This window comes from Rhodococcus sp. G6(2025), assembly GCF_058628105.1.
This window is the reverse complement of record NZ_CP179750.1, coordinates 6,895,863-7,010,089: the sequence shown is the minus strand read 5'-3', so window position 1 is coordinate 7,010,089 and position 114,227 is coordinate 6,895,863. Positions and strand designations below refer to the sequence as shown.

Genomic DNA, 114,227 nt, shown 5'->3' with positions numbered 1-114,227 from the left:
TGGACGGCGCCAAGCCGATCGCGATGTTCCGCGAACTGACACTCCCGCATCTCCGCCGGTTCATCGAACTCGGCGCGGTGCTGGGCGCGATCTACCTGATCAACACGTTCGACGCCATCTACATGATGACCCAGGGCGGGCCGGGCACCGCCAGTGCCAACCTCCCCTTCTACATCTATCAGCGCGCATTCCTCGGTTTCGACATCGGGCAGGCCGCAGCGATGGGCGTCATCGTCGTGATCGCGACCATCGTCGTCGCGACCCTGGCGTTGCGCCTGATCTTCAAGAGCTTTACCGGTAACGAGGAGGCAGCGTAATGAGTACCGACACTGCGGCGGCGCCGGTGGAGTCCACCCCCACCGCGCCGGAGACGAAGCGGGCGCGCAAGCACCGCAAGTTCAGTCCGTGGAGCGTGGTGGCGTGGATCGTGGCCCTCGGCTTCTTCTTCCCCGTGGCGTGGATGGTGCTCACCGCGTTCAAGCAGGAGGGCGACGCCTACACGACTCCGCCGAAACTGTTCTTCACGCCCACCCTGGACCAGTTCAAGGCAGTCCTCGACAGCGGAATCGGCACCGCACTGCTGAATTCGGCGTTCGCGACCGCCATGTCGACGATCCTCGTGCTGGTGCTTGGTGTGCCTGCGGCGTTCGCGCTGTCGCTGCGACCGGTCCGCAAGACGAAGGACGCCCTGTTCTTCTTCATCAGCACGAAGATGCTCCCGATCGTCGCCGCGATCATCCCGCTGTACGTGATCGTCAACGACATCGGCTTACTCGACAACATCTGGGCGCTGATCATCCTGTACACGGCGATGAACCTGCCCATCGCGGTGTGGATGATGCGTTCGTTCTTCCTCGAGGTTCCGGGCGAACTGCTCGAGGCCGCCAGCATGGACGGCGCGAGCCTGTGGACGTCGGTGCGCGAGGTGATCCTTCCGCTCGTGTCACCCGGCATCGCGGCCACCGCCCTGATCTGCGTGATCTTCTCGTGGAACGAATTCTTCTTCGCCGTCAACCTCACCGCCGTTCAGGCACAGACCATTCCGGTGTTCCTCGTCGGCTTCATCACCGGTGAGGGCCTGTACTGGGCCCGGCTGTCGGCAGCGGCGACGCTGGCGGCGCTCCCGGTCATCCTGGCCGGCTGGGTCGCACAGAACAAGCTGGTCCGCGGCCTGTCCTTCGGTGCGATCAAATGATCACCCCGGCAACCACTTCCCCCGACTTCGGTACCCACAAGAGGAGCAATCATGGCTGACATCGCGTACAAGGGCGCATCCTGCATCTACGAGAACGCCGACACGCTGGCGGTCGATACGCTCGACCTCGACATCGAAGACGGCGAGTTCATCGTCCTCGTCGGACCGTCCGGCTCCGGCAAGAGCACCGCACTGCGGATGCTCGCCGGCCTCGAGGACATCGACGAGGGCACCATCGAGATCGGTGGCAAGGACATGGTGGGTGTTCCGTCGAAGGACCGTGACATCGCGATGGTGTTCCAGAACTACGCCCTCTATCCCAATAAGACGGTGGGCGAGAACATGGGCTTCGCTCTGAAGATGCGCGGGGTCGGGGTGGAGGAACGGAAGAAGAAGGTGGCCGATGCCGCCAAGCTGCTCGACCTGACCGACTACCTCGATCGTAAGCCCGGCAAGCTGTCCGGCGGTCAGCGCCAGCGAGTGGCGATGGGCCGGGCGATCGTGCGGGAGCCGCAGGTGTTCTGCATGGACGAGCCCCTGTCGAACCTCGACGCCAAGCTGCGCGTCCAGACCCGCACGCAGATCGCGGCGCTGCAGCGCCGGCTCGGCACCACCACCGTGTACGTCACCCACGACCAGGTCGAGGCCATGACCATGGGTGACCGGGTGGCCGTCCTCAAGAACGGCAAGCTGCAGCAGTTCTCGGCTCCCACCGAACTCTACGATCGCCCGAAGAACGCGTTCGTCGCCGGCTTCATCGGTTCGCCCGCCATGAATCTGATGACTATGCCCATCGTCAGCGACGGCGTGCGCCTCGGGAACTCGACGCTCGCGCTCGAACGCAACCAGCTGTCGGCGCTGCACGCCGCCGGATTGGAGACCGTCACGGTCGGTGTGCGCCCCGAGCAGCTCGAGTTGTCGACCGGAGAGGGCGGCATCGAGGTAATCGTGGACCTGGTCGAGGAACTCGGCAGTGAATCCTACGTCCACACCCACATCGCCGGTGACGGTACGCAACTCACCGCCCGGTCACTGACCCGCACCCCCGCGCGGCTGGCCGACACGGTGTCCCTGCGCAAGCGGGACGGAGCGGTCCACCTGTTCCACCCGGAGACGGGGGAGCGGATCGGCGACTAGGGCATGTCCTAGAGCGGATAGTGCGTCAGCACCCCCATCGGATCGTGCCTCTGCCGCAGTTCGCGCAGTCGGCGAAGGTTTCCACCGTAGGCCGCGTCGATCTCGGCTCCGGTCTCGGGGAAGCCGGGCCGGACTTCGACGCTGTAGACGCCGATCGTGTGGGGTGCGAGCGCGTCGAGGGTGCCGCCCGCCCACGACAGGCAGGCGGCTCCGTCGTAGGGGTCGGACCAGATGGCGTTGAGCGGGATGTTCCACTCGCCGCTTCGGCCCCAGAATGCGGTGTCGCCGTCACCGACGTCGGCGAGGGCGCCGCCGGTGTGCTGGAAGTCGATACGACATTCCCGCGTCGGCGCCCCACGGATCTGAGTGGCCAGGGCCTCCGCGAGTTCGGAGTCGAGGGTCGGTCCGGTGAAGACGGCCTTCCCGAAGAACGACCCTCGGCGCTCGCCCGGTTCGGGCAGCCGGATCGGTTCCGGTTCTTCGCCGTCGGGGCCGGGCGGCGCGAATTCGGGTAACCCGGTGAGGTACGTGCCGGACGTCTCGGATCGGTACAGCACGGTGCCCGACACGTCGGCGACCGTGGTGGCGGCGGATCGGGCGCGGTCGATGTCGGACTCGTCCCCGCTCGCGCACGCGGTGTACACGAAGAGGACGGGCTCGTCGGGAGACAGGGCGCTGTAACCGAGTACCGCGCCCATCGTCGTGTCCCGCGGAAGCGTCGGTGCGACACGGAAGTAGGTGGCGAGCGCTTCGAGTCCGAGCACCATCCGGTCGACCCACACCGGACCCACCGGGTGTGTGCGCAGCACCGCCGACGTGACGACGCCGAAGCACGGTGCGCATCCCCGGACCGCCCACCACAGGTCCGCCTCGTCACCGGTGCTGGCATCGGACAGGTGGACGACCTCGCCGGACGGAAGCACCAGTTCGGCCTCGACGAGCTGATCGATCGTCAATCCCAGACTGCGCGTGAGGTATCCGACGCCGCCGCGGGTGACGAGTCCGAATCCGGCGTGGCCCACGATCCCCACCGGAACCACGCGGCCGGTGGGTGCGAGGGCGTCCAGCATGGTTCCCACGGTGGCGCCGCCGGCGACGACCACCCGGTCGTCCTCGGGTCGGGCCGTGTTCAGGTGCGCCGACAGGTCGAGCATGACGGCGTCGTCCGCGACGCAGTTGGAACTCAGCCCGCCGCCGCGGACGGTGACGGTGCCGCCCGTCCGATGCGCGACCCTCATGACGGTGGAGACCTCCTCCACGGACACCGGTTCGACGACGCAGGACGGACGGCGTCTCGCGGCCTCGGGAAAGAACACCCTGCCCAGCGCGGTGCGGTAGTCACCGGTGTCCGGCAGGTGAACCCGGTGCGGGAGAACCGCCTTCAACTGCGCGACACACTCCGCGGATGGTGAATTCACGAGCGCCTCCTATCCCGTTGCGTTACCTGCCTGCCACTGATCCCACGGGACCTCCCAGTCACCGTACGTGTCCCACACGGGCAGGAGCGGTCCGCCCGAGTTGGTGATCTCGACGACGTCGCCGATACCGAAATGGTCGAACATCCACTGGGCGTTGGCGGGTGCCAGGTTGACGCAGCCGTGGGAGACGTTGCTGCTGCCCTGATCGCCCACCGACCACGGCGCCGAGTGGACGAACTCGCCGTCGTTGGAGATCCGCAGGTTGAGATCGACCTTTTCGCGGTAGTAGTCGGGATCGCCGGCGCAGACCCCGTACGTGCAGGAGTCCATGATGATGCTCTGCTGCTTGTCGGAGATCACGTGCGGACCCTCGTGCGAGGGGTGGTCGGGAGTGCCGAGACTCATCGGCATCGCGTTCTCCTGGACGCCGTTGCGGAAGACGGTGAGCATTTTGCTCGCCCCGTCCGCCTTGGCCACCCACGAGTCGTGCACGGTGTAGTCGGCGGAGTTGTTCTCGGCGCCGAAGACGCCGTCGCCCAGATCGACGCCGTACACGTCGGCCTCGATGTGGATCTTGGTGCCGGGCGCCCAGTAGCCCGCCGCGCGATAGTGCGCGTTCTGGTCGTCGGTCCAATACCAGGCGCCGGGCTGCGGCGGTGTCGTCGTCACGTGCAGTCGCTGCTGCACCTCGGCCTTGTTCACGACCGGTGCGGTGAACTGGAAGACCATCGGCTGGCCGACGCCGATGCCGGTGTCGGCGACGACCTCGGGTGCCGGGACGACGTTCGCGTAGGCGGTGGTGCCGGGCGTCAACGTCGTGACGGTGAAGGTCTGCTCGACCGGGGCGCCGTCGGGGTTGACCGCGTCCGCGACGACTGTGTACGTGGAGCCGTAGCCGAGTGGTTGGCTGCTCGTCCAGTCCGTGCCGTCGGGCGTGAGATTTCCGGCGACCGGGGTGTTCTGCTCCGCGGGATTCGTGACGGTCACGGCGGTCAGCTTGCCGCCCGACGCGGTGACCACGATCGGGGTGGTCGGGTTGATCGGCGCCCCGTCGGCAGCGGGGACGGCAATCGAGGCGGGCGCGGACTGTGACGTGGTCGGGGGTTCCGACGTGCCGGTGTCTCCGATGGTGCACGCCGTGGCCAGGAACGTCAGGGCCACCACCGCAACAATGCCGGCTGTCCGTGTGCGAAGAGTCACGACCACCTTCTTTCGGATCTGGATCAGCGCTCGCCGTCCTCATACTGCCAGCGATAGCCTCGGAGTTTCCTGTGAGATGCGTGCCCAGCCCGCCCCACCTGCAGGAATTCGAGCGCGCGACGCCTCCCCGCGACCAATTAGACAGCAGTGCTGATGAAATTCGGCCTCAAAAAAACCATTATCCGCGGTAGATGAATTATTGAGGAATGCAAATAAAACAGCTAGACTGGCTAATGAACCTGACCAGTGAGAGGGAGGCAGCCACATGGACCAGAAGGTCGATCAGCTCCGCGAGGACGTCGTTCTGTTCAACCGACGTATCCGAACCCAGCGCTCCGGGCACCTGCTCACCCCCTCGCAACTCCAAGCCCTCGCGCACCTCGACCGGGAAGGTCCGATGAGCGCACGCGCTCTCGCCGATCTCGAGCAGGTCGCGCCGCAGTCCATCGCGCGGACCGTCTCGATCCTCGAGGAGTCCGGAATGGTCTCCCGGACCGTGGACCCCCACGATGCGCGCGCGAGCATCGTCGCGGTCACCGCGCTGGGTTTGCAGACGCTCGTCGACGATCGGTCGCGGCGTAGCGAGTGGCTGACGGCCGCACTCGCCGCCGAATGCACCGACGCCGAACGTGACCTCCTCTTCATCGCCGGACGGCTACTCCGCCGGCTCGCCGGAACTCCCGAGCCGGCGCCGCAGGAGTCACTGATGAACTCGTGAGCGCGACCGTCGCCGATACCGGCCTCGCGCAGAAGTCCCCGTCCGTACCGTTCCGGGTCAGCGGCTCCGTCGCCACCGGGAGCATCCTCCAACCGCTGAACTCGTCGATGATCGCGGTGGCGATCGTCGGCATCGCCGCACAGTTCGGCTCCTCGTCCGGGATCACGTGGGTGATCTCGGGGCTCTACATCGCCACGGCCGTGACCGCCCCGATGGCAGGCAAGCTCGGCGCGCTGCTCGGCGCCCGGAAGGTCTACCTCGGGGGCCTCGCCCTGGTGGCGCTGGGCTCGATCGCCGGTCTGCTCGCACCCACGGTCGGCTGGCTCATCTTCTCCCGCATCCTCGTCGGAATCGGAACCGCCACACAGTATCCCAATGCGATGACGATGATTCGCGGGTACGCGGAACGACACGGCGCGCAGCCGCGCACCGCGATCACGACCCTCGCGATCTGCAGCCAGGCGGTCGTGGCACTGGGCCCGACGCTCGGCGGACTGCTCGTCGGGGCGTTCGGCTGGCAGTCGATCATGTGGATCAACCTGCCGATCGTCGCGTTCAGCGCGGTGGCGGTCACCAAATTCGCGAAGGTCGGATTCGTCGGCGGCATCTCGGTCAGCGGTCGGCAACTGCTGCACGCGCTCGACGTGGCCGGGGTCCTGCTGTTCCTCGGGCTCGTCTCGTCGACGATGCTGTTCCTGCTGTCGCTCACCACCGATCCCGTCTGGTGGCTGATCCCGGTGTGGGCGCTGGTGTTCGCCCTGTTCATCCACTGGGAACGACGCGCGGACGAACCGTTCATCGACGTTCGGGCCCTGGCCCGGAACCGTGCGCTCAGCGCCACACTCGCCCGCACCCTCCTCACCTACACGGCGTTCTACTGCATCTTCTTCGGCATCCCGCAGTGGCTGCAGTACTCCCGCGGAATGAGCGCCACCGAAGCCGGTCTGACGATGCTGCCCGTCGCCGTCGTCGGCATCGGCTCCACGCTGTTCGCGTCACGGACGTATCGGCGGCACGGGGTGCGCCGAACGCTCACCGTCGGAACGTGTGCGCTCCTGGTGGGAGGAATGCTCCTGGCGTCGGTGGAGAGCAGTACGGCCCCGATCGTCGTGCTACTCCTGGTGGCCGCAGTACTGGGAATTCCCAATGGATTCAACAATATCGGCAATCAGAACCTGATCAGCTCGGTCACGTCCGTCGAGGAAGTGGGGACGGCGATCGGGATGTACCGCACCGTGCAGTACATCGGAGCGAACCTGTCGGCCGTCGTGCTGCAGACCACCGCCGGTCACGTCATCGGCGACGACGGACTGCACCGCACGGGCTGGTTCATCGCCGTCGCCGGCGTTCTCCTCCTCATCGGTGTCCTGATGTCACGGAACATGGGGGACCGGCGGTCGACGAGCGCGTCGACGGCGTAGCAAAAGCGTCAGGTCGGCGGCACCCCGCCGACGGCCCGCCAGATCAGTGTCGCGGTCCGGGCAGGCCAGTCGGCGGGTGGGCGATCACCGGCCAGCGCCCGGCCGTACCAACTGCCGGTGGTCATGGTGACGGCGACGTCGAGATCGGCGTCGGCGTCGATCAGCTCCAGTTCGGCGGCGCGGTCCAGGATGGCGCGGATGCGGCGCCGGCGCGGCGCCACCACCCGGGCGCGGTACTGCGCGCGGACGTCGGAGTCCGTCGTGTCCTGCAGCATCGTGCCGACGAGCGACAACCGGCCGCTCCTCGACACCCCGTGCTGGAAGTTGGTCAGCTCGCGGACCAGATCCCCGAACGGATCGGCCGACGACCGCCCCGACTGTTCGTCGGCCAGCTGCGCCACGACTGCCGCGGCGAGCTCCGACTTCGACGCCCACCGCCGGTACAGCGCCTGCCGGGTGGTGCCGGCCTCCGCGGCGATCGCGGCGATCGACATCGCGTCGTATCCGGCCCGGGACAATTGCCTGCCCGCAACTTTCAGCACGCGAGTGTCGATATCGGTGTCGCGACTGCGCCCGGCCACACTCATGCTCGACCCTCTTTTCAATTCAATACTGGTGTGTATTGTAATGGACAGACGACGGAAATCGGGAGCTCACATGAGTGATCAGGAAACACCGTCCCTGTACGAATGGGCGGGCGGTGAGCAGTCGTTCCGGCGGCTGATCGACGCCTTCTACGACCGGGTCGAGCGCGACGAACTGTTGTCCCCGATGTTCCCCGGCGGAGTGCACGAGGAGCATCGCCGCAACGTGACGCTGTGGTGGTGCGAGGTGTTCGGCGGTCCACCCGGCTACACCGACCGACTCGGGGGCTACGAACGGATGCTGCGGCACCACATCGGTCTGGGCATCACCCCTGAGCAGCGGCACCGCTTCGCTGCGACGATGAGCCTCGCCGCCGACGACGCGAAGTTGCCGTCGGATCCCGAATTCCGTTCCGCATTCATGGCCTACGTCGAGTGGGGGACCAGACTCGCGCTGCAGAACTCGAGCCCCGGTGCCGAGGTGGTCGAGCACGCACCCGTCCCGCACTGGGGTTGGGGCGTGGCCCCGCCCTACCGCGGCTGACCGGGGATCGGGCAACCCGAGCTGGCGGCCGGGAGAAAGTTCGGGCGGATATCCATGTCGGGTGCGTCGTAGAGCCGGTGGAACGTGGGGGTCAGCGCCGCCGACATCGGCGGGTTGATCCACGACCAGTCCGTCGGGCACTTCCGGCCGAGTGACTCTTCGCGTTCGACGTGGCTGATGAACTGCTTGGCGACGGTGTGATGATCGACCATGTGCACACCGGCCTGCCGGTAACTGTGGATCACGGCGCGGTTCAATTCGACCAGTGCGCGGTCGCGCCACAGCGTTCGCTCCGACGTCGTGTCCAGGCACAGCCGTTCGGCGATGGCGGGCAGCATGTCGTATCGATCCTGGTCGCTGAGGTTGCGGGCCCCGACCTCCGTGCTCACGTACCACCCGCTGAACGGGGCGAGGGGGTAGGTCAGCCCGCCGACCGAGAAACCCATGTTCGACACGGCGGGAACCGCATGCCATTTGAGACCGAGATCGGCGAACCAGGCGTAGTCCGGGTGCTCGATCTCGACCTCGAGCACCAGCTCGGATGGAATCTCGTACCAGCGCAGCGTCTCGTCGGGGGTGCTGATCAACAGCGGCAGCACGTCGAACGGCGTGCCTGCGCCCCGCCACCCCATCTTCGTCACCGCCTCGGTGATTCCGACCTGGGCGGGGTCCCCGGTCACCGTCCCATCTGCGTGGCGGTAGCCCGCGTACCGGATCAGTTGCGGGCTGACGATCTTGTACTCGCGTCCGTCCGCCAGCGGTAGGGGACCGACCGTGATGACCGAGCGCAGTGCGCCGCCGTTCGTCGCGACCCGCAGGTGCTCCCAGCACGCCTCCGCGATCTCGTCCGCGGTGGTGACGTGCCGGGCATCGATCAGCTTCAGCGTGCGCCAGTGCTTGCGACCGACGCAGCGGGCGTGGTTGCGCCACGCCAGCTGCGAGCCGACTTCCAGTTCCTCCACGGTGTGCTCGTAGCGGCCCGTCTCCGCCAGCGACTCCAGTGCGTCCGCGAGGCGGGCCGTGGGCAGGTGGGCCAGCTCGGGCTCGCTGAAGAACTCTACGCACTCCCGCATCTGCGCTGCGGACCGCGACGTGACGTCCAGCGAGTACGACATAGTCCCCGTGCTGCTCACCATTGACCTCCCGGCGATCGTGGATCCTGCGGCGGTCAGTATGTCAGCGAAGCGCGCACACTCGTCCACCGAGTGCGGACGGGGTGAGGAAATACCGCCGGCAGGACGGCGGTTCCCCCGAGGGTGAAACTCTCGATTCTGGACCGGTCCCGCACGCGCCGGGGTGCGCCGGACTCTGCCGCGCTGACCGGGACGATCGAGCGGGCGGTGCATGCCGAGCAACTGGGGTTCCATCGGTTCTGGGTGGCCGAGCACCACGCCGTGCCGGGAATCGCGAGTGGGTCGCCGCCCGTGCTGCTCGCTGCCCTCGGTGCCCGCACCGCCCGGATCCGGCTGGGCTCGGGTGGTGTGATGCTGCCGAACCACCAGCCCCTCGTGGTGGCCGAACAGTTCCTGATGCTCGAGGCGATGTTCCCGGGCCGGATCGACCTGGGCGTCGGACGGTCGCTGGGATTCACGAAGCCCGTACGCGAGGCGCTGCGCCGCGACCGCAACGCCCCCGACACGTTCGCCGGCGACCTCGACGAGGTGCGGAGCTACCTCGAGGGCAAGGGCGCCGTGACGGCCCGGCCCCACGTGACGAGTCCACCGCCGATGTTCGTTCTCGCTACCCGGCGCGGGCTCGACTTCGCCGCGAAGGCCGGTCTGCCGGTGGTGGTCGGTGGTCCGGTACTCGGAGGGTCGGGCGCCAACGTCCCGGAACTGGACCGGTACCGCGACAGCTTCGTCCCGTCCGCCGGAAACCGGTCCCCGTACGTGGTCGTCTCGCTGGAGGTGATGATCGCCGAGGACGCAGACCGGGCCCGTGAACTGCTGCTTCCGGAGGCGTGGGCGCTGGCACAGTCGAGCCGGACCGGCGAGTTCCCGCCGCTCGAATCGGTCGCGGACATCCGGGGGCAGGCGTGGACTCCGCGGCTGCGCGAACAGGTCGACGCCTCGATCGCGAACTCCATTCACGGCACCGCCGAGCAGGTGAGGGTCTCGCTCGAGGCCCTGGCCGCGCGTACCGGTGCGGACGAACTACTGGCCTCGACGTCGACGTTCGACCGGGCCGCGCTGTTCGAATCCGATCGGCAGTTGTCGCTCCTGGACGTGTGAACTCGCTCGACGCACACGGCTTGCTGCAAGCCTTGCGCAACTATTGACAACCTTGCGCAAGCAGGTGGATAGTGTGTGTCGGCAGTCACAACGAACAGCGAGGCGGTAGCACCGTGGCACCCACCTTGACCGAGGTCGCACAACGCGCAGGGGTATCCCTGTCCACCGCGTCACGGGCATTCAGTGCCCCGGACCGGATCGGACCGGACACGCTCGCGCGGATCATCGCGGTCGCCGACGAGATCGGCTACCGGGCGGCGTCACCGACCCGCACCGACGTCGTGCGCCCCACCGCCACCACCGTCGCGGTCGTGGTACCCGACATCGGGCACACCGTGTTCGCGAGCTTCGTGAAGGCGGCGCAGGCGCAGGGGTGGCACCGGCGCCAGACCGTGCTCCTCACCGACACCGACGGCAGCGCCGACCGTGAGCGTGAGGTTCTCGGCGAGTTGCAGGGGCGCGTCGACGCACTCGTGGTCTGCGCTCCGCGGCTGCCTGCATCGGACATCGTGCAGCTCGGCGGCGACACACCCTTGGTGCTCGTCAACCGCTCGTCACCCGAATGCGATTGCATCGTGGCGGATTCGGAAGACGGAATTCGCCAGGCCATCGACTACCTCGTCGCCCTCGGACACGAGCACCTCGCGTATGTCCAGGGCTCGCCCCAATCCTGGTCGAACCAGCGCCGCGTCGCCGCGGTCGAGGAATTCTGCAAGGCCCGCGACGTGCAGCTGAGTCTGCTCGGTTGGCAGCAGGAAACCCTCGCGGGCGGTCACGCCGCGGCCGCGAGCGTGATCGCGACGGGTGCGAGCGCCGTGATCACGCACAACGATCCGATGGCCATCGGAGTGATGAACGGCGTCCGCGCAATGGGCTTCTCGGTGCCGGCCGACCTTAGCGTCGTCGGCATCGACGACTCGCCGCTGGCCGAACTCGCCAGCCCCGCACTCACGAGCATCAATGTGCCGATGGCACGAGCCGGTGTGCTGAGTCTGGACCTGGTGTTCCAGCGCGCGAACGAGCCGGACTCCGATATCCGAGAAATCCATCTTCCCACTCAACTGGTTGTCCGGGCTTCGGCCGGACCGGCGCACGATCGGGTGTTTCGCCCCGGAAAAGAGAGCCGCTAGATGAAAATCGTTGTTGCCGACAGCAACCTGATCCCGCACCGACCCCGGCTCGAGGCCGCAGTTCCGTCCGATGCACGGTTGTCCTGGCACGACAGCTTCGACGAGGCGGCCCTGATCGAGGATCTGCGCGACGCCGACGTCTATGTCGGGGGAAAGTTCACACCGTGCATGGCGTCGGCTGCAGAGCGGCTGCGTCTCGTCCACGTCGCAGGTGCCGGCACGGACAGCATCGCGTTCGATGCCCTGGCACCGGACGTGCTGGTGGCGAACACCTTCCATCACGAGAAGTCGATCGCCGAATACGTCGTGGCGGCCGCGGTGATGCTCCGGCGCGGCTTCGTCGCGCAGGACACGGCGCTCCGGCAGGGCGTCTGGGCGACCTCGGTCTACGACGACCTTCTCACGCAGTCGAATTCGCTGCAGGGCGCGCGGGTGGGCTTCGTGGGGTTCGGCCACATCGGCCATGCCACGTGGACTCTGTTCCGAGCATTCGGCGCGACAGGAGCGGCCGTGACCGGTCGTGGCAACGTCGACGCGCCGAGTGCGGGACTGGACTGGGCGGCCGACGTGTCCCAGCTCGGGCGTCTCCTCGTCGAATCCGATGTCGTCGTGGTGTCCGCACCGCTCGACGACCGGACGCGGGGGATGATCGGCGCCGACGAATTGCGCGCACTCGGCAGCGACGGTGTGCTGGTGAATGTGGGCCGCGGACCTCTCGTCCAGGAGCAGGCCCTGTTCGACGCACTGTCCTCGTCGACCATCGCCGCTGCGGCCATCGACGTCTGGTACGACTATCCCGGACCCGACGGTCGCGGGAGGCCCAGCGCTCTGCCGTTCTCCGAACTCCCCAACATCCTGATGACACCGCATTCTTCCGGAGTCTCACAGCAGACTTTCGTCGGCCGCGTCGACGACATCGCCGCCAACATCACTCGACTCGCTCGCGGTGAGCAACTGCGCAACGTCGTCGCACCCGCGGTCGGCTCGAAAGGATCACGGGCATGACCGACAAGATCATCTCCGCGGACGTGCTGGTCTGCAGCCCCACCCGCAACTTCGTCACCCTCAAGATCACCACGGCCGACGGCGTCGTCGGCTACGGTGACGCCACGCTCAACGGCCGTGAACTGTCCGTCGCGTCGTATCTCCGGGACCATGTGGCGCCCTTGCTGATCGGGCGTGACGCGGCGCGGATCGAGGACACCTGGCAGTACCTCTACCGCGGCGTGTACTGGCGGCGCGGGCCCGTCACGATGGCCGCGATCGGAGCCGTCGACGTCGCCCTCTGGGACATCAAGGGCAAGACCCTCGGTCAGCCCGTCTACCAGTTGCTCGGCGGTGCCGTCCGCGACCGGGTGCTCTCCTACACCCACGCAACCGGGTGGGACGCGCCCGCGTTGCTCGACTCGGTCGACGCCAAGCGCGCGACGGGCTTCCAGGCGATTCGAGTGCAGTCCGGGGTTCCCGGACTGGATTCGGTGTACGGCGTGCACCAGGGCGCCGCCGGATACGAGCCCGCGAGTCGCGGCGCCCTGCCGGTCGAGGAAGTGTGGGACACCGACGCGTACCTCAACCATGCACCCCGGATCCTCGAAGCCGTCCGTGAACACGTCGGCCCCGAACTCAAATTGCTGCACGACGCCCACCATCGGCTCACCCCGCAGCAGGCCGCGCGACTGGGGAAGTCGGTCGAACACGTAGACCTGTTCTGGCTCGAGGACGTCACGCCGGCCGAGAACCAGGATGCACTGCGCCTGGTGCGCAACCACACCACCACGCCCCTGGCGATCGGGGAGGTCTTCAACACGATCTGGGATTGCCAGCACCTGATCACCGAACAGCTGATCGACTTCATCCGGGTGGCCATCGTCCACGCGGGCGGAATCAGCCACGTTCGCAAGATCTTCGCGCTCGCCGAGGTGTACCAGATTCGTGGCGGCCCGCACGGCCCGTCGGACGTCTCGCCGATCTCCCTGGGAGCGAGTCTGCACCTCGGTCTCGCGACGCCGAACTTCGGAATCCAGGAATACATGGGTTACGACCCGCTCGTCAGCGAGGTCTTCCCCCACGCGTGGTCGTTCTCGGACGGGCACCTCACCCCCGGCGACGTTCCGGGCATCGGAGTGAGCATGAACGAGGAACTCGCGGAGCAATATCCGTACGAGCAGGCCTATCTCCCGGTCGCCCGGCGCCGCGACGGCTCTATGACGGATTGGTGACGAGCATGTCCGAACCGACACTTTCGCGCCGAAACGTTCCCGCCGCGGCACTGATCCACCGGCGGGTACCGGAGGGGACCGGGATCGTTCACCTGGGCCTCGGCAACTTCCACCGCGCACACCAGGCGGTGTACACCGCGCTCGCGATGGAACGGGAACCCGGACCGTGGGGCATTCTCGGTGTGGCGAGCCGCTCGAGCACCGTCGCCGATGCGATGAACGCGCAGGACCTCTTGTACAGCGTCGTCGAGATCTCGCCGGACGGTGCTCGTGTGAGCGTCCCGGGTTCACATACCGGAACGCTGGTGGCCGAGCAGGACCCGGAGTCCGTCGTCCGCGCGATCGCGGACCCGGCGACGAAGATCGTCACGATCACGGTGACCGAACACGGGTACACGGTGTCACCCGAGACCGGGTCCCTCGACCTCGATTCCGACGTCGTTCGCCGCGACCTCGGCGAGGTGCGGACGCCCCGCACCACGATCGGGCAGATCGCCCGCGGACTGGCCCTGCGGGCGAGCACACACGGCGCCCCGGTCACGATCCTCAGCTGCGACAACCTGCTGTCCAACGGGCGTCAGACCGAAAGACTCGTCCGCGAGTTCGTCGGCACGTTCGCCCCGACTCTGCGCGACGACCTGCTGTCCTGGATGGACTCGTCCGTGACGTTCCCCAACTCCATGGTGGACCGGATCGTGCCGTCCGGCTCGGACCGCTACAACGAGACGGCACGGGCACACCTCGGCGTGCGCGACACGATCGCCGTCCCCGCGGAGCAGTTCACGATGTGGGTCATGGAGGAGCGGTTCGCCGCCGGCCGCCCCGTGTGGGAGCACGGTGGCGCGCTGTTCACCGACGACGTCGAGCCGTACGAGCTGATGAAGGTCCGACTGCTCAACGGGACACATTCGCTCATCGCCTACCTCGGCGCACTCGACGGGCGCGCCACCATCCCCGAGTCCGTTGCGCAACCGTTCGTCGAGGCCGCAGCGCGGCGGATCCTCTGCGACGAGTACCTGCCGACGGTCACCGTTCCCGCATCGGTGGACACGGACGACTACATCCGGCAGCTGTTCTCGCGTTGGTCCAATACCGCTCTGGGACATCGCACCTCGCAGGTCGGATCCGACGGATCGGTCAAACTGACGCAGCGCATCCCGATCCCCGCGCTCGAACACCTCGGCCGCGGTACGGTCCCGCAGTACCTTTCTCTGACGGTGGCGGCATACCTCTGCTGCATCGCCCCGCCGCCCGGGTTCGATCCCGGCCCCCACGCACGATCCATGACCGACCCCGCTCGACCGCGCCTGGCAGGAATGGCCGACAACGCCGCGTCCACTACCGAATTCGTTCGCTCCGTCTTCGTCGACGGAGGTCTGTTTCCCAGCACTCTCGCTTCGCACACCGACTTCGTCTCGCGGATCGCCGACTTCGTCGACATCATCGTCCGTCACGGGCCGGCAGTCGCCGCCGGCGAAGCATCCGACCCGGTCCCGGACCTCGGGACGATCACGTCGCTGCGGTCCAGCGCGACCATCTGACTCCCTCACCCCTTGCCCGGACTATTCCGGGACCACCAATGGAGGAATCCATGGACACTACACTCGACCCCACGGTGAACCCGAAAACTCCCGGCCGCGGTGGCGGTACACCCCAGACAGACCCGTCCGCGGTCCGCCGGGCGGCGTGGGCGGGGCTCATCGGCACCACGCTCGAGCAGTACGACTTCGTCATCTACGGCACCGCTTCGGCGCTGATCTTCAACACCCTGTTCTTCCCGAACATCTCGCCCGCGGCGGGCATCCTCGCGAGCTTCAGCGCCTACGCCGTCGGGTTTCTCGCCCGGCCGCTCGGCGGCCTGTTCTTCTCGCGGTACGGAGAGCGTCTCGGCCGCAAGTGGGTGCTCGTCGCGACGCTGATGCTGATGGGCGGCGCGACACTGGGTATCGGCCTGCTGCCCACTTACAGTCAGGTCGGGCTGCTCGCACCCGCGCTCCTCGTCGCATGCCGATTCTTCCAGGGGTTCGGAGCGGGAGCCGAACAGTCCGGCGGTGCAACCCTTCTGACGGAGACGGCACAGATAGGCAGGCGAGGTAGGCTCGCCGCCCTGGTGATGACGGGAGCCGCACTGGGCACGGCGCTCGGCGCAGTCGCGTGGATCGCCGCGCAGCTCCTGCCGGAAGAGCAGCTCATGTCCTGGGGCTGGCGTCTCGTCTTCATCAGCAGTCTGTTCGTCACGGTCGCCGCGTTCGTCATTCGTCGCAAGCTCAACGAGAGCCCGGTGTTCCAGGAACTCAAGGAGCAGCACCAGGTTCCGAAGACGCCGGTGAAGGAGATCTTCGCGAACGGCAAGAAGCCGCTGTTCATCGTCATGTTCATGACGATCGGCATCAGCGCGCAGTCGTACACGTACCAGGTGTTCATGGCGTCGTACCTCAAGAACGACGTGCACGTCGACCCCACGTTCATTCCCAAGGTGCTGCTGGTCGGGGCCATCTGCGGCGGCATCGCGGCATACGGGTTCGGGCGTCTGTCCGACCGGGTGGGCCGCAAGCCGGTCTACATCTCGATCGTGATCGCCCTGATCATCCTGCCGGTGCCGACCTTCCTGGCCCTGAACACCGGCTCACACCTGCTGATCACGATGGCGATGATCGTCGGCTTCATCCTGGCCTGCCAGGGCGCCGTCGGCGTCACCATGAGCTACTTCCCGGAAATCTTCGGCTCCCGCTACCGCTACGCCGGCGTCACTCTCGGCCGTGAATTCGCCTCGATCTTCGGGGGCGGTGTCGCACCACTGATCTGCGCGGCCCTCGTCACGGCCTTCTCCGGCTCGTGGATCCCCGTGGCCGTCTACATGATCGTGATGGCCGTGACCGTTCTGATCGCCTCGACGATGGCACCGGAAACCCGCGACCGCGACCTCACGCTGGCCGCCAACTCCACCGACCGGGAGGTGACGGCGGCATGATCGCCCCCGTCATCGCGGTGCTGCGCGCCGCGCACGCCGACCGGTATGCCCCCGTGGTGACCGTCCTCGCCGAGAACGGGGTGCGCGCCGTCGAGCTGACGATGAGCACGCCCGGCACCCTCGAGTCCCTGAGCAGCATCCGGCGCACCGCACCCGACGGCGTCGAGATCGGGGTCGGGACGGTCACCACCGTCGACCAGGCCCGCGCCGCCCTCGACGTGGGTGCCGACTTCCTCGTGACGCCGACGACCAACCTCGACGTCATCGCCACGGCCGTCCGTGCCGGAGTTCCGATCTACCCCGGCGGATTCACCCCGACCGAACTGTGGAACGGATGGGACGCGGGTGCGACTGCCGTGAAGCTGTTCCCGGCGTCGGTAGTCGGGCCGGAGTACATCGGGCACCTGCGCGGCCCCTTCCCCGACATCCAGGTGGTTCCCTCGGGTGGGGTGGGCATCGAGGACGTCCCCGCGTGGTTCGCGGCCGGAGCGGCGGCGGTCAGCCTCGGCGGACCGCTGATCGGGGACGCACTCCGCGGCGGCGACCTCGGGCAGCTGGCCGAACGATGCCGGCGCCTCGGCGACGTCGTCGCCGAACTGGAGGTCTCGTGATGACGGTGCTGACATTCGGCGAGACGATGGCCCTCACCAGGGCGGTGGACACCGGACCGCTCGCCCACACCGCCACGCTCCACCTGGGAATCGGCGGCGCCGAATCGAACTTCGCGATCGCGCTGCGGCGACTCGGCGTCGACGTCACCTGGATCGGGCGCGTCGGCCAGGACAGTTTGGGTGACCTGATCGAACGGGAACTCCGGGCCGAGGGAATCACCGCCGACGTCATCCGCGATCCGGATGCTCCGACCGGACTGATGGTGAAGGAGCGGCGAACCGCCACCGCCACCCGCGTCTGGTATTACCGGACCGGCAGCGCGGGGTCGCGGCTCACGATGTCGGACATCGCGGACGACCACCTCGAGTCGGCGTCCCTGCTGCACGTCACCGGCATCACCCCTGCCCTGTCCGACACCGCCAGGAAGACCACCCTGCACTGCGTCGAACGGGCGCGCGCACTGGGCATTCCGGTGTCGTTCGATCTCAACTATCGCCGCGCGCTGTGGTCGCCGGACGACGCGGCCCCCGTCTTCCGTGAGCTGATCGCGTTGTCGGACATCGTCTTCGCAGGTGAGGACGAGGCTGCGATCGCGGTGGGCGAGGGCACCCCCGCCGAACTCGTCGCCCGAGTCCGCGACCTCGGACCACGCGAAAGCATCCTGAAGCTGGGCGACCAGGGATGCCTCGCGATGGTCGACGGAGAGACGTACTCCCTGCCCGCGGTGCCGGTGAGCGTGGTCGACTCCGTCGGGGCCGGAGACGGTTTCGTCGCCGGCTACCTCGCGGAACGACTGGCCGGTGAGGCACCCGCCGACCGCCTGAGAACCGCTGTGACGGTCGGGGCGTTCGCGTGCACCGTGTCCGGCGACTGGGAGGGCATGCCGCGCCGGGACGAACTCGGGCTCCTCACCACCGCGGAACCCGTCACCAGATGACAGGCTCCGACCTCCGACAGAACTGGACTTCACCGATGAACACCAGCCCGACCGCCGCTTCACACGCCACCGAGGTTCCTACGCACGCGCAGGCGGTCGTCGCCCACGGTGCGCAGGACCTGCGCGTGGAGGAGGTGCCGATCGCCGCACCGAAACCGGACGAAGCGGTGATCCGCATAGCCTATGGCGGGATCTGCGGATCCGACCTCCACTACTGGCAGCACGGCGCCGCCGGCGAATCGATCCTTCGCGCACCGATGCGGCTCGGACACGAGGCGTCGGGAACCGTCCTGATCGGCGCGAAAGACGGAACCGGTCCCGGCGCAGGCACCCCCGTCACCATCCATCCCGCGACCCCCGGCGGCGACAGCGCGAAATATCCGGCCGATCGCCCCAACATCTCGCCCGGATGCACGTACCTGGGCAGCGCGGCACATTTCCCGCACGCGGACGGGTTGTTCGTCAGCCACGTCGCCGTCCCGACCCGCATGCTCCGGGTCCTTCCCGACGGTCTCGATCTTCGTCTGGCGTCACTGGCCGAGCCGGCGAGCGTGGCGTGGCACGCGGTCGCGCGGGCAGGGGAGGTGAAGGACCGGTCGGTCCTCGTCATCGGTGCCGGACCCATCGGCGCGCTCGTCGTGGCAGTGCTGAAGCGGGCGGGCGCCGGGAAGATCACCGCGGTGGACATGCACGAGTACCCGCTGAGGATCGCGCGTGCCGTGGGTGCGGACGCGACGCTCACCGCCGCCGATGCCGACGCAGTCGCGGCGGTGGAAGCGGACGTCACCATCGAATGCTCCGGCAACCATCGCGGTCTGGCATCGGCGATCCACGGGACGGCCCGCGGTGGCCGCGTCGTGATGGTCGGTCTGCTTCCCTCGGGGGATCAGCCGGTACCCGTGTCGATCGCGATCACCAGGGAACTCGATCTGGTCGGCTCGTTCCGGTTCAACGACGAGATCGACGAGGTGGTGGCCGCCCTCGCCGACGGCTCCCTCGCGGTGGATCCGATCGTCACGGCGGAGTACGACGTCGCCGATGCGCTCACCGCCTTCGCGTCAGCCAGGGATGCGTCCTCGTCGAGCAAGGTGCTCTTGCGGTTCTGATCCGGGGATCGTCGCCCCGGCCTCGTCTGCGGGACACGGCTGTCGCATGATGGTCTCGACGCACCCCCGAGGTCAGGAGAGCAAGCTGATGAAGGAATTCACCGCCTGGATCGCTCGCGAGAACGAGGGCGCCATCGGCCTCTCCCAGGAGACGGTCGACGAGTCGTTCCTGCCGCAGGGCGAGGTCACCATCCAGGTCGAGTACTCCAGCGTGAACTTCAAGGACGCCCTGGCGCTGACACCGAAGGGTGGAGTGGTCCGCGAGTACCCCATCGTGCCCGGCATCGACGTGGCAGGCACGGTCGTCGAGTCGCAGTCCCCGGAGTTCTCCGTCGGTGACACGGTCGTCGCGCACGGTTACGACATCGGCACCGCCCGTCACGGCGGGTACGCGCAGTTCGCCCGCGTCCCGGCCGACTGGGTGGTGAAACTCGACGGCATGTCCACCCGCACCGCTGCCGCGATCGGGACCGCCGGTTTCACGGCCGCGATGAGCGTGGAGGCGCTGCTGTCCCGCGGAGTCGAGCCGGGCAACGGTCCGGTGCTCGTGACCGGTGCGAGTGGCGGCGTCGGCACCGTCGCCGTCGACCTGCTGTCCGCGGCGGGCTTCGAGGTCGTCGCGTCGAGCGGAAAGCCGGAGAAGGCGGAACTGCTCACCGAACTGGGCGCAAGCAAGGTGATCGGCCGCCTCCCGGAGCCCGACACGAAACCGCGTCCGCTCGGCAAGGCCCAGTGGGCCGCCGCCGTCGACTGCGTCGGCGGCGCCACCCTCGCCCACGTGCTCAGCACCATCGAGTACGGGGGCGCGGTCGCGGCGAGTGGGCTGACCGGCGGACCGAAGTTGGAGACCACGGTCCTGCCGTTCATCCTGCGCGGGGTCAGCCTGCTCGGCATCGATTCGGTGCAGTACCCGATCGAGCAGCGCCGCCGCCTGTGGGGCCGTCTGGCGTCCGACCTCGCGCCGTCCCGGCTCGAGTCGATCACCCACGAGGTTACGATCGCCGACGTCGTCTCGGTGATCGACCAGGTGCGCGCAGGCACCTACTCCGGCCGGGCCGTCGTGGGCGTCGCCCCTGTGAGTACTTATTAACGTCCCGCGGTTAATAAGTACTCACGGGTGCCGGAGGAGCACAATCCAGGCACGGGAGTCGGCCGGGTCGATCACGTCGTCGAGTTCGAAGATCGTCGCCGCGTTCAAGGCCTTCCCGTGCTGGTAGGCGGCGTCGACGAGTTGCGCGAACGCGGTGTCGCGCTCGGCGGGGTCGTCGATGGCCTCGAGTTCCTTCCGGAATCCGAGCCGCACCGCGCCCTCCAGCCCCATGGCCCCGATCTCGCCGGTCGGCCAGGCAACCGTGAACTCGGACGCGTGGAAGGAGCCGCCCGCCATGGCCATCGCGCCGAGGCCGTACCCCTTGCGCAGGATGATGGTCCCGTACGGCACGGTCATTCGCGCGCCCGCGACGAACAGCTTGCCGAACCGGCGAACCGTGGCCTCCTTCTCCGAGTCGGGGCCGACCATGAATCCCGGTGTGTCGCACAGCGAGACGACGGGCAGACCGAACGATTCGCACAGCTCCAGGAAGCGGGCCATCTTGTCTGCCGCGACCGCGTCGATCGCGCCGCCGAGGTGGTGGCTGCTGTTCGCGACCAGCCCGTACGGCGCCCCTTCCACCCGGATCAGCGCGGTGACGATGCCGACGCCGTGGTCGCGGCGTAGTTCGAGGACAGAGCCGACATCGGCGATGGATTCCACGGCATTGCGAACGTCGTAGGCGCGCAACCGGTTCTCCGGGACGACGTGGCGTGCGAGCCGCTCGTCGGGGGCCTCCCAGTCGGGGAGTGCGCCCTGGAAGTACGACAGGTACTTCCTGGCCAGTTCGACGGCGTGCGCCTCGTCGCGGGCGAGCAGATCGATGACGCCGTTGCGCCGCTGCACGTCGACGGGCCCGATGTCCTCCGGCCGGTACACACCCAGTCCGCCGCCCTCCACCATCGCCGGGCCGCCCATGCCGATGTTCGCGTCGGGGGTGGCGATGAGGACGTCGCAGACTCCGGCGAGGGCGGCGTTCCCCGCGAAGCAGCGCCCGGAGACCACTGACACCAGCGGAACTTTCCCGTTCAAGGCCGCCAGCGACCGGAAGGTGTTCAGGTCCAACCCTGCTGCCGGGCCGGCATCGGTGTCGCCCGGCCGTCCGCCGCCGCCCTCGGCGAACAAGACCACCGGAACCTGCTTGCGGCCGGCGAGTTCGATCACCCGGTCAGTCTTCGCGTGGTTCCGCATGCCCTGGGTTCCGGCGAGCACCGTGTAGTCGTACGACAGCACGACCGCCTGGGCGTCGCGCGAACCGAACACGTCACTGTTGACGGTGGCGAGCCCGGCGACGAGACCGTCGGCGGGGGTGTTCTCGATCAGGTCCTGCTCGGATCGGCGGCTGCGCTGCGCGGCCAGGACGAGCGGTCCGTATTCGACGAAGCTGCCGGGGTCGACCAGATCGTCGATGTTGGCGCGTGCGCTGCGCCTCCCGAGTTTCGTGCGTTTCGCGATCGCGGTGGGCCGGGCGGCGTCGAGGGTCACCTCGTGCCGCTGCCGGATCTCCGCCAGGTCCGCGCGCTCACGATCCAGATCGGTTGCGCTGTCGGCGACGTCGCCGGCCTCCGATCCCGTGCGGCGGATCACGACCAGCGGGTCGCCGGCGTTGACGTTCTGCCCGGGCGACACGAGATTCCGCTCGACCACCGCACCGGCGGGCGCGGCGATCACGTGCTGCATCTTCATGGCCTCGAGCACCACGAGCTGGGCACCCGACTCCACCGTTGCACCTTCGCCGGCCGACTCCACGACGGTCCCGGCCATGTGGGCGCGCAGCACGTCCTCACCCGCCCGCAACTCGAGTGTTTCCGACGCCACCTCCGCCGGTTGTTGCACCTGGGCGGCGTCGACGAGCGCGCTCATCCGCTCGGCGAGATGATCGGTGCCGACTACGCCGTCGGCGAAGCCGGGATCCGCCAGAATCGCCCGGAGGAAGGCGATATTGGTGGGGACGCCCTCGACGACGAACTCGGCGAGCGCCGCATCCGCCTTGCGCACCGCGGCCGAGAACGACGGGCCCCGCGAATGCACGATCACCTTCGCGAGGAGCGAGTCGTACCGCGGGCTCGGCGACAGTCCGGGCCGGCCGTAGGTGTCGACGCGCACACCCGGTCCCGTCGGCGGCGAGAAGACGGACAAGGTGCCCGCGGCGGGAACGGCCTGACCGTCGGGGCGCATCGTCTCCATGTTGACGCGGGCCTGGACGGCGATTCCGCGCGCGGCAGCGGGGGTGCCCGACGTGTCGAGCCCCACGGCGCTGACGCCCTCGGGCAGCGACAGATCCCCGTAGTCCGCACCCCGGGCGATGTCGATCTGCGCGGCGACGAGGTCGATCCCCGTCACCTCCTCGGTGACCGTGTGCTCCACCTGGATTCGGGGATTGACCTCCAGAAACACGAAGCCGTCCCTGGACACCAGGAATTCGACGGTGGCGAGTCCCCGGTACCCGACACTGGCGCACAGCCGGGCCGCGGCCTCGTGCAGTTCGCTGCGCAGTCCCGGGTCGAGCCTCTGCGCGGGGGCGATCTCGACGAGTTTCTGGTGGCGGCGCTGCACGCTGCAGTCGCGGTCACCGACGGCCAGGGCCCGCGTCACGCCCGCCTGAGGTGCCGCCACCACCTGCACCTCGATGTGCCGGGCGCCGTCGAGGAGTGCCTCGGCGAACAGTGCGGGGTTGCCGAATCCGAGTTGCGCCTCGGACGCGCACAGCCGGTACTCCTCCTCGATCCGGTCCGAGCTGCGGACGGCACGGATGCCGCGACCGCCGCCGCCCGCGAGCGCCTTGATCATGATGCCGCCCGGGTGTTCCGCGAAGAACGCGCGGACGCCGTCCAGGTCGGTGGGACCGTTGGTCGCGGCGAGCACCGGCACCTTCGCGGCCACCGCGGCCTCACGCGCCGACGACTTGTCGCCGAAGATGTCGAGCACGTCGGGGCTCGGACCCACGAAGGCCAGTCCGGCCTCGGCGCAGGCGCGTGCGAAAGCGGCGTTCTCGCTGAGGAATCCGTATCCGGGATGCACTGCCGTGGCACCGAACTCGGCAGCCGCGTCGAGAATGGCCCGAGGATCCAGGTAGGCGGACGGGCCGGAACCGCGGAGCGCGACCGCTTCGGTTGCCGCGCGCACGTGGGGGCTGTCCGCGTCGTCCTCCGCGTAGACGGCGACGGTGTCGACCGACATCTCCTCGGCGGTGCGGATGATGCGGAGCGCGATCTCGCCACGATTGGCGACCAGCAGGGTCACTTGTACTCCTCGGCCAGGGCGAACAGGTCGGCCTTGCGGACCTTCCCGGTCGCCGTCATGGGTAGTGCGTCGATCACCTCGACGGTGGGCACCTTGTACGTGGCCATGTTCCGGGCGGCCCACTCCCTCAGTTCCTCGCCCGAGACCTCACGGTCGGGCAGGAGCTGAACGAACGCGAACGGCACCTGGCCTTTGCCCGGATCGGGCTTCGGCACCACCGCGGCCGACTGGATGTCGGGGTGCAGCATGAGCAGTGCCTCGACCTCGGACGGGAACACGCTCATTCCGTTCGTCTTGATCATCTCCTTGTTGCGCGCCAGATAGTGCAGTGCGCCCTTATCGTTCAGCTTGCCGACGTCGCCGGTCTGGAGCCATCCGTCGCGGAGCGCGGCAGCGGTGGCATCGGGTTTGCCGTAGTAACCGGTGAGCAGCGACGGACTGCGCACGACGATCTGTCCGGCTTGCCCCACCGGCACGGGCGCCCCGGCCTCGTCGACGATCAGCACGTCGGTGCCCGGAACCGGGAGTCCGCAGAACACGGGTTCGCTGAGCAGGTCTTCGTCGTCGGTCTGGAAACCGAGCGTGATGGTGTCGGCGGTGTGCGTCTCCGTCATCCCGTAGCTGGCCTCCCGCAGCACGTGCCCAGTGGCGTCGCGCCAGCGGCCGCGAATCGCGGGGTCGAGCTTGAGCACGAACGACACGGCCATCGCGTTGTCCAGCGTGGAGAAATCACGTTCGGTGAAGCCGGGCAAATCCATCAGCTCGACATAGTTGTCGACCGTCCCGACCATCGACGTCACCCCACGACTGTCGACGAGCGTCGCCGCGGCGTCCGGGTCCCAGCGGTTGAGGAGCACCACGGTGCCGCCGTTGATCAGCGGATACAGGATGCCGAAGTCCTCGCCGGCGATCCAGAAGATGGGCAGGAACCCGAGGACCACCGGGGGAGCCTCGCCCACCTGCCTGCCGCCGGCCAGTGTCGCGGTGGCTGCGGTGTAGACCATGTGCGCCTGGGTGTGTTTGCAGCCCTTCGGCATCCCGGTGGTGCCTCCGGTGTAGTTCAGTGCCGCCAACGCGTCGGGGTCCATCGGAACAGTCTCGGCGCGTGCGCAGTTCATGATCTCCGCCCAGTCGGTGGGTGCGGAGGTGAGGGGGAACGGCGGTGCGACGCTGGGTTCGGCGGGCAGCAGGTCCGACAGGGCGGTGATCGCGACGTGCCGCAACGCCGTCTGGTCGCGCACGGATTCGACCATGGCCGCGAACGAATCCTGCGTCAGCAGGACCTCCACGCCGGCGTCGTCGAGTTCGTACGCGAGTTCGTGCTCCCGGAACAGCGGATTGATCGGGACGTGGACGGCGCCGATCTTCAGGATCCCGAGCATCGCCACATGGAACTGCGGACAGTTGGTGAGATGGACTCCGACGCGGTCACCGGCGGACGCGCCCCGCTGCAGAAGCCAGCCGGCGAAGCGGTCGGAGAGTTCGTCGAGTTCGGCGTAGGTGATCGCACGACCGTAGAAGTCGATCGCGACAGTCTGCGGTCGTGCCGTCGCCCAGTGCCGCAGGTAGTCGATCACGGTGCGGCCCTCGATCGGGTACTCGACTGTCCGCGGTACCTGCGGTGGCCACGCGGCGTCCTGGAGTTCGCGTATCTCGGCGAGGGCCGATTCCAGGGCCGTGAGGTCACTCGAAGGCGAAGTGGGCATACCGAACTCCCGATTCTGTGCGGATTGTCGTTGTCAGGCGAAGCCGATGAGTCTTTCGGAGATGGCGGTCAGGTCGGCGGTGTACCGGCGCTGTTCACGGGCCGTCGCGTCGATCAGCCGGGCGGCGCCCGCGAGCTGGGCGTCGGCGAGGGTCTGCGCGATGCGGGCGGGCGGCGCGCACGGCGTGACGTCGCACGTGGCGATGATGCGCTCGATGAACCGGGTGTAGCGGCGGATGAGCCGGGTCTGCACGGTGGTCCAGCTTCGGCCGACCTCGGGGTCGAGCCGGGCGCGATGCCTGATCAGTTCGAGGACGCGTCCGTTGGCGTACACGGCTTCCACGAACGCTTTCGTGGTGGTGCGCAGCACCTCTCGCAGGTCCTCGCTCGCCGGTCCTTCCACGTGCTGCGACTCGAGGAATTCCTCGCACACGTCGGCGGCGACGGCGTGGAACACCTCGTCCTTCGACGAGAAGTAGGCGTAGAACGTTGCCCGCGACACTTCGGCCCGGGTGGTGATCACCTCGACGGTCGTCCGGTCGTAGCCGAGTTCGGCGAAGCAGGCGCTCGCGGCGCGGAGGAGTTCGCGGCGGCGGGGACCGTCGTTGTCTTTCCGCGCCGACCGCGCCCGCTCCTGAGCCTCGCTTGTGGTCACGGTCACAGTATGTGTTGATATTGACGTCAATGTCAATCACTGCGTGTCATCTGCTCGAGTCGGAGCGGGAGCGCGCTGTGGCGCCGCACGAACAGGCTGGGGACCCACCGTGGCTCGGCGTCGGCGGCGAGGGAGAAGCTGTCGGTGCGCGCGAGCAATGCGGTGGTCGCGGCGAGCGCTTCCATGCGGGCGAGCGCCGATCCGACACAGAAGTGGACGCCCTTGCCGAATGCGAGATGCGAACGGATGTGCGGCCGGTCGAGCACTATCTCGTCCGGACGCTCGAACACGGCCGGATCCCGGTTGGCCGCACCCCACAGCAGGAGTAGATGGCTACCGGCGGGCAGTTCGACGCCGCCGAGCGTGGTGTCGGCAAGCACGTGCCGGTGATGCCCGCGGAACGGGGACTCGAGACGAAGTGCCTCGTCGAGGAACGCGTCGACGAGTGCGGGTTGTTGCCGGAGCCGGGACTGCAGTCCGGGGCGGGTGGCGAGGAGGCGTGCGGCGCCCCCGATCAGCCCCGCGGTCGATTCGCCGCCGGCGCCGACCAGCTGGACCAGAACGAGTGTCGCCACGTCCTCGTACAGTTCACCGGCATTGCATGCGTGCGCGAGGACGCCCAGGAGATCCTCGCGTGGGTCGGTCCTCGCGCGCACGAGTTCGGCCCGTAGATAGCCGGCCAGTTCGGCCGCGGAGGTGCCGAGGGGGCCGAGGCGATCCGCGGCGACGACCCCGCCGAGCATCTCCGTGCTGTCGTAGGCCCACGTCAGTAGCTGGGGTACGTCCGACTCGGGCAGGCCGATGAGATGCGCGACCATCGCCAGTGGCAGCCGGTCCGCCATCGCGGACGCCCAATCGATCTGCCCGTCGCGGAGGCCCTCGTCCCACAGCGTGTCGACGAGCGAGTGCACGGTCGGGGTCAGCGCGCGGATGCGGCGGCCGAGCGTCGTCAGCACGAGTGTGCGGTGGTGCAGGTGCGCCGGGTCGTCGGCGGTGGCCAAGACGTGCACGGCCTGACCGCCGCCGTCCAGGTCGAACGTCGCGGGCGGTCCCGACGGCTGCTGCACCAGCGCACCGGTGAGGTTCGACGAGAAGACGTCGGTGCGGTTCGCTGCCTCGGTCACGAGATCCCACGTCGACACCAGAAAGAAGTCGGTGCCGGCGACCCGGTGGACGGGGGAGTGTTCGCGGAGTGTTCGGTAGAGCTCGTTCGGTTCGTCGAGATGGACGGGATCGAAGATGTCGATTCCGTGGGTCGGCGAGTGGGCCATCGAGGACTCCTTGTTGACGAGAACCTGTTACAGATGATCACAGTTCGCGCCGAAGGAGGGTGCTGTCAAGGGTGGCCGGAAGACTGCGACACCGCTGTTCAACGGCAAATACTTCGGCTTCTCAGCGCGAGTCGATCGGGAACCATCGAGCCTGATCACGAACCCAATTGGGAAAACATGTTCTAGAATTTCTTGTGTACGCGTCTCATGGTGAGACACAGTGACAACGACGTTTCGGACGGCGGCGCGGATGGAACACGCGGATTGGTTGACCGGCGGCAACCGGCGGGTGCTTGCCGTCGAGAGGATTCACGCCGCCGCGGCCGACCTCATCCGCGAGCGGGGCATCGACGGCGTGGGTGTCGACGAGGTCGCCGCGCGGGCAGGGTGCTCGCGCGCGACGTTCTATCGCTACGTCGGCGGCAAGCGGGCGCTCGTCGACGCCGTGATGTCCCGCGCCGCCAGAGCCGTGGCGGACCACGTCGAGCAGTCGCTGGAACCGTTCGAGAACTCGGAGCGGATCGTCGAGGCGATACTCGCGTCGGTGACCGCGATCCGCGCCGAGCCGACGCTGGCCCGGTGGTTCACCGGGTCACGGTCGAGAAGTACGGACGAGTACCTGGCCCGCGCACCCGAACTCGGCCGGGTGGCGATCTCGCTCACCCGCATCGCGCCCGACGAGGAGGCGGCGGGGTGGATCGTGCGCGTCGTCCTGTCGCTGTTGACCTGGCCATTGGGCGACGCGGCCGCCGAGCGTCACGCCGTCGAACGCTTCGTGGAGCCGGTCTTCAGGATTCGCGACTCTCCGTAGCCGAGCGGGTGGGCTCGAGCACGAACAGCCGGAACTCGCGTCCACCGGACCGTCGATGCTCCATGAGGTAGCCGGGCCAGTAGTCGACCACCAGCTTCCAGAGATTCTCGCGTTCGTCCCCGGTGATCATCCGGACGCTCATCCGGGATTCGTGCGACCCGGCCTTCACCTGGGCTTCGTCCGCCGCACGCAGATTGACCGACCACGTCGGATGCTCGGGACGTCCCCAATTCGAGCCGGTGACGATGTACCCGTCCCCGTAGGGAATGCATAGAAGGGCCGTCGTGCGAGGGGTGCCGCTCTTGCGTCCCGGTACCGTCACCTGCACGGACTGCAGTCCGGCTATGCCGATCAGGCTCACCCGGTTGCCGGTCCACCCGCGCAGGTGCGACTCCAGCCAGATGATGATCGGCGCCATCCGCATCACCCATTCGCGGGTGCCGAGCCAGCGCGCGAGTATGCGGAGGGGGTTGCGGAGCCCCCGCGGTCGGGAGGGTGTGGTGGGGGCAGAGTTCATAGTCGCCATCTTCCCTCAGATGACCGACCGGGGCCGACCGCGATGAGTTTTGCGTACCGCCCGGGTCTACCTGTTCGGGTCTCACCGACAAGACCTCGATTTCAAGCCTTGACCCAAACAATGGTTGAGGTTGCAGGATCGGTCAGTAGCACTTCGAGCCACTCGACAGGGAGAAATGAACATGTCCAGCACTGGAACCACGATTTCTGCAACCACGACCTCACGGATCAACCCGATGACGCTCGAACTGAGCCGCCCGTGGGCGATCGCCGCGACGACGATCGGCGCGCTCGTCCCCAACCTGGTGATCTGGCTGCTGGGATTGGCTGCCGGCGGTTCGTTCGAGATGACTGATGCCGGCAAGACCAGCAGCGTGGCGCCCGGCGGCGTCGTCATGCTGACGGTCATTCCGATACTGATCGGAATGACACTGGCCGCGCTGATCTCGCTGAAATGGGTGGCCGTCATCCGGCCGGCCGAAGTGATCGGCGCCCTGCTGCCGCTCGCGACGATCGCCCTGACCATTCAGGCCGACTTCGACACCGCCAGCACCATCGCGCTCTCGGTCATGCACGTGGTGATCGCCGTGGCGGTCGTCGCGGGCCTGGAAGCGATGCGGCGACCGCTGGTTCGCGCTGCGAACGTCTAGGGGGTGCTGTTCACCGGCGCATGAGCCTCGATGGTGAGTGCGATGTGCTCTACGATCCGCTTCTGCGAGATCTTCGGGCTGCCGGTGAGCCAGCGCTGGTACAGAAAGGCGATCGCCCCGAACAGGGCAATCGCGTTCAGCTGGGTGTTGACGGCGTCGCGGGGTGCGCCGTCGACACCCAGCATTGTCAGTGCCGCCGTCATGGGAGTCGTGAACTCGGTGACGAGTTGTTCGCCGCGCTGGGCCAATTCCGGCACGGATTGCGACTCGACGAACATGACGCGTCCCCGCCGCCGGTCCTGGGCGATGTAGCCGGTGAACGCCTTCACGACGTGGCGGACGAGTTCACCCGGATCGGCAGGGCCCGTCTCGAGAGCCCCGACCAGGGTGTCCCTCGCGCCCAGGACGACGTGGTCGAGGAGTGCGACGAGCAGCGCCTCGCGATTGTCGAAACTCTCGTAGAAGTAGCGCTCGGTGAGGCCCGCCTGGCGGCAGGTCGCGCGCATCGTCGTCGCTGCCGTTCCCTCGGTTCCCATGATCTGTAGGCCGGCTTCGATCAGTGCCGCACGCCTCGCGGCGCGGCGGTCGGCCGGCTCCCGGCCACGCCATTTGCGCGGCGCTCCACGAGGGTTCTCGCTGTCGGTCATGCCGTCATCGTCTCATCGATCCCGGTAACGATCGGGGTGCCCGCGCGACGGGGAGTTTTCCGCCGACATCGGCCCGCGTCGCTTCGGCGTCGCAGTGCGGCGACTGCTCGACAACCTGGCGTCTCGCGGCGTCTTGAAGTGATCGCACCGGTTCACGATCTGCGAGCAGTGCGACGCACCGCTCGCCAGGCGTCCAGTGAACGCTCACTGCCCACGCACATTGGCTTCGCGTCATTGGTTTCGACCGACGTAGGTGATGCTGATCGCGGTCAAGTATTCGCCGGCGCCGAGGGTACGGGTGGCGTCTCTCGACCGACCCCGCGACGGCGGCGCGAGAAGTAGTGGCTCACCTTCCGCCTCCATCTCGAACGCCGGGTAGATTCACAATCGAGTTGACGTTTGTGACGACGATCTCACTAGGTGCGGTGAACGCATCGCCGAGGCGCTGTCACAGGTCGAACTCACAGGCTGTGAGTGGTGTGATCGTTGAGGATGGTCGATTGAAGACACGGCGAGACGACGCGGCTATTGAACGTGAGTTGACTGCGGCGGGGTTGACGGAGGCGTACGAGATCGGTCGTGGCGGGTTCGGGGTGGTATATCGGTGTCTGCAGCCCTCGTTGGATCGCACCGTCGCGGTGAAGGTTCTCACCGGGGCTATCGACGACGAAAATAGGTCCCGGTTCTTCCGAGAGCAGCGTGCGATGGGTCGCCTGACCGGGCACCCGAACATTGTCAATGTCCTCGAAGTCGGTTCCACGGCGAGCGGCCACCCCTTCATCGTGATGCCATATCACCCCTTGGACTCGCTCGATACGTTGATTCGGCACGACGGTCCCTTGAGCCCTGATCAGGTGCTGCGACTGGGGATCAGAATCGCGGGTGCCGTGGAGACCGCCCACCGACTCGGGATTCTGCACCGCGATATCAAACCCGGCAATATCTTGCTCTCGAGCTACGGAGAACCGGCCCTCACCGACTTCGGTATCGCACACATCACCGGCGGGTTCGAGACCGCGAAGGACACGATCACGGCTTCGCCGGCGTTCACGGCTCCCGAGATCTTGAGAGGAGATCCGCCTACGCCGGCCTCGGACATCTACGGCATTGGCGCGACCCTCTTCTGTGCCTTGACCGGGCACGCGGCCTTCGAACGCCGGTCGGGTGAGCAGGTCGTGGCGCAGTTCGTCCGCATCACGAGAAATCCGGTGCCCGACCTGCGGGAACACGGAATTTCCGATGACATCGCCGCAGCGATCGAACGCGCCATGGCCCGCGATCCCCGAGACCGTCCCGGAAGCGCTGTGGAGTTCGGCGACGAGCTGCGGGCCATCCAAGCGCGCAACGACGTCGACGTAGATGAAATGGCGCTGCCAATAGAGCGGCCCGTGGCGCCGCTCGGCCGACGCGACGCCGCCTCGACAGCATCCACCGAGGAGAGCTCAGGTCACCGAACCGCGCGTCAGAGTCGCCCGGGGAACCTTCCCTTGGAGTTGACCAGCTTCATCGGCCGCCAAGACGAGCTGTCCGAGGCGAAGAACATGTTCCGCACTGCACGGCTCGTGACATTGACGGGAATCGGAGGAGTCGGGAAGACGCGCCTCGCCTTGCGAATCGCCGCTGACATGCGAAATGAGTTTCCGCACGGCGTATGGCTGGCGGAGTTCGGCGAAGTTCTGGACGAGTCGCTTCTCGTCGACGTGATCGCACGGGCACTCGGCCTGAGAATCAGTCATTCGGAGCCCATGGAAGAGATCGTCGACTTTCTGATCGATCGGAAACTGTTGATCGTGCTGGACAACTGCGAGCACGTGATTGCACCGGTCGCGCGATTCGCAGAAGCGGTGGTGCGAGCTTGCCCGGACATCTCGATCCTGACGACAACGCGCGAGCCCCTGAACATCGCCGGTGAGTCCGTCTTACGTGTGCCGCCCCTGAGCACACCTGACGCCGATCACGAACCCGCATTGATGGCATCGCCCAACTACGATGCGATCGCCCTGTTCGAGGAACGTGCCGCTACCGCGGTGCCAGGTTTCGAACTCTCCGACGACAACGTCGACACCGTGGTGCAAATCTGCCGGCAACTCGATGGCCTGCCGTTGCCCCTCGAATTGGCAGCAGCACAGTTACGGGCGATGTCGCTCGATCAGATCGCTCAGCGGCTAACCGACCGATACAAGCTTCTCACCCACGGAAGCCGGGCGGCGCCGGCCCGCCAACGCACCCTCCGTCTGTGTGTCGAGTGGAGTTACGACTTGTGCACGCCACTGGAACGGCGAATCTGGGTCAACCTCTCCACCTTCGTCGGGAACTTCGAACTTGATGCGGCGGAATTCATCTGTGAGGAAATTGGACAAGACGAACTGCTCGACGGCGTATTTTCGTTGGTCGACAAATCGGTTCTCGTCCGGCAGGAGCACGGCAGTGCGGTAGGTTTCCGAATGTTGGAGACGATCCGTGAATTCGGCCGCATGAAGGCTCGCGAGTCCGGGGACTATGCGAAACTGCGTCGTCGTCATCACGAGTGGTATCGACGACTGGTACTCGACGCCGAGCGCGACTGGATCAGTGTCCGTCAACTCGGGTGGATCGCACGACTCGGTCGGGAACAGTCGAATCTCCGCGAGGCCATGGAGTTCGCGGTACTCGAGTCTGATGAGAGAGAGCAAGGGGCTGCACTGGAGCTCGCGACGGCGCTGTTTCCATTCTGGCTTTCCCGCAACCTTCTCAGCGAGGGGCGGTTTTGGCTGGATCGCGCCTTAAGCTCATCACCGGCGCGGGCATCGAAGGATCGAGTCAAGGCCCTCTATGCCGATAGCGTGCTTGCTGGAATGCAGGGTGATTTTTCCGCGGGGTCGAACCTCATCGTCCAGGGTGAGTTGCTTGTCGCTGAAATGTCGGACCCTGTCAGCGACGCCCGCATTGCCCACGCGAATGGAATTCTCGCACTCTACAGAGGCGATGTTTCGCAGGCGGCTGAGCGACTGGAAGAGGCTCTCGAAGTCTTCAGCGCCCGGGACGAGGTCGGGGTGCGGGTGTGGATCTTGATGATGTTGGGTGTGGCTTGGGAGCTGAGTGGCAACAGCGAGAGATCGGTCGCTTGTCACCGCGAGGTTCTCGAGATCACCGAATCACGGGGAGAATCGGTGTACCGCTCGTATTCACTGTGGGGGATGGGCATTGCGGTATTTCGGCAAGGAGATGTCGTTCGCGCAGACCAGTACCTGGGAGAGTGTCTGCGGTTGTGTCGTCTGATCGACGAGCCGCTCGTAGCTGCGGTATGCCTGGAGACCGCGGCGTGGATCGCCGGTCGTCAGGAGGATTTCGACCGGGCTGCGATGCTGTTGGGTGCGGCCGATTCGTTGGGATCTGCGGTGGGAAGCTCGCCTCTTCTTTTCCATCAGCTTCGCACTTACCACACTGAATGTGAGGATTCAGCCCGCAGCAGTTTCGGCGACAAGGAATTTCGATCCCGGCGCCGTAAAGGCGCGCGGATGGGTGCGGAAGCAGCGATAACCCTTGCTCTTACCGATTCCTGAAAAGTCTTGCCCCCTGGGCGGTCGGGATCCGCCGGTTTGCGGTGCAGCGCTGCCGCCGGTATCAGCAGAATGTCTCGGGCCACCGAGGGGACCGGCGAATTACTGGCCGTACATCTCCCACGTCAGCGTCTGGTTCATCACCTTGGGGTGCTTTCGTTCGAAGAATGTCCGAGTCTCTTTCATGTGCTCGCTCATGGCATCCCGTGCGCGGTCGCTGTCCCCGTCTTCAACTGCCTCACAAATCTCGTTGTGAACCGTCGCGACGTGCTTGCGAGAGGCCTGACTGTAGACGACACCCAAGCGCGCGCCGTCGATGATCCAGTCGAGCGAGTTGAGAAAATAGGAGATGAGCGGATTCTGCGCCCCATCGGCGATCAATTCGTGGAATCTATGGTTCTCGTAGAGAAACGCATCTTCGTCGGCGATACTCGCACGCATGGCGTCGACTGATTGGCGAAGTCCGTCGACGACTCGGTCATCACCGTTCTGCGCGCAGAGGGAAGCGGCGATCGGCTCGATGTATTCACGAGTTTCCAGCACGGATCGAAAGGGGGTCTCCGAGAACTGCATCAGAAGCGCAAGCGTGCTCGCCAGGTGACGCGAGTCCGGGGATCCGACGGTAGGTCCGCCACCTCGGCCAGGGCGGATGACGATCACACCCTGCCGTTCCAGGATGCGCAGAGCCTCACGAAGTGTGCTTCTTGCGACCCCGAACATCTCGTACATTTCCGTCTCGACGGGGAGGGGGTCGCCGGACTTCAGGCCTTGTTCTTGAATCATGTGCACGATGCGCTGGGTGATCATCTCAGCACGTTTCGGCGGCATTCCGGGCGGGCGTGTCAAGGGGGTGACGTCGCGGAAGAGTGGCAGGATCTGGGTGACGGTCTCACCTGAGGCGGTGGAGCGACCGGTGCGGGTGCGACCTCCGGTCGTAGTCGACGTGGTCGCCTTTTTACCTGGCATATGTTCATCATACATTTCGCCCACAGGTACGTGCGGTTCTGCTCCGAGTCCGCCCTCGATAGTGCCGGTTTCCGATTCGGACCGGTCGAAGCTTCCCACGGCGCGCGGCACCGGTCCGCCCCGTGTACCTCCTCGAACGCGCGGCAGTATTGCCGTCTCCGAAGGTCTCGGACCGGGTCAAGCGCTCAGGGGCGGTCGCGCCCTCGACACTGTGAGGTTGCCATCGAGTCGGCAGTGCTCTTTCGAGATCGACTTCCCACCGGCCTCAGCTGAGCGATGAGGATTGACCTGAGGAGCCTCCTACTGTAAATGTAGATATGTTATAGAGTAAAAACGTGTGTCCGCGGAGTCGACCATAGTGAGCGGAGACTCCGGGGCCGATCAGATCTCGTCGGGGTAATTAGAAGGACTGACAGCGAGACCCTGTCGTGTCCGAAAGGAGTCGGCATGGGAAGTTATCGGCTGCATCCACCGCAATCGGGCCTGGCTTGGGAAGTTGCCGACGTCAAGGTGCTACAACAGAGGCTGCTCGCGGGCACTCACGCTGTGGTGACAGGTGCAGGAAGCGGCATCGGGCAGGGCATTTGTGTTCGTCTGGCCGAACTCGGTGCGGCCGTGACCGGGATCGGCCGCACCGATTCTGCGCTGCAACGCACCGCGGAGTTGGTGGCGCGCACGCAGGGAAACTTTCAATGGTTCTCGGCCGATGTTCGAGACTGCGCGCAGGTCCGATCCGTCATCTCCGAAGCGTCAGCCGAGCTCGGCATGGATCTTCTCGTCAACAACGCGGGCGGACAATTTTACGCTGCGGCGGACGAGATCTCCGACAAGGGATTTAGATCCGTGGTTGATCTGAATCTCAATGCGGTCTTCACCGTCATCTCGGAAGCCAAGCAGTTCCTCGCCCGGCGGGGCGGCAGCATCATCAATATCTCCTTGTCCGGGGTCGAGCGGGGGAGCGTGGGTCTGACACATTCGTTGGCGGCCCGCGCGGGTGTGCTGGCGATGACGAAAACCCTTGCCCTCGAGTGGGCACACCTGGGTATACGCGCCAATTGCGTGGCGCCGGGGGTTGTAATATCGGATTCGTTGCCCGGCGCGATTGCATCGGATCTGCGTGATCGCGTCGTCCCCGAATCCGTGCCGGCGGGCAGGCCCACACCGACCGCGGATGTTGCCGAACTCGTCGCGTTTCTCGCCACACCGGCGGGACGAATGATCACTGGTCAACTGTTACAGATCGACGGTGCCGCCCATCTCGGACGCGGTTTGCATATGGTCGATAATTGGCCGCCGGGGGAAGAGGGGGGCGAATGAATCGCGACGCTGACATCCTGGCCTTCGCCACCAGGTGGCGACACTGGGGCGGTGGTAGCTGGTCCGACATCTTCGTCGAGTTCGGAATCTCGCCGGAAAAGTACTTCAGGCGGCTTGCTCGCATCCTCGATAGTGTCATGGCGCGCGAGCTTCCGCTCGAGGTTCGAGTGGACCTGTGGAGGATCCGCCGGGTCCGCAGATCGGAGGGCACCTCCGTGCCCACGGGATCGACGAAGACGTCGAGGGTGGGACGAGCTTTCGACGGCCGGTTGTGGAGACACGAGAAGTATGTCGAACTCATCGCAGGGCGCTTGTGTGCTCAGCGGCCGTGACGAACGCATCCTGACTGGGCGGCGCGTCGGTGGAACAGTATGCTCGTCAAACTCTGAAATAGCGTGCGGGACAACACCCGGTTGTGTGGACAGGGAAGTCGGCACAACCGGGTGTTAATGGTCTCTCATGCCATGAGGTCGAGTACTCCCGACACTGGGCCTCCCTCGGTGATCAAACTCCACGCCCCATCCCGTCCGGCGTCGACCGCGGTCCGGGTGAGCAATTGGTCCCATTGGCCGACGGACCCGAATTCCGATCGCCATGCAAGCACAGGAAGGGTGTATCGGTGAAGCTGGTGCTCACAAGTCGTGCCGATGGCGCCGTGGACTTGATGCGCGTTTCGCACCACCGTCGAGGCGGCGTGACCGGTACATGATTTCGCTACTGCCACGGCGAAATACGTCGCAGGGGAGTGCCATCCGTCTCGCTCGACTCTCGAAACGGCAGCGTCGGCAGCTGCACGTGCGAGGGACGTCTCGGCCGCGACGCCGGTAACGAGGCGCTGCACGGCCTGAAACTTCGACAGCGGTCGGCCGAACTGCCCGCGGGTGGAGACATGTTCGATGCAGAGCTCGACGATGCGTTCCATTGCGCCGCATGCCTGGAGGACCCGGGCGAGCGCACCCCGCAAGAGGAAGGTCTCGGCCGTGCCTGTGGGTACCGGTGACCACGTCACGGTGTCGATCTCGATCTGGACTGCGTCGCGCGGCTCGCCGCCCAGATTCCGGGACGGCGTGACGTGAATGCGGTCGGCGGCGACGTCGGCCACCAGCCAGCGCGACCCGTCGTACCGAAGCGGGACCACAAAATCGGCATGGCGCCCCCACGGCACAGCGGGGGAGGTGCCGGACTCGCCCATGAGGAACGCCGTCCGGAAGCCCTCGGTCATGGGAAGTTCCGCAGTCTCGAGGAGCCAACCTGCGAGCAGGTCGTGCTCGACGACAGGGACAGGCACAGCGGCCCCGGCCGCCGCGGCCAGTAGCGCGGATACGGCGTGCCAGTTGGCGCCGCTGCCACCGTGCGACTCCGAGCCGGTGAGCCGTACCAAACCGAGCTCGTCGAGTACCTTCCACAGTGCCCCGTCGAACGCGACATTGTCCGTAGCAGCGATTTCGGGTTTCTGGTGAGCGGAGAAGACCGACTCCATCATGGCGACCAGATCGGGATCGATCAGTGTTGGCGAATTCATCAGCGTAGTCCTAGTTCGCGGGCCACGACGCCCTCGAGTATTTCGGTAGTGCCACCCCGCAAGGTGAAGCCTGGCCTCTGTAGAACGGCGCGATCGACCAGTTCTCGGTAACGACCGGCCGTCGGTTCCGCGTCGCGATCGAGGAGGAGATCGGCGTACTCGGCGATGTCGCCCTCGGTTGTCGTCCCGAGTAGCTTGACCGCAGCGGCGGCGCTGTCGGCGCGTTCGCCGCGTTGGAGAGCCCCGGCGACGGCGGAGGACATGTGGTGCAGGCCCGTGATTCGGGCAATCAAGCGACCGATTCCGCCGTCGCCGGAAGTAGGGCCGGCAGCGGCCTGCCCCGTGGTCTCGGCGAGCAGGGCGAACGTCGACAGAAATCGTTCCGGGCCACTGCGCTCGTAGGCGAGTTCGGACGTGACCTGACGCCAGCCGTCGCCGATGCCACCGAGAACCATGCTGTCCGGAACGAACACGTCATCCATCACCACCTCGTTGAAATGGTGGCTCCCCGTCATCGACACGATGGGGCGTATTTCCACCCCCTCCGAACGGAGGTCGACGATGAACTGACTCAAACCCGCATGACGGGCCGCCGAATCCTTCGGCGAGGTCCTCGCCAGCGCGAAGAAGGCGTCGGCGTGATGGGCGCCAGAGGTCCACACCTTGGTGCCCGTGACCCGCCAGCCACCGTGGACCTGCACCGCCTTCGTGCGCACACTGGCGAGATCGGATCCGGAGTCGGGTTCGCTCATTCCGATCCCGAAGAAGCACTCGGCCTTCGCGATGGCGGGTAGGTACTTGTGCTTCTGCTCCTCCGTTCCGAACCTCAGCAGCGACGGGGCGATCTGCCGGTCCGCGATCCAATGCGCCGCGACCGGTGCCCCCGCGGCGAGGAGTTCTTCGGTGACGACGAACCGCTCGGCGTGCGATCGGCCGTGGCCACCGTACTCGGTGGGGATCGTCATTCCGACCCACCCGCGGTCCGCCAGTCGCCGGGAAAACTCCGGATTCCACTCGGTCAGCCAGGTGTCCACACCGGGCATGAACACGCCCGCTTCCCTACTCTTCCGGAGGAACGTTCGGACCTCGTCCCGTAACCCGGCATTGTCGTCCGGATCGTCGACCGCCCGCGGTAACAGCCGTTTCGAATTCACGTCATTCTCCTTGGGAGCCAGTGTGCAGGTGGCAGCGGACAGGGCGGTCCGAAACGCTCACGCCCGGCCGGCGTCGAGAACTTCGCCGATCCGCTGCAGACCGCCCTGGTACATGCCACTGACCGCCTGCGCCAGCTCCGCACCGCCGGCCTCATCGTCGGCCTCGAACTGCGCTGTCCAGAGGATGTCGGAGCCTCCATCCGCCGCGGGCACAACCGCGAAGCGCGAGCTGAAGGCCTTCAACACCAGGGGACCGTCGATGTAGTCGTAGTCGTAGTAGTGGAGTGCGTCGAGGTGCTCGCTGATGCGTTCACGTGCCTGCCCCGCGCCACCCGCCAGCTCTGCATACCGGACGTCGCCGTCGATCCAGGACTTCTCCACAGCCGGGAGCCACTTCTCGATGTCACCCGGGGAGCCGCACAGCGCCCAGATGTCCTCCACCGTGTGGGTGTAGTGCGCGTTTTCCTTGATCGTCATCTGCACGCTCATGTCATTCTCCTCCTGTGCTACAACCGGTTTCGAATCAAACGTCATCGACCACCTGAGTCCGGCACCCGCTGGGTGTCGCTCCGTAAGCGATTCGGGGTCTGGCGTGTGGGCGGCGATGCGTTTAATATGACAAATATAATTAGATTTACTGGCTATGGCAAGGGTCATAGAGGAGCGTTCGGGCCGATTTTCCATTGATCGGGCACCGCACGCTCCCGACAGCGAAAGGATGACTTCATGGACCTGCGACTGAGCGGGAAAGTTGCGATCGTGACGGGCGCGAGCCGCGGATTGGGCAAGGCCGCCGCGGAAGCCCTGCTCGAGGAGGGTGCCTCCGTGCTCCTTGTCGCGCGATCTCGGGAACTCTTGGAAGAAGTTCACCAGAGGTATCCCGAGCGCACGGCTGTGCAACCGTGCGACATGCGTGACGTGGATGCGGTCGCCGCGCTCGCCGATGCCGCCGTCGAGGCCTTCGGTCGTCTTGACATCGTGGTGAACAACGCCGGCATCGCTCCGGCCGGCCGATTCGACGAACAACCGCAGAAATTGTGGGACGAGGTGTTCGACGTCAACGTCCGTGCGCCGGCCGTGCTGACCCGCGCGGCAGCGCAGTACCTCCTGTCCCAGGGGTCGGGCAAGATCATCAACGTGGCGAGCACGTCCGGGATCAAGGGGAAACCGACGTTGGTCGCCTACTCGTCGTCGAAGGGCGCCGTGCTGCAGTTCACCAAGGCGCTCGCCGGTGAATGGGCGAAGAAGGGCGTGCAGGTCAATGCCATCGCCCCCGGCGCCTTCTCCACGGACGCGCAGAGCGCCGTCACCGAGTCCTCGGACGTACTCGCGAAGCGACTGAAGAAGATCCCCGCCGGGCGTATGGGGGACCCCTCGGAGTTCGGTCCCCTGGTGGCCTACCTGGCGTCCCCGTTGTCCGATTTCGTCACCGGTTCGGTCGCCGTCATCGACGGCGGCGAAGTCAGCCGGCTCTGAGAGGGTTTCGCAATGATCATCGATGCACATACGCACATGTGGCCGGACGCGGTCGCTCGCAAGGCACTGGCCGGCTCGGTACCCGATCTCGAGCGCCGCGGTGACGGTACCGCGAACGGTCTCAAGGAATCGATGGCCGCAGCTGGCATCGACCGCTCGGTCTGCCTGGCTGTGGCCAACGACGGGGAGGCCGTCGACAAGGCAAACAAGTTCTCCGGATCGCTCGATCCCGCGTACTTCATCGGATTCGGGTCAGTGCACCCCGAGCTGTCGGTCGAGGAGAACATCGACAGCCTTCGCCGGCATGGACTGAAGGGAGTGAAGATTCATCCCTTCTTTCAGAAGTACGCGCTCGACGACCCACGCATGGACCGACTGTTCGACGCGATGCAGGGCGAGTTCGCCGTCATCATCCATATCGGTTCCATCTCCACTGCCAGCTCAGAGGGTGTCTGCAGTCCTGCGATGCTGGCAGAGCTGGTGCGCAAATTCCCCAGGCTCGACGTCATTGCCTGCCACTTCGGCGGCTACCGGCAGTTTCAGGCGGCGGTCGACGCGGTCGTCGGGCTGCCGGTTTACCTCGACACCTCGTGGCCACCGAGCCTTGCCGAGCTCAACCCGACCGACGTACGGAAGGTGATCGAGTCACACGGTCCCGAGCGAATCATCTTCGCCTCGGACTGGCCGATGGCAGATCAAGGGCGGGAGATTCAGGCAGTCCGGCAGCTGGGCCTGCCCGAAAGCGATGTCGATAACATCCTGGGGTTGAATCTTGCTCGGTTGCTGAATATTTCGAGCTGACCCGGTCGATCTCGATCGTTCGGTTCGAGCCCTACCGCCGGTACGAGGTGGGGCTCGGACCGTATCCGTCTGACGGGGCGGGTGAGTCGCCTCCACGTCGGCTGTGCGCAAGAGTTGGCCATGCACAACCGATTTTCTTTGACCGGTCGGCGGGAGCCAAAGTGGCGACTCAGCTGAGGGTTCCAACATCAAAACTCTTCGACAGGACCGCAGCCCTTGCGCAGATAATATGAATATGGTTACGTTATTTCAGTACGTGTTGTGCGTCACAGAACGAACTGTCCGAGCACGACTCAGAAGAGTCGGCCGGTCCTGATTTGGAGGTCATGGTGACAACCGCCACCGGTTTCGATCCGCTCGAATACCTGGTTCAGCAGAACCCTTACCCCTTCTACAAAGAACTGCGCCAGAACGCGCCGGTGCAGTACATCGAGTCGGTCGGTGCATGGGGAATCTTCCGGTATGCCGATGTGGAGAGCACCTTCAAGCATCCGGAAATCTATTCCGCCAAGGACTTCACCACCAACGCGTTCGGTGAGTTCGATCCCGTACCCGAAGTGAAGTCCATCATCGCCACGGACCCGCCGGAGCATTCACGCGTTCGCCGCCTGGCCAACGCCGGCTTCCGCCCGGGTGCGATCAAGTCCATGGAGCCGAAGGTCGACGCCGTGGTCAACCGTCTGCTCGACAACCTGGAGGACAAGCGTTCGGAATTCGATCTGGTGTCGGATTTCGCCGCCTACGTTCCGGTCAACGTCACAGCCGACCTGCTCGGTGTCGAGGACCCGGACGTGCGGGAGAACTTCAAGCGCTGGACGATGGATCTGTTGAAGTCGCCCAGCCGCGGAGTCCTCCCTCAGGACGAGCTCGACCAGATCCGCACGAGTGTCGCCGAGCTCCGCGCCTACTTCACCGAGCAGATCGAATACCGTCGAACCAATCCCGGGACCGACCTGGTCTCAGATCTTGTTCGCGCCGAGGAAGAAAGTCAGACTCTCACCGCTACCGAGATCCTGAGCCTGGTTGCGTTGATGCAGTTCGGTGGTTCCGAGACGCCGTCCCATCTGATCAGCTCGACGGTGTACAACCTGTTCACGCACCCCGACATCCTGGCCGAGGTGCGGCGCGACCCGAGTAGAGCCTTGGCAGCAGTGCAGGAAACTCTGCGTCAGAACTCGCCCGTGCAGATGGTCTTCCAGACCGCCGTGCGGGACGTCGAGGTCGCGGGGGTCACCATCCCGGCCGATTCCATGGTGTTCGCGTATATCGCGTCGGCCAACCACGACGACACGGTGTTTGACGAGCCGGAGCGGTTCATCCTCGACCGGCCCAACCTCAATAAGCATCTGTCCTTCGCCACCGGCGCCCACCACTGCATTGGTGCGCCGCTCGGCCGCATGATGTGCGCGAAGGCCGTCAGTGGGCTGCTGACACGCTTCCCTGATCTGCAGCCGCTCGAGTCGGATCCGCAGTGGATGCCGTCCTATTGGGTGCGGGGTCTGGCCGGGTACCGGTTCACCGCCTGAGTCGTCGGTCGCTGCAACAGCACTCCGAAGAGGAAGGAATTTCATGCGCGCTGCTCGACTGCCGTCCACCGGCTCCGATCTCGTCATCGAGGAAGTCCCGGACCCCACCCCGGGGCCGGGCCAGGTCGTGGTGAAGATCGCTGCGTCCGGGGTGTGCCACTCGGATGTCACCATCCAGAAAGCTGGACCCGGCATGCCCTCCGTGCCGTACTTTCCGTGGACGCTCGGACACGAAAACACCGGGCACGTGCGCGCGCTCGGTGACGGCGTGACCGGCTTCGAGGTGGGGGATGCGGTCGCGGTATGGCCAGGGTGGGGTGATGGCACCTGCCGGATCTGCAGGGCCGGCCATGAGCACATCTGCCCGAACGTCAGCTATGTCGGCGTCACCCAGCCCGGAGGATGGGCAGACTACCTGCTCGTTCCCGCCGCCCGGCACCTCGTTCCGCTGGGAGACCTGGATCCCGTGCAGGCGGCGCCGTTGACCGACGCCGGACTCACGGCCTATGGGGCGGTCTCCAAGGTCCTGGGCCGATTGACCGAATCCGATCGAAGCGTGGCCGTGATCGGCGCCGGAGGATTGGGTCAGTTCGCGATCAAGTACCTGTCGGCTCTGACGCCGGCACGAATTGTCGCCGTCGACGTCGACGCAGGCAAGCGTGAACACGCCCTCACGATCGGCGCCTCCATGGCGGTCGATTCCTCATCCGACGAGGCTGTCCGCCAGCTGTTGGACGTGTCCGGTGACGGCCTCGGTGTCGACGCGGTTATCGACTTCGTCGGAATCGACAGCACACTCGCCCTCGCCGCCGGCGTCATCGCCCCCTGCGGTGCCCTGATCCTCGTCGGGATCGGCGGGGGCACTCTGTCGTTTGGCTACACGAGTCCGAACCAGGAAGTGCAGGTGAGTACGAGTTCGCTCGGGTCACGCGCCGACCTGGCCGCGGTCATCAGCCTCTGGAAAGAACACGGAATCAACGCCGAAGCCACGCGTTACAGTCTTGACGACGTCAACCAGGCCCTCCAGGACCTTGCCGAGCACAAGATCGCGGAGCGAGGAGTCCTGGTCATGTAAGTCACCAGGCGGAGGCTTCCGTCCTTCGTCACCAGCGGCCCTGGTCCGATCTCGCGCAGAGACGGACCGGGGCCGTTGCGATTTCAACGCGAGTTGTCTGCCCGCCGAATCGTTCGGCAGCCGCACACAACCGGTCATCCGGAGGCAGTCACGAAACGACCCGGGCCGGTGTTCACCGGCCCGGGTCGCGTGTTATCTGAGATTGTTCGGCGGTGTTCGCCCGTCGTTCAGGTTCGCTGTCGACCACAGCGGACGACAGAATCGATCAGACGTAGAGCGCCACTTCCTCGCCCTCGACGTCGACCTTGTAGACGCGGGCCCGGAGCTTGAGCTGGGGTGCGACGACTGACTTGCCGTCGGACAGGTTGAATTCGAAGCCGTGCCAGGGGCACCGCACGATTTCGCCTTCCCGTCCCCAGTCGTAGACGTCGGGTGCGCTTTCGAGCATCATGCCGGTGGGGGCGTTGGTGCACAGTGGCGCACCTTTGTGGGGGCAGGCGTTGCGCATCGCGTGAAAGGCGCCGCCGACATTGAAGACGGCGATGTCCACGCCGTCGATGTCGACGACGCGGCGGGTGTCGTCAGGAAATTCGTCCAGTTTGCCGATCACGTGGCGTGTCATTGTGGTGCTCCAGTCGTGCGGTGAGGTCGTTCCCGTCGACGGGAACGGTGGGAGGTAGGTGGTCAGATTCTCTCGATCAACGTGGCGGTACCGAGTCCACCGCCACAGCACATCGTCACCAGTCCCCAGCGGGTGTCGGTGTTCTCCAACCGGTTGACGATCGTGGTCAGCAGCCGAGCCCCGGTGGCACCCAGGGGATGTCCGATCGCGATGGCTCCGCCCCAGGCATTGACGCGGTCCATGTCGGGCCGGAATTCGCGCTGCCATGCCAGCACCACCGATGCGAACGCTTCATTGATCTCGATCGCGTCGATGTCGTGGATGCTCAGATTGTTCCGGTCGAGGATTCGTGTGGTCGCCGGGATGGGGCCGGTCAACATGTCGACCGGGTCCACCCCGAGGACCACCTGGTCCACGACACGCGCACGAGGCCGGAGGCCGTGTTCCTGCGCGAACTGAGTGTTGGTGAGCAGGACGGCGGCGGCACCGTCGGAGATCTGGGACGAGTTGCCTGCCGTCACTTTTCCGTCGTCCGCGAAGACCGGTTTCAGTGCTGCGAGTGATTCGGTGGTGGCCCCTGCCCGGATGCCCTGGTCAGTGTCGATCTTGGTGCCGTTGACATCGATCGGGTGGATTTCCCGGGCGAGATGCCCGTCCCGGACGGCCGCGGCGGCGCGCTGGTGAGACCGGGCGGAGAATTCGTCCATTTCGGCACGACTGATCCGATAGCGGTCGGCCAGACGTTCGGCGGCCACGCCCTGGGAAACTAGGGGGTACCGAGAGTGCAGTTCCTCGGTGGACGCCAGGCCCCACTGTTCCTGGGATCCCTGGTGCACGCGGAAACCGTTGCGGCCCATGTGCTCGATCCCCGCGGCGATCACTGCTCGATCGATCCCGGCCGTGATGGACGACGCCGCGTAGTGCGCGGCCTGTTGACCGGACCCGCAGCGGATGTCCACCGTCGTCGCACCCGTCGTCGCCGGGAGACCCTTCTGCAACCACGCTGTTCGGGCAATGCCGGAGGACTGCTGTGCGATCTGGTTGGCACACCCGGTGATGACGTTGTCGACGACAGCCGGGTCGATTCCCAGACGGTGCAGGACGCCTTCGTAGCACTGCCCCAGCAGATCGGCGGGGTGGACGTCCCGCAGGACTCCCTTGTCGGCATGGCCACGGCCGACCGGGGACCGGACCGCATCGATGATGACGGCCTGATGCGCTGTGTCGCGGCTCATCGTCGCAGTCCTTCCTGCATCGTATCGCCGGCGAGGATGGTGCTCACGAGCGTCTTGGAGATACCGAGCCGGAGAATTTCCGAGGAACCCTCATAGATCCGCATCGGACGCGCCTGGCGGTAGAGTCGCTCGAGCTTGGAATCGCGAACCAGCCCGAAGCGGCCGGAAATCTGCACTGCACGGTCGGTGATACGACCGGCGGTCTCACTGGCGACCAGTTTCGCCATGGAGCTGAAGTGCAGGGATGCGGCCGGGTCGACCCGGGCCATATCGGCGGCCTTGTAGGTCAGCAGGCGGGCCGCTTCGAGTTCGGCCCAGGAGGCGCCGAGCATGTCGGCCACCGCGCCCAGTTTGGCCAGGGGACGCCCGAACTGCACGCGCGTCCCGGCGTGCCGGGCGGCCTCGTCCAAGGCGGCCTGGGCGAGACCGATCGATGCGCCGGCCACCGAGACCCGGAACACTGCGAGTGTGGCGAGCACATGCTCGAGTCCCTTGCCGATTTCACCGATGCGGTTGCCCTCGTGGACCTCGACATCGTCGAAGGCGAGCTCGGCCAGGATGTGGGGGGCGATGATGTCGGGTGTCGGGGTGAGGGTCAGACCGGACGCATCTGCCGGGACCAGGAACAAGCTCAGCCCCTGCCCCTCCTGTGCCAGAACGCAATAGAACCCTGCCGCGCCGCCGTTGGAAATGAAGGACTTGTTGCCGTTCAGCACCAATCGTTCACCATCTCGACGTACCTCGGTGACGATGTTCTTCAGGTCCGAACCGGCCTCCTGCTCGGTGAGACCGAGGCCGGCGAGCGCATCCCCGGAGGCAACCTTGGGCAGCCACTCGTCCCGGAGCGCGTCACTTCCCGCGCGCGCCAATCCGAAGCTCCCGATGCCCTGTAGTGCGAAGAGCGAATCCAGATGTGCCGAGGTTCCCATGAGGACTTCACGCACGATGCACACGGCCAGGGGGTCGACGGAGTCGAAACGCCCACCCCAGCGGGCCGGTACGGTCAACGTCCACAGGCCGCTGTCGGCGAGAATCTTCCGCATGCCCTCGTGCACGGTGCTCATCGCGTCGGCTTCGATGGCGAACGGTTCGGCGGCCGCCGCGACCGCGACCGCCTCGTCACGTATCGCGAGATACTTCTGGTCTAGATCGAAAGACATAGTTTTTCCTTGTCTGCCCGCCAACTATGGCGAGTACGTGTGGATCGTGATGCTCGCGTTGCTGTGCAACGACAGTCACAGATCCAACTTGAGGCAACTGCCCTTGGCGCGTGAGACGCAAATCATCATGCACTCGCCGCTCTCACGCTCGCTCTCGGTCAGCACGACGTCATGGTGTTCCGGGATGCCCTCGAGTACGACGACTTCACAGGTCCCACAGGTGCCCTCTTCGCAGGAGGCGTCGACCATGACACCAGCGTCGGTCAACACCTCGAGAATGCTCCGATCGGACGGCACGGTCAGCGTCATGCCGGACTGAGCAAGTTCCACCTCGATCGGTCGGGCGTTCGCCAGATCCGGCAGATCGGCGCGAAACCGTTCCACATGTAATGCATCTGCAGGCCAGGTCGATTCGCAGAAGCTTTCGATCGCGGCCAGCAGCGGTTCGGGCCCGCAGCTGTACACCGCGGCCCCGGGAGCGGGGTTCGCCAGTTCAGTGGCCAGGTCGAGTAGCCCGTGAGTGTCCTGCGGGTGAAATGTGACCTTGTCGCCGTACCGGGCCAGCTCGTCCCGGAAGGCCATCGTCTCGAGTGAGCGACCACCGTACAGCAGCGTCCACGGTGTACCCGACGTCTCCGCCGCTCGAATCATGGGCAGCATCGGAGTGATCCCGATACCGCCGGCCACGAATCGGTACGCGCTCGCAGGCTCGAGTGAGAAGTTGTTCCTCGGCCCCCGGCTCTTGACGCTGGTTCCTGTGGGCAGCTTGTCGTGGATGTAGTCGGAACCGCCCCGGCTGCTCGGCTCGCGCAGCACCGCAACAGTCCAGGTCTGCCGATCGGTCGGGTCCCCGCACAAGGAATACTGGCGGGACAACCCGTTGGCGAGATTCATCTCGACGTGTGCGCCGGGGGACCATGACGGAAGGAGTGCACCGTCATTCGCCCGAAGATCCAGCGCCACGATGTCTGGCGTCAGCATCCGTCGGCCGTGGACAATGAGGTCGAGGTCGACTTCGGAGTCGTTCGCAGTCAGCATGACATTCATGGCTGTGGTATCCCACTCAGTTGATGCGGTCACCGTAGAACTCCCGTGGATTGTCGAACATGATCCGGCGCTGGAGATCCTCCGGCAGACCGGCGAGGGCATTGGTGGGGTCGTTGTAGTTCCAGTGCGGGTAGTCGGAGCTGAACATCAGGACTTTCTCCGCGTTGATCATGTCCATCAGGGCAAGCAGGTGCTGCTTCTTGGGCGGCTCGACGAACGGCTGCGTCGTGAAACGCATGTTCTCGTTCAGGTACTCGCTGGGATGCCGCTTCACCCAGGGGATCTCGTCGCGCAGTCCGTACCAGTCGGCATCGAGCTTCCAGCTGAGCTCCGCGATCCATGCGATACCACCTTCGGCGATGACGACCTTCAGCTCGGGGAAACGCTCGAAGACGCCGTGGCAGAGCAGGCTCGCGGTGTTGGCCTGATGAATCTGACCCAGCAGTGCGTGCCACTCGATGTAGTAGGTCGGGGTGCCGGCCATCCGGGGAGCGCGGGCGTAGACGTTTTCGGTTCCGCTGGGGTGCACGCAAATGGGGAGCCCGTGGCGCTGTGCTGCCTCGTAGATCGGGTAGTAGTGCTTCTCGCCCATCAGGATGTCGTGCAGCGGCATGAAGATCTCGACGATGCCGGGCCGATCGGCCATCCGGTCGATCTCCTTGACGGCGAGTTCGGGGTCCTGGGGTGCGATGACGAGTCCGCCCCGGTACCTCTTGTCGAACTGGAGCCACCGCTCGCACATCCAATCGTTGTATGCCGACGCGATAGTGGCGGCGACCTGCGGATCGGGCATCGCTCCGATACCCAGCAGGTGTCCGGACAGCAGAATCGCCCGATCGATGCCGGCTCCGTCGAGTAGTTGCGCGGCAGTGAACGCCGGGTCGGTGGCCGGCGACATGCCGGGACGGGACGTGTCGCCACGCATACCGCCGGAAGAGTTGATGTAGAGGTAATCCAAAGGAAGGTGGAACTGAGACGCCACCGTGTGGCCGCCGCCCAGTCCGGCGCCGATGCGCTTCTGCCACGCCGTACTCATGTACGGCACCAGAGTCGCGAGCCCGTTCTCCATATAGGGATGGACGTCGGAGTCGATGATCGCCAACGACTGCTTCTTCTCGGTGGCCTGTCGTGCTGCATACGCAGTGGTCATGGGCACTTTCCTCGCTTAGGCGGTGGGTCGTTAAATAGTGCTATGTTATCTACCTTACAGACCGTCGATCGGGTTGTCGAGATCTGGGTCACAGCCGCTGGGTGGGTAGCCGGGGATTGCGTATCGCACCGGCACCGCTGCGTCGTTGACTTTTAAAACATATCTATGTTAAATATGTTAAAGTGTTACTTCCGTCACAGGGATGTACCTCATCTCACGCGAATCCGAGAGGTTCAGATGTCAACTACTGCCGCGACCACTAATGAGCTCGACGTCGCCGTTCCCGAACTCGACAAGGCGTTCATCGCCGGGGAGTGGGTAACGCCCACCGGTGCCGGGACTATCGACGTGGTCATGCCCTCGACCGAACAGGTCGTGGCCACGGTGCCTTCGCCTACCACGGCGGACGCCGACGCCGCCGTCGCGGCGGCGCGTGCGGCATTTGACCAGGGTCCCTGGCCGCGCATGACCGTCGAGGAGCGGGCGCGAATCTGCCGCACCTTCGCCGACGAGCTCGAAGCCCGGTTGGATGCGATGAATCGTGCCTGGATGTTCGAGTCGGGATACACCCGCGCGCACGGCGAGATGATCAACTCCGGTGCGGGCAGCGCGATCTGGGGACATGCGATCGACATCGCGCCTACCCTGCAATGGGAGGAGATCCGCAAGAACGCCACCAGTGAGGTGCTGGTCCAGCATCAGCCGATCGGCACGGTCCTGGCGATCCTGACCTACAACGGACCGGTGCCGCTGATGGGCATGAAAGTCATCCCGGCGCTGCTCGCCGGATGCCCCGTGGTCGTGAAGTTCGCGCCCGAATCGCAGCTGACCTCCCGGCTGATCATGGACGCCGCCAACGCCGCCGGGTTCCCCGTAGGGGTCATCAGCGGTCTCGCTGCGGAACTCGAGACCAGCAAGTACCTCGTTCAGCACCCCGGGATCGACATGGTCCACATGACCGGCGGTACCGCAGTGGCCAAGGAAGTGGTCCAGCAGACCTCACAGCGCCTGGCAAGGACCGCCCTCGAACTCGGCGGCAAGTCACCGGCGATCATCGCCGACGACGTCGACATCGACGAGGTGCTGGCTACCCTCGTGCCCGGCGCCACCGGCGGCTGTGGGCAGGTGTGCGTCGCACTGTCGCGAATTCTTGTCTCCCGCAGTCGTTACGATGAGGTGGTTACCAAGCTCGCCGAGGCGTTCGAGACCATCAAGGTCGGCGACCCCTTCGATCCGGACACCGATCTCGGTCCGCTGGCCAACAAGCGATCCGTCGAGCGGACCGAACGGATGCTGGCCAAGGCACTCGAACAGGGTGCGGTGGTTGCGGCCGGCGGCAAGAGGCCGGACGGTCTCGAACGCGGCTACTATTTCGCGCCGACTCTGCTGCGTGACGTCACCAGCGACATGGAGATCGCACAGGAAGAGGTCTTCGGCCCGATCACCGTCGTGATCGCCTACGATGACCTCGACGATGCGGTTCGGATCGCGAACGACACCCAGTTCGGACTAGCCGCGTCGGTCTATGCGCAGGACCGGGACAAGGCGCTCGAAATCGCCAAGCGCATCCGGTCGGGGGGAGTCGCGCTCAATCTTGCGGGTTGCTCGCTCACCGAGCCCTTCGGCGGAGTCAAGCAGTCCGGATGGGGCCGCGAATGCGGTGCCGAGGGAATCCTCGAATTCACCGAACTCAAGCAGATTCTGCTCAGCGGGGCCTACTCGGGATAGCGCCCCCACACCAAATAGAATGGTGGGGAAGAGTCGGTGGACTCATCCCCACCACTCTCTTCGGTGTGCCGTGGCCGGGATATCCGGCACACCTGCCGCCGGCAGAAAGCAACGCCCCCGCATGAAAAGACCGTATCCGGCCCGGGTGGGCGGATACGGTCTACTTGGGCCGGAGGAACGTCAGAGGCCGTAGAGTTCCCACGTCACCACCTGACGCAAGACGTTCGGGAACTTCTTCTCGAAGTACTTCGCCGTCTCGACCATGTGGCGTTGCATTGCCTCCCCCGCTTCGGTCGGCTGGCCCGCTGCGATCGACTGGTAGATCGCCTCGTGCACCGCGAGTACCGAACGACGAGCGGTCCTGGTGAACTGCACGCCCAGCGGCGCGCCGTCGAGAACCCAGTCGAGGGAGTTGGAAATGTACGTGATCAACGGGTTGTTGGCGCCGGTGGCCACGAGGGTGTGGAACTGGTGATTCTCGTGCAGGAACGTGGCCTCGTCGTCGATGTCGGCCCGCATGCTGGCCACCGACTCCCTCAGCGCGAGGACCGTCTGCTCGTCCCGGTGTGCCGCACACAGCGATGCGGCGATGGGCTCGATGTAACCCCGCAACTCGATGACAGAGCGAAACGTGGTCTCCGAGAACTGCATCAACAACGCCATGGTGCTCGCGAGATGGCGTGAATTGGGTGCAGCCACGACCGGCCCACCACCGCGCCCGGGACGGATCTCGATCACCCCGAGAAGCTCGAGGATTCGCAGTCCCTCCCGGAGCGTGCTTCGGCCAACACTGTGGGAGGCGCACATCTCCGTTTCCGTGGCCAGAGGATCACCGGGACGAAGCCCGCGAGTCCGAATGTCCTTGACGATCCGCTGGGCGATCACCTCCGAGCGTTTCGGTGGCATCCGCGGCTCATAGGCCTGCGGTGTCATGTCTTTCACGTTGATGCCATTGCCATTCGCTTCCAGCACCGATGCTCCTTGGGCCTTGGTGTCGCTGATGTAGCTGCGGGGGATCCGAGGGTCATTCCCTGCCATCTACAGCTGACCTATGCGTGCTACTGCGATAATTTCCCGGTTGGATACCTGTTCATGCGCATGGCGCGGCCGGTCAGCGGCCGGTCCAGACAGGGCGCCGTTTCTCGGCGAAGGCCGTCGCGCCTTCACGTGCGTCGGCGGAGTGACGAACCGGGTCGACAATGGCTTCTTGATCCTCGAATGCCTGATCGGTGGACCAGTTACCGGACTCGATAATTACCTTCTTCGACGCCTGCACGGCCAGCGGTCCGTTGCCGCTGATCTCCTCGGCGAGATCGAGCGCAGTAGCGAGGGCACGGCCCTGCGCTGCGATTCGGTTGACGAGGCCGTGTTCGGCGCACCACCGGGCGGTCAGACGCCGTCCGGTCAGGGCTGCCTCCATAGCGAGGTGATACGGGATGCGCGAGGGCAGCCGCAACAGGCCGCCGCCGGCGGCGGTGAGTCCGCGTTGCACCTCGGGGAGACCGAACACGGCGTCCTCGGCGGCCACGATGAGGTCGCATGACAAGGCGATCTCGAATCCTCCGCCGATGGCGGCACCCTCGACAGCGGCGATGATCGGCGTATCGGGCGGTATGCGCACCAGGCCGAATGGTCCACGCTTGTCGTCGACCGGGCGTTCGCCCGTCGCCCGGAAGGCTTTCAGGTCCATTCCCGCCGAGAAGTGGCCGCCCGCGCCGGTCAGTACGATGACACGGCAGTTCGGGTCGTCGTCGAGTGCGTCGAGGGCGCGACTGATCGCCTGAGCAGTGGCCAGGTCGACGGCGTTGCGGGCCGCGGGCCGGTTGATCGTGAGGACGGCGACTCCGTCCATCGGGTTGTCGATCATCAGCGATGCGGGCGCCTCGGTGGTGCTCATCGCGGCGCCATCCGGATGGCACCGTCGAGTCGAATCGTTTCACCGTTGATCATGGAATTCTCCATGATGTGGACGGCGAGTTCGCCGAATTCCGCCGGATCGCCGAGGCGGCTGGGGTGTGGGACGGACTGTCCGAGTTTGTCGCGCACGTTCTCGGGAAGCCGTGCGAGCAGCGGAGTGTCGAAGATGCCGGGTGCGATCGTGGCGACTCGGATCTGGTGCGTGGCGAGGTCTCGCGCGGCGACGATCGTCATGCCGACGACACCCGCCTTCGACGAAGCGTAGGGAATCTGACCGACCTGGCCCTCCCAGGCCGCGACCGATGCCGTCATCACGATCGCGCCGCGGTCGCCGTCGAGGGGTTCGTTGCTCACCATCCGGGCGGCACTGAGCCGCAGCACGTTATACGAGCCGATGAGATTGGTCTGGATGACTCCCGCATAGTTCCCGAGCGGGTTGGGTTGGCCTTCCTTGTCCAGGATGCGCATCGTATGACTACGTCCGGCGCAGTGCACCACCGCACGCAGGGGGCCGTGGGACTGCGCGGTGTCGAGCGCGGCCGACACCGATTCCTCGTCGGTGACGTCGGCGGGTGCGAAGCTGGCCCCGCCACCGAAGCTCGCGGCCACCTCCTCGCCGGCGGACGTGGGTAAGTCCAGGATGGTCACGTGCGCTCCCCGTTTCGCCAGTGCGCGCGCACTGGCCAAACCGAGGCCCGACGCGCCTCCGGTGACCAGCGCGGATGTCCCGTCAAGATTCATGAGATTCTCCTTCGTCTCGAAGCCCGGTCGACCCTGTTCGACAGAGTCAGAGACTTAACGTAGATAATATAAACATCATTAAGACCGGTAGTCGAGACCTCCATCGGTTCCGGGGCCGTTCGGGCCGGCCGCGCGACCTACAAGCGTGCGAAGGGAATCGGTTTCCGAGAGGCCTTCTCAGCCACGATTAAATATGTCTATGATAACACCACATATTGTTTCAGGTGCACGACGTGTACCGAACTGGCGAGGAGAAGTGACGTGGGCGAGACCCTGCTCGAGCGGGAGAAGGACCATCCCCAGGAAGTTGTCGCCGAACGCGACGGACGACGGATCATCATCATGGACTCCGCCCGCTGGGTCGACGGGCGGAACACCGACCGGGACGTCGTCCTGCCGGCGTCATACATCGGCGTCCTCCCCGCACGCATGTGCGCCATCCACCGACCCCGCGGCGTCATCGGGCACGACGCCTGCATCGGCAAGGACGGGGCCGGGATCGCCGGACTCTGGTACCTGGAGGCGCTGGGCATCCCCGCCGCCACCGCGGACGGGATGACCGTGGAAATGGGCAACGGACGCGACCTCTACGACAACGGCCTGATCTCCCATGTGAACTACCACGCCGAAAGCCTGGGCGTGGCAGTCGGGATGCCCGTTCGCGAAGCGGCCGAGCTCCTGCGCGACAAAGAGCTGACCGACACCGCCGTCGGGAACAAGATCAGGCGTGAGATCGTCGAGGAGCTTGCGGACGGCCGCCGGATCGTCGTCACCGACTCCATCGTGTGGGCTCTGCCGGAGGACGCCGGCCGCAGCGTCATGGTGACCGCGGGCCACACTGGCCGCAGTGGTGCCAAGTTCTTGCTCGAGGCCGACCCATGGGCCTTCATCTGCCACGACGGCGGCATGTCGAAGAACGAATCCGGCATCGTCGGACTGCGCACCGCCGAGGACGCCGGACTGGCCGGCGCCTGCATCGACGGGCGCACGGCGCCGATCGGCGACGCCTTCCGCGGCTACCACGAAGGGCTGATCAGCGCCTGCAACGGCCCCGCCCGCGACCGCGGCGTCACCATCGGTATGCCCGTCGCGGAAGCCGCTCACCGCCTGCTCATCGGCGGCAGGTGATGGACATGCACCTCGAGCGGCCACTGCCCACCCCGAGCGAATTGACGGCGCCGTTCTGGGCAGCAGCCCGCGAGCATCGCCTGATCCGTCCCGTCTGCGACGACTGCTCCCGCAGCTTCTTCACACCCCAGTTGATCTGCCCCCACTGCCTCGGCGAAAAGTGGAGCTACCAGACCAGCACCGGCCGCGGAAGCGTCTACAGCAGCACCATCGTTCACCGCCCGCCGTCCCCGGCAATCCCGGCGCCCTACGAGCTCGCGATTGTCGACATGGACGAGGGCTGGCAGTTGCTCACCAACATCGTCACCACGCGGGACGAGCCGACACCGATCGGTACCCGTGTCGAGGTGACCTGGACCGAGATCGACGAGAACTGGACCTTCCCCGCCTTCCACACCATCTACCCAGAGGACGCCCCGCGATGAACATCGGACTCGCCTTCAGTAGAAACGCCCGCCGGGACCCGCAGGCCCTCGCATGTTTCGCAGGCACCCAAGCCCGCACGTGGGCGCAGGTCAACGATCGGGCATGCCGCCTGGCGAATCTGCTCATCGACCGGTACGGGGTGGCCCGCGGCGACCGCGTCGCGGTGCTGGTCGCCAACCGGATGGAGGTGGTCGAACTCGTCGGTGGCTGCGCCAAGGCGGGCGCCGTCTACGTTGGACTGAATTTTCGGCTGGGTGAGCCGGAGTACGCCGACATCTTCACCAACTGCACCCCGAAAGTCATTCTCGCCGACGCGGAGTTGGCCCCGATGGCGCGGCGGCTCACCGACGGCACCGACGTCGTCGTGCTCGATATCGACGATCCGAGCCAGTACGACGAGCAGCTGAGCGCCTCGTCCCCCGCCGCACCACTCATCGAGCGGCAGGTGGGCCCCGGCGACGACTTCTGCATCGTCTACTCGAGCGGCACGACCGGTCGACCGAAGGGCATCCTCTTCAGCGTCGGCGCCACCCTGCAGCATGCCGCCGTGGCGGTCACCGAATACGAGCTGTCCGCGCAGACGCGGTGGATGATCGCCATTCCCCACAACTCCAGCATGCAGATCACCCTCGCCCCGCTCGCCCTCCTCGGCGGTGCGATCGGATTCGCGGACTCGCGGGGCTTCAAGCCCGCGCGGTTCGTCGACGACGTGCGAGCGAACGCGGTCACCCACACCTTCCTGGTGCCGACCATGCTGATCAGGCTCCTCGAATCCGAAATCGGCCCCGACGCGATCCCGACGCTGCAGACGATCGGGTACGGATCCGCCCCCATTGCCCCGGACCGCGTCGCCGCCCTGGTCGAGCGGTTCGGCCCGATTTTCGTGCAGTTGTACGGCATGGCGGAGATCGCCTCGATCGGCACCATGCTCCGCAAGACCGACCACGCCGCTGCCGCGGCCGGTCGCCCGGAACTGTTCACCACCTGCGGAAAGGAATCGATGGCGGTGATGGTGCGCCTGGCCGACGAGACCGGTGCCGACGTCCCACCGGGGGAGCGCGGCGAGATCGTGTTCGGCACGCCCTACACCATGGTCGGCTACTACCGCGAACCCGAGCGGACCTCGGAGGTGCTCGTCGACGGATGGATGCACTCCGGTGACATCGGGCAGTGGACATCCGACGGCTATCTGAAGATCGTGGGCAGGAAGAAGGACCTCATCATCCGCGGTGGATTCAACATCGCACCCACCGAGATCGAGAACGTGCTGACCCTGCACGAACAGGTACGTGAAGCAGCGGTCGTCGGCCTCGACGATCCCGAATGGGGTGAGGCGATCGCCGCGGTCGTCGTCGCGAGCGGGGCACAGGCACCATCGGCGGACGAACTCATGCAGTGGTGCCGACAGCAGGGGCTCCCGAGCATCAAAGTCCCCGAACGGATCGAAGTCTGGCAGGATCTGCCGCGCAACGCGGTCGGCAAGATCACGAAAGCCCAAGTGCGAGAGAAGCTGGCATCCCCGGCCGGTGTTGCATGAGCACCGGCCACCCGTTCCACGACATCGCCGTCGTCGGCGTGGGAATGACCCAGCAGGCCCGGCGACTCGAGATGAACTCGCTGACCGCCAGTGTGCACGCCGCCAAGGCGGCCCTCGCGGACGCCGGGATCGACCGCACCGAGGTCGACGGCATCTGTGCCCGCTGGCCCGGACCCGGCGGCACCGTCTTCCAACCCGGATCGGCGGACTGGGCGGGACTGCTGGGCATCCCGGTGCGCTGGATCGGTGACACCTACCCGCAGGGCGTGCCTGCAGTCCTCGACGCCGCCGCGGCGATTGCGACGGGCCAATGCCACACCGTGCTGATCACCGGCGGACAGGCGGGGGTGATGACCGCCGAAGCCGGCCGTGTCGCCTCCTACACGCGTCCGGCAAACGAGTTCGTCGAACCCTTCGGCTCGTTCACCACCGCACAGTTCGCGCTTGTGGCGCAGCGCTACCTGCACGAGTATCCGCATGCCCGCGAGCCGATGGCCGAAGTCGCCGCCACCATCCGCAACACCGGATCGGCCAACCCAGACGCCGTGATGGCCGGCCGCGGCCCGTACACCGCCGAGGAAGTCCTCGCCGCCCCGAAACTCGTCGATCCGTTCACCCGGCTGGAGGTATGCCTGGCCAACGAAGGCGCGGCCGCGCTGGTCGTGACCACGCTCGACCGGGCCCGGGACCTACCGTCGACGCCGGTGCGGATCCTCGGCGGCGGCGCCGAATGGATGCGCCAACAATATGTAGACCCACCCCGCTACGACGACGTGTGGATGATCGGCGCCGACGCCTCCCGCCGCGCCTACACCACCGCCGGCATCGAACCCCACGACCTCGACTTCGTCCAGTTGTACGACGTCAACTCCGCCGAGGTGCTCCGTCAGTACGAAGCCCTCGGCTTCTGCAAACAGGGCGACGGCGGACCGTTCGCCCTCGACACCGGAATCGGCATCGACGGGGGACTGCCCACCTGCACCGACGGCGGCGTCCTGTCCTTCAGTCACATCGGCTGGGGCGCACCGACACTGAAAATCATCGAGGCCGTCCGGCAAATCCGCGGCGACGGCGGCAACAGGCAGGTACCCGGCGCGCGAACCGGGTTGGTCGCGGGAGCCGGATCCGGCGCCCAGTACTACAACGTCCTCGTCCTCGGTGCCGCGGACTGACCGAAGACAGTGCGAACAGGCCCCTTGTGGTTCGCCGGCCGCCCACCCAGAACGAAGGAAACAGCATGGCAGAAATCGAATACGAAGTGGTCGACCACGTTGCCACCATCCGGCTCAACCGCCCAGAGCGGAAGAACGCCTTCACCTTGGAGATGATCGACACCTGGGCAAACGCCCTGACCGACGCCGAGCACGACCCCAATATCCGCGTCGTCGTCCTGACCGGGGCGGGCGGATCGTTCTGTTCCGGTGTCGACCTCGCGGTTCTCGACACCATCGAACCGACCCCCCTCGGCGCAAAGAACCTCCTGACCAAACACGTGCACAAGGTTGCCCACGCGGCTGAGGCGCTCAGCAAGCCCTACCTGGCCGCGATCTCCGGGGACGCGTTCGGTGCCGGGATGGACATGGCGCTGCTCACCGATATCCGCCTGGCGTCCGAATCGGCGCGGTTCTCCCAGGCATACATCCGGGTGGGTCTCGTTCCCGGCGACGGGGGATGCTACCTACTACCCCGGATCGTCGGCACCGCCACCGCCCTGCAGCTGATGTGGACCGGGAAGGTCGTCGGCGCGCAGGAAGCGTTCTCCCTCGGACTGGTCAGCTCCGTCCACCCCGACGACCAGTTGGATGAGGCGATACTCGCGTTGGCCACCGAGATAGCCCATCAGCCTCCGGTGGCGGTGCAGATGATCAAGCGCAGCGCGAAGCTGGGCGAGAAGCACGACCTGAGAACGGCTCTCGATCTCATTTCCTCACACCATGCCGTCGTCATGTCGACCGAGGATTCCCGCGAAGCCCGGCGCGCCCTGGCCGAGAAGCGGCCGGCGCACTTCGTCGGAAGCTGATCACTTCGCGCCGAAAGAAATTGAGGACAACGGGTACGGGCGGAGCAGTGCTCTGCCCGTACCCGTTTGTGTCAGGCGGAGACCGCTACCCAGCTGACCCGAAGGTTCCGGCTGCAAGGGTTGACAACCCGGCCCTTCCAAGTAAACATAATTATATTAACTGTAGTTATCTGGATCACAGTCACCCGTCGGGAATGCGGAAGACACCCTGAGCGTGGAACCCCACAGGAGGTTGGACATTGTCCGTCCAAGGCAGTCGTACTCACTCGAGTGCGGCTCGAACCGAGTCCCGCAAGAAACGCAAGGCACTGATCGCCGGATCGGTCGGCAACACCGTCGAATGGATCGACTGGGCGCTCTACAGTGCGCTCGCGCCGGTGTTCGCCACCCAGTTCTTCCCGCCCGCCGCACCTGGTGCGGGCCTGCTCGCGACGCTTGCCGTCTTCGCGGTCGGTTTCGTCATGCGCCCGGTCGGTGGTGCTGTCATCGGCGTCTTCACCGATCGCTACGGCCGCAAGAAGGGCCTGACGCTGACCATCGTGATGATGGCCGGCTGCGCCTTCGTGATCGCGTTGTGCCCGACCTACGAGCAGATCGGCGTGGCGGCACCGATCGTGCTCCTGCTGGCACGCCTGGTCCAGGGATTCTCTGCCGGAGGTGAATTCGGATCGTCCTCCGCACTACTCGTCGAATCCGCGACCGGAATGCGCCGCGCCTTCGCCGGTTCATGGCAACAGGTTTCGGCAGGACTGGGTGTCCTGATCGCTGCCGTGCTAGCCCTGGCATTGACGTCCGCGCTGGAACCGGACACCATGTCCTCCTGGGGTTGGCGGGCAGCCTTCATCGCGGGCGGACTCCTCGGGATGGTAGGTCTGTGGCTGCGTATCGGCCTCGATGAGACCGACAGCTTCCGCACCGCGCAAGAAGAGGACCGCATTCCGCGAAATCCCCTGACCGAAGTGTTCCGAAAGCACCCGCGTGCGGCACTCCGCGTGATCGGGATGGCAGCAGCCGGCGTGCTGATCTACTACATCTGGATCAACTACATGCCGGGCTACGTCAGCGCGGTGATCGGCACGATGACACTGCAGACCGCACTCGTGGCGAACACAATCGCGCTGGCCTACTTCCTGTGCCTCCTTCCCTTCGTCGGCATCATCGCCGACCGCATCGGGCGCAAACCGGTGATGTTGACCTTCGCAGTCGGCTTCCTGGTATTCGCATATCCGGCGTTCCGTCTGCTCGAGACCGGCGGCTTCTGGACACTGTTCGCCGTCGAGATCGTGGGCGTCACGCTGTTGGCCGGTTACGCCGGGCTCATCGCGACGGTCATGGCCGAACAGTTCCCCGCCGAAGTGCGCACCACCGGAATCGGTTTCCCCTACGCCATCGCGGTTGCCGTGTTCGGCGGAACGGCCCCCTACGCCACCACATGGTTGGCCACCAACGGTCTGCAGGACTGGGTGTGGCTCTATGTCGCGGCGGCGGCACTGGTGGGCGTAATCGTGTACGCGCGGATGCCGGAAACCCGGGACCGCGTCCTGACATAGACCGAGGCCGCCCGGCAACCGGTCCGGGCAGTCCCCGCCGCACAGCCCTGATGAGGCAGATGCACGAGCACGACCCTCACCCGAGTGAAAGGATCACCATGACACACACCCCAGAAGTGAACCCGTTCAAACGAGACATGTTCACCGACTTCGATTTCGAAGACCCCGAGTTCAATGAACGTTTCGAAGAAGTGCTTAACGAAATGGCCGCCAAATGCCCGGTTGCGCACAGCAGCACCGGGCATGGATACAAGGTGATCAATACCTACAAGGATGTGAAAAAGGCCGCACAGGACTGGCGCACCTTCAGTTCTGCGAAAGGATACGCGGTCAACCGTCCCGAAGGAACGCCCACGATCCTGCCCGAAGAATCGGATCCTCCGTACCACGACAAGTGGCGCAAAGTACTCAACCCCTTCTTCTCACCGGCGGCCGTCGCCGACTTCGAGAACCAGATCCGGACGATCGCGAATGAGCTGATCGACAACTTCGATGCGAAGGGCTCCTGCAACTTCGTCAGCGACTTCTCCGCCCACCTGCCGGGCATGGTGTTCTTCCGGTGCGTGATGGGCGTGCCCGAGGCGGACCTCCCCGAACTCTTCGAAGGAATCGACAAAGGGACCTTCGGCCCTGTAGAGCAACGGCCTCAGTACTTCGTGAAGGTGCGGGACTACCTCGCTACCTACATGGAACAGCGCAGCAAAGAAGCTCCTCGGGGTGATGTGGTCGACATCGTCAACGCCGGCGTCACAACGGAAGACGGAGAGCCCGCGCCGTGGGAGGACAAGGTCGCAATCGTCTTGGATCTCGTGTTCGGAGGACTAGCGACCACCACCCACGCGATGACGGCCGCGGTGAACTACCTCGCCCAGCATGACGACGTGCGAAAAGAACTGTGCGACAACCCCGGCCTTATCCCACAGGCCGTCGAGGAATTCGTTCGACTGTTCGCTCCCGTGGTGGCACCCGCACGGTACGTCACCCAGGACACAATTCTCGGCGACCTCCAGCTCAAACAGGGTGACTGGATCGCCCTCAACTATGCGGCGGTGTCGCGCGACCCCGCCACCACAGACGATCCCACTACCCTGAACATTCATCGCAAGGCAGTGGTGCACTCGGCCTTCGGCATGGGTCCGCATCGCTGCCTCGGATCCCACCTCGCCCGGCTTGAACTCAAGGTCACACTCGAAGAGTTCCTCCGCCGCATCCCGAACTTCCACATCACCGATGGAACGACGGCCAAGACAGAAACGGGCCAACTCAGGACGACGACATCGCTGGAAATCACCTTCGATGTCGATCAAGAAACGAAAGGCTGACGACCATGAAGTTGAGGATCGACGGAGGATTGTGCACAGGACACGGCCGGTGTTACTCCATCGCCCCGGACGTGTACACCCCCGACGACGACGGATTTTCAGACAACCGAGACGTCGAACGGGAGGTGCTGCCCGAACACGAGGAATCGGCACGCATCGGCGCCCAGAGTTGTCCCGAGGGAGCCATCATGCTGAGTGAAGACTGACCCTGTACCAACCCGAAACGAACCAGTGCAGGTTGCGGCATCGTAGCCCTCCATGGGTCCATAACCTGCACTGGTGTTCGTCAGCAGATGTCAACGGACATTCGTTCCCGCCCACTGACGGACACGAAACCTGCCCATAGGCGGACACGTTTCTGCCCACTGGCGGACATCCGTTTCTGCCCACTGGCGGACACGAAACTGCCCACGGTGTTGTGTTGTGGTCAGGTGAGTGGGTCGACGCCGGTGCCGGCGAGGGCTTGGCTCATCCGGATCGATTTACCGCTGGTCTGACACAGGTGGGCGTGGTGCATGAGCCGATCGACGGTGGCGGTGGCCAGAGTCTTGGGCATCAGCTCGTCGAATCCGGCCGGATGAAGATTCGACGACAGCGCCAGGGCGCGTTTCTCATAGGCGGCGTCGACCAGCCGGTAGAGGCCCTCGGCGGCGTCGGCGGCCACCGGCAACAGGCCGATGTCATCAATGACCACGAGATCGGCGCGCAGCAGCTTGGTCAGGGCACCCGAGACCGAGTCGTCGGCGCGGTGCCGGCGGATCAGCGCGCCGAGGTCTTCGAGGGTGAACCACAACACCTTCCGTCCTCGTTCGACGGCGTGCTGGCCGAGGGCCTCGAGGAAGAATGTCTTCCCGGTTCCCGAGGGTCCGCAGACCACGAGGTTCTCGCGCCGCTCGATCCATTCCAGGGTGCGTAGCGCCTGCTGGGTCGGGGCCGGGATGGACGACAGTTCCGGTTTCCAGGCGTCGAAGGTCTTGCCGGTGGGAAACGCGGCGGCGGCGCGGCGGGTGGCCAGTGCCGAGCGTTCCCGGCCGGCGGCCTCCTCGGTGAGCAGCGCCTTGAGGACCTCGGCGGGTTCCCACCGTTGGGCGCGGGCGGTGGCCAGCACGTCGGGAGCGGCGCGGCGGATGTGCGGCAGCCGCAGCCGGTGCAGCAGGGTTTCCAGGTCGGTCGGCAGCGGCGGCGCCGCCGGTGGTGCGGTGGTCACGAGGGTCTCCTTCGGGTGCCGGTTGAATCGGACGGTGAACTCGATTAGTCTGCGGTGCAGAGTTTTTCGCGTCAGCGTGGGCGGTGTTCCTAGAGTTCGGTGGCACCGTCGACGGGAACCTCGCCACCGAGGGCGGCCCAGCCGCTGGTGCCCTGGGCCAGGGACCGGGATTCGTCGGCCCGGTGGGTGCGATCCGAGGCGGCGCCGGCGGGGTGGGCGTCGAGGATCGCCATGAGGTCGCCCTCGGCGAAGCGGCCGTAGGCGGCGGCGTGCCCGAGCGCCCAGTCGACCCGGCCGGCGCCGAGCAGTTTCGCCAGCGACACCGCGTGGTCCATCTTTACGCGGATCTTCCCGGTGCCGGCCTCGGCGGCCTCACACAACCACAGCCGGGCACCGGCACCGATGTCGCAGAAGGCGCGTTCGGCGTCGGTTCGCGGGATCGGCTGACGGTCGAGGATCCCGGCCGGGGGCGGCGGGAAGTGCTCGTCGCAGATCTGCGGGGAGCCGGGGCGGGCCCGCCGGTGCCGGGCGACCTCGACCGGGCCGGTGTCGCCGTGGTGGACGAAGATGATCCGCTCACCGGCACCGGCGCCGTGTGCGCGGACGAACACCGTCTGCCCGCGCAGGGTGTGCGGCACCGAGTACTGGCCGTTCTCGAACGCGACCATCGGGGTGTTGTCCGGGACGATGCGGGTCACTCCCCAGGTGACGGTGTGTGCGGCGGCGGGAACCGGATGCAGGTGGAGGCGTTCTTCGGCGAGCATCTCGGCCGGGATGCGGCGGGTGGTGCGGTGGGTGCGGGTGTTGACCTGCTCGCAGAACTGCGTGCAGGCGGCCTCGAGGTCCTCGAAACTGTCGTACTCGGCGGCGAGGTTGTGGTCGGTGGGCACCAGGTCGGCCTTGGCCAGCTTGACGGTGTTCTCCACCCCGCCCTTGGTGGCCGGGTCCGCGGGCAGGCAGGTCTTGACGACCAGGCCGTAGAACCGGGCGAAGGAGACCACACCCGGGTTGCGGACGGCGACCGAGGCGATGTGTTCGGTGGTGACCATCTTCTCGTTGTCGGTGAGCAGATACGTCGGGACACCACCGATCCGCCGGAAGGTCCGGTCCAGGCCCGCGTAGACGGACGGGGCGGTGCGGTCGCGCAACGGGATCACCACCCGGTGCCGGCACCAGGCCAGCCACGCGCACAGCAGCACCGTCTTGGTGCCGTCGACGACCGGGCCGTCACCGAAGTCGTACTGCAACCAGAGGCCGGGTTCGGTGACCCACGGCCTGTGCACCCTGGTGTGGCCGAGCCGGTAGGCGCGTTTGATCCGGGCGACGGCGCGGCGGGTGGTGCGTTCGGTGCCGGTGAATCCGAGGGCCAGCAGCTTGTCGTGGGCGATGTCGGCGCGGACTCGGCCCTTCGAATGTTCGACCCATTCTTCGATTTTCGGTAGATATTCGTCGATCAGCATCGGTCTCTTCTCCCGCGGTGGGGTCGGCGCATCGGCGGTGTCGCGTTCGGCGACGAGGCGGGCGACGGTGTGATGGGAGCACCCCGCCAGTGCGGCGGCGGCACGGTAGGACTTCGTCAGGTCGTAGGCAGCAAGAATTTCCATGACTTCCTTGGCAGACTTCACGGTGGCCTCTCCTCGGTGGCTCGCATTTTCGGCGTGGTAGCACCGTCGAGCGAACCCGAGGAGAGGCCCCGATCCGGGGAGGCGATCGGGAAGAAAATCGAACGTGCCGTATCAGGCGGACAGACCCGGGTGGGCAGTTTCGTGTCCGCCAGTGGGCAGAAACCCGTGTCCGCCAGTGGGCAGTTTCACGTCCGCCTGTGGGCGTTTTCGTGTCCGCCTATGGGCAGTTTTTCATGTCCGCCGACAAGCAGATCCGGCGACACGGGATCTTTCGAGTAAACAGGCCTCCAGCGCTAATTCGATCACTTCACGGCAGCCCAACAGTCCAGAGGAGATGAAACTATGCGAGCTATCCAATACCTCGGTGTGAACCAGGTCGAGCACACCGAGGTCGGAAGTCCCCCGATCACTCCCGGGCACGTTTTGCTACGCGTTGCCGCCGCGGGCATCTGCCAAACCGACATCCATCTATCCGCGCAGCCTCCGAGTAGATGATTCCCACCGGGGTCGTCCTGGTCGCGAGATCGCCGGACATGTCGTCGAACGTGCCGACGGCGTGGACACCCCGTCGCTCGGCGACCTCGTCGTTGTACACCCTGTCTGGTCCTGCGACCGATGCCGGCAGTGTATCGCTGGCCGGGAGAATACTTGCCTGAACACGGGTGGACGGATGTACCCCGCTGCCACGCCGGGAATCTCCATCGACGGGGGATTGGCCGAACTTGTCTCGGTTCCGGCTTCTGCCCTCGTTCCCCCCGCCGGCCTCGACCCCGCACTGGCGGCGGTCCTCCCGGACGCTAGCCTCGTTCCCTATCACTCCATCAACGCAGTGAAAGACACACTGCGCCCAGGTTCAACCGCTGTGGTCATCGGAATGGGCGGTCAGTTCGCTGTCGAGCTGCTCAGGGCCCTCACGGGCGTTCGGATCATTGCGCTCGACGTCAAGGAAGCGGCACTGGCTGCGGTTCGCCATAAGGTCGATTACACCTTCGTATCCGGTTCCTCCGACGTGGCCGAGCAGGTGATGGAGGCCGCCGGTGATTACGGCGCCGATTTCGTCCTCGATCTTGTGGGTAGCTCCGCAACTTTGCAGCTTGCCGGTGCGGTGGTTGCACCGTACGGCGCGATCCGCGTTCCCGGCCTGACGGAGTCTTCAAGTTCGAAACCTCCCAGCTATCTACCTCGTTGCCGTGGGGAGCGTCGATCACTCGCCCGTATGGCGGGACATACCAGGACCTGCATGACCTCGTCGCGCTAGCCCAGACCGGCCAGATCAATATCAACCTCGTTCGGTACAACTTCGACGAGGCACTGAGAGCCTTCAACGACCTCGAAGCCGGCAAGATCAGTGGCCGGGCGGTCGTTGTGATGGACTGAGACGAGCCGCTCGGTGAACAGCAGCGCGCCAATCCGTATGTCGGCGTTCTCGTCGTCGAGTTTGTACGCGTTGTCAACGGCACCCGAATATTGACCGCCTTACGGCAGGCGGTTTCAATGGCGAATTCGAATAGTTGTCGCACGACTTCCGATTCATGGTGTCACGCCCTCGGCGTGAACCGCTGCCGGTGTGCGCCATTCGGAGTTCTTTGCGTGGCCCGGGTTCAGACCTGGAATTGCCGAAGCAATCCGTTCGTGGGGCACTTCCCTGCACGTGCTGGGGAGTCGCGTTCGTGCCACGCATCAAGGCGAGGATGAGCAAGAAAGGCGTCGTCCGACGAATGGATGACCGAACAGATCGTGCCGTTCCACCTCCGTACTCGGGTCCCAGGTCATGGTCCAACCGGAATCGTCTGGGATCTATCCAAATAGTGCACTCAGCCGCGGCGAAGGGCTCGGCGCGGTGCCCGCCGGGCAGATGCCGGTGCCGGACGTAGCGGCTGCGCCGCTCCACGACGATCAAGTCTTCTCCGCATTCTACAGTCCTGCTGCGTTTTTCGGCCAACTCGGGGCGAGCATCGATCGACTGGGACTCGGTGACGAAACGAATCCGACGCTTGTCCGCCCGGTGCCGCCGTCGGCGTGATTGAATAGCTGGTCAAACTGTTGATATCAGGTGAGGTCAACAGTCATCCTGAATGCACCACGTTCCCGATCGAACCGCATCAGGAGCTCGCCATGACCACCACCGAGCTCCCCTACCAACGCCATTCGGCTCTGCCGCTACTCGGGTCGGACTCGCTGACGTGGCATCGCTTCGGTCTGGCGAACCGCGCTGCTCATATCGTGGTCAGGCACGCTGCAGGTGATGCATCCCGTCATCGATGCCGCCCTCGTGCAGCACTCGGCCGTCTTCGGCAACGCGATGGCCCGGCTGGCCCGTTCCGCGGGGCCCATCATCCGCGCGCTCTACGATCCGACCGGCGCAGAGCTCAGATGGTCCGGGACATGCACAAGGACATCGAGGGCACGACGGACGCGGGCCGGCGGTACCACGCGCTAACACCGGACCGTACTCCCGGGCGCACGCCACGTTCCTGGCCACCCAGTACGGGGTTGCCGAGTACTTCCGTGAACCTCCAGCCGGTGGTGTCGCTCGAAGTTACGGGCAGCTGGCCGCTGCCGTGCAAGCGTGCGGCCGCAAACCTCAGCCGAGAGCCCTTGACCTGATGATCGCCGCCACCGCGCGCGCGAACAGCGCCCGACTCCTCACCCGCAACGTGGGCGATCTTCGCGGCATCGAACACCTGCTGGATGTCGCCACACTCTGAGGTCAGGTGCGGCGCAGCCCGTCGAACGTCAGCTCGACGACGGCGTCCGCCAGGTCGGCGACCGTCCCGCCGGTGCGCGGACGGTACCACTCGATCAGCGAGTTGACCGTGCCGAACACGAGCCGGCTGGTGAGCGCGGGATCGATGCCTGGCCGCAGGTCTCCCTCTTCCGCCGCCGCGACGACGAGATCGCTGACGAACGCGTCGAACTCGCGGCGGCGGGCGAGCGCGCGACGCTCCACCGCGGTGTTGCCGCGAACGCGCAGCAGGAGCGTCACGTAGGGAAGCTCGGCGGCGAGGACCTCGACGCTGCGGCGGACGAGGTATTCGAGACGGTCGATGTACCTGCCGCTTGTGGCCTTCTCCTCGGTGGTGACCGCGAAGAGGGCGTTGAGCGCCCGCGACAGTGCCAGTTCGAGGAGCTCCGACTTCCCGGACACGTGGTGATAGATCGACGACTTCGTGATTCCCAGGCGCTGGGCCAGCACCTCCATGCTGGTGCCGTCGTAACCCTTGTCGTTGAAGACCTTGACAGCGACGGCGAGCAGCGAGTCGAGGTCGTAGCCGGGACGTCCGGGCGATCCGGTCTTCCGTGCGGGGCGTGCCGTAGTCATGCGCGCAATCCTTCCAGGTGCAGAACTCCGCCGCATCGGTGAGCCGTTATCCACGGTAGCCAACCGAAGGTTCGGTTGAGGTGAGAATACCGCGACGGACGCGTCGGCGGTGAACCACGTGCCGGCCTCGACCAGGTAGGGCACGCACGCACGAGGGCGAGGATCCGCCTGCTCCGGGGACGTCGACCCGGGCACGTCGAAACGGATGATGGTGGTGTTCGGGTCCAGTTCAGCCAGCAAGAACGACTACAATTGACCTCACGGGTCAGGAGACTTGACTGTTCGGGACAGGGTGAGGATGCAGTATCTGGTGCGGAACGCCGTGCTCAACGGCTATGTCGATCTCATGCTGACACTGGGGCAGGACCCTCTCCCGGTGATGCGCTCGGTCGGGATCGATCCGGCCGCGCTCGGTTCCGGTGACGGGTGGCTGTCCGTCGACTCGGTGTCGCGGCTGTTCGAGTTGTCCGCCGCCGAAACCCGGTGCGAGGATTTCGGGCTTCGGCTGGCGGCGGCCCGAGGGATGTCCAACCTCGGTCCGGTGGGGTTGATCGCGCGAGAGGAACCGGACGTGCGCAGCGCCTTGGGCATGGTTCTGCGGCATGTCAATCTGCACAACGAGGCGCTGCGCGCCCGGCTGGTCGAAGCGAACGGGCTGGCCACCGTGCAGGTCGACACTGCCCCGGGTGTCACGTTCGGTCGGCAGGGCATCGAGATCGCCGTCGCCTCGGTCTGCCGGATCCTGCGGGAGTTGCTCCACGACGACTGGGAGCCGCTGACGGTGTGTTTCGTGCACGACGCCCCGGCGGTCCTCGGCACACACCACCGTATCCTCGGCTCCCGAATCCAGTTCGGGCACACACTCAACGGGATCGTCGTCTACGCGCGCGACCTCGATGCCGACAACGCGATGTCCGACCCTTTGCTGCGGCCGTACACCCGGCAGTACCTGGAGGCCCTCGTCCCGCCTGAGGACACGACCACCGTTGATCGCGTCCGAACGATGATCGAGTCGCTCCTGCCGACCGAGAGGTGCTCGGCCGCGTATGTCGCCCGCAGCCTCGGCATGGATCGGCGAACGCTGCACCGGCACCTCGCCCGGTCGGACGAGACGTTCTCGTCGCTGGTCGATTCGGTGCGGATCGACCTGGCGCAACGCTATGTCGCCCGCCAGACCCGATCCTTGACCGACATCTCCGGTGAACTCGGTTTCTCCGCGCTCAGTTCGTTCTCGCGATGGTTCAAAGACCGCTTCGGGTGCAGCCCGAAAGCATGGAAGGCAGCGCAGGATTCGACGTCTCCCGCGGTCGGCACCCTCATCCCCCGACTTCCGGCGGACTAGCAGCTCGCAGAGCTCCGGGCTCAAAGCGTGCTCACCGAGAAACGAGTTCACCGCCGAGAAGCCAAGACCCTGGCGTCGTAGACCTATCCACGGCGGGGCCGTACAAGGTCGCCGCGGTCGACACACCTCGACGAGTGACTATTGCGGCTGCGGTGCTTCTACCCGGCACATCCAGGCGTCGTTCAGCGGGCGCCTCGACGATGTTTTGCTGATGGAAGACGAGGATCAGGGGGACAGGGTGTGGGCAGCGATATCCTGAGGACACACCTCGAGAGGTGAGTACGCACGGTTTCGACCGTGAAGATGTCGCGGACCGGATGAATTGCTGGGTGGCCGATGGCCGGAAATGATGATCGACTCCCAACGCAGCACCGCGTGGACTCAGCGGTCGCTGCGGAGCTGACAGCGGCGGGGTTCGAGGATGCCGAGGAGATCGGGCGTGGTGGTTTCGGTGTCGTTTACCGGTGCGTTCAGGCCGAGTTGGGCCGGTTGGTGGCGGTGAAGGTTCTCACCCGCGACCTGGACGAGATGAACCGGGCTCGGTTCTTCCGGGAACAGCGGGCTGTGGGCCGGTTGAGCGGGCACCCGAACATTGTCACCGTCCTGCAGGTCGGCGCGACCGAGGCCAGTCGGCCGTACATTGCGATGCAGTACCACCCGCGGGACTCGCTGGAGGCGCGGATCCGCCGGCACGGCCCGCTCCCGCTGGACGAGACGCTGCAGCTGGGGGTGAAAATAGCAGGTGTGGTGCAGACCGCGCACCAACTCGGGATCGTGCACCGCGATATCAAGCCGACGAACATTCTGCTCACCGACTACGACGGACCGGCGCTGAGCGACTTCGGTATCGCGCACATCTCCCGCAGCATCGGGACCGGCACCGGATCCCCGGCGTACATCGCCCCGGAGGTGCTCCGGGGCGATCCACCGAGCCCGGCGTCGGACATCTACGGGCTCGGTGCCGTCTTGTTCAGCGCCCTGACCGGGCCCGCCGCCGCCGAGCGCCCAAGCGGCGAACAGGAGCAGGCCCCGCTCCTGCGGATCACCACCGAGCCGGTACCGGGCCTGGGCGAACACGGCATCGACAACGACGTGTCGGCGGCGATCGGACGCGCAATGGCCGCAAACCCGCTGGACCGGCCCTCGGCTGCGGAACTCGGTGACCAATTACGGCGGATCCAGCTCGGCAACGGCTTCCCCGTCGACGAGATGGCCCTGCATGCCGAACCAGGCGCACAGCAAGACCCCTCGGTTCCCCCAGCCTCATCCGCACGCGTCGCGGTGGGGCAGCGCCCGCCGACCTCGCCTGCCATTCGGGGCGCCGCCGGGAATCTGCCGGTCGAGCTGACCAGTTTTGTCGGACGGCGGGGGGAACTCGCCGATGCCAAGGCATTGCTGTCGGTCTCGCATCTGGTGACACTGACCGGGATCGGCGGTGTCGGTAAGACGCGGCTGGCGGTGAGGGCGGCAGACAGCGTGCACCGAGCGTTCGGCGACGGTGTGTGGCTGGTGGAGTTGGGCGAGCTGTCCGACGGGTCGTTGCTGACCGATGTGGTGGCCGCGGCGCTCGGGTTGCGTGACCGGTCGGCGACCCCGTTGCAGGAGGTCCTGCAGTTCCTCGCCGCCCGGGAGTTGCTGCTGGTCCTCGACAACTGCGAGCAGGTCGTGGACGCCGTGGCCGAACTGACCGGAACACTGCTACAAGCCTGCCCGGGCCTGCGGATTCTCACGACCAGCCGCGAACCCCTCGGGATCGGTGGGGAGGCGGTGCTGCGCGTACCGCCGCTGACGGTGCCCGACCCGGATCGGCAGTCGTCGTTGTCCGGACTGCCCAGCTACGACGCGGTGGCGTTGTTCGCCGACCGCGCCGCTACCGCCGTCCCGGGGTTCGAGCTGACCGAGGACAACCAGACCGCGGTGGCCGGGATCTGCCACCGCGTGGACGGGCTGCCGCTGCCGATCGAGTTGGCGGCGGCCCGGCTGCGGGCCATGTCGCCGGAGCAGATCCTGGACCGGCTCACCGACCGGTACGCGCTGCTGACGCGCGGCAGCCGGGTCGCACCGTCCCGGCAACAAACTCTGCGGCTGTGTGTCGACTGGAGCTACGACCTGTGCACACCGGGGGAGCAACGGATGTGGTCGAGGCTGTCGGTGTTCGCCGGCAGCTTCGAACTCGATGCCGCCGAACAGATTTGTGGTCGCGACCTGGTTCCGGAGGAGCTCCTCGACACGGTGACCTCACTGGTGGACAAGTCGATCCTGATCCGGGAAGAACACGGCACAGTGGTCCGGTTCCGGATGCTCGAGACACTGCGCGACTACGGGCGCGAGAAGCTGCAGCAGAGCGGTGAATATCTGCAACTGCTTGGGCGGCACTGGGATTGGTACCAGCAGTTGGCGCTCACGGCGGAGACCGAGTGGATCAGTTCGCGGCAGCTGGACTGGATCGCCCGGCTCGGGCGGGAGGAATCGAATCTGCGGGAGGTGCTCGAGTTCTGCACGACGGACAATCCCGAGACCGGGCTGCGCATCGCCGCCGCCCTGTTCCCGTTCTGGCTCTCCCAGGGCTGGTTCGGCGAGGGACGGCACCACCTCGACCGCCTCCTGGCCCACGATCCCGGGCGACCGACCGTCGAGAGGGTCAAGGCGCTGTACGCCGACAGCGTGCTCGCCGCAATGCAGAAAGACTTCGAGAACGGGACCGCACTGGTCGAGGAGGGGCGCACGCTCGCCGAACAGTCGACCGACCCACTGATCCACGCCCTGGTCGCTTACTCCGATGGCACACTCGCACTCCTGCGCGGCGACCCTCGGCGTGCACCCTCGCACCTGGAACACGCCCTCGAAACATTCGCCACCTGGACGGGCCACCCACTGCACGTCGGGGCGCTATACATGCTCGGCGTGGCCCGCGACCTCCTCGACGAAATCGACCAGGCCATCGATTGCTACGAGCAGGTGCTCACCATCACCACAGCACGCGGTGAATCGATGTATCGCGCGTACACGCTGGCGGCCATGGGCATTGCCGTGTGGCAACAGGGCGACGCAGTGCGGGCCGCTCGGCTGCTCGAGCAGTCGCTGCGGCTGGCCCGCCAGGTGAACAATCCCCGCACCGTCGCCACCTGCCTCGACGCACTGGGCTGGATCGCCGCCGACGAGCACGACGCACACCGTGCCACCGTCTTGGTGGCGGCCGCCGAGGAGCTGGGGCACTCTATCGGCAGTGTCGGGGTCGTGTTCCCCACCCTGCGCACCTACCACGAACAGTGCGAGCGATCGAGTCGCCGGGCACTCGGCGAGCGAGGACTCGAGGCGGCGCGCCGCGAGGGCAAACGCCTGGGCCTCGACGCAGCCATCACCTTCGCCCTCGGCGAGCGCGCCCCGGCCCCTCCGGCCCCTCCTGCCTCGGCGACCGGGACCTCGGCGAAAGCGACCAAGCGGGAGCGGCAGGTCGCCGACCTGATCGCCGAGGGACTGACCAACAAGGCGATCGCGGCCCGACTCGTGATCTCACCCCGCACTGCACAAGGCCACGTGGAGCACCTCCTGGCCAAACTCGGCTTCACCTCCCGCGCTCAGATCGCCGCCTGGGTAGCGGAGCAGGCGGGAAGCGAGCACTGACAGGCGGATTTCTTTGGGCGTCATCGCGGGCCTGCTGCTGTGGTTTTTCTGTTATCTGCCGGCGGGTTTTGCGGTGGCAGCACTACGGGGACGTTCCGCAGCACCAGCCGTTGTGGTGGTGGCGTGCGGACTGATGACGGTTCCCTGGCGCGCCGCCCGCCAGTTCGCCCTGCCGTTGGTGTGCGCGTTCGTGCCGGTGGTGGCGTTGGTGGCGTGGATTTTCATGTCGATGGAGCTGTTCTTCACTCCGGACTGAACATGCCGGGTGTGTTCGGCCCGTGCCGCACCTGTGTTCGTTGGTTCCCAGGGGTATTCGGACGAAGAAGACGACGATCGTCACCAGCGCTGCGGCGAGGTAGACGATATCCCAGCACCCGTTGAGGTCGACGAACACCGCCAACCTCAGCGCAGCAAAAACGAGTACGGCACTCAACCACCTCTATCACCCGGACTTCTTCTGCGCCTGCGAGATCAGGCGGACCGTCCGTCAGATGACCACGCCGCCGTTGGGGCTGATGACTTGGCCCACCAGGTAGTGAGAGTCCCCGGCGAGGTAGACGGCGAGAGAGGCGTACTCTTCCGGGCGCCCGAGACGGCCGAGCGGGATGATCTGGTACAGGCTATTTTTCTGCTGATCGGTCGCTCGGGCGAGATACTCCTCGAACGATGGTGTCATCACTGCCCCGCAGGCGATCGCGTTGACACAGATGTTGGCACCGGCGACATCGAGTGCCACGGTCTTGGTGAAGCTGGCGACCGCCGCCTTGCTCGCGGAGTATCCCGGGCTGTGGGTGCTGGCTGCGGAAACGCCGGCGATCGACGCGATGTTGATGATCCGGCCGTACTGCTGCGCCTGCATGAACTTCAACGCTTCGCGCGTGCAGTAGAAGGTTCCGTGGACGTTGACATCCCACCACTTGAGCCAGTCCTCGTCGGTGAGGTCGCTGGTGATACCGAGGGACCGCCGCGGCGTAGGCGTGGTCAGGTGTGCGTATTGCCGGTTGCGCCGCTCTTCCTCGGCACGGGAGTTCGGTACCCGAGCCGCGTTGTTGACCAGGATGTGTACGGAGCCGAACCGGGCTGCGGTTCGGGCGAACATCTCTCGAACCGCTGCACTGTCGGAGACGTCGCAGCTCACGGGCAGGCACTGCCGGCCGCGTGCTTCGATTTCTCCCGCCACGTCGGCCAACTTGTCCTCCTGGATATCGCACGCGACGATGTCCGCACCTTCCTCGGCCATCGCCACCGCGATGGTTCTCCCCAGCCCTTGGGCCGCCCCCGTCACCACCCCCACCTTGCCTTGCAGCTTCATCTCGATTTCCTCTCGTCCATGGCCGGCTCTCGTAAATCCTCGAAGCCGGAAGACCCTGCCGCGCCGCGGCACTCAATCGTTTCTCAGCTGGCCGCCTGACGGCGTTCGTGCGCGGCCATCTCCTCGACGAGTATCGGGACGCCGAGGTTGCAGGAGTGGATTCCTACGACGGTGCACAGTTTGAGCACCTCGAGGATCTCCTGGGGTGTCACCCCCATGTCCAGGGCGGCCTGGATGTGGCGTCTGGTGCCCGGCGCGTACATGTGGGTGGCGGCGGCGTCGACGGCGATGCACAGCAGTTGGATGACCTTCCGCGAGAGAACTCCACTCCGGTACGGCTGCATCGCCATCTTCATGTAGAGCTCGGTCCACTCCGGGTCCATCTCATTGAGCCCATCCCAGAGGGGATTCCAGCCGCCGCCGGCCTTCATCGCCTCCACCACGGGATAGCTGTTTTCATTCTGGGTCATCATTCCTCCGAAACGGTGGGGTGGTGCGGGATCAGTGGGCAGCCTCAACGCGGACGAGTTCGCGCTTGAGGATCTTTCCGGTCGCTGTCATCGGTAGCGCCGCGACGAATTCGATTCGGCGCGGGTATTTGTAGCTGGCCATCTGTGCCTTCGACCAGGTGATCAGCTCGTCCTCTGTCACCTGCGCCGAGGGCGCGAGGATGACGAATGCCTTGACCTCCTCGCCGTGCCGCTCGTCGGGCAGTCCGACCACCGCTGCCAGCGAGACGGACGCGTGGGTCATCAGCACCTCCTCGATCTCGCGGGGGTAGACATTGAACCCGCCGCGCACGATCAGGTCCTTCGCACGGTCAACGATGTAGTAGAAGCCGTCCTCGTCGACGCGGGCCAGGTCCCCGGTGCGGAACCAGCCGTTGTCGATCACCTCGTTGGTCGCGTCGGGCCGGTTGTAGTAGCCCTTCATCACGTTGTGCCCGCGCAGCGCGATCTCGCCCACTTGGCCTTCGCCGGAGATCGTGTTCCAGTTCTGGTCCACCAGCCGCGCCTCGACGCCCCAGACCGGGCATCCGATCGAGCCGGGGCGGGGGTCTTGTTCCGGGTCGCTGAACAGCGCCAGCGGGGACGTCTCGGACAGCCCGTAGCCCTCGAGGATCTGCACGCCGAACTTGGTCTTGAACTGAGTGAGTATCTCCACCGGCAGCGCGGCGCCGCCGGAGATCGCCTTGCGCATGTTCCGCGAGATCTTGTCGACGTCCGCGTCGGCGTTGCGGCCTTCGAGCGCGCCGAGCAGTGCCCAGTACATAGTGGGCACGCCGGCGAAAACCGTGACGTTCTCCCGCTCCATGACGGCGAGTGCGGCAGCGGCTTCGAACCGCGGGATGAGCACCAGGGTCGAGCCCACACAGAGCGCGGAGTTCATGCTGATGGTCTGGCCGAAGGAGTGGAACAGGGGGAGCGTGACCAGACAGACATCGAGTTGCGTTGGCGTGCTGTCTAATAGACGGTTTGCCGAAAGCGCGTTGAGCACCATGTTGGAGTGGGTGAGCTCCGCGCCCTTCGGCTGTCCGGTGGTGCCACTTGTGTAGAGGATCACCGCGGTGTCGGTGGGCTGTCGCACCACCGTCTCGAATTCACCGGACATCCCTGCGATGGCCTGGGCGGCTGTCTCGACGCCGGCGATCGGAGAGGGCGCGTGCGGGTCCGCGGTGAGCAGGAACATGTCCGTGCAACCGTGGGCGTCGCGGAAGCCGTCGTGGCCGTATTCGCCAATCGGCAGGTCGGGGCCGCCCTCGAAGCAGAAGTAGGCCCTCGCCTGGGAATCGTTGAGGTGGTAGGCGACCTCGCGGCCCTTGAGCAAGATGTTGAGCGGCACCACGACAGCGCCCGCCTTGAGGATCCCGTAATACACCGTGGGAAACTCGATGAGGTTCGGGCAGGACAGCGCGACCTTGTCGCCCGGCTTGACGCCGCGGGCCACGAGCAGGTTCGCGATCTTATTGGCTTGGCGATTCAGCTCTGCATAGGACTGGCGCTGTTCGCGGAGTACGAGTGCATCGCGGTCCGGGTATCGCCGGACCGAATCTTCCAGCAAAACAGACAAATTGAGCATCAGGCCCACTTTCAAGACTCGAATCGGGGGTCACGCGATCGCGGCGGCGGTGGCGGCACGGACTTGGGTCTGGGTCACGCCGGGAGCGCATTCGCGCAGAACGAGACCTGTGTCGGTGACGTCGATGACAGCGAGGTTGGTGATGATGCGGTGTACCACGCCTGCCCCGGTCAGCGGTAAAGTGCAGGCCGGCACGATCTTCGGCGCGCCGGATTTGTCGGTGTGCTCCATGAGTACGATCACTCTGGCGGCGCCGTGGACCAGGTCCATGGCACCACCCATGCCCTTGACCATCTTTCCCGGGACCATCCAGTTCGCCAGGTCGCCGGTGGTGGAGACCTGCATGCCGCCGAGTACCGCGACGTCGATACGGCCGCCGCGGATCATCCCGAAGCTGGTCGCGGAATCGAAGAATGAGGCGCCGGGGTTGACGGTCACCGCCTCCTTGCCGGCGTTGATCAGGTCCGCGTCGACCTGGTCCTCCGTGGGATAGGCGCCCGTTCCGAGGATGCCGTTCTCGCTGTGCAGGGTGACCGTCACACCGGCCGGCAGGTAGTTCGGGATCAGCGTAGGCAACCCGATGCCCAGGTTCACGTACTGTCCCTCGGACAGTTCCAGCGCCGCCCGAGCGGCCATCTCATCGCGCGTCCAGCCGACGACCTCGGGGGTCGCCGGGTCGACAATCGTGGTCATCTCAGGCGGTCCTTCTGCCGTTGGCGGTGGTTACGATGCGTTTTTCGATGTGTTTTTCCTGCGGCCCGGTCTGCACGATCCGGTCGACGAAGATTCCCGGCAGGTGCACGTGGTGCGGATCGAGCTGACCGGGCGCGACGAGTCTCTCGACCTGCGCAATGCACACCTTGGCGGCCATCGCCGCGAGAGGGTTGAAGTTCATCGCGGCCTTGCTGAAGACGAGGTTGCCCGCGGTGTCGCCGACGAGCGCGTGCACCAGCGCATAGTCCGCCTTGATGGACTCCTCGAGCAGATACTGCCGGCCCGCGAACTCGCGGACCTCCTTCGGCGGCGATGCGAGCGCAACGGATCCGTCAGCGTGATAGCGCCAGGGCAGGCCGCCGTCCGAGACCGGGGTGCCCACGCCCGCGGGGGTGAAGAAGGCCGGGATCCCGGCGCCGCCGGCGCGCAGTTTCTCTGCGAGGGTGCCTTGTGGGGTCAGCTCCACCTCGAGCTCTCCGGAGAGATACTGCCGGGCGAAGTCCTTGTTGTCTCCGACATAGGATGCCGTTACACGGCGGATCTTTCTTCCCCCCAATAGGATTCCCAGACCGACGCCTTCCACTCCGCAATTGTTGGTGAACACCTCGAAGTTGGTGGCTCCGGCCGCGTCGATGGCCTTGATCAGCGCGTCGGGAATGCCGCATGCGCCGAATCCGCCGACCGCCAGGGACGCTCCGTCTTCGATGTCTGCGACCGCGGCGGAGGCTGTGCCGAATACCTTGCTCATGAGGTGGCTACCTTCCGAACCTCGAGCAGCTCCTCGATGAGCTCCTCCGCGTGTGGCCAATTCCCGTATCCGGAGGCCGGATTCAGGTGTCCCACCTCACCGAGGTCGATCAGTCGGCCGCCCCAGGACTCCGCCATGCCGGCCACTCTGCGGCGGCTGGCCAGCGGATCGTTCGTGCTGGCCGCGACGATGCTCGGGAAGGGCAGCTTACGGCGGGGGATGGGTAGCCAGCCGTTGCTGTCGAGGTCCTCCAGTGTCGGATACCCTTCGGGGGGCTGCTGTTCCAGGTCGGGGGGCGTCGCCAGCAGGGCGCCGAGAATCGGCCGGGTCGTCTGCTGAGCCCAGTGCACTGCGATCATGACGCCGGCGCTGTGGGCGACGAGCACGATCGGACCGTCGATGTCCTGGATGACGGCGTCGAGGGCCGCTGTGCGCGCGCTCACACTGAGCTTGGTGTTCTCGAGAGGAGGCACTATTCGGACCCGGTCGAGCTTGTTCGCCAGCAAGGTCTGCCAGTGCTCGTCGACGTGGTCCCGGAGTCCGGGCACGATCACGACTGTGGGGGATGAGGGGTCGGTGGGGACAGGGTTGGCCATTGCGGTCTCCGGAGTTAGTTGGTGATGTTCGAGACGCCGCCCGGCCGCAGCTGCTGGAGCTTGCGTAGGCCGGCGGGGAAGAGGCGTCGTCCCAGTAGCAGTGCCAAGGCCGCGAGGATGTATGCCAGCGGCGAGAGCCTGAGTGCGTCGAGCAGGCCCAGGTGGTCCGCCAGGATCCCGATGACGAAGGGGCCCAGGGCCAGGCCGAGAAGACTGTTCGCGATAGTGGCCACACCCATCGCGGAGGCGCGGAGGGTGGTGTGCGTGAGGTTGGCGACCATCGCGGCGGCAGGGCCGGAGGAGCCCGCCGAGAAGAAAGCGCCGATGCCGATCAGGACCAGCTGGACGGGGCCGTTGCTCATGCTGAACCCAAGCCCCAGACAGCCCATCGCGATGACGCAGTAGATGATCGCCGAGGTCCACTTCGTGGCCGGGGTCTCGCGGCTGACCCGGTCGGTGATGACACCGCAGACCACCATGCCGCTGCCGATGAGCAACACGAAGACGGACGCGACCACTCCGGCCTTGTCTGGGGCCAGGCCGTAGTACCGGTTGAAGAAACTCGGCATCCAGGCCAGCAGGACCGCTGCCGGGAACATCTGCAGTCCGCTGCCCACGTAGGTCCACACGACTGCGGGGTTGGTGAACAGGCTGGAGAGGGGGGCGCGGTAACCGTCGGGCCTGTGTGGGTCGCCGATCGCGGTCGGCGGGCCCTCGATGGCATATCGGGCCAGCTTGCCCTCGGACACCAGGGCGCGGAACAGCGCCACCAGGATCAGGCCGAAGATCGCCATGGCGGCGAAGGACCAGCGCCAGCCGAATTGGACCGCGATGAACCCGCCGATCGCGACGCCGATCACCGAACCGAACGATCCGCCGGACATGAATGCGCCGGCGAGGGCCGCGTGGACGCGGGGCGCGAAGACGGTGAGCGCTACGGCGATACCGACACTGCCATAGGCCGCCTCGCCCACGCCGACGAGGAAGCGGGCGCCGAGCATCTGCTCGTAGCTGGTGGCGATCGCGCACAGCAGCGTCGCGACGCTCCACAGCACGGCCATCAGGACCAGGCTCCGGACCCGGCCCCAGCGATCCGCCAAGATCGAGAGAGGAAAGGTCAGCAAGCCCACCATCAACGCAACGATGCTGTTCAGGGAGGCGAGGTGCGAGTCGGACAGGTCCCACTCGGCCTTCAGAATTGGGAAGACGGCGCTGAGCACCTGGCGCGACATGTAGTCCGACAGCAGTAGGCCGAAGGTCAATGCCAAGACCACCCAGGGGAAGATCCGTCGCTTCCGGCTGGGTGTGCGAGTTGGGGTGTCGACCTCGACAGGTTGATCTTGCAGCACCATGGCCTACTTCCTTGGGGTTGTTTCGAGAAGTTCGAGATTGTGTCGAAAGCGCGGGGCCGATCGGCTGGTCCTTCGGACCGGGAGCGCGTTGGGGGCACGGGCAATCACCATGCCCCCAACGTCTGGTGATGTGGTGCTACGCGTTCTGGTGCTGGGCGTAGTGGGTGAATCCGACCTGCCCCGGCCGGCGATTCGGCGCGTAACCGGCCTGCGCCAGAGTCTCGTCCGCATCCGCGTAGCTCTCACCGATCCGGTAGATCTCGCGGGCCTCCTTGGCGGTGGCCACGTCCCGGCCGAGCTCACCGGCAACCCGCACCAACTGGCGCACCTGTTCCGCCGAAGTGATCTTGCCGCCCCGCGGCGCCCACAGATTGTCCTCGTTGCCGCACCGGGTGTGCAGGCCCATCGCGATCGCCATCGTGTTCACCGGCAGCACGCTGCGCATCAACGTCTCGAGCGTGAGCGAGGCGCCGTCCGGGACTCGGCGGATGAACTCCATCATGTTGTACGGGTTCGGCCCGTCCAGCCCGCCGCCGATCGCCACCCACGTGATGTTGAGCGGGCCCGTGTAGAAGCCCCGCCGAATCAACCGCTCCACGGTCTCGAGCTGCGGAATGCTCCCAAGCTGGAAGTGCGGCTGAATACCCGCGGCCTGCAGACGGCGCAGATGCTCCTCCACCCAGGTCGGGCCGGCCGGGACAGTCATCTCCCGGTAGGTCTCGACCAGTTCCGGACGCTCCAACGACGTTCCCCGCGTGTCGTTCTCGGTCATCAACTCCATGATGTTCATCTGGCCGGTATTGATCGCGATCGTCACCTGGTCCGGCGCCGGATCGAGCTCGGCCAGCATGTGACGGGTGTCATCGCTGAGCCACTTCGCCTCCGCACCCTCGCCCTCGGGGGCGAAGGAGATCGAGCCGCCGATCTGCAGGATCATCTCCGGCACGGCCTCGCGCAGCCGGCCCAGCAGCTCGTTGAACTTCGACAGCCGCTTGGAGCCTTTCCCGTCGAGCTCGCGGACGTGGATGTGCAGCACGGTCGCGCCGGCCTCGAAGCAGTCCACAGCCTGCTGGACATGCTCGTCCATCGACAACGGCAGGTCCTCGGGGAAGTCGTCGACCTCCCACTCCGGGCCGTACGGCGCGACAGTGATAACGAGCTTGTCCTGGTTCTCCGGGAACAGGGCATCATCGTGAAAATGCATGAAGAACTCCGATCGAGAGGGGTGAGGGTTGGCACGGGCCGGCTGGATGCCACCGGTGACGTCTTCCAGCGGAGATCGGAGCGGCCCACTCATGCTCGATCTCCGGCGACCTGCCCGGCCCACACCACTTGAGGTGATGGATGTCACGATAGCTGGCGCAAGACAGTGATTTTTGACTAACGGGGACAGAAAACTTGACCATTTGGGGTGGCTGGTAGGCGTGTCAACCGATATCGCCGAGGTCGTGTCGTTCCTCGCAGGCCCGGCGTGCTGGGGCAGCGGCCAGGTCGTCTTCGCCAACGGCGGGATCTGAATCAGGCGCCCGTGGCCTGGGTCCGACCCTCCTTGCGGGCCTTCGCCAGCCCGCGCCGGGCCAGAAAGCCGTTGGCGAGGAGCAGGAGGGTTTTGTTGGGCGGCGCCGCGAACCCGGCCTGGGTATGGGGTGCATACAGCGCCTCGGTGCCCGTGACCTCGATCCAGCCGGTGTTCTGACGCGACTCGAGGCCGACGAGCTCGGCGCGATAGGCGTGGGCGAGCAGCCCTGCGCGGCGGCCGCCCTGCGGCACTCCGGCGGGCACCGTCAGACGCACGCCCTCGCTGCTGGCAGAGCTCACGTCGACCGGTACGACGGACGGGTAGCCGTCCACCTGACGGTAGGCGAGCAGCCGGTGCGACAGCTTCGCCGCGCGCTCCCCGGTCTTGGTCGCATCCACGCGGGGGCCGGTGCCCTTCTTCGGCGGGGTCTGGGGTTCCGCGTCGACGGCGGGTAGCGGTGCGCCGAACACCTCGGGCGGGTCGGTCAGGTGCAGGTCGGGCCAGGCGACTACTCGTCTTACCGTCACGGTCACCGGTACCCGGTCGGCGTAGTACGCGCTGAGCCACCGGTCCCAGAACACGCCGCGGCGTGGCTCGCCCGTGTAGGGGGTCGAGCGCCGGCCGATGTCTTCGAGCAGTTCCGGGTCGGGGGTGGGGTCGAACGTCGCGTCTCCCTGCACGAGCACGTAGCGCTGATTGGTGGAGTCGCCGACCCCGTGCTCGCGGGCGTGGTAGGCGAGCGCGACCCGGGGCTCGCCGGTGATGCGTTCGAGCTTGCGGCCGAACCCCAGTGAGGTGGTGAAACCGACCGTTCCCCGCTCGCGGTCGCGCAGCCCGAGGGGCGCCACCGCTGTCACCACGGCCCCGCCTGCGGGCGTGCTGTACGCGAACCCGCAGGTCAGATCGCCGCCGATGACGTCATCGACCTCGTCCGACCAGGTGACCGGCATGAGTCGAGCCTACTCAGCCGATGCGGCACCGGGCCAGTGCTCGGGGGTTGACGACACCCCGGAGTGAATATAGCTTCACTTGAAGTGAGTAGTCACTCACAAATAGTGATCGTGTATTCAACACGGCATCGAGGAGCATCCATGGACCTGAAACTGACCGCGGAGCAGAAGGAGTTCCGGCAGCTGGCCCGCGACTTCTTGAACAAGGAGGTCGTCCCACACCGCGCTGCGTGGGACCGCGCCGAATCGGTCGACACCGCGATCGTCGAGAAGCTCGCCGATATCGGCTTCTTCGGCATGACCATTCCGGAGGAGTACGGCGGCCTCGGCGGCGACTACATCACGTACTGCCTCGGCATGGAGGAACTCGGCCGGGCGGACTCCGCGGTCCGGGGCATCGTGTCGGTGTCGATGGGGCTCGTGGGCAAAGTGATCCTGTCGCACGGCACCGAGGATCAGAAGCACGAATGGCTTCCCCGCATCGCGTCCGGTGAGGCGCTCGCCTGTTTCGGGCTCACCGAGCCGGACAACGGTTCCGACCCCGGCAACCTGAAGACCAGGGCGGTACGCAGCGGCGACGACTACGTCATCAACGGTTCCAAGATCTTCATCACCAACGGCACGTGGGCGAAGCTGTGCCTGGTGTTCGCGCGGACCGGAGGTCCGGGGCCCAAAGGGGTTTCGGCCCTTCTGGTTCCGACGGACACCCCGGGATTCGACTCGCGCGAGATCCACGGAAAGCTGGGACTGCGTGGGCAGGCGACGGCCGAGTTGTCGTTGACGGACGTGCGCGTGCCCGCCAGTTGCCTGCTCGGATCCGAGGGGCAGGGTTTCTCCATTGCCATGCACTCGCTGGACAAGGGTCGCGTCTCGGTGGGCGCGGGTTGCGTCGGAATCATCCAGGGCTGCCTCGAGGCCGCTGTCGACTACTCCCGCGAGCGCACGCAGTTCGACCGTCCGCTCGCCTCGTTCCAACTCGTGCAGGACCTGATCGCCGACATGTCCGTCGACGCCGACGCGGGGAGGCTGCTCACCTGGCGGGCGGCCGACCTGATCGAGCGCGGTGAACCGTTCGGGACGGCAGCGTCCAAGGCGAAATACTTCTGCAGCGAGGCCGCGGTTCGCGCCGCCAACAACGCAATTCAGATCTTCGGGGGGTACGGGTACGTCGACGAGTATCCCGTCGCCAAGTACATGCGTGACGCGCGGGTGATGACGCTCTACGAGGGCACCAGTCAGATCCAGAAGCTGCTGATCGGCCGGGCGGAGACCGGGGTCAGCGCTTTCCTCTAGCGCCACCGAGCGTCGAGTGACCCTTGACACACAGTCAGGTGTGAATGTACGTTCATTTACACCGAATAGCTATTCATACTTCATGAACACGCCCTCATTGCGCAGTCCCTGAGAGGAATCACCGTGACCGACTACGAAGACATCACCTACGAGGTCGACGGCCCGGCTGCCGTCGTGACGATCAACCGCCCCGCGCGCTACAACGCCTTTCGTGGCAAGACCGTCGAGGAGCTGATCAAGGCCTTCCGCTCGGCGTGGGCCGACGACGCGGTGCAGGCGATCATCCTCACCGGTGCGGGGGAGAAGGCGTTCTGCACCGGCGGCGACGTCAAGCAGCGCGCGGAGACCGGCGACTACGGCCCGACCGAGAGCGGAATGTTCGAGATCGGCAACCTGCACAAGCTGATCCGCGACGTCCCCAAGCCCGTCATCGCGGCGGTGAACGGCATCGCGGTCGGCGGGGGACATGTGCTCCACGTGCTCTGCGACCTCACCATCGCGTCCGAGACCGCGAAGTTCGGCCAGGCAGGTCCCCGCGTCGGCTCCTTCGACGCAGGCTTCGGGTCCGCCTTCCTGGCGCGAGTCGTCGGCGAGAAACGCGCCCGGGAGATCTGGTACCTCTGCCGCCAGTACGACGCCGTCACCGCCGAACGCTGGGGCCTGGTCAACTGGGTGGTCCCCGCCGACCGACTGCTCGACGAGGCCAAGGCCGTCGCCGCGGAGATCGCCGAGAAGAGCCCCACCACCTTGCGTTTCCTGAAGCAGTCGTTCAACGCCGACACCGATCACCAGGCCGGACTGAGCAACCTCGCAATGTCTGCGCTGGACCTGTTCACGCACTCGCCCGAGGGTCTCGAGGGTGCGGCGGCGTTCGCGGAGAAGCGCAAGCCCGATTTCACCAAGTACGTGAACGCCTGAGTCCGACAGCACGGGAAGTGGGAAAAACCATGAGCAACACCATCGCAGTGGTCACCGGCGCAGGATCCGGCATCGGCCGGGCCATCGCCCTCGCGCTCGCCGAGCAGGGCGACACGGTGGTCGTCGCCGACCTCGACCTGCAGGCCGCGGAGAAGACGGCAGCCGAACGGCCCGACCGGCTCTTTCCGATGACTGTCGACGTCGCCGACCGGGCGCAGGTCGACGCCCTGCGCGACCGGGTGAGGGCCGAGGTCGGCGTCGCGAACGTCCTCGTCAACGCGGCGGGATGGGACCGCACCGACCAGTTCCTCAACGCCACGACCGAATTCGCCGAGAAGGTCGTCGCCATCAACTACCTCGGGCCCGTCCACATGTGCAGTGCGTTCCTTCCCGGCATGGTGGAGGCGGGTAACGGTGGGCGCGTCATCAATCTCGCGAGCGATGCAGGCCGTGTCGGCAGTGCGGGGGAGAGCATCTACGCCGGTGCGAAGGGCGGCGTGATCGCGCTGTCGAAGTCGCTCGCCCGGGAGATGGCCCGGTACGGGATCAACGTCAACTGCGTGTGCCCCGGCCCGACCGACACCCCGCTGTTCCAGGCGCAGGCGGAGAAGCTCAAAGAGGCTCTGGTGAAGGCCATTCCGTTCCGGCGGCTCGCCCGCCCGGAGGAAGTGGCGGCGCCGGTCCTGTTCTTCGCGTCCGAATCCGCATCGTTCATCACGGGCCAGGTGATCAGCGTCAGCGGTGGCCTCACCATGGCCGGCTGACCGGCACCGGGACGGAGGACTCATCATGACGTACACATACGATGCTCACGCCTATCGTCAGTACTTCGAGCACGATTTCACCTATCTGAACGGCTTCCGGCGCAACACCCACCGGTATGCCGATCGACTCGCGATGCAGTCCCCGTCGACCGGGGAGAGCTGGACGTACGCCGAACTCGGCGATCGCGTCGACCGGCTCGCCACCGGGCTTGCCCGCGCCGGCGTCGCTCCGGGCGATGTCGTGGCCTACCAGTTGTTCAACGGTTCCGAATTCGCCCAGCTGTACCTGGCCGGGCAGGCCTGCGGCGCGGTCGGAGCGCCGATGAACTTCCGGCTCGCGTCCGGGGAGACGGCGGTCATCCTCGACGCGAACCGCCCCACGGTGTTCGTCTACGACACCGAGATCGGCGAGATGGTGCGGGATGCCTTGTCGCGCTCCACACACAAGCCCGCTCTCGTCGTTGCCGTCGGACCCGGAGAACCACTGCCGGGAAACGGTTTCGAGGTGATTCGCTTCGACGAACTCGTGGCCGAGTCGGCCTCACCGCCGGACGTGAGTCGCACGGTGTGGGACGAAACCACACGGCTGTTCACGTCCGGAACCACCGGCATGCCCAAGGGGGTTCCGCTGAACAGCATGATCGAGATCTTCAGCGCCCACGACGTGATCATGCACTTCCCGCTGACAGCGGAAGACAAGACACTGAACATGACTCCGTGGTTCCACCGCGGCGGACTGTACTGCGCCGGGCCGAATCCCACGTTCTATCTCGGTGCCTCGCTGGTGGCGCAGCGCAGCTTCGACGCCGAGGTCACCCTCGACTACGTCGAGGAATGCGGGCTGACGTTCCTGATCGGTGCCCCGACCAACCTGGCGATGCTCGCTCGCGCACAGGAGGAGAAGCCCCGGGACCTGTCGACACTCAACGGCATCGTGACGATGGGCGCGCCACTCGAACGGGAAGCGGCACTGCACTATCAGAAGGTGCTGAATCCCCGCATCTTCAACGGGTACGGCAGCACCGAAGGATTCTGGAATACCTTCCTCCGGCCCACCGATCTGCCGGAGATGGCCGGGACCGCCGGGCGGGCCTGCATCGACGACGACGTCGCCGTGGTCAGGCTGTTCGACGACCGCCTCGCCGACGCTCACGAGACGGTCGCCAAGGACGGAACCGAGATCGGTGAGGTCATCGTCCGCTCACCGAAAGGCGCCAACGCCTACTTCGATGCCCCGGAGCAGGAGAAACGGAAGTTCCGGAACGGCTGGCTCCACATCGGCGATCTGGCCACGTGGGACGACAAGGAGTTCGTGACGATCGTCGGCCGCAAGGACGACATGCTCCTGTCCGGCGGCGAGAACGTGCACCCCGTGCAGATCGAGGAAGCACTGGGCGAACATCCGTCGGTCACGGATTCGCTGGTGGTCGGGGTTCCCGACGACAAGTGGGGGCAGGTCGTCGTCGCGTACGTCGTCACCACCGCACCGGTCCCGTCCGCGGACGATCTGGACGACTTCTGCCGCAGGCACCCGATGCTGTCGCAGTTCAAGCGCCCCCGCGCCTACCGCTTCGTGGAGTCACTGCCCGTGTCGGCGACGGGAAAGAAGTTGCATTACAAGGCCACCGATACCGCGCGCCGGGAATTCGAGAGCGGGGCATTCGTGGTCCCGAGTGCCCGCGGACCCCACACCCTCAGTTCGTAAAGGACACCGTCATGACCATCGAATTCGAGTCCGAGCACCACCAGTTCCGGGACAGTGTCCGCAGCTTCGTGCGCGAGCGGATCGTCCCGCGGCACGAGCAGTGGGAAAGTGAAAGCTGTCTCGACCCGGCACTGTTCACCGACGCGGGTAAGCAGGGGCTGCTCGGTTTCCCGGTTCCCGAAGCCTACGGCGGCCCCGGCGTCGAGGACTTCCGCTACAACGCGATCGTCGTCGACGAGGTCAATCGCGCGGGCGCCGCCGCCGCGGGCATCGCGTTCTCCCTGCAGAACGACGTCGTGCTGCCATACCTGACGGACATGACGACCGAGGAGCAGAAAGCACGCTGGCTTCCCGGAACCGTCACCGGTGAAACGATTCTCGGCATCGCGATGACCGAGCCGGGCACCGGCAGCGACCTCACCGGGATCCGCACCACGGCAGTGCGCGACGGCGACCATTACGTGGTGAACGGCAGCAAGACGTTCATCTCCAACGGTCAGAACGGCACGCTCTTCGTCGTCGCCGTGCGCACGTCTGCGGACAAACACAAGGGGCTCTCGCTGCTCGTCGTCGAATCCGACACACCGGGGTTCTCCCGGGGCCGCAACCTCGAGAAGATCGGGCTGCACGCCCAGGACACGAGCGAGCTGACGTTCACCGACATGTGCGTGCCGGTCGCCAACCTCCTCGGTGAGGAGGGGCAGGGTTTCTATCAGCTCGTCCACAATCTGCCGCAGGAGCGCCTGTCACTGTCCGTCGGCGCGGTCTCGGCCGCCGAGGGCGTGCTCGAGCAGACCCTGGAATACGTGAAGGAACGCAGCGCCTTCGGAAAGCCGATCGCCGGTTTCCAGAACACCCAGTTCGTTCTCGCGGAACTGGCCACGGAACTCGATCTGGCCCGCACGTATCTCGACGACTGCATCCGGCAGCACGTACGCGGAGAGCTGACCCCGGCCCGTGCGGCGCGGCTCAAGTGGTGGACCACCGAACTGCAGGTTCGCGTCGCCGACCGCTGCCTGCAGCTGCACGGCGGCTACGGGTACATGCGCGAGTACGCGGTGGCGCGCGCGTTCGTGGACGCCCGGATCCAGACGATCTACGGCGGTACCACCGAGATCATGAAGACCATCGTGGCGAAGGATCTCGGTATCTGACCCGGGCCGGACTGCGGTTCCGGCCCCGCGCGGGATACTGTGAATACTCGTTCACCGCAGGTTCTGCCAGCAAGGAGAGGTCATCTGTCATGGCGAAGGACACGTCCGCCGTTTCACTCGACGAAGCCGTCCGCGCCGTCCGCGTCAGCTCGAGGCGACGCCAGGTGCTCGACGCCGCGGTCACGGTGATGCAGCGGACCGGCTTCCACCAGATGTCCATGCAGGCACTGGCCGACGAGGCCCAGGTGAGTGTCGGACTGATCTACAAGTACTTCGGTGGCAAGGAGGACATCCTCCTCGCCACGATCGTCGACATCCTCGACGCCTTCCGCGATCAACTCGAGCCCGCGATGGACGCAGCGGGCACCGACCCCGTCGAGCGGCTGGTGGCCGGGTTCCGGCGCTATGTGGAGATCGTCGACGAGAATCTGGATGCCGTCGTGCTGACGTACCGGGAGAGTCGGACACTCGACCAGGATGGGCGTGAGCGAATCAAGGAACTCGAGGTGGCGACGTCCAAGCCGCTCCACGACGCCCTCGACGCCGCGATTGCCGCGGGTATCGCGAGCGATCTCGACGTCGACCTGACGACGTTCGACATGATGATGCTCGCGCACGGGTGGGCGCTCAAGCACTGGCACTTCGCTGCCCGCTACACGGTGGACCAATACATCACGGCGCAAACACGATTCATTCTCCGCACCGTGCTGTCGGACCGGAGCGCCGCCGCGTACCGACACCTGACGGAGTGACCGCGCATACGCTGGCCGGATGACCAGATGGCGGTTCGACGGGGAGATCACGGGCCTGGGTACCGGTTCGGGCGTGCGCATCGTCGTCGGACACTGGTCGCGATCGCCGCTCGGTGAGTTCACGGATGTCATGGTCGAACTCGCCGACGGTCACCGCGTGCTCCTCGCCCCGTCGGACGCGGTCCACGACTTCGTCACCGCGACGTACGTCTTCGACGAAACCGTGATCACGCCTGTGCGGCGCTCGCGGTCCGGTGGCACTCGGACAGTCGAGGCCGGGGACCTGCGCGTGAGCGTCGAGGTCGGCGCCCGCACCGCGCTCGGGCGCCTGCTGAACCTGATCCCGCGGGCCGTCGCGAGTGCACCGTGGTTCTGTGTGGTCAGCGACCCGATCGCCCGCGCCGCTCTCCGTGGTGTGCGCACCCGTGGCACCGCAGGCAACGGGCGTCGCGAGTACTACGGCGCCGTCGATCAGCGGCGGCTGGTGGGAATGTCCGCATCCTGGCGCGGCCGGGACCTCGGCCCGCTGCGGCCCGTGCATCCGCCCGTCCGCTTCGGGTTCGGCTCGACGCCGCGGACCCCGGCTGTCACCTCGATCGTCACCACCATCGTCGACTAGTCGAAGAGGGTGGGGGCCTCTCCCGGCTGTTCCCGGTCGGCCGGTTCGACCTCGCCGGCCGGGCTCGTCGCCTTGTGCACCACGGACAGGGTGGTCGTCCGAACCGAGAGCCGATGTCCGTCGGGATGCTGCAGCGACGCCATGCCCTTGCTGAGCTCGACCACCAGCCAGGGACCGGCGTGACCGGACGCCTGCACCAGATCGCCCACCTGTATCTGTACGGCTACCACCGCTTCCTCCCAAGGTTTACTGCATCGGCCTAGGCCCAGCGTAGCGACATCGGCGGGTGTCAGCCGAGTGACGGGAACTCGATCGGGTGAGACCGGACAGGCAGCTCGATATGATGCTCATCGAGGTCTGTCCGCGAACCCCACGACTGATCCGAGCATGCACGATGACGCGAAAGTGGTCACGGCGGTCAATCGGAGCGCTGTCCCGGCGCGGCGCGGCGTCCCCCCGGGCGGCTTTCGATTCGGACGCGCGCCAACTGCCTGCGCGTCTGATATCGCTCCTGGTGCGACCGACCACCCCTCCGTTGTGGTTGGGGATCGTGGTCGCCGCCACCGTGATCACCGTGGAAACCGTTGTGGTGCATCAGCTGAACAAGGTGGCACCGCAGAACGCCTTCGGTGCGGTGTTCCTGCTCGGGGTTCTGGTGGTCTCGGCTCGGTGGGGATTCGCGCTGTCGGTGCTGACGACAGTGGTGAGCGCCGTCATCTACGTCTACTTTCACCTGCAGGTGGAGGGCACGCTGCTTCCGGCCAAACCCGGCGACTGGGTAGCCGTCGTGGTGTTCCTGCCCGTCGCGCTGGTGGCCAACCTCATGGCGGGCCAGGCCAGATTGCGCACCGCGGAAGCGGTTCTGCGCCGCCGGGAGGCGGAGGCGAGCCGGGACGAACTCGCGATCCTCGCCGAACACCAAGCCGCACTGCGCCGGGTGGCGACATTGGCGGCCCGTGGGGAGAGCCCCTCCGAGGTGTTCACGGCGGTGGCCGAAGAACTCGCGCTCTGGCTGCATGTGGTCGACGCCGTGCTGATTCGCTACGAGGGAGACGGAACCGGGACATTGGTCGCTGTTCGATACGAGCCGAGGGAAACTCGGATGCCCGTCACCGGAGACACGATCTCGACGGAGGGCGACGACGTCGGGGCGATCGTATTGCGCACCGGCCACGGCGCCAGGATCGACAACCACGCACACGTCGGTGGGGCAGTTGCCACCCGCATTCGTGCGGAAGGCTTCGGATCGATCGTGGGAGTCCCGATCGTCGTGGACAAACGGGTGTGGGGCGCCGCGATCGTCGGATCGCGGCGCACCGAGCCGCTGCCCGCGGACACCGAGACCCGACTCGGTGACTTCGCCGATCTCGTCGCGACCGCGATCGCCAATGCTGCGACCCGTGCCGAACTGATCGCCTCGCGGGCCAGGATCGTCGCGGCCGCCGACGACGCGCGGCGTCGCCTGGAACGTGACCTGCACGACGGGGCCCAGCAGCGGCTGGTGTCGCTGGGACTCGAGGTGCGGTTGGCGGAGGCGTCGGTGCCGGCCGAGTGGGTGGACGTGCGGGAGCAGCTGTCGGCCATCGCGTCGGGGCTCACAGGCGTGTCGGAGGATCTGCGGGAACTCTCGCACGGAATCCATCCGGCGATCCTGTCGAAGGGCGGGCTGGGATCGGCGGTGCGGACGCTGGCTCGTCGTTCCGCAGTCCCCGTCGCTCTCGATGTCGCGATCGAGGGCCGGTTCTCCGAATCGGTCGAGGTGGCCGCCTACTATGTGGTCGCCGAGGCGCTCACCAATGCCGCCAAGCACGCCCACGCCTCCGAGGTCGAGGTGTCCCTGCGGGCGGAGGACGGCGCTCTGCATCTGGTGATCGGGGACGACGGCGTCGGCGGTGCCTCGTCCGGTGCGGGCTCCGGGCTCATCGGACTACAGGACCGTGTCGAGGCACTCGGCGGCCACATGCAGATCACGAGCCCGCCCGGTCACGGGACCACGCTGGACATCACCATCCCGGTCGCCGGCGAGTGACCGGGAGGATTTACCTGCTAGCGGGAATGCGTACCGGCAGGTACCGGGTCGACCATGGACCACATGGTGTTGCAATTCGGTCGTCTACGGTGCGTGATCGTCGACGACAGCCCACGTTTTCTGGACATTGCCCGCCGACTGCTCGAGCAGCAGGGCATCACGGTGGTCGGTACGGCGTCGAACACTGCCGACGCGGTCCGGTCGGCCACGGAGTTGCAGCCCGACGTCATCCTCGTGGACGTCGAACTCGGACCGGAGAGCGGATTCGACCTCGCGGAGCGGCTCCACGAGGAGGCGCACCCGGCCGCGGTGGTCCTGATTTCCACTCACGCCGAGCAGGACCTGGCGGAGTTGATCTCCGGGAGCCCCGCGGTGGGCTTCGTGTCGAAGTCCGATCTGTCGTCCGATGCCATCCAGGATGTGCTCCAAGCCGGTGACGGAACCGAAGGGGAGCGGGTGGCCCCGGTCAGCGGGCCTCGAGGAAGGTGACGACCGCGAGTACTCGTCGGTGATCGTCGCCGGTCTCCGGGAGGTTCAGTTTGGTGAGGATGCTGCGCACGTGTTTCTCGACGGTGCCCTCGGTGACCCACAGCCGGCGGGCGATGCCGGCATTGGAACGTCCTTCCGCCATGAGGGCCAGTACCTCCCGCTCCCGCGCACTGAGTGCGGCGAGCGGGTCGTTGCGCCTGCGGGCGGAGACCAACTCCTGCACCAGCGCGGGGTCGACGACGGACGACCCCGCGGCGATGCGCTGGAGAGTATCGATGAAATCGTCCACGTCGGTGATCCGGCTCTTGAGCAGGTAGCCGATTCCCCGGCCGCTGGCCAGTAGCTCCATCGCGTGTTCGACGTCGGCGTGCGCCGACAGGACCAGGATGCCGACTTCGGGGAATTCGTCGCGGATCGCCCGGGCCGCGTCGAGCCCTTCGGTGGTGTGGGTGGGGGGCATCCGGATATCGACCATCACCAGGTCGGGCGCTCGCTCCCGGACCAGGTCGAGGAGTGTGGTTGCGTCGCCCGCCTGTTCCAGGACGTCGAAGCCGGAGCGCGTGAGCAGGCTCGCCACACCCTCGCGGAGCAGGACGTCGTCTTCGGCCAGGATCACGCGCAGGCGGGTCGTCACCGGGCCGCTCGCCGAACTCGCCGGTGCCCGAGCCGACTGTGGGTGTTCGCGGGCGTGGTCGTCGCCGGTGTCGGTGGGCACGGCCATGTCGTCGACGGTCAGGCCGTGGCGGCGTTGGATCCGCCGCAATTCGTCCCCGAACTCGGCGGCGGTCGCGGGACGATCCTCGGTGTTGCCCGCCATCGCATGGTTGACGGCGGAGCGCACGTCGGCGGGTATGTCGGTCTGCGTGGCACCGGGCAACGTTCCGTCGGTGGTCTGCGGCACCTGAGTGGCCGTCTGCTCGGCTCGGGGGGCGTGACCGTTGAGCGCGCACAGCAGCGTGGCCCCGAGGCTGTAGAGATCCGACGCCGGTGTGGGGGTCTGTCCCTGGAGTACCTCGGGTGCGGTGAACGCGGGGGAACCGGAGATGAGGCCGGTGGCGGTCTCGAAGCCACCCGAGATTCGCGCGATGCCGAAGTCGGTGAGTTGAGGCTCCCCGTATTCGGTGAGCAGGATGTTCGCGGGCTTGATGTCGCGGTGGAGGGTGCCTCGTCGGTGTGCCGTCTCGAGTGCCCCGGCGATCTTGACCCCGATGTGCAGCGACTCCTGCCAGCTCAGTGGGCCCGCCTCGCGGATCAGCGCGTTGAGGGAATCGCGCGGGTGGTACTGCATCACGATGTAGGGTGCGCCCGATTCCGTGGTGCCGCTCTGGAAGATGCTGACGATGTTGGGATGCCCGGACAGTTTGCCCATGGCGTGCTGTTCGCGGAGAAATCGGTCGAGATTGTCCGAGTCGAGTGCGGCGGCAGTGAGCACCTTGATGGCAACAGTGCGCTCGAGGGAGCGCTGCCGGCAGCGGTAGACCGCTCCGAAACCGCCACGTCCGACTTCGTGGGCATCGTCGAAGCCGGCCGCGGCCAGCTCTACCGCAATCGTCCCGAGCGGATCGGACCGCGTCGCCGGAGGATGGAATTCGGCCATCGTCGACCGCGAGTTTCGCCGTCCGTGAGAAAAGAAAAGCGCGCGATCACCGTCGAAGTGACCGACTTCGAGAATACGTCATCGGCGCCGGGCCCGACACGCCGTGAGGCGGCCTCGCATACATCGAGCGGTCATGGAATTGCAGCTACCTGGAAGACCGAGATTGGCGCTGGTGGCATCCGGAAGCTCCTGCTGGCAGTGGCGACGCCGGGCCCCGTTTCCACGACGATTTACATCAATGGTCGTTCGATCATCAACCCATCACCTGCACCGCACAAGTCGGTGCGGCACAGAAAGAAAATGAAGGTGAGAACAATGAGCAAGTTCGCACTCCGCGCGGCGGTCGCCGTAGCCGCAATCGCACCCCTGGTCGCCCTCGGTGCCGGAACTGCTTCCGCCGCAACAGTACCCGATGGGGTGGCTACTCCTGTCGCCCGCGTCGTGCCGGATGCGGGTCCTGTGACGGACCTTCCGGATTCGGGTTTCCCGTGGGGCTGGCCGGGAACGACCGGGCCTATCGGGCCCGGACGCGAGGATGTGGGGCCCTTCCACGGCGGGTTCGGCGAATTCGGCGGCTTCGGTCACTTCGGTCACTTCGGCGGCCACGGTGGGTTCTAGCCGGCCTCGGCGCCCGGCCGGATCGTGCCCATCGCCGCCGCGGCGCTGAAGTCCATCGACCTCGTGACGGACGGCATGCCTGTCACCAACCGAAAGGATCACGGTCCGCCCCGGGTACCCACGTGTTGCCGGGGCCGGTCCACTGACGCCGTTTGATCATCTTGCGGGCGGCCCGGTGATTGCGTCCGACGAGCCGGTCGAGGTAGAGATGCCCGGCGAGATGGTCGGTTTCGTGCTGCAGGCAGCGGGCCAGGTAACCGGTGCCCTCGACGGAGATCGGGTTGTTGTCGATGTCCACGCCGACCACTCGCGCCCAGTCGGCCCGGCCCGTCGGGTAACGCTCGCCCGGAACGGAGAGGCATCCCTCGAGGTCGTCCGGGTCGGGCATGGTCTCGGGCAGAGGTGAAGTCTCGAGTACCGGATTGATGACGTGCCCTCGATGCCGTCGGGTGTCGTCGATCAGGTCGTACACGAAGATCGCTCTCGGGTCTCCGACTTGGTTGGCGGCCAGGCCGGCCCCGTGAGCTGCGGTGTTGGTCTCGTAGAGGTCGTCGACGAAGGCGGCGAGTGCGCTGTCGAACGCGGTGACCGGCACCGCTGGTGTGGTCAGTCTGGTGTCTCCGGCAATGAGGATCGGTCGAATAGCCATTCGAAAGAGAGTACTCAAATATGAGTACTCCGGTAGAACTGATGGCATGAATCCCACGCGGCTGTTCGTCCTCGGCGCTCTCGCCAAGCGGGGACCCATGCACGGTCACCAGCTGCGTCGCGACGCGCGTCTGGATCGAGCCGAATTGTGGTCACAGGTGAAGCCCGGGTCGCTCTACGGTGCGTTGCATCGGCTCGCGGACGAGGGTCTGATCCGGCCGTTGCGAACAGAGCAGGACGGTGCGCTGCCCGCCAGAACCGTGTACGAGATCACGGCGGAAGGCGCCAGGGAGCTTCGAGCGCTTCGTGACGAGGCGTTCACCGAGTTCGAACTCAAACCGGACCCCGTCGACCTCGCCCTGGCTGTGAGCGCGGATCTCGACCGAGAGGTACTTCGCGGCTACGTCGAGGACCGCATCGCGGTCCTCGCGGCACGCGAGCTGCAGTTCGATCACCAGCTCGATCGTCGATGGCCCGACCAGAGTGCGGCGGACGATCTCATCGTCGCCCACGCCAAGATGCGCATCCAGACCGAGATCGCCTGGCACAAGAAAGTGCTCGCCGACATCGACAAGCTGGAGGCACGGTGATCCGCGGAGGGGAGGAACCGGTCAACGGCGGCTGTCGGAGCGGAGTCGGCGGGCGTGCCGCCTGCGGTCGGCTTCGGTCATCCCGCCCCAGATTCCGTACGGTTCGTCCTCGGCCAGGGCGTGGTCGCGGCACTGGGCGAGCACAGGACAGTCCTGGCAGATCTGCTGGGCGTTCGCTTCGCGACGGGCTCGCGCATGACCGCGTTCGCCGTCGGGGGAGAAGAACACCGACGATGCGACTCCGCGGCATGAGGCCAGCTCGCGCCAGTCCTCGGGGTGGGGCGCGGCCGCGGGGGCCGGTGTTCGTGACGTTTCTGCCAACAGCACTGCGGTCCTTCCGTTCCCGGAACGTGGAACAGAACCACGTGTCGGGAAACAGATATCGATGTTCTTCGTGTGAGCGTCGGTATCGGTTACGAGCTATCCCGTTAACAAACCGGACGGCCTGTTTAAGGGTATACCGGACGACCACACGACTGCGCCACTGGGTCGGATGTCCAGTAGTGCGGCGGTGCATCGACGTGCTTGCGGACGGATTGACGAGTGTGTCGGGAGAAACTTCCGAGGTCCTTAACGTTGCACGGCGGAGTCGAGGAGCGGAACCACCTGGTCCAGGGCCCAATCGAGGCTGGGCGGTGAGGGGAAGGCGATGGACTGTGCCTGCGTCGGTGCCAGCGGCACGTATGCGCCGCGCTCGACAGCGCCGAGCGACTGGAATGCCGGCTGCTGTTCCACACTCTCCAACGCGCCATTGGAACTCGTCGCCAGGATGAGATCGGCATCGGTGTCGGCGAGCAGTTCAGTGCTGATCTGGGCACGCCCGGGGATATTGCTGACAGGTTGCGCCGTGGCGAACGGGGTCAGCGCCAAACCCAGTTGGTCGAGGAACTTCGCTCCGGCGTCGTCGGTCGAATTGACGACGTACGTCGAGTCGGGCTGCGGTCCCACGAAGAAGGTGTAGGTCTTGCCGTCGAGGGCGGGGTGGGCGGCGGCGGCGTCGTCGATAGCCGATTCGGTCTGCGCCACCACGTCGTCTCCCTGCGAGGAGATACCGAGCGCGGCGGCGATCGTCTGCGTCGCGTCCTGCCAGGTCTCGGCCGAGGGGGTGTCGGCATAGTGCACGACGGGAGCCAGTTCCGAGAGTTGGCTGTATTGATTGTCGAGCCCGAATGACTTGGTGGCGACGATGAGATCAGGAGCCTGTGCGGCGACTTCTTCGACCGAGACATTGGTGTTGACACCCTGGAGAATGGCCGGGTGGGCGTCCCCGAGACTATCCGCCGTCCACGGCTGCACGCCCGACTCGTTCGGCGCCTTCCCGATTGCGACCGGAGTCACGCCGAGCGACAGCAGAATGTCGGCGTCGGTCCAGCTCAACGCGACGACGCGGTCCGGGCGCTCGTCGATCGTCGCCGACCCCAGCGCGCCCGTCGTGGTCACGGGGAAGGCATCACTGCTCGCGGAGGTCGCGGGTGAGTCCGTCTCGGATGACGCGCACCCGGCGACCACCGTTCCGACCAAGAGAACCGCCGCCATGATCCCTGCAACCCGCATCCGTCACTCCTCACCTCGCCACGACGTTGTAAGGGCAGGCTAACCGCTCCGGGGAATGGCGCAAGCCGGATTCCGCGATGCAGGTCATGGACGGGCCGCGACGACGAGCGATGCCATCGCCCTCAGTCCGTCGTGCGTGGGGTGCAGGGGCATCGTGAACGATCGGGGGACGAGGCCTTCGAACCACCGTAGATCGGATCCAGCGCACGCGTCGTGCCCCACCGCGGCGGCGGCCACGTCGACGAAGTACGCGCCGTTACTCCGTGCCGCGCCGGCGAGAACGCTGTTCATACTCACGAAGAACTGCACCACGAAGGCGGCGTCGGCATCGCTCGTGGGGATATAGGGCCAGCAACCGCGGTCGCCGAAGATGCCGCCGTGCCCCACCAGCAGCACGGTCGCAGCGGGGGCCTTCTCGGTGATCGCAGCCAGGGTGGCGGACACCTTCGGGCCGAGCACGGTGAGAGCGTCGTTCATGCGCCGGGCCGTGGTGGCGTCGGAGCGACAGGTCGCGTCGAGCCCCGGGGCGAGCGTGTAGCAGGGCTCCACCAACGATGACCACGCGATGTCGTTTCCCCCGATGCTGACGGTGACGAACGTCGTGTCCGGCCGGAGTGCCCCGATCTGCGGTGGTTGCGGTCCGGTGATGGTGAATTGTGGTGTTTCCGTGATGTTTTCGGTCTTTGCTGCCGCGCACGCCCTGCTGACGTACGATTCCGCGTGCAGGGTGTCGGCGACGATCTGCGGGTACGCGTCGGCTGTGCGGAAACACCCGTCTCGGATCGACAACGGATCGAGTAGAGACCCGGTGGCTCGCGAGTCACCTAACGCGACGTACCGGATGGCGGAGTCCGGCGCGGCGTCGGCAATGGCGACATGCGACCACGGGAGTGCGAGCGCCACCACGCACCCGGCGAGGACCGCCGACAGCGCCGACTTCACGGGAAGGCTTCGAGGACGACCGGATGGTGGGGGACCGGCGGGTTTTTCGTCATCACTCATCATATTTCCGCGCACCGGATATCGACCTGACTTCGACGGACTCGGCTCCATGCGAGTCTGCGCAAGTCGCGGACTTCGCGTCACGCTGAGTCCAATCGGTGACATCCATCGCCGCGTTGTTGAAGGCTGAACTAAGACTTCCGACGATCAAGGAGCCACACCATGTCTCGTGAACTACACCTCGCCGGCTTCCTCATCGCCTCGCACGTCACCCACTCCCACGCCGCGTGGCGGGACCCGGCGTCGGAGACCGACTACCTCGGACCCGATTACTACCGGCGCGTGGCGCAGACACTCGAACGCGGAAAGTTCGACTTCCTGTTCTTCGCCGATCTCCTCGCCACACCCGTTCGATACGGCAACGACATCCGTGTCCCCCTGAGCAGTGGAACGCAGGCGTCGGCGACCATCGACCCCTCGCTGGTGGCGGCGGGCCTGGCCAACGTAACCGAGAAGATCGGTCTGGCGATCACCAAGTCCACCACCTACTTCCACCCGTACGAGGTGGCGCGGATCTTCGCCACCCTCGACCACCTGTCCCGAGGCCGGGCGGGCTGGAACGTCGTCACCTCGCTCAATCAGGCGGAGGCCCAGAACTTCGGCATCGAGAACCACCTCGGTCACGACGAGCGGTACGACCGCGCCCAGGAATTCCTCGAGGTCGCATTCAAGCTCTGGGGGAGCTGGGATCGTGACGCCCTGGTGCAGGACAAGGCGTCGGGTGTGTTCGCCGATCCCGACAAGGTGCGCACCATCGACCACGAGGGCGAGTGGTTCAAGACGCGCGGACCGTTGACGGTGCCGCACTCACCGCAGAGCCGACCCGTGATCATCCAGGCCGGGTCCTCCTCGGTCGGTAAGGACTTCGCTGCCCGCTGGGCCGAGGCGATCTTCGAGATCGACCCGACGAGTGAGGGCCGTAAGGCCTACTACGACGACGTGAAGTCGCGTGCATCGAACTTCGGGCGCAACCCCGACGACATCAAGATCTTCCCGTCGTTCGTGCCGTTCGTCGGGGAGACCGAGTCGATCGCGCGGGAGAAGCAGGCGTTCCACAACGAACTCGCCGACCCCATCTCCGGCCTGATCACGTTGTCGGTGCACACCGATCACGACTTCTCGCAGTACGACCTCGACGCCCCGATCGAGGATGTCGTCGTGCCGGGCACCCAGGGGTTGTTCGACGTCGCGCGCCGGCTCAGCGTCGAGGACGACCTCACGTTGCGCGACATCGGCAAGCTGTATGCCCAGGGTGTGCTGCTGCCGCAGTTCGTCGGGACGGCGTCGCAGATCGCCGATCAGATCGAGGAAGGATTCCTCGGCGGGGAGGCGGACGGGTACATCCTGTCGGCGGCCCAGGCGCCGGGAACGTTCGACGACTTCGTCGACCTCGTCGTTCCCGAGTTGCAGAGGCGTGGACTCTTCCGCACCGACTACACCGGAAGCACCCTGCGTGACCACCTCGGTCTGGGCGGCGCGAGTCTCACTCCCGCACCGCGCGGAGTGGCCGTCGGCGCCTGACGTCGGCGGCTACCTCGCCGGGTGGGATCTGAGCGCTAGGCCATCAGCGGGGCCAGCCGCTCCGCATGTTCCCGCAGCGACGGGACGTGGCGCAGCATGAGGTGTCCGTGATCGACGTGTCCCGACAGGGCCAGACTGCCGACGAGCGACCCCGTTCCGGACCGGACGGGGACGGCCACGCAGGCCGACGCGTCCCGGAGCTCGGCGAGTTGGGTGGCGAAGCCCTGGCTTCGGATCAGGTCCAGATTCGCGAGGAGTTCGCTCCGCGCGACGATCGTGCGGGCCGTCAGCGCCCGTGGCTCCCAACGCGGAATCACGGATTCGAGTTCCGACTTCTCCGCGAGAAGGAGTTTGCCGACTGCGCACGCGTAGAGGTGCTGGTTGAGAAACGATTCGTCCTCCGGCGGCGGGTATTCGGGGTCGGCGTCGGCCGTGCGGACGGCGACGTTGGTGTAGTAGAACAGGTGGACCCCGAAGCGCACCGACAGTCGTAGTTCGGCGAGAACCTCACGCGCCGCCGCACACACGGTGGGCACGACGGCGGCGTCGACGAGGATCCCGATCTTCTGGCCCAGCGCGAACCCGGACAGATCGGGGAGCCGCACCACATAGCCTTCGCCCACGAGAATGTTGAGCAGTCGATACGTGGTCGCCGACGGCATCGACAGGCGGGCCGCGATGTCTTTCGCGGTCACACCCGAGCCGGCGCGGGCCACCTCCTCGAGCACCCGCAGCGCGCTGGTGACGGCTTTCGGCTGCCGCCCCGACAGGGCTCTGTCGTCGGGGCTCACCGGCGGACCTCCCACGGGCGGTACCGGCCCAGCAGGTCGTCGGCCACGGCCTCGTCGTACACACCCATCCGTTCTCCGATTCCGGGGGATCTCCTGGCGCGGATCGCGAAGACCGCGGCGCCGACAAGCATCAGAAGCACGTAGACGGCGGTCGCCGCGCCCGCGACATACGTGCGCGAGAACGCCGCCCACCCGACGAGGGCGACCATCGCCGTCGCCGTCAGCACGCCGACGATCAGGGGAAGTCGAGTCAGTTCGCCGATCCGCCGGAGGAACGCCGGCGTCGCGACGCACAGCAGGACGTACGCGAGGACGTAGCCGTGGGCGGACACGGCGAGGAGTCCGATCAGGACGTCGCGGCTCGAACCGCTGACGAACAGGTAGAGGACGGGCACCGCGACCACGACCGGCATCGCCGCCGTCAATGCCACGTGCGGAGTGTGGAACCGGTGGTGCGTCCGGCCGAACACGCTCGGAACCACCCCTTCGCGGCCCATCGCGAACAGGGTGCGCGACAGCGCCGTCGTCGAACCGAGGACGCACGCGAACCAGGAGGCGGTGATGCCGAGTTCCATGACGATCGACAGCGCCGACGAACCTGCGCCGGACGTGTCGGGCAGCGTGAGGACGATCGGCAGCGAGTCGACTCCCTGCCGCACCGGCTCCGGCAACTGCAGGGCGGCCGCGAACACGTACAGAACGCCCAGCGCGATGGGGGTCCACCGGATGGCGCGCGGGACGGCGACGAACGGGTTGCGGGCTTCCCGCGCCACCGTGCCCGCACTCTCGAATCCGACGAACGACGTGATCGCGAGCAGCACGGCGAACCCGACCGCGGATCCTGACTTCGCGCCGCCCGCGGACGGGGTCGCGCCCTCGCGGACCGATTGCACGAACGCGACCACCAGCGCGGCGGAGGCGGCCACGATTGCGAAGACCTCGATGGCGAGCATGATCCGCGCCGACAATTGCACGCCCCGGACCATGAGGAGAAGGGCGAGCAGTCCGACGATCGCCGCGAGGACCGCGATGAGGGGCGACCCCGCCGGAAGCCCGACTCGGCCGAGCAGCGCGGCGAGGTAACTCGCGGCACCGAGTGTGCTCGCCATGGCCGCGGCCGCGTAGCCGACGAGCAGCGACCAGCCCCCGCCGAAACCGGGCACCGCCCCAAGTCCCTTCACGATGTAGCTGTAGAGACCGCTGACGGCGACCATCCGGGTGGCGAACTGTCCGATGCAGTAGCCGACCGCCGTCATCAGAATCGCCGCCGCGACGAACACCGCAATGGTCGCCCGGCCCGCGTCGGGTATGACGAGAGCAGGCAGCGTGACCATCACGGCCGACGGTGCGACCGCGGAAACGGACTGCCCGAGCACTTGGACGAAACTCAGACGCGCTCGCTCGAGACCGGCGACCGGTGATCTACTTCTGATTCTCGGTGTACCGGACACCACGCACCTGCTCTCCACACTTTCCGGCCGGCCCCGCGCGAGTGATCAACCCGGGGCTGCATGAGTTGCACGCTAGCGCAGCAGACGAGCGCGATGCGCCGATCGGAATTAATTTTCGATCACCTCGAATGAGAATGGCCGGAGAATTCGTTCCCGATTCCGGAGCCTGCGCCGGCGCACACGGCGGATCAGCTGCACCAACCCGAAAAGCCGGAATGAGAATCGGCGCCGCCGTGGCCGGAAAAGTCGAATGAGAATGCCGCAGTCGCTGATTCCCATCCGGATTTAGTAGTGACCGGCGACACATTCGGGGTTTATCGTGGGTTCGGGCCGCAGCACGACGAGGCGAAAACTTCCGCCAAAAGTGTTCTGCAGAAGCCGGATTCATTCACAGATTCGTTCACTCCATCGAAGAGGACATGATGACTGCAGTCGTTCACACCCCCGCCGGACTCGACCCCCGGGTCGTCGACTTCGTTTCGTCGCCGAAGCGCATGTTCGTCGACGGCCGATGGGTGGACTCCGCGTCGGGCAGGACGTTCGAGACGGTCGATCCCGCCACCGGACAGGTGATCACGACAGTGCCGCACGCCGGAATCGAAGACGTGGACCGGGCGGTAGCGGCGGCCCGGCGGGCTTTCGAGTCCGGGCCGTGGCGCTCGCTCACCCCCGCGGCACGTCAGCGGATCCTCTGGAAGATCGGCGAGGGGATTCTGGCCCGGGCCGATCAGTTCGCACAGCTCGAGTCGATCGACAACGGCAAGTCCGTAGCGGTGGCAAAGGCCGTCGACGTGACGTGGGCGGCGGAGATCTTCTTCTACTACGCTGGCTGGGCCACCAAGATCGAAGGCCGCACCATCCCCGTGTCGGTGCCGTGGGCGCCCGGAGCCCGATTCCACGCCTTCACCACCCGTGAACCGGTCGGTGTGTGCGCACAGATCATCCCGTGGAACTTCCCGCTGGTGATGGCCGCGTTCAAGGTGGCACCCGCGCTGACCTGCGCGAACACCATGATCCTCAAGCCTGCCGAGCAGACACCGCTCAGCGCGCTGCTCCTCGCCGAGGTGATCGCCGAGGCCGGTGTCCCCGACGGCGTGTTCAACGTGCTCACCGGTTTCGGCGACATCGGCGCGGCGCTGTCGAGCCACGACGACGTCGACAAGGTCGCGTTCACCGGTTCGACCGAGGTCGGAAAGAAGATCGTCACTGCCGCATCGGGGAACCTGAAGAAGGTGTCCCTCGAACTCGGTGGCAAGAGCCCGCAGGTGATCTTCTCCGACGCCGACCTCGAGGCCGCGATCCCGGGCGTGGCCGGCGGTTTCCTGTTCAACCACGGCCAGGCCTGCACGGCCGGAACGCGCCTGCTCGTCGAAGACCGGATCTTCGACGAATTCACGTCCGGTGTCGCCGATTTCGCGAAGTCCCAGAAGATCGGACCCGGACTCGACCCCACCAACGACATCGGCCCGCTGATCTCCGAGGAGCAGTTGGGCAAGGTCACCGGATACATCGACGCCGGACTCGCCGACGGTGCTCGCGCGCTCTCCGGCGGGCAGCGGCACGGCGACACCGGCTTCTACGTGGAGCCCACCCTGCTGGTCGACGTGAACCGTGACTTCAGCGTGTACCAGGAGGAGATCTTCGGACCGGTCGCGGTGGCGGTGCCGTTCAACCGGGAAGAAGGCGTCCGCGCGGCCGCCAACGACACCCCCTACGGCCTCGCCGCCAGCGTGTGGACCCGGGACGTGTCCCGCGCCCATGAGGTGGCCGCCGAGATCAAGGCGGGCACGGTGTGGGTGAACTGCCACAATGCCTTCGACACGGCGCTTCCGTTCGGCGGCTACAAGCAGTCCGGGTGGGGACGCGAACTCGGTGAAGGCGCCATCGCCGAATACACCCAGAGCAAGTCCGTCAACATCGCCCTCTAGATTCCTCGACCGGACCCGAATGAGAATCGTCCTGCGTGCGTTCTCATTTGCTGTCGACGGACTGTGACGCTGCGGCAACTGCGCCGACAACCCGCAGTCGCATGCTCGTCCCAGAGCTCACCGCGGAGCCTCCACGCAGGCCCTCTCCTCGTGAAAGTCGAAGGAAACCATGACAACCAACGCCCCCACGCACTCGAGTGCGGTCAGCGACCGCGCCCCTCGCAGACTGGCAGGCACCCTCGGTCCGGGTGCCATCGTGTTCATGGTCGTCGCAGCGGCGGCCCCGTTGACCGTCATCGCCGGAACCGTCCCTCTGGGCATCGCAGCGGGCAACGGCGCCGCCTACCCCGCGTCGTACATCGTCTGCACGGTGGTGCTGCTGTTCTTCGCCGTCGGATTCACGGCGATGGCCAAGCACCTCCCCGGCGCCGGCGCGTTCTACACCTACATCACGCAGGGCCTGGGCCGGCATGCCGGTCTCGGCTCCGCATTCCTCGCGCTGCTGTCCTACACGGCCGTCCAGGGCGCGGTGTACGGATACATCGGAGCCGCCGTCAACGATTTCGTCACCGCTCACGGCGGCCCCGAACTTCCCTGGTACGTGTGGGCCCTGGCCGTGACGGCCGTGGTCGCGATCCTCGGATACCGGCACATCGACCTGTCCGGCAAGGTGCTCGGCGTACTACTCGTCTGCGAGGTCGGAATCGTCCTCGTCATCGACGCCGCCGTCATCGTCCGCGGCGGCGGCGACGAAGGATTCTCGACGGCGGCGTTCCACCCCGCCGAGTTCTTCTCCGGAGCACCCGGCATCGCACTGATCTTCGCCATCGCCGGGTACATCGGATTCGAGGCCACCGCCGTCTTCCGTGACGAGGCCCGGGACCCGGGCCGCACCATCCCCCGGGCCACCTACCTGGCGTTGCTGGTCATCGGCGGCTTCTACGCACTGTCGAGCTGGGCGATGGTCAGTGCGTGGGGCGACGAGGGTGCCGTGGCCATCGCGACCGAGAATCCGGAAGGGATGATCACCGAGACCGCCACCCGCTACGTGGGCGCGATCGCCGGCGACCTGGTCCAGATCTTCCTGATCACGAGCCTGTTCGCGGCCCTGCTGTCCTTTCACAACGTGCTGTCCCGGTACATCTTCTCCCTCGGGAACAGTGCGGCCCTGCCCGCGGGATGCGGCCGCTCGCACGTCAAGCACGCGTCGCCGTACATCGCGTCCGTCGTGCAGACGGCATCGGCTCTCGTCCTGATCGTCGCGTCCGCCGTTGCCGGACTCGACCCGGTGACCGAGGTGTTCGCGTGGTTCGCCGGTGTGTCCTCGGTCGGCATCGTTGCACTGATGACCCTGACCTCCGTGGCCGTCCTCGTCTACTTCGGCCGGACCCGGGTGGACCGGCGGGTGTGGAACACCGTGATCGCACCCCTGCTCGGCCTCGTCGGCCTGGCCGGGCTTCTCATCATGACCGTCGCCAACCTTCCCCTTCTCGTCGGCGGGTCGAGCACTCTCGCCGCCGTCATCGGGATCCTGCTCGTCGGAACCTTCGCCGGCGGAGCAGCCGTCGCCGTGCTCCGACCCCACGCCGCACGCCACGACACCGCTCTACCGCAGCACGACACCATCATCGACAAGGAGATCGCACGATGAGCACCGCCACCACCGAGACCCCGGCCACCGTCGGTTCCGCCGCCCCGGATCATCCGCTCACCCCGTTGTCTGCGGACGAGATCCGTTCGGCGAAGGCACTCCTCACCGACGAGGGACTGATCGGCGAGAACGTGCGCTTCGTCTTCGTCGCGCTCGCCGAGCCGCACAAGTCGACGGTCCTCGCGTTCACACCGGGCGACCCGATCGAGCGACGCGCCCGGATCCTGCTGCTCGACCGATCCACCGGCATCGGCACCGACCTCGTCGTGTCGGTGACGGAGAACCGCGTGATCAGCAGGGCCACCGTCGATTCCGCCACCGACGGCCACGTGCCGATCCTCGACGAGGAGTTCGAGGACATCGAGGCGTTCCTGCTCGGCAGCTCCGACTGGCTCGCGGCGATGGCCAAGCGCGGCATCGAGCCGTCGAAGGTCCGGGCGGTTCCCCTGTCGGCGGGCGTGTTCGGTCACGAGGACGAGGTCGGGCACCGCATCGTCCGCGTCCTCGCCTTCCACCAGGAGGACAAGGCGGACCTGCCGTGGGCTCACCCCATCGACGGGGTCGTAGCCTACGTCGACCTCACCGAGCGTCGCGTCGTGAAGGTGGTCGACGAGATCGAGCTACCCGTCCCAGCCGAGCGCGGCGAATGGAACGCCGAACCGCACGCCACACCCACCCGCACCGACCTCAAGCCGATCGAGATCACCCAACCCGAAGGAGCAAGCTTCTCCGTCGACGGCAACGAGATCACCTGGGCCGACTGGAAGTTCCGCTTCGGTTTCGACGTGCGCGAAGGTCTGACGCTGCACCAGCTCTCGTTCGACGACGGGGGAGTGGAACGTCCCGTGATCTATCGTGCCTCGATCGCCGAGATGGTGGTTCCCTACGCCGATCCGTCCCCGGTCCGGTACTGGCAGAACTACTTCGACCAGGGCGAGTACCTGTTCGGCCGGTACACCAACTCGCTCGAACTCGGCTGCGACTGCCTCGGCGAGATCCAGTACTTCGACGTCACGATCGCCGACGAGTCCGGTGACCCGCGCGTCATGAAGAACGCGATCTGCCTCCACGAGGAGGATTACGGCGTCCTGTGGAAGCACACGGACATGTTCAACGGCATGACCGAGACCCGCCGCTCGCGCCGCCTCGTCATCTCGTTCTTCCTCACCATCGGCAACTACGACTACGGCTTCTACTGGTACCTCTACCTCGACGGCACCATCGAACTCGAGGCGAAGGCCACCGGAATCGTCTTCACCTCCGCCTACCGCGGTGCCGACGGATTCTCCACCCAGATGGCGCCCGGGCTCGGCGCCCCGTTCCACCAGCACCTCTTCTCCGCCCGGCTCGACATGGCCGTCGACGGCAATGTGAACACCGTCGAGGAAGTGGATGCCGTGCCCGTCCCGATGGGTCCGGAGAACCCGTGGGGCAATGCCTTCCGCTGCCAGAAGACCAAGCTGACCACCGAATCCGAGGGGCAACGCACCGCCGACAACCTCAAGGCCCGGGTCTGGCACATCACCAATCCCACCAAGCAGAACCGGCTGGGGCAGGACGTCGGGTACGCGCTGCACCCCGAAGGTCAGCCGGTGCTCCTGGCGGATCCGTCCAGTTCGATCGCCTCCCGTGCCGCGTTCGCGACCAAGCACCTGTGGGTCACGCAATACGACGAGTCCGAGCGTTATCCCGCAGGCGACTTCGTCAACCAGCACCCGGGCCAGGCCGGTCTGCCGACGTTCGTGGCGGGCAACCGGGACATCGAGGGCGAAGACCTGGTGCTGTGGCACACGTTCGGGCTGACGCACTTCCCCCGGCCCGAGGACTGGCCGGTCATGCCGGTCGACTATGCCGGGTTCACGCTGAAGCCGGTCGGATTCTTCGACCGCAACCCCGCGCTCGACGTGCCGGCGAGCACCGCGACGCACTGCTGCGAAGGCTAGAAGTCGTGTCCGCCGTCTTCTCTCCGATCGCCCGCCGCGCCAGTCATTGGTTGCGGCGGGCGGCCGCGGCCCTCGCGGTTGCCGCGGCAGCGCTCCACGCCGCGTCGCTCGGTGAGCATGCGACGTCGTCGCCGATGGTCGGCATGGTGACCGCCGCGATGATCTTCGGATGCCTGTACTGCGCCCGGCACCTGTGGATGCGTGGTTCACACCGGGATTGGGGTCTCGTCGCGCTGATGAACGTCGGCATGATCGCGTTGCACGTCACCGTGATGAGTCCCGGGTCCGGTGGCGGTCACCACGGGCACGCGATGCACGCAGCGGCGTCGGCTCCGATGGGTCATTCGATGTCGACTCCGATGGCGGCGGCACTCGCGACGGCCGCACTCGAAGCGATCGTCGCCGTGACGGTGCTGTTCTATCAGACTCGGTTCGACGCCCGAGAAATCCCGGCCTGACCTGGAGGGTCAGTTTTGCACTGGCGCAAGATCGTTCGATACCAGTGCGAGAATGTCGTTCGCGTGACTGACGGCAATGAAATGACCACCACCGCTGATCGGGTGCCAGACGGCGCCCGGGGTCTTGTCCGCTACCGTCTTGTTGATGATCTCGGGCACCAGGGTGTCCGCGCTGCCCTGCCAGAAGTGCACGGGGCGCGTCACTTTCGTCATGTCGAACGGCCAGGCCTTGTAGAGCATCGTGGCGTCGACGACGAGTCCGTCCGCGCCATGTCGAAAGCACTCGCGCCCTGCCCTCAGGAACGCGTCGAGGACCTTCTCGTCAGCCAGCACCTCCCGGTCCGCGGTGCACGCCGACTGCGTGATCGCCTTCGCGTAGCGATCCGCGAAGTGGGTGGCACTGATACCGAGCACGTCGTACATGAGTGTGAAACCGGGGTGGAAGTGAAGTGCCAGGCGGCCACCCAGCGCGTCGACGCTGCTGAGATACTTCGCGGCCCAGTTCGATCCGAAGGTTCCGTAATTGCCACCGGCGATGCACACGACATCGGCCAGGCGCGCGGGGTCCAGATACGCGGCGGCCGCCAGTGCCCACGGTCCACCCTCGGACCAGCCGGTCACCGCGAATCGTTGTGCGCCGAAGGAGTCGGCCAGCAGCAGGAGGTCATCGGTCCAGCCTTCGAAGGTGCGGCCCGGTTGAGGATCGGACCCGCCTATGCCCGGCCTGTCCGCGCACACGAATCTCAGTCCATTGGCCTTCGCATGCGAATCGAACAGTTCGGCCTCCAGCCGGCTCGAGGGTCCGCCGTGGTTGTGCAGCACGAGCGGTCCGCCCGGGTCGCCTGCTTCGAGATACGTGATGGTCCGGTCGCCGACCCGGATACTGCCCTCTCGCGTCACGTGGACTCCTCACAGTGTGGGCCGGACGCCGAAAGTGGATTGGCGGCGTCGAAACTGCAGGTACTCCGATCTCCCTCATACTAGGCGTCACCGGCGTGCAGGCGGTACACCCGTCGTGCGGTTTCGCCGAAGAAGCGCGCTTGTTCTGACGGTGACAAGTCGCCGAGTGCTGCCTGGACGGTGGACACCATGGTTTCGGTATCCCACAGCAGATGGTCGATCGGGTAATGCGAGGCGAACATGCATCGCCCGGCGCCGAAGATGCTGAGGGCCGTCCGGACCCACCGACCGATCGCCTCCAGGGATGTTCCGAAAATGAGGGCGATTCCCTGCAACTTGAGGACGACGTTCGGAAACTGACTCACCGCCGTGAGGCGTTCTTCCCACCGGGCGAAGCCCTGGGCAGTGAGATCGACCGGCCAACCGGCCGCCTCCAGCACGAACGTGGTGTCGGGAAACGCGGCGATGAGTTCGTGCGTGGCGGGTAACTGCTCGTCGTAGACGAGCAGATCCCACACCAGCCCCGCATCGGCGACCTGCTCGAATCCATGCAACCAGGCCGGGTCTGACAGGTAGTCGCCGCGCGCACCCAGGCGCTTGATCGGGTCGGCCGCCCAGTACAGCGGCTGACGCACAGCCCGGACCACCGGGAGATCCCGGTATTGCGCGAGAACGCCTGTCAGATCGCCTGAATCGAGCTGCACGGCCGCGATGAAGGCGTTCGGAACACCGACGCGGTCGGCGCAATGCTGAACCCAGATGGCCTCCGCGACTCCGTCTGCAGCACCGAACTCGCACGCGACCGAGGCCGTGACGGGCGTCCCCTCGACTTGTGCCCGATAGTCGTGCGGCAGGTACCGGTGCGCAGCGTCGTAGTAGTTCGGCAGCAAGGCGGTGAGCGCGGGTGGGCGACTGTCGATCCACGGGTACTCGAGGTCGGGCAGGTTGATGAAATGATGATGAGCATCGACAATGTCCACCTCACGCAGCATATTTCAGCCGTCGACGGGGGATCGGGCAATTGGTCGAGCGCGGCTCCTGTGGTCGCGTGGATCGTTAAGGTGTCGACATGGAACGCCGGATCGACGAAGCCCTGGTCCATTACGTCGAGCACGGCACCGGCGTGCCGCTCGTGGCTCTGCACGGCGCCGGCGTCGATCATCGTGAGATCGAGGCGGCAATCGAGGCCGTCGTTCCCGGCACGGGATACCGACGGATCTACCCGGACCTGCCGGGGATGGGCCTGTCGACAGCCGACGGCCTGACCAGCAACGACGATGTGGTGAGGCTGATCGGTGACTTCATCCACAGCCTGGGCGCGGGCCCGGTGATGCTGGTCGGACATTCCTACGGCGCCTACCTGGCACGCGGGGTGGCCGCACAGCGACCGGACACGGTGCGCGGCCTGGCATTGTTGTGTCCGGTCACCGAGCGGTCACGACACGTGCCCGATCACGCCGTGGTTCGCCAGGACGCCGATGCCTACGACGAACTCGAACGTGCGCAGAGGGCGGGGTTCGACGAGTACTTCGTCGTGCGCACGCCGCCCACCGCTCGCCGCTACCGCGACCATGTTCTGCCGGGTACGACGCTCGTCGACGAGGACGCTCTCGGGCGCATCTTCGCCGGGTGGACGGTCGACGTCGGATCGAGTGCGTTCCCGGGGCCGACGTTGATCGTGGCGGGCCGCCGCGATTCGGTCGTCGGGTACACCGACGCGGCCGAATTGCTCGAGCGCTACCCGCACGCCACCCTGGCCGTCGTCGAGGACGTCGGTCATGCACTCATGCACGAGCGGCCCGAACTACTTGCCGCGCTGTTCGGCGACTGGTTGGATCGACTGACGCGCCCGGCCGATGGTTCTACCGGGACGCTTCCGTCCAGGTGACCGGCAGTTCGTGGACGCCGTAGATGTTCATGTCGGTCCTGAGTTTCACGTTGCCGGCGGGGATGGCGAGCCCCAGGGTCGGGAAGCGGCGCAGCAGTCCCTCGAATCCGGCGCGCATCTCGAGGCGGGCCAGTTGCTGGCCCAGGCACAGATGGACGCCGTGGCCCAGGGACAGGTGACCGCGGGCCTTGCGGCGGATGTCGAGGGTGTCGGGGTTGTCGAAGCGCTGGGGGTCGCGGTTGGCGGCCAGCAACGAGACGACGACCGTCGATCCCTCGCCGATTGTTTCGCCGCCGAGTTCGATGTCCTCGGTGGCGTAGCGATAGAAGATGTCGGCGACGGACAGGTAGCGCAGGAGTTCCTCGACGGCATCGGGGAGGAGGTCGGGGTCGGCGCGCAGTTCCGCCAGCTGCTCGGGGTTCTCCAGCAGCGCGAAGGTGCCCAGCGCGAGCATGTTGGCGGTGGTCTCGTGGCCGGCGAGCAGCAGCAGGAAGGCGGCGCCGGTCAGCTCCTCGATGGTGAGGTCGTCATCGCGGGCCAGATCGGACAGTATGTCGTCTCCGGGGGCGGCGCGCTTGTGCGTGACCAGTTCGGCCAGGTACGTGCTCAGTGCGCCGTACGCGGCCATCTTCTCGTCGAGCGGCTGGTCCTTGATCAGGAACTTGGCGGAGTTGACCTGGAAGGTGTCCCGGTCCGCGTAGGGGACACCGAGCAGTTCGCAGATCACCAGCGAGGGCACCGGCAGCGCGAACTCTTTGACCAGGTCGACCGGCGGGGTCAGGCGCGCCATCTCGTCCAGTTGCCGCTCGGCCACGTCGATGATGTGGTCTTCGAGCTGCTTCATGCGTTTGACGGTGAAGGCGCCGGTGAGTGTGCGCCGCATCCGGGTGTGGTCCGGCGGGTCCATGGCGATGAACACGCCCGGCATCTGCGGGGACGGCTCGGTGGCGGTGGGCATGCCGGGGGTCTCGTACGGCACGTGGAGAATGCCGATGTCCTGGCGGGAGCTGAACCGGGTGTCGGCCATGAGCCGGCGGACCGCGTCGTAGCCGGTGACGAGCCAGCCCTCGTGACCGTCGGGGAAGACCATGGGACTGACGGGACGAGTCTCGCGCAGCCGGGTGATCTGCCGGGGCGGGTCGAAGGGGCCCGCATCGCGTTCCATGGGGAGGCCGTACGGGACGGCGACCGTGTTACTCATCGGATGTCCTTTCGTGGCAGTATCAGTTGCGGGGCCGTGCCGCTACCGCGAGTACTCGCGGTTGAAAAGCCTTTTCGACCAGAGGTATCCGCCGAGGGCGATGACGGCGCACCAGCCGAGCGCGATCCATGCGTTGTTCCCGATCGGGGTACCCATCAGCAGGCCGCGCAGGGTTTCGATGATCGGGGTGAACGGCTGGTACTCCGCGAACCAGCGCAATCCGGCAGGCATGGAGTCGGTGGGGACGAACCCACTGCCGAGGAAGGGCAGCAGAACCAGCGGCATACCCACATTGCTCGCGGCCTCGACGGTCTTGCTCACCTGGCCGAGCGCGACGGAGAGCCAGACGAGCGCGAACGTCACCACCACCAGGAAGCCGACGGTGGCCAGCCACGCGCCCACCCCCGCGGTGGGCCGGAAGCCGACCAGCAGTGCCACGCCGATCACGATCGCGACGCTGAGCATCGCCTGGATCACGCTGCCCAGCACGTGTCCGGTCAGCACCGAGACGCGTGCGATGTGCATGGTGCGGAACCGGGCGATGATGCCCTCGGTCATGTCCATCGCGACCGAGATCGCTGTCCCTTGCACCGCGGCCGTCACGGTCATCAGGATGATCGCGGGCACAACGTAGTTGACGTACTCGGCGCGCCCGCCGGACACCCCGCCCAGCCCTGCGCCCAACGTCCCGCCGAACACGTAGACGAACAGCAGCAGGAAGACGACCGGCATTCCGACGAGAGTCACGGTCATCGACGGGTACCGCAGCATGTGATTGAGGTTGCGGCGCAGCATCGTGGCCGAGTCGCGCAGCGGGTGGAACCGGAGGTCCGCCGGGGCCGGCCCGGCGAGAGTGGGGGCGGGGGCGCTCATGAGGTCACCTTCTCGTTGTGGGGGTTGCCGGTGAGGGCGAGGAAGACGTCGTCGAGATCGGGGGTGTGCACGGACAGCTCGTCGACCTCGATGGCCTCGTCGTCGAGCCGGTCGATCAGGGTCTTGAGCGAGCGGAGGCCGCCGTCGCTGGGCACGCGGAGGGCAAGTGCGTCGGGGTCGCGCGAGACCTGGTCGAGGACGCGCTCGGCCGCTTCGAGGCCGCGTGGGTCGGCGAACTGCAGGCGGACGTGGCTCCCAGGGATGCGGCGCTTGAGCTCGTCCGCGGTTCCCTCGGCGACCAGGCGGCCGTGGTCGAGGACCGCGATCCGGTCGGACAGTTCGTCGGCTTCCTCCAGGTACTGGGTGGTCAGGAAGATGGTGACGCCGGTGGCCACCAGGTCCCGGACGATCTGCCACATTGCCCGGCGGCTGCGTGGGTCCAGGCCGGTGGTCGGCTCGTCGAGGAAGATCACGCGCGGGCTGCCGACCAGGGTCATCGCGAGGTCGAGCCGCCGCCGCATGCCTCCGGAGTAGGTCGAGACCGGCTTCGAGGCCGCGTCGACCAGGTCGAACCGTTCGAGCAGCTGGGCGGCGCGCCGCCGGCCGTCGCTGCGGGCGAGGTGGTGCAGATCCGCCATCAGCAGCAGGTTCTCCTTACCGGTGAGCAGGTTGTCCACCGCCGAGAACTGGCCGGTGACACCGATTGCGGCGCGCACCGCGTCGGATTCGCGGGTGAGGTCGTGGCCGGCGACTCGGGCGTAACCGGCATCGGCGCTGATCAAGGTGGACAGGATGTTGACCGTGGTGGTCTTCCCGGCGCCGTTCGCGCCGAGCAGGGAGAAGACCGTTCCCTGCGGGACGGTCAGATCGATGCCGTCGAGCACGACGTGGTCGCCGAACGACTTGCGTAACCCGGTCACCGCGATGGCCGGCTGAGATTGCCTAGTGGTCATGGTTTCCCTTTCTCGAGGTCCAGAAGTGGATCAGGAACGACGGATCGTGATGCCGCCGAACGAGGTGTGCGCGCGGACCTCGACGGTCTCGTCGGACGCCTCGGGCCGGGTGGTGTTGTCCAGCAGATTGCGTACCTGCCCGAACTTGGTGTTCACCTCCAGCCAGGCGGCGGTGCCTTCGGCGATGCCGATCTCCAGGTCGCCCATCGCGGTCCCGAGCTCGACCGAACCGCGGGCCACCTCGCCGAGGCGAATGCTGCCGTTGGACGTCTTCGACTCGACACTCGCGCCGGCCCGGTCGACGGAGATGTCGCCGTTCGCCGAGCGCACGTGGACGTCGCCGGTGACCGCGGCGATCGCGGTGTCACCGTTGGAGTTCTTGACGATTGCGGAGCCTTCGATCTCGCCGATGCGGACCTTCCCGGAGCCGGTGCGGATCTCGGCGTTGCCCGCGACGCCGTCCGCGGTGACGTGACCGGCCGCGGTGTCCACACGCAACGGACCGGTCTGCTCGAGCCGGACGTTCCCGGTGGAGGTCTTGAACCGGCACTGCCCGAGCCGGCCCGTGCCGCTGAGGTCTCCCACCTGCACCTCGCCGGAAACCTGCGAACCGCTGGGCAGGTCGATGGACACCTCCACCGACCTGGACTTGCGGGAGAAGTCGAGTACGCGCGCTTTCGGTCCCATGACCTGGAGCACGCCGTTCGCGTAGTCGACGCGGACCCGCTGGGCGGCCTGCACGTCGGACTCATCGGATGCGTCGCTCGGGCGCACGTCGACGGTGGTGCCGGTGCGGTCGCTCGCGGTGATCCGCACATTGCCGACGCCGAGTTCGAGCGTGACGGAAATCGGTTCGGGTGTATCGAAATTGGGCATAGCTGTCCCCTCGGGATGAGTTGGTGAAACATCCCCGCAGGTCGGGGACGTGGTGTGAGGTGAGGCGGTGCGGCTAGCGCACCCAGCCGGTGAGGCTCTGCTTGGTCTGTTTGCCGCGCTGCTGGGCGTGCTGGACGCGGTCCGGTTGCTGCAGCGCGGTCGAGGCCGCGCGGACCAGCCAGGCGTTGACCGAGCGCCCCTCCTTGGCTGCGGCCTCCTCGACCGCGGCCTTGAGCTGTTCGGGGAGGCGCACGTTGATCCGCGCGGTCGGGCCGTCCTCGGCGATCGGTGTGCCGCCGTCCGCCGGTGCGGCATCGTCCTCGGTCGCGTCTTCGATCGGCTCGGCGGGCCGTGCGGTCACGACGAAGTTCGGGTCGCGTCCGCGCAGGCGCAGCTCCACCGATCCCGGGGCCAGATCTTGGGTGATCTCGTCCGTGGCGGCGGACAGTGCGTCCAGCAACGTCATCCGGATCGCAGACTCGAGCGACCCGGTCAGGCGCTCGACCAACGCACGGGATTCGTCACCGCCGGCTTCGGCGAGGGTGGCGAATTCACGTCCGAGGTTGCTCACATACGGTGTCAAATCCATGGTGCCATCGTGGCACAGCAATGGCACCACGGCAAGGGTTTAGTGGCTCAAATGTGGTGCCACATGGCACCACCTGGCCGTTCTCGGATGAAAAGTGCTGGTTGTTGCCGCT

General features: G+C 66.3%; 105 protein-coding genes (1 of these 105 only partly in view). 56 read left to right on the top strand and 49 right to left on the bottom strand.

Going from position 1 to position 114,227, the window contains the following annotated elements; translation table 11 throughout:
• The 3 genes in view from ACLIVD_RS32455 to ACLIVD_RS32445 are tightly spaced (at most 51 nt apart) and all read left to right on the top strand, a layout consistent with a single transcriptional unit that may run on beyond the window.
• A protein-coding gene (locus ACLIVD_RS32455; protein ID WP_105414379.1) for a carbohydrate ABC transporter permease crosses the window boundary here: on the top strand, window positions 1-317 show its 3' end. The gene continues 649 nt to the left of window position 1, outside the view; the window shows 317 of its 966 coding nt (coding positions 650-966); its start codon lies beyond the left edge, outside the window; its stop codon occupies window positions 315-317.
• Window positions 317-1,195 carry a carbohydrate ABC transporter permease gene (locus ACLIVD_RS32450; protein ID WP_280781217.1) on the top strand — a complete coding sequence of 293 codons (879 nt, stop codon included), beginning with the start codon at window positions 317-319 and terminating at the stop codon, window positions 1,193-1,195. The genes ACLIVD_RS32455 and ACLIVD_RS32450 overlap by 1 nt, the downstream gene beginning before the upstream one ends.
• Window positions 1,196-1,246: 51 nt before the next feature.
• A complete protein-coding gene (locus tag ACLIVD_RS32445; RefSeq protein WP_283332085.1) occupies window positions 1,247-2,332 on the top strand; it encodes an ABC transporter ATP-binding protein in 1,086 nt (361 codons plus the stop codon).
• Window positions 2,333-2,340: 8 nt separating this feature from the next.
• On the opposite strand, the gene ACLIVD_RS32440 is transcribed toward ACLIVD_RS32445, so the two are convergent.
• Window positions 2,341-3,750 carry an FAD-binding protein gene (locus tag ACLIVD_RS32440; protein WP_491931281.1) on the bottom strand — a complete coding sequence of 470 codons (1,410 nt, stop codon included), beginning with the start codon at window positions 3,748-3,750 and terminating at the stop codon, window positions 2,341-2,343.
• A 9-nt stretch (window positions 3,751-3,759) separates the two neighbouring features.
• The gene (locus ACLIVD_RS32435) at window positions 3,760-4,956 is read right to left on the bottom strand and encodes a L,D-transpeptidase (RefSeq protein WP_491931280.1); all 1,197 of its coding nucleotides are present in this window, start codon (window positions 4,954-4,956) and stop codon (window positions 3,760-3,762) included.
• 259 nt (window positions 4,957-5,215) lie between these two features.
• Here ACLIVD_RS32435 and ACLIVD_RS32430 point away from each other — a divergent pair, with 259 nt between their 5' ends.
• Window positions 5,216-5,668, top strand: a complete 453-nt coding sequence (locus ACLIVD_RS32430; protein ID WP_280781284.1) for a MarR family winged helix-turn-helix transcriptional regulator — start codon at window positions 5,216-5,218, stop codon at window positions 5,666-5,668.
• Complete coding sequence (locus ACLIVD_RS32425; protein ID WP_491931279.1) at window positions 5,665-7,089, top strand: MFS transporter; 1,425 nt, start codon at window positions 5,665-5,667, stop codon at window positions 7,087-7,089. Before ACLIVD_RS32430 ends, ACLIVD_RS32425 begins: the two co-directional genes overlap by 4 nt.
• Before the next feature lie 8 nt (window positions 7,090-7,097).
• On the opposite strand, the gene ACLIVD_RS32420 is transcribed toward ACLIVD_RS32425, so the two are convergent.
• Window positions 7,098-7,676 (bottom strand): TetR/AcrR family transcriptional regulator, encoded by a 579-nt coding sequence (locus ACLIVD_RS32420; protein ID WP_491931278.1) that lies wholly within the window; start codon window positions 7,674-7,676, stop codon window positions 7,098-7,100.
• Window positions 7,677-7,746: 70 nt separating this feature from the next.
• Here ACLIVD_RS32420 and ACLIVD_RS32415 point away from each other — a divergent pair, with 70 nt between their 5' ends.
• On the top strand, window positions 7,747-8,217 hold the full coding sequence (locus tag ACLIVD_RS32415; protein WP_491931277.1) for a group II truncated hemoglobin: 471 nt from the start codon (window positions 7,747-7,749) through the stop codon (window positions 8,215-8,217).
• Here ACLIVD_RS32415 and ACLIVD_RS32410 read toward each other — a convergent pair.
• The gene (locus ACLIVD_RS32410) at window positions 8,205-9,332 is read right to left on the bottom strand and encodes a nitric oxide synthase oxygenase (RefSeq protein WP_491931276.1); all 1,128 of its coding nucleotides are present in this window, start codon (window positions 9,330-9,332) and stop codon (window positions 8,205-8,207) included. The two genes, ACLIVD_RS32415 and ACLIVD_RS32410, sit on opposite strands and share 13 nt — an antisense overlap.
• A gap of 141 nt (window positions 9,333-9,473) precedes the next feature.
• On the opposite strand from ACLIVD_RS32410, the gene ACLIVD_RS32405 reads away from it, so the two are divergent.
• The 10 genes from ACLIVD_RS32405 (at window position 9,474) to ACLIVD_RS32360 (ending at window position 20,513) form a co-directional block, all read left to right on the top strand.
• Entirely contained in the window at window positions 9,474-10,448 is a 975-nt protein-coding gene (locus ACLIVD_RS32405; RefSeq protein ID WP_491931275.1) for an MsnO8 family LLM class oxidoreductase, read from the top strand.
• Between the two features lie 113 nt (window positions 10,449-10,561).
• On the top strand, window positions 10,562-11,578 hold the full coding sequence (locus ACLIVD_RS32400; protein WP_491931274.1) for a LacI family DNA-binding transcriptional regulator: 1,017 nt from the start codon (window positions 10,562-10,564) through the stop codon (window positions 11,576-11,578).
• Window positions 11,579-12,583, top strand: coding sequence for a 2-hydroxyacid dehydrogenase (locus tag ACLIVD_RS32395; RefSeq protein WP_491931273.1), 1,005 nt, complete (start codon window positions 11,579-11,581; stop codon window positions 12,581-12,583).
• Window positions 12,580-13,797 (top strand): D-mannonate dehydratase ManD, encoded by a 1,218-nt coding sequence (gene manD, locus ACLIVD_RS32390; protein WP_283332073.1) that lies wholly within the window; start codon window positions 12,580-12,582, stop codon window positions 13,795-13,797. The genes ACLIVD_RS32395 and manD overlap by 4 nt, the downstream gene beginning before the upstream one ends.
• A gap of 5 nt (window positions 13,798-13,802) precedes the next feature.
• Window positions 13,803-15,338 carry a mannitol dehydrogenase family protein gene (locus ACLIVD_RS32385; RefSeq protein ID WP_491931272.1) on the top strand — a complete coding sequence of 512 codons (1,536 nt, stop codon included), beginning with the start codon at window positions 13,803-13,805 and terminating at the stop codon, window positions 15,336-15,338.
• 50 nt (window positions 15,339-15,388) lie between these two features.
• A complete protein-coding gene (locus ACLIVD_RS32380) occupies window positions 15,389-16,768 on the top strand; it encodes an MFS transporter (protein WP_280781293.1) in 1,380 nt (459 codons plus the stop codon).
• Window positions 16,765-17,379 (top strand): bifunctional 4-hydroxy-2-oxoglutarate aldolase/2-dehydro-3-deoxy-phosphogluconate aldolase, encoded by a 615-nt coding sequence (locus ACLIVD_RS32375; protein ID WP_283332071.1) that lies wholly within the window; start codon window positions 16,765-16,767, stop codon window positions 17,377-17,379. Before ACLIVD_RS32380 ends, ACLIVD_RS32375 begins: the two co-directional genes overlap by 4 nt.
• The gene (locus tag ACLIVD_RS32370) at window positions 17,379-18,317 is read left to right on the top strand and encodes a sugar kinase (RefSeq protein WP_283332070.1); all 939 of its coding nucleotides are present in this window, start codon (window positions 17,379-17,381) and stop codon (window positions 18,315-18,317) included. Before ACLIVD_RS32375 ends, ACLIVD_RS32370 begins: the two co-directional genes overlap by 1 nt.
• A gap of 35 nt (window positions 18,318-18,352) precedes the next feature.
• Window positions 18,353-19,423, top strand: a complete 1,071-nt coding sequence (locus tag ACLIVD_RS32365) for an L-idonate 5-dehydrogenase (protein WP_283332069.1) — start codon at window positions 18,353-18,355, stop codon at window positions 19,421-19,423.
• Between the two features lie 88 nt (window positions 19,424-19,511).
• The gene (locus ACLIVD_RS32360; RefSeq protein ID WP_477951175.1) at window positions 19,512-20,513 is read left to right on the top strand and encodes an MDR family oxidoreductase; all 1,002 of its coding nucleotides are present in this window, start codon (window positions 19,512-19,514) and stop codon (window positions 20,511-20,513) included.
• Window positions 20,514-20,534: 21 nt separating this feature from the next.
• Here the strand turns inward: ACLIVD_RS32360 and ACLIVD_RS32355 are convergent, their stop codons facing one another.
• The 4 genes from ACLIVD_RS32355 to ACLIVD_RS32340 are packed head-to-tail and all read right to left on the bottom strand — an operon-like array spanning window position 20,535 to window position 27,387.
• Window positions 20,535-23,756 (bottom strand): acetyl-CoA carboxylase family protein, encoded by a 3,222-nt coding sequence (locus tag ACLIVD_RS32355; RefSeq protein WP_491931271.1) that lies wholly within the window; start codon window positions 23,754-23,756, stop codon window positions 20,535-20,537.
• Window positions 23,753-25,462, bottom strand: coding sequence for an AMP-binding protein (locus ACLIVD_RS32350; RefSeq protein ID WP_491931270.1), 1,710 nt, complete (start codon window positions 25,460-25,462; stop codon window positions 23,753-23,755). Before ACLIVD_RS32350 ends, ACLIVD_RS32355 begins: the two co-directional genes overlap by 4 nt.
• A 33-nt stretch (window positions 25,463-25,495) precedes the next feature.
• Window positions 25,496-26,122, bottom strand: coding sequence for a TetR/AcrR family transcriptional regulator (locus tag ACLIVD_RS32345; RefSeq protein WP_491931269.1), 627 nt, complete (start codon window positions 26,120-26,122; stop codon window positions 25,496-25,498).
• 26 nt (window positions 26,123-26,148) lie between these two features.
• Window positions 26,149-27,387: a cytochrome P450 gene (locus ACLIVD_RS32340; RefSeq protein WP_491931268.1), complete on the bottom strand. Its 1,239-nt coding sequence runs from the start codon at window positions 27,385-27,387 to the stop codon at window positions 26,149-26,151.
• A 250-nt stretch (window positions 27,388-27,637) separates the two neighbouring features.
• On the opposite strand from ACLIVD_RS32340, the gene ACLIVD_RS32335 reads away from it, so the two are divergent.
• Entirely contained in the window at window positions 27,638-28,198 is a 561-nt protein-coding gene (locus ACLIVD_RS32335) for a TetR/AcrR family transcriptional regulator (RefSeq protein ID WP_491932946.1), read from the top strand.
• Here the strand turns inward: ACLIVD_RS32335 and ACLIVD_RS32330 are convergent.
• Window positions 28,176-28,715, bottom strand: coding sequence for a nitroreductase family deazaflavin-dependent oxidoreductase (locus tag ACLIVD_RS32330; protein WP_491931267.1), 540 nt, complete (start codon window positions 28,713-28,715; stop codon window positions 28,176-28,178). The two genes, ACLIVD_RS32335 and ACLIVD_RS32330, sit on opposite strands and share 23 nt — an antisense overlap.
• A gap of 181 nt (window positions 28,716-28,896) precedes the next feature.
• Between ACLIVD_RS32330 and ACLIVD_RS32325 the strand changes: the two genes are divergently transcribed.
• On the top strand, window positions 28,897-29,364 hold the full coding sequence (locus ACLIVD_RS32325) for a DUF6069 family protein (protein WP_491931266.1): 468 nt from the start codon (window positions 28,897-28,899) through the stop codon (window positions 29,362-29,364).
• Here the strand turns inward: ACLIVD_RS32325 and ACLIVD_RS32320 are convergent.
• A complete protein-coding gene (locus ACLIVD_RS32320; protein ID WP_283332061.1) occupies window positions 29,361-30,011 on the bottom strand; it encodes a TetR/AcrR family transcriptional regulator in 651 nt (216 codons plus the stop codon). The genes ACLIVD_RS32325 and ACLIVD_RS32320 overlap by 4 nt on opposite strands.
• 500 nt (window positions 30,012-30,511) lie before the next feature.
• Here ACLIVD_RS32320 and ACLIVD_RS32315 point away from each other — a divergent pair, with 500 nt between their 5' ends.
• A complete protein-coding gene (locus ACLIVD_RS32315; protein WP_491931265.1) occupies window positions 30,512-33,553 on the top strand; it encodes a protein kinase domain-containing protein in 3,042 nt (1,013 codons plus the stop codon).
• 99 nt (window positions 33,554-33,652) lie between these two features.
• Here the strand turns inward: ACLIVD_RS32315 and ACLIVD_RS32310 are convergent, their stop codons facing one another.
• Window positions 33,653-34,615, bottom strand: coding sequence for a FadR/GntR family transcriptional regulator (locus tag ACLIVD_RS32310; RefSeq protein ID WP_283332059.1), 963 nt, complete (start codon window positions 34,613-34,615; stop codon window positions 33,653-33,655).
• Window positions 34,616-34,963: 348 nt separating this feature from the next.
• Here ACLIVD_RS32310 and ACLIVD_RS32305 point away from each other — a divergent pair, with 348 nt between their 5' ends.
• A complete protein-coding gene (locus tag ACLIVD_RS32305; RefSeq protein ID WP_317569044.1) occupies window positions 34,964-35,833 on the top strand; it encodes an SDR family NAD(P)-dependent oxidoreductase in 870 nt (289 codons plus the stop codon).
• Complete coding sequence (locus ACLIVD_RS32300) at window positions 35,830-36,165, top strand: DUF3263 domain-containing protein (protein ID WP_283332057.1); 336 nt, start codon at window positions 35,830-35,832, stop codon at window positions 36,163-36,165. Before ACLIVD_RS32305 ends, ACLIVD_RS32300 begins: the two co-directional genes overlap by 4 nt.
• Before the next feature lie 125 nt (window positions 36,166-36,290).
• On the opposite strand, the gene ACLIVD_RS32295 is transcribed toward ACLIVD_RS32300, so the two are convergent.
• The 3 genes from ACLIVD_RS32295 to ACLIVD_RS32285 are packed head-to-tail and all read right to left on the bottom strand — an operon-like array spanning window position 36,291 to window position 38,998.
• Window positions 36,291-37,355, bottom strand: coding sequence for an acyl-CoA dehydrogenase family protein (locus ACLIVD_RS32295; RefSeq protein ID WP_283332056.1), 1,065 nt, complete (start codon window positions 37,353-37,355; stop codon window positions 36,291-36,293).
• Window positions 37,355-38,509 (bottom strand): acyl-CoA dehydrogenase family protein, encoded by a 1,155-nt coding sequence (locus ACLIVD_RS32290; RefSeq protein ID WP_491931264.1) that lies wholly within the window; start codon window positions 38,507-38,509, stop codon window positions 37,355-37,357. The genes ACLIVD_RS32295 and ACLIVD_RS32290 overlap by 1 nt, the downstream gene beginning before the upstream one ends.
• A gap of 57 nt (window positions 38,510-38,566) precedes the next feature.
• Complete coding sequence (locus tag ACLIVD_RS32285; protein ID WP_317569043.1) at window positions 38,567-38,998, bottom strand: SRPBCC family protein; 432 nt, start codon at window positions 38,996-38,998, stop codon at window positions 38,567-38,569.
• A gap of 237 nt (window positions 38,999-39,235) precedes the next feature.
• Between ACLIVD_RS32285 and ACLIVD_RS32280 the strand changes: the two genes are divergently transcribed.
• From ACLIVD_RS32280 to ACLIVD_RS32265, 4 genes are all read left to right on the top strand, one after another.
• Window positions 39,236-39,985, top strand: coding sequence for an SDR family NAD(P)-dependent oxidoreductase (locus ACLIVD_RS32280; RefSeq protein ID WP_283332053.1), 750 nt, complete (start codon window positions 39,236-39,238; stop codon window positions 39,983-39,985).
• 12 nt (window positions 39,986-39,997) lie between these two features.
• A complete protein-coding gene (locus tag ACLIVD_RS32275) occupies window positions 39,998-40,786 on the top strand; it encodes an amidohydrolase family protein (protein ID WP_283332052.1) in 789 nt (262 codons plus the stop codon).
• A 329-nt stretch (window positions 40,787-41,115) separates the two neighbouring features.
• Window positions 41,116-42,312 (top strand): cytochrome P450, encoded by a 1,197-nt coding sequence (locus tag ACLIVD_RS32270; RefSeq protein WP_317569042.1) that lies wholly within the window; start codon window positions 41,116-41,118, stop codon window positions 42,310-42,312.
• Window positions 42,313-42,355: 43 nt separating this feature from the next.
• The gene (locus tag ACLIVD_RS32265; protein WP_283332050.1) at window positions 42,356-43,387 is read left to right on the top strand and encodes an NAD(P)-dependent alcohol dehydrogenase; all 1,032 of its coding nucleotides are present in this window, start codon (window positions 42,356-42,358) and stop codon (window positions 43,385-43,387) included.
• 265 nt (window positions 43,388-43,652) lie between these two features.
• Here ACLIVD_RS32265 and ACLIVD_RS32260 read toward each other — a convergent pair whose 3' ends face one another.
• From ACLIVD_RS32260 to ACLIVD_RS32240, 5 genes are all read right to left on the bottom strand, one after another.
• A complete protein-coding gene (locus tag ACLIVD_RS32260) occupies window positions 43,653-44,009 on the bottom strand; it encodes a Rieske (2Fe-2S) protein (RefSeq protein ID WP_283332049.1) in 357 nt (118 codons plus the stop codon).
• 62 nt (window positions 44,010-44,071) lie between these two features.
• A complete protein-coding gene (locus ACLIVD_RS32255) occupies window positions 44,072-45,244 on the bottom strand; it encodes a thiolase family protein (protein ID WP_283332048.1) in 1,173 nt (390 codons plus the stop codon).
• Window positions 45,241-46,404, bottom strand: a complete 1,164-nt coding sequence (locus ACLIVD_RS32250; RefSeq protein WP_283332047.1) for an acyl-CoA dehydrogenase family protein — start codon at window positions 46,402-46,404, stop codon at window positions 45,241-45,243. The genes ACLIVD_RS32255 and ACLIVD_RS32250 overlap by 4 nt, the downstream gene beginning before the upstream one ends.
• Window positions 46,405-46,479: 75 nt before the next feature.
• A complete protein-coding gene (locus ACLIVD_RS32245; protein WP_491931263.1) occupies window positions 46,480-47,451 on the bottom strand; it encodes a PDR/VanB family oxidoreductase in 972 nt (323 codons plus the stop codon).
• Window positions 47,452-47,467: 16 nt separating this feature from the next.
• Entirely contained in the window at window positions 47,468-48,601 is a 1,134-nt protein-coding gene (locus ACLIVD_RS32240; protein ID WP_283332045.1) for an amidohydrolase family protein, read from the bottom strand.
• A 237-nt stretch (window positions 48,602-48,838) separates the two neighbouring features.
• Here ACLIVD_RS32240 and ACLIVD_RS32235 point away from each other — a divergent pair, with 237 nt between their 5' ends.
• Complete coding sequence (locus ACLIVD_RS32235; protein WP_491931262.1) at window positions 48,839-50,329, top strand: aldehyde dehydrogenase family protein; 1,491 nt, start codon at window positions 48,839-48,841, stop codon at window positions 50,327-50,329.
• Window positions 50,330-50,509: 180 nt separating this feature from the next.
• On the opposite strand, the gene ACLIVD_RS32230 is transcribed toward ACLIVD_RS32235, so the two are convergent.
• The 3 genes from ACLIVD_RS32230 to ACLIVD_RS32220 form a co-directional block, all read right to left on the bottom strand.
• Window positions 50,510-51,301 (bottom strand): FadR/GntR family transcriptional regulator, encoded by a 792-nt coding sequence (locus tag ACLIVD_RS32230; protein WP_283332043.1) that lies wholly within the window; start codon window positions 51,299-51,301, stop codon window positions 50,510-50,512.
• Between the two features lie 139 nt (window positions 51,302-51,440).
• Window positions 51,441-52,226 (bottom strand): crotonase/enoyl-CoA hydratase family protein, encoded by a 786-nt coding sequence (locus ACLIVD_RS32225; protein WP_317569039.1) that lies wholly within the window; start codon window positions 52,224-52,226, stop codon window positions 51,441-51,443.
• On the bottom strand, window positions 52,223-52,987 hold the full coding sequence (locus ACLIVD_RS32220) for an SDR family NAD(P)-dependent oxidoreductase (RefSeq protein WP_283332041.1): 765 nt from the start codon (window positions 52,985-52,987) through the stop codon (window positions 52,223-52,225). Before ACLIVD_RS32220 ends, ACLIVD_RS32225 begins: the two co-directional genes overlap by 4 nt.
• Window positions 52,988-53,248: 261 nt before the next feature.
• Between ACLIVD_RS32220 and ACLIVD_RS32215 the strand changes: the two genes are divergently transcribed.
• The 8 genes from ACLIVD_RS32215 (at window position 53,249) to ACLIVD_RS32180 (ending at window position 61,176) form a co-directional block, all read left to right on the top strand.
• Window positions 53,249-54,115, top strand: a complete 867-nt coding sequence (locus ACLIVD_RS32215) for a hypothetical protein (protein WP_283332040.1) — start codon at window positions 53,249-53,251, stop codon at window positions 54,113-54,115.
• A 5-nt stretch (window positions 54,116-54,120) separates the two neighbouring features.
• On the top strand, window positions 54,121-54,540 hold the full coding sequence (locus tag ACLIVD_RS32210) for a Zn-ribbon domain-containing OB-fold protein (protein ID WP_283332039.1): 420 nt from the start codon (window positions 54,121-54,123) through the stop codon (window positions 54,538-54,540).
• On the top strand, window positions 54,537-56,078 hold the full coding sequence (locus ACLIVD_RS32205) for a class I adenylate-forming enzyme family protein (RefSeq protein ID WP_283332038.1): 1,542 nt from the start codon (window positions 54,537-54,539) through the stop codon (window positions 56,076-56,078). Before ACLIVD_RS32210 ends, ACLIVD_RS32205 begins: the two co-directional genes overlap by 4 nt.
• Window positions 56,075-57,250 carry a thiolase family protein gene (locus tag ACLIVD_RS32200; protein WP_283332037.1) on the top strand — a complete coding sequence of 392 codons (1,176 nt, stop codon included), beginning with the start codon at window positions 56,075-56,077 and terminating at the stop codon, window positions 57,248-57,250. The genes ACLIVD_RS32205 and ACLIVD_RS32200 overlap by 4 nt, the downstream gene beginning before the upstream one ends.
• 65 nt (window positions 57,251-57,315) lie before the next feature.
• Entirely contained in the window at window positions 57,316-58,098 is a 783-nt protein-coding gene (locus ACLIVD_RS32195) for an enoyl-CoA hydratase/isomerase family protein (protein ID WP_283332036.1), read from the top strand.
• Between the two features lie 239 nt (window positions 58,099-58,337).
• Window positions 58,338-59,648: an MFS transporter gene (locus tag ACLIVD_RS32190; RefSeq protein WP_283332035.1), complete on the top strand. Its 1,311-nt coding sequence runs from the start codon at window positions 58,338-58,340 to the stop codon at window positions 59,646-59,648.
• A 98-nt stretch (window positions 59,649-59,746) separates the two neighbouring features.
• Complete coding sequence (locus ACLIVD_RS32185; protein WP_491931261.1) at window positions 59,747-60,970, top strand: cytochrome P450; 1,224 nt, start codon at window positions 59,747-59,749, stop codon at window positions 60,968-60,970.
• A 5-nt stretch (window positions 60,971-60,975) separates the two neighbouring features.
• Entirely contained in the window at window positions 60,976-61,176 is a 201-nt protein-coding gene (locus ACLIVD_RS32180) for a ferredoxin (protein WP_283332033.1), read from the top strand.
• 221 nt (window positions 61,177-61,397) lie between these two features.
• Here the strand turns inward: ACLIVD_RS32180 and istB are convergent, their stop codons facing one another.
• Entirely contained in the window at window positions 61,398-62,177 is a 780-nt protein-coding gene (gene istB, locus ACLIVD_RS32175; protein ID WP_005241291.1) for an IS21-like element helper ATPase IstB, read from the bottom strand.
• 89 nt (window positions 62,178-62,266) lie between these two features.
• Window positions 62,267-63,802 carry an IS21 family transposase gene (istA, locus tag ACLIVD_RS32170; protein ID WP_491930691.1) on the bottom strand — a complete coding sequence of 512 codons (1,536 nt, stop codon included), beginning with the start codon at window positions 63,800-63,802 and terminating at the stop codon, window positions 62,267-62,269.
• Window positions 63,803-64,235: 433 nt separating this feature from the next.
• Between istA and ACLIVD_RS32165 the strand changes: the two genes are divergently transcribed.
• Window positions 64,236-65,060 carry an alcohol dehydrogenase catalytic domain-containing protein gene (locus ACLIVD_RS32165; protein WP_491931260.1) on the top strand — a complete coding sequence of 275 codons (825 nt, stop codon included), beginning with the start codon at window positions 64,236-64,238 and terminating at the stop codon, window positions 65,058-65,060.
• A 987-nt stretch (window positions 65,061-66,047) separates the two neighbouring features.
• Window positions 66,048-66,242, top strand: a complete 195-nt coding sequence (locus ACLIVD_RS32160) for a hypothetical protein (protein ID WP_317569036.1) — start codon at window positions 66,048-66,050, stop codon at window positions 66,240-66,242.
• A gap of 270 nt (window positions 66,243-66,512) precedes the next feature.
• Here ACLIVD_RS32160 and ACLIVD_RS32155 read toward each other — a convergent pair whose 3' ends face one another.
• Entirely contained in the window at window positions 66,513-67,124 is a 612-nt protein-coding gene (locus ACLIVD_RS32155) for a TetR/AcrR family transcriptional regulator (RefSeq protein ID WP_005250938.1), read from the bottom strand.
• Window positions 67,125-67,422: 298 nt separating this feature from the next.
• On the opposite strand from ACLIVD_RS32155, the gene ACLIVD_RS32150 reads away from it, so the two are divergent.
• From ACLIVD_RS32150 to ACLIVD_RS32140, 3 genes are all read left to right on the top strand, one after another.
• Window positions 67,423-68,466: an AraC family transcriptional regulator gene (locus ACLIVD_RS32150; protein WP_283332029.1), complete on the top strand. Its 1,044-nt coding sequence runs from the start codon at window positions 67,423-67,425 to the stop codon at window positions 68,464-68,466.
• 336 nt (window positions 68,467-68,802) lie between these two features.
• Window positions 68,803-72,090, top strand: coding sequence for a protein kinase domain-containing protein (locus ACLIVD_RS32145; RefSeq protein ID WP_491931259.1), 3,288 nt, complete (start codon window positions 68,803-68,805; stop codon window positions 72,088-72,090).
• 13 nt (window positions 72,091-72,103) lie between these two features.
• Window positions 72,104-72,346: a hypothetical protein gene (locus ACLIVD_RS32140; protein ID WP_491931258.1), complete on the top strand. Its 243-nt coding sequence runs from the start codon at window positions 72,104-72,106 to the stop codon at window positions 72,344-72,346.
• 231 nt (window positions 72,347-72,577) lie between these two features.
• Here the strand turns inward: ACLIVD_RS32140 and ACLIVD_RS32135 are convergent, their stop codons facing one another.
• The 9 genes from ACLIVD_RS32135 to ACLIVD_RS32095 all read right to left on the bottom strand — a co-directional run bounded on the left by ACLIVD_RS32135 (window position 72,578) and on the right by ACLIVD_RS32095 (window position 81,360).
• Window positions 72,578-73,474: an SDR family NAD(P)-dependent oxidoreductase gene (locus ACLIVD_RS32135; RefSeq protein ID WP_491931257.1), complete on the bottom strand. Its 897-nt coding sequence runs from the start codon at window positions 73,472-73,474 to the stop codon at window positions 72,578-72,580.
• Between the two features lie 11 nt (window positions 73,475-73,485).
• Complete coding sequence (locus tag ACLIVD_RS32130; RefSeq protein WP_283332025.1) at window positions 73,486-73,872, bottom strand: carboxymuconolactone decarboxylase family protein; 387 nt, start codon at window positions 73,870-73,872, stop codon at window positions 73,486-73,488.
• Window positions 73,873-73,903: 31 nt separating this feature from the next.
• Window positions 73,904-75,481, bottom strand: coding sequence for a long-chain-fatty-acid--CoA ligase (locus ACLIVD_RS32125; protein WP_283332024.1), 1,578 nt, complete (start codon window positions 75,479-75,481; stop codon window positions 73,904-73,906).
• Between the two features lie 30 nt (window positions 75,482-75,511).
• Window positions 75,512-76,174 (bottom strand): 3-oxoacid CoA-transferase subunit B, encoded by a 663-nt coding sequence (locus ACLIVD_RS32120; protein WP_283332023.1) that lies wholly within the window; start codon window positions 76,172-76,174, stop codon window positions 75,512-75,514.
• Window position 76,175: 1 nt separating this feature from the next.
• On the bottom strand, window positions 76,176-76,943 hold the full coding sequence (locus ACLIVD_RS32115) for a CoA transferase subunit A (RefSeq protein WP_317569032.1): 768 nt from the start codon (window positions 76,941-76,943) through the stop codon (window positions 76,176-76,178).
• Window positions 76,940-77,539 (bottom strand): RBBP9/YdeN family alpha/beta hydrolase, encoded by a 600-nt coding sequence (locus ACLIVD_RS32110; RefSeq protein WP_491931256.1) that lies wholly within the window; start codon window positions 77,537-77,539, stop codon window positions 76,940-76,942. The genes ACLIVD_RS32115 and ACLIVD_RS32110 overlap by 4 nt, the downstream gene beginning before the upstream one ends.
• Window positions 77,540-77,553: 14 nt before the next feature.
• A complete protein-coding gene (locus ACLIVD_RS32105) occupies window positions 77,554-78,891 on the bottom strand; it encodes an MFS transporter (protein ID WP_491931255.1) in 1,338 nt (445 codons plus the stop codon).
• Between the two features lie 136 nt (window positions 78,892-79,027).
• Window positions 79,028-80,095, bottom strand: coding sequence for a beta-keto acid cleavage family enzyme (locus tag ACLIVD_RS32100; RefSeq protein ID WP_283332019.1), 1,068 nt, complete (start codon window positions 80,093-80,095; stop codon window positions 79,028-79,030).
• 314 nt (window positions 80,096-80,409) lie between these two features.
• Window positions 80,410-81,360 (bottom strand): hypothetical protein, encoded by a 951-nt coding sequence (locus tag ACLIVD_RS32095; RefSeq protein ID WP_491931254.1) that lies wholly within the window; start codon window positions 81,358-81,360, stop codon window positions 80,410-80,412.
• 141 nt (window positions 81,361-81,501) lie between these two features.
• Between ACLIVD_RS32095 and ACLIVD_RS32090 the strand changes: the two genes are divergently transcribed.
• The 7 genes from ACLIVD_RS32090 to ACLIVD_RS32060 all read left to right on the top strand — a co-directional run bounded on the left by ACLIVD_RS32090 (window position 81,502) and on the right by ACLIVD_RS32060 (window position 88,565).
• Window positions 81,502-82,653 carry an acyl-CoA dehydrogenase family protein gene (locus ACLIVD_RS32090; protein WP_491931253.1) on the top strand — a complete coding sequence of 384 codons (1,152 nt, stop codon included), beginning with the start codon at window positions 81,502-81,504 and terminating at the stop codon, window positions 82,651-82,653.
• Window positions 82,654-82,776: 123 nt separating this feature from the next.
• Window positions 82,777-83,571 carry an enoyl-CoA hydratase-related protein gene (locus tag ACLIVD_RS32085; RefSeq protein WP_283332016.1) on the top strand — a complete coding sequence of 265 codons (795 nt, stop codon included), beginning with the start codon at window positions 82,777-82,779 and terminating at the stop codon, window positions 83,569-83,571.
• 29 nt (window positions 83,572-83,600) lie between these two features.
• The gene (locus tag ACLIVD_RS32080) at window positions 83,601-84,335 is read left to right on the top strand and encodes an SDR family NAD(P)-dependent oxidoreductase (RefSeq protein WP_491931252.1); all 735 of its coding nucleotides are present in this window, start codon (window positions 83,601-83,603) and stop codon (window positions 84,333-84,335) included.
• 25 nt (window positions 84,336-84,360) lie between these two features.
• Window positions 84,361-86,040 carry a class I adenylate-forming enzyme family protein gene (locus ACLIVD_RS32075; protein WP_491931251.1) on the top strand — a complete coding sequence of 560 codons (1,680 nt, stop codon included), beginning with the start codon at window positions 84,361-84,363 and terminating at the stop codon, window positions 86,038-86,040.
• Window positions 86,041-86,051: 11 nt separating this feature from the next.
• Window positions 86,052-87,194 carry an acyl-CoA dehydrogenase family protein gene (locus ACLIVD_RS32070; protein WP_283332013.1) on the top strand — a complete coding sequence of 381 codons (1,143 nt, stop codon included), beginning with the start codon at window positions 86,052-86,054 and terminating at the stop codon, window positions 87,192-87,194.
• Between the two features lie 89 nt (window positions 87,195-87,283).
• Window positions 87,284-87,946, top strand: a complete 663-nt coding sequence (locus ACLIVD_RS32065; protein WP_283332012.1) for a TetR/AcrR family transcriptional regulator — start codon at window positions 87,284-87,286, stop codon at window positions 87,944-87,946.
• 19 nt (window positions 87,947-87,965) lie between these two features.
• On the top strand, window positions 87,966-88,565 hold the full coding sequence (locus tag ACLIVD_RS32060; RefSeq protein WP_491931250.1) for a hypothetical protein: 600 nt from the start codon (window positions 87,966-87,968) through the stop codon (window positions 88,563-88,565).
• On the opposite strand, the gene ACLIVD_RS32055 is transcribed toward ACLIVD_RS32060, so the two are convergent.
• Complete coding sequence (locus tag ACLIVD_RS32055; protein WP_280781313.1) at window positions 88,562-88,795, bottom strand: hypothetical protein; 234 nt, start codon at window positions 88,793-88,795, stop codon at window positions 88,562-88,564. The two genes, ACLIVD_RS32060 and ACLIVD_RS32055, sit on opposite strands and share 4 nt — an antisense overlap.
• Window positions 88,796-89,052: 257 nt before the next feature.
• Here ACLIVD_RS32055 and ACLIVD_RS32050 point away from each other — a divergent pair, with 257 nt between their 5' ends.
• Together ACLIVD_RS32050 and ACLIVD_RS32045 are read left to right on the top strand one after the other, a co-directional pair.
• Window positions 89,053-90,594 carry a GAF domain-containing sensor histidine kinase gene (locus ACLIVD_RS32050; RefSeq protein ID WP_491932945.1) on the top strand — a complete coding sequence of 514 codons (1,542 nt, stop codon included), beginning with the start codon at window positions 89,053-89,055 and terminating at the stop codon, window positions 90,592-90,594.
• Between the two features lie 54 nt (window positions 90,595-90,648).
• The gene (locus ACLIVD_RS32045) at window positions 90,649-91,083 is read left to right on the top strand and encodes a LytR/AlgR family response regulator transcription factor (protein ID WP_491931249.1); all 435 of its coding nucleotides are present in this window, start codon (window positions 90,649-90,651) and stop codon (window positions 91,081-91,083) included.
• Here ACLIVD_RS32045 and ACLIVD_RS32040 read toward each other — a convergent pair.
• A complete protein-coding gene (locus tag ACLIVD_RS32040; RefSeq protein WP_491931248.1) occupies window positions 91,061-92,680 on the bottom strand; it encodes a protein kinase domain-containing protein in 1,620 nt (539 codons plus the stop codon). The two genes, ACLIVD_RS32045 and ACLIVD_RS32040, sit on opposite strands and share 23 nt — an antisense overlap.
• 315 nt (window positions 92,681-92,995) lie before the next feature.
• On the opposite strand from ACLIVD_RS32040, the gene ACLIVD_RS32035 reads away from it, so the two are divergent.
• Window positions 92,996-93,298 (top strand): hypothetical protein, encoded by a 303-nt coding sequence (locus ACLIVD_RS32035; RefSeq protein WP_283332009.1) that lies wholly within the window; start codon window positions 92,996-92,998, stop codon window positions 93,296-93,298.
• Window positions 93,299-93,380: 82 nt separating this feature from the next.
• On the opposite strand, the gene ACLIVD_RS32030 is transcribed toward ACLIVD_RS32035, so the two are convergent.
• Window positions 93,381-93,947, bottom strand: coding sequence for a peptide deformylase (locus ACLIVD_RS32030; RefSeq protein WP_491931247.1), 567 nt, complete (start codon window positions 93,945-93,947; stop codon window positions 93,381-93,383).
• A gap of 46 nt (window positions 93,948-93,993) precedes the next feature.
• Here ACLIVD_RS32030 and ACLIVD_RS32025 point away from each other — a divergent pair, with 46 nt between their 5' ends.
• Entirely contained in the window at window positions 93,994-94,536 is a 543-nt protein-coding gene (locus tag ACLIVD_RS32025; RefSeq protein WP_283351426.1) for a PadR family transcriptional regulator, read from the top strand.
• A 21-nt stretch (window positions 94,537-94,557) separates the two neighbouring features.
• Here the strand turns inward: ACLIVD_RS32025 and ACLIVD_RS32020 are convergent, their stop codons facing one another.
• The 3 genes from ACLIVD_RS32020 to ACLIVD_RS32010 all read right to left on the bottom strand — a co-directional run bounded on the left by ACLIVD_RS32020 (window position 94,558) and on the right by ACLIVD_RS32010 (window position 97,032).
• On the bottom strand, window positions 94,558-94,863 hold the full coding sequence (locus ACLIVD_RS32020) for a WhiB family transcriptional regulator (RefSeq protein ID WP_491931246.1): 306 nt from the start codon (window positions 94,861-94,863) through the stop codon (window positions 94,558-94,560).
• A gap of 243 nt (window positions 94,864-95,106) precedes the next feature.
• Entirely contained in the window at window positions 95,107-96,090 is a 984-nt protein-coding gene (locus tag ACLIVD_RS32015) for an ABC transporter substrate-binding protein (RefSeq protein WP_491931245.1), read from the bottom strand.
• A gap of 84 nt (window positions 96,091-96,174) precedes the next feature.
• Window positions 96,175-97,032, bottom strand: a complete 858-nt coding sequence (locus ACLIVD_RS32010; RefSeq protein ID WP_491932944.1) for an SGNH/GDSL hydrolase family protein — start codon at window positions 97,030-97,032, stop codon at window positions 96,175-96,177.
• A gap of 222 nt (window positions 97,033-97,254) precedes the next feature.
• Between ACLIVD_RS32010 and ACLIVD_RS32005 the strand changes: the two genes are divergently transcribed.
• Window positions 97,255-98,613 carry an LLM class flavin-dependent oxidoreductase gene (locus ACLIVD_RS32005; protein WP_317569021.1) on the top strand — a complete coding sequence of 453 codons (1,359 nt, stop codon included), beginning with the start codon at window positions 97,255-97,257 and terminating at the stop codon, window positions 98,611-98,613.
• A gap of 35 nt (window positions 98,614-98,648) precedes the next feature.
• On the opposite strand, the gene ACLIVD_RS32000 is transcribed toward ACLIVD_RS32005, so the two are convergent.
• Complete coding sequence (locus ACLIVD_RS32000) at window positions 98,649-99,404, bottom strand: IclR family transcriptional regulator (RefSeq protein ID WP_283351429.1); 756 nt, start codon at window positions 99,402-99,404, stop codon at window positions 98,649-98,651.
• Entirely contained in the window at window positions 99,401-100,855 is a 1,455-nt protein-coding gene (locus ACLIVD_RS31995) for an APC family permease (RefSeq protein WP_280781322.1), read from the bottom strand. Before ACLIVD_RS31995 ends, ACLIVD_RS32000 begins: the two co-directional genes overlap by 4 nt.
• A gap of 422 nt (window positions 100,856-101,277) precedes the next feature.
• Between ACLIVD_RS31995 and ACLIVD_RS31990 the strand changes: the two genes are divergently transcribed.
• The 4 genes from ACLIVD_RS31990 (at window position 101,278) to ACLIVD_RS31975 (ending at window position 106,835) form a co-directional block, all read left to right on the top strand.
• Complete coding sequence (locus ACLIVD_RS31990; RefSeq protein ID WP_283332001.1) at window positions 101,278-102,783, top strand: aldehyde dehydrogenase family protein; 1,506 nt, start codon at window positions 101,278-101,280, stop codon at window positions 102,781-102,783.
• Between the two features lie 169 nt (window positions 102,784-102,952).
• On the top strand, window positions 102,953-104,434 hold the full coding sequence (locus tag ACLIVD_RS31985) for an APC family permease (RefSeq protein ID WP_491931244.1): 1,482 nt from the start codon (window positions 102,953-102,955) through the stop codon (window positions 104,432-104,434).
• Window positions 104,431-106,377 (top strand): primary-amine oxidase, encoded by a 1,947-nt coding sequence (locus ACLIVD_RS31980; protein WP_477951121.1) that lies wholly within the window; start codon window positions 104,431-104,433, stop codon window positions 106,375-106,377. The genes ACLIVD_RS31985 and ACLIVD_RS31980 overlap by 4 nt, the downstream gene beginning before the upstream one ends.
• Before the next feature lie 5 nt (window positions 106,378-106,382).
• Window positions 106,383-106,835, top strand: a complete 453-nt coding sequence (locus tag ACLIVD_RS31975; protein ID WP_280781326.1) for a hypothetical protein — start codon at window positions 106,383-106,385, stop codon at window positions 106,833-106,835.
• Window positions 106,836-106,844: 9 nt separating this feature from the next.
• Here the strand turns inward: ACLIVD_RS31975 and ACLIVD_RS31970 are convergent, their stop codons facing one another.
• Together ACLIVD_RS31970 and ACLIVD_RS31965 are read right to left on the bottom strand one after the other, a co-directional pair.
• Window positions 106,845-107,735 (bottom strand): alpha/beta fold hydrolase, encoded by an 891-nt coding sequence (locus ACLIVD_RS31970; RefSeq protein ID WP_491931243.1) that lies wholly within the window; start codon window positions 107,733-107,735, stop codon window positions 106,845-106,847.
• A gap of 80 nt (window positions 107,736-107,815) precedes the next feature.
• Window positions 107,816-108,727 (bottom strand): amidohydrolase family protein, encoded by a 912-nt coding sequence (locus tag ACLIVD_RS31965; protein WP_491931242.1) that lies wholly within the window; start codon window positions 108,725-108,727, stop codon window positions 107,816-107,818.
• Window positions 108,728-108,804: 77 nt separating this feature from the next.
• Between ACLIVD_RS31965 and ACLIVD_RS31960 the strand changes: the two genes are divergently transcribed.
• Window positions 108,805-109,623 (top strand): alpha/beta fold hydrolase, encoded by an 819-nt coding sequence (locus ACLIVD_RS31960; protein ID WP_491931241.1) that lies wholly within the window; start codon window positions 108,805-108,807, stop codon window positions 109,621-109,623.
• Here ACLIVD_RS31960 and ACLIVD_RS31955 read toward each other — a convergent pair.
• The 5 genes from ACLIVD_RS31955 to ACLIVD_RS31935 form a co-directional block, all read right to left on the bottom strand.
• Window positions 109,598-110,824 (bottom strand): cytochrome P450, encoded by a 1,227-nt coding sequence (locus ACLIVD_RS31955; protein WP_491931240.1) that lies wholly within the window; start codon window positions 110,822-110,824, stop codon window positions 109,598-109,600. The two genes, ACLIVD_RS31960 and ACLIVD_RS31955, sit on opposite strands and share 26 nt — an antisense overlap.
• Before the next feature lie 42 nt (window positions 110,825-110,866).
• Window positions 110,867-111,697, bottom strand: coding sequence for an ABC transporter permease (locus tag ACLIVD_RS31950; RefSeq protein ID WP_280781331.1), 831 nt, complete (start codon window positions 111,695-111,697; stop codon window positions 110,867-110,869).
• The gene (locus ACLIVD_RS31945) at window positions 111,694-112,650 is read right to left on the bottom strand and encodes an ATP-binding cassette domain-containing protein (RefSeq protein ID WP_283351436.1); all 957 of its coding nucleotides are present in this window, start codon (window positions 112,648-112,650) and stop codon (window positions 111,694-111,696) included. The genes ACLIVD_RS31950 and ACLIVD_RS31945 overlap by 4 nt, the downstream gene beginning before the upstream one ends.
• 30 nt (window positions 112,651-112,680) lie before the next feature.
• Entirely contained in the window at window positions 112,681-113,526 is an 846-nt protein-coding gene (locus tag ACLIVD_RS31940; RefSeq protein ID WP_491931239.1) for a DUF4097 family beta strand repeat-containing protein, read from the bottom strand.
• 73 nt (window positions 113,527-113,599) lie between these two features.
• The gene (locus tag ACLIVD_RS31935) at window positions 113,600-114,115 is read right to left on the bottom strand and encodes a YlcI/YnfO family protein (protein WP_283331994.1); all 516 of its coding nucleotides are present in this window, start codon (window positions 114,113-114,115) and stop codon (window positions 113,600-113,602) included.
• Window positions 114,116-114,227: the final 112 nt, after the last annotated feature.

Coding starts and splice junctions, on each gene's coding strand:
- ACLIVD_RS32450 (WP_280781217.1), top strand. CDS start 317: ATGAGTACCGACACTGCGGCGGCGCCGGTGGAGTCCACCCCCACCGCG.
- ACLIVD_RS32445 (WP_283332085.1), top strand. CDS start 1,247: ATGGCTGACATCGCGTACAAGGGCGCATCCTGCATCTACGAGAACGCC.
- ACLIVD_RS32430 (WP_280781284.1), top strand. CDS start 5,216: ATGGACCAGAAGGTCGATCAGCTCCGCGAGGACGTCGTTCTGTTCAAC.
- ACLIVD_RS32420 (WP_491931278.1), bottom strand. CDS start 7,676: ATGAGTGTGGCCGGGCGCAGTCGCGACACCGATATCGACACTCGCGTG.
- ACLIVD_RS32415 (WP_491931277.1), top strand. CDS start 7,747: ATGAGTGATCAGGAAACACCGTCCCTGTACGAATGGGCGGGCGGTGAG.
- ACLIVD_RS32410 (WP_491931276.1), bottom strand. CDS start 9,332: ATGTCGTACTCGCTGGACGTCACGTCGCGGTCCGCAGCGCAGATGCGG.
- ACLIVD_RS32395 (WP_491931273.1), top strand. CDS start 11,579: ATGAAAATCGTTGTTGCCGACAGCAACCTGATCCCGCACCGACCCCGG.
- manD (WP_283332073.1), top strand. CDS start 12,580: ATGACCGACAAGATCATCTCCGCGGACGTGCTGGTCTGCAGCCCCACC.
- ACLIVD_RS32385 (WP_491931272.1), top strand. CDS start 13,803: ATGTCCGAACCGACACTTTCGCGCCGAAACGTTCCCGCCGCGGCACTG.
- ACLIVD_RS32380 (WP_280781293.1), top strand. CDS start 15,389: ATGGACACTACACTCGACCCCACGGTGAACCCGAAAACTCCCGGCCGC.
- ACLIVD_RS32375 (WP_283332071.1), top strand. CDS start 16,765: ATGATCGCCCCCGTCATCGCGGTGCTGCGCGCCGCGCACGCCGACCGG.
- ACLIVD_RS32370 (WP_283332070.1), top strand. CDS start 17,379: ATGACGGTGCTGACATTCGGCGAGACGATGGCCCTCACCAGGGCGGTG.
- ACLIVD_RS32365 (WP_283332069.1), top strand. CDS start 18,353: ATGAACACCAGCCCGACCGCCGCTTCACACGCCACCGAGGTTCCTACG.
- ACLIVD_RS32360 (WP_477951175.1), top strand. CDS start 19,512: ATGAAGGAATTCACCGCCTGGATCGCTCGCGAGAACGAGGGCGCCATC.
- ACLIVD_RS32350 (WP_491931270.1), bottom strand. CDS start 25,462: ATGCCCACTTCGCCTTCGAGTGACCTCACGGCCCTGGAATCGGCCCTC.
- ACLIVD_RS32340 (WP_491931268.1), bottom strand. CDS start 27,387: ATGGCCCACTCGCCGACCCACGGAATCGACATCTTCGATCCCGTCCAT.
- ACLIVD_RS32335 (WP_491932946.1), top strand. CDS start 27,638: ATGGAACACGCGGATTGGTTGACCGGCGGCAACCGGCGGGTGCTTGCC.
- ACLIVD_RS32330 (WP_491931267.1), bottom strand. CDS start 28,715: ATGAACTCTGCCCCCACCACACCCTCCCGACCGCGGGGGCTCCGCAAC.
- ACLIVD_RS32325 (WP_491931266.1), top strand. CDS start 28,897: ATGTCCAGCACTGGAACCACGATTTCTGCAACCACGACCTCACGGATC.
- ACLIVD_RS32320 (WP_283332061.1), bottom strand. CDS start 30,011: ATGACCGACAGCGAGAACCCTCGTGGAGCGCCGCGCAAATGGCGTGGC.
- ACLIVD_RS32305 (WP_317569044.1), top strand. CDS start 34,964: ATGGGAAGTTATCGGCTGCATCCACCGCAATCGGGCCTGGCTTGGGAA.
- ACLIVD_RS32300 (WP_283332057.1), top strand. CDS start 35,830: ATGAATCGCGACGCTGACATCCTGGCCTTCGCCACCAGGTGGCGACAC.
- ACLIVD_RS32295 (WP_283332056.1), bottom strand. CDS start 37,355: ATGAATTCGCCAACACTGATCGATCCCGATCTGGTCGCCATGATGGAG.
- ACLIVD_RS32285 (WP_317569043.1), bottom strand. CDS start 38,998: ATGAGCGTGCAGATGACGATCAAGGAAAACGCGCACTACACCCACACG.
- ACLIVD_RS32280 (WP_283332053.1), top strand. CDS start 39,236: ATGGACCTGCGACTGAGCGGGAAAGTTGCGATCGTGACGGGCGCGAGC.
- ACLIVD_RS32275 (WP_283332052.1), top strand. CDS start 39,998: ATGATCATCGATGCACATACGCACATGTGGCCGGACGCGGTCGCTCGC.
- ACLIVD_RS32265 (WP_283332050.1), top strand. CDS start 42,356: ATGCGCGCTGCTCGACTGCCGTCCACCGGCTCCGATCTCGTCATCGAG.
- ACLIVD_RS32260 (WP_283332049.1), bottom strand. CDS start 44,009: ATGACACGCCACGTGATCGGCAAACTGGACGAATTTCCTGACGACACC.
- ACLIVD_RS32255 (WP_283332048.1), bottom strand. CDS start 45,244: ATGAGCCGCGACACAGCGCATCAGGCCGTCATCATCGATGCGGTCCGG.
- ACLIVD_RS32250 (WP_283332047.1), bottom strand. CDS start 46,404: ATGTCTTTCGATCTAGACCAGAAGTATCTCGCGATACGTGACGAGGCG.
- ACLIVD_RS32245 (WP_491931263.1), bottom strand. CDS start 47,451: ATGAATGTCATGCTGACTGCGAACGACTCCGAAGTCGACCTCGACCTC.
- ACLIVD_RS32240 (WP_283332045.1), bottom strand. CDS start 48,601: ATGACCACTGCGTATGCAGCACGACAGGCCACCGAGAAGAAGCAGTCG.
- ACLIVD_RS32235 (WP_491931262.1), top strand. CDS start 48,839: ATGTCAACTACTGCCGCGACCACTAATGAGCTCGACGTCGCCGTTCCC.
- ACLIVD_RS32225 (WP_317569039.1), bottom strand. CDS start 52,226: ATGAGCACCACCGAGGCGCCCGCATCGCTGATGATCGACAACCCGATG.
- ACLIVD_RS32220 (WP_283332041.1), bottom strand. CDS start 52,987: ATGAATCTTGACGGGACATCCGCGCTGGTCACCGGAGGCGCGTCGGGC.
- ACLIVD_RS32210 (WP_283332039.1), top strand. CDS start 54,121: ATGCACCTCGAGCGGCCACTGCCCACCCCGAGCGAATTGACGGCGCCG.
- ACLIVD_RS32205 (WP_283332038.1), top strand. CDS start 54,537: ATGAACATCGGACTCGCCTTCAGTAGAAACGCCCGCCGGGACCCGCAG.
- ACLIVD_RS32200 (WP_283332037.1), top strand. CDS start 56,075: ATGAGCACCGGCCACCCGTTCCACGACATCGCCGTCGTCGGCGTGGGA.
- ACLIVD_RS32195 (WP_283332036.1), top strand. CDS start 57,316: ATGGCAGAAATCGAATACGAAGTGGTCGACCACGTTGCCACCATCCGG.
- ACLIVD_RS32185 (WP_491931261.1), top strand. CDS start 59,747: ATGACACACACCCCAGAAGTGAACCCGTTCAAACGAGACATGTTCACC.
- ACLIVD_RS32180 (WP_283332033.1), top strand. CDS start 60,976: ATGAAGTTGAGGATCGACGGAGGATTGTGCACAGGACACGGCCGGTGT.
- ACLIVD_RS32160 (WP_317569036.1), top strand. CDS start 66,048: ATGCATCCCGTCATCGATGCCGCCCTCGTGCAGCACTCGGCCGTCTTC.
- ACLIVD_RS32155 (WP_005250938.1), bottom strand. CDS start 67,124: ATGACTACGGCACGCCCCGCACGGAAGACCGGATCGCCCGGACGTCCC.
- ACLIVD_RS32150 (WP_283332029.1), top strand. CDS start 67,423: ATGCAGTATCTGGTGCGGAACGCCGTGCTCAACGGCTATGTCGATCTC.
- ACLIVD_RS32145 (WP_491931259.1), top strand. CDS start 68,803: ATGGCCGGAAATGATGATCGACTCCCAACGCAGCACCGCGTGGACTCA.
- ACLIVD_RS32130 (WP_283332025.1), bottom strand. CDS start 73,872: ATGACCCAGAATGAAAACAGCTATCCCGTGGTGGAGGCGATGAAGGCC.
- ACLIVD_RS32125 (WP_283332024.1), bottom strand. CDS start 75,481: ATGCTCAATTTGTCTGTTTTGCTGGAAGATTCGGTCCGGCGATACCCG.
- ACLIVD_RS32120 (WP_283332023.1), bottom strand. CDS start 76,174: ATGACCACGATTGTCGACCCGGCGACCCCCGAGGTCGTCGGCTGGACG.
- ACLIVD_RS32115 (WP_317569032.1), bottom strand. CDS start 76,943: ATGAGCAAGGTATTCGGCACAGCCTCCGCCGCGGTCGCAGACATCGAA.
- ACLIVD_RS32110 (WP_491931256.1), bottom strand. CDS start 77,539: ATGGCCAACCCTGTCCCCACCGACCCCTCATCCCCCACAGTCGTGATC.
- ACLIVD_RS32105 (WP_491931255.1), bottom strand. CDS start 78,891: ATGGTGCTGCAAGATCAACCTGTCGAGGTCGACACCCCAACTCGCACA.
- ACLIVD_RS32100 (WP_283332019.1), bottom strand. CDS start 80,095: ATGCATTTTCACGATGATGCCCTGTTCCCGGAGAACCAGGACAAGCTC.
- ACLIVD_RS32095 (WP_491931254.1), bottom strand. CDS start 81,360: ATGCCGGTCACCTGGTCGGACGAGGTCGATGACGTCATCGGCGGCGAT.
- ACLIVD_RS32090 (WP_491931253.1), top strand. CDS start 81,502: ATGGACCTGAAACTGACCGCGGAGCAGAAGGAGTTCCGGCAGCTGGCC.
- ACLIVD_RS32080 (WP_491931252.1), top strand. CDS start 83,601: ATGAGCAACACCATCGCAGTGGTCACCGGCGCAGGATCCGGCATCGGC.
- ACLIVD_RS32075 (WP_491931251.1), top strand. CDS start 84,361: ATGACGTACACATACGATGCTCACGCCTATCGTCAGTACTTCGAGCAC.
- ACLIVD_RS32070 (WP_283332013.1), top strand. CDS start 86,052: ATGACCATCGAATTCGAGTCCGAGCACCACCAGTTCCGGGACAGTGTC.
- ACLIVD_RS32065 (WP_283332012.1), top strand. CDS start 87,284: ATGGCGAAGGACACGTCCGCCGTTTCACTCGACGAAGCCGTCCGCGCC.
- ACLIVD_RS32060 (WP_491931250.1), top strand. CDS start 87,966: ATGACCAGATGGCGGTTCGACGGGGAGATCACGGGCCTGGGTACCGGT.
- ACLIVD_RS32045 (WP_491931249.1), top strand. CDS start 90,649: ATGGACCACATGGTGTTGCAATTCGGTCGTCTACGGTGCGTGATCGTC.
- ACLIVD_RS32040 (WP_491931248.1), bottom strand. CDS start 92,680: ATGGCCGAATTCCATCCTCCGGCGACGCGGTCCGATCCGCTCGGGACG.
- ACLIVD_RS32035 (WP_283332009.1), top strand. CDS start 92,996: ATGAGCAAGTTCGCACTCCGCGCGGCGGTCGCCGTAGCCGCAATCGCA.
- ACLIVD_RS32030 (WP_491931247.1), bottom strand. CDS start 93,947: ATGGCTATTCGACCGATCCTCATTGCCGGAGACACCAGACTGACCACA.
- ACLIVD_RS32025 (WP_283351426.1), top strand. CDS start 93,994: ATGAATCCCACGCGGCTGTTCGTCCTCGGCGCTCTCGCCAAGCGGGGA.
- ACLIVD_RS32015 (WP_491931245.1), bottom strand. CDS start 96,090: ATGCGGGTTGCAGGGATCATGGCGGCGGTTCTCTTGGTCGGAACGGTG.
- ACLIVD_RS32005 (WP_317569021.1), top strand. CDS start 97,255: ATGTCTCGTGAACTACACCTCGCCGGCTTCCTCATCGCCTCGCACGTC.
- ACLIVD_RS31990 (WP_283332001.1), top strand. CDS start 101,278: ATGACTGCAGTCGTTCACACCCCCGCCGGACTCGACCCCCGGGTCGTC.
- ACLIVD_RS31985 (WP_491931244.1), top strand. CDS start 102,953: ATGACAACCAACGCCCCCACGCACTCGAGTGCGGTCAGCGACCGCGCC.
- ACLIVD_RS31980 (WP_477951121.1), top strand. CDS start 104,431: ATGAGCACCGCCACCACCGAGACCCCGGCCACCGTCGGTTCCGCCGCC.
- ACLIVD_RS31965 (WP_491931242.1), bottom strand. CDS start 108,727: ATGCTGCGTGAGGTGGACATTGTCGATGCTCATCATCATTTCATCAAC.
- ACLIVD_RS31960 (WP_491931241.1), top strand. CDS start 108,805: ATGGAACGCCGGATCGACGAAGCCCTGGTCCATTACGTCGAGCACGGC.
- ACLIVD_RS31955 (WP_491931240.1), bottom strand. CDS start 110,824: ATGAGTAACACGGTCGCCGTCCCGTACGGCCTCCCCATGGAACGCGAT.
- ACLIVD_RS31950 (WP_280781331.1), bottom strand. CDS start 111,697: ATGAGCGCCCCCGCCCCCACTCTCGCCGGGCCGGCCCCGGCGGACCTC.
- ACLIVD_RS31945 (WP_283351436.1), bottom strand. CDS start 112,650: ATGACCACTAGGCAATCTCAGCCGGCCATCGCGGTGACCGGGTTACGC.
- ACLIVD_RS31940 (WP_491931239.1), bottom strand. CDS start 113,526: ATGCCCAATTTCGATACACCCGAACCGATTTCCGTCACGCTCGAACTC.
- ACLIVD_RS31935 (WP_283331994.1), bottom strand. CDS start 114,115: ATGGATTTGACACCGTATGTGAGCAACCTCGGACGTGAATTCGCCACC.